Source organism: Parahaliea aestuarii (assembly GCF_008064635.1).
In the GTDB taxonomy this organism is placed as follows: Bacteria; Pseudomonadota; Gammaproteobacteria; order Pseudomonadales; family Halieaceae; genus Parahaliea; species Parahaliea aestuarii.
Map to the genome: position 1 here is coordinate 397,898 of NZ_VRYZ01000003.1, position 109,001 is coordinate 506,898.

Genomic DNA, 109,001 nt, shown 5'->3' on the forward strand with positions numbered 1-109,001 from the left:
TCGTGGTTCTTGCTGTTGTATTACACAGGCTTCTTCAGCCAACTTCATCGCTGGCAGTGTCAGTTGGAACAGCATTTGGTCTCATTTGGGCCGGCTTGGTAATCGCGAGCGGCATGGTGGCGAACGTTGGTCTAGCCTGGGTTTCGGAGGCTTATGCATCCGGGGCTGAGGCAGCGGCCCAGACTTGGACTGTGGTCGCTATCGTCCAGGATGGAATTGGTGGCGGGGTAGAAGTGGTCGGTGGAATCTGGGTTCTCTGCATCAGTGCCGCCGCTCTTAGGGTTCGTACGATCCTTCCCAAACCGATAAACCTACTGGGCCTTGTCGTTGGAGTCTGTGGTGTTGTTACGATCGTACCTGTGCTGAGTGACATGGGAGCGATGTTTGGTCTGTTGCAGATCGTCTGGTTCTTTGGCGTTGGTGTAGTGTTGCTACGTGCAAAAGACACCCAACAAGTCGTTGCCGCCAACGTTTGACCCGTCAAGCCTTTTGCTCCCGCAAAGGGAACGCCGCCTCAAACGCGGTTTTCCAGGCCATTGTTGATGCGTTCAGTACCAGGAACTGAGAGTGAGTCGAAGTAAGATGCAGCAACGAGTTCAAGAGCATGTAAGCTGCCCATACTGCGGAGAATCAATAGAGGTTCTCATAGATCCGGAGGAAGTGGGGCAGCAGTATATTGAAGACTGCCAGGTTTGTTGTAGGCCCATCACCTTCAGTATTTACGCGGACATGAGCGGCGTCTTTTCAATATCCGTCCACGCTGAAAATGAGTCCTTCTAGCAAGGTACAGCAAGAGAGCTGGCAGTTCGCTCACTTCCGCCGCTGGAACGTCTACGGGCGCCGGAAGTCACCGGCATTGCCTTACCATGATCAACCGCAGTGCCTTCATTCTTTGCCCAGGCAAGCAGGAGAGAACGTCATGAGTGTTGAGCAGGCATACAATTTTCGGCCCATCGACGAAGCAGTTGCTACCTCGGGTCTTCTGAGCGAGGAGCAACTCGCGGAGCTGGCCGCCAGTGGTTACGAAGCGGTGATAAATCTTCTGCCGAAAGAAAGCGAGTACGCGATCAAGAGCGAGGAAGAAATCGTTGTTGGGCAGGGTATCGACTATCGGTATATTCCGGTGGATTTTGCAAATCCGGCAGAGCAGGATTATTCGGCCTTTGTCCAGGCAATGAAGTCCTGCCAGGGCAGGAAGGTGTTGATCCATTGCGCCGCTAACTATCGGGTGTCGGCATTTTACGCGATGTACGCCTACGAACATCTCGGGTGGCCTGCTTCCAGGGCCAGAGAGCATATTGAGTCTATCTGGCGCCCGGATGAACACCCCCCGTGGGGCCGGTTTGTTGCCAGGGTGCTATCGGCCAGGGGAGCTGAATCATGAGAGGCGTCATTCTGTTATCTGTCCTCGCGAGCGTGACAGGTTGTAGCAACCAGCAGGTTTACAACGCTATCCAGGATAGCCAGAAGGTTGAGTGTCAGAAGTACCCGGATACACGCTATGAAGAGTGCATGCAGCAACTTGATACACCCTACGAAGAATACGAAGCCGAGCGCCAGTGAAAAAGGTATTGATTGTCACCGGAGGCAGCCGTGGCATCGGCGCTGCGACAGCGCGCCTGGCTGCCGAGTCTGGTTACGCGGTGTGCATCAGTTACCTGCGGGACAGCGCCGCCGCTTCCACCGTTGTCGACGGGATTCGCCGGGCCGGCGGCGAAGCGGTGGCCTTTGCGGCCGATGTAAGTGTCGAGGCCGAGGTGGTGGGGCTGTTTGAGCAGGTCGATGCAGCGCTGGGGCCGGTGACGGCGCTGGTCAACAATGCCGGCATCCTGGAGCGGCATATGCGGGTGGAGCAGATGGATGCGGGGCGTCTCACACGCGTGTTTGCTACCAATGTTATCGGCAGCTTTCTCTGTGCGCGCGAAGCGGTCCGCCGCATGTCTGCCAGCCACGGTGGCGCAGGCGGGGCCATTGTCAACCTCTCCTCGGTTGCCTCCCGGCTTGGTTCGCCCGACGAATATGTGGACTATGCCGCGTCAAAGGGCGCCATCGACTCCTTTACGCTGGGCCTGGCAAAAGAGGTCGCCACTGACGGCATTCGCGTCAACGCGGTGCGTCCGGGGGTTATCTACACGGATATTCATGCCAGCGGTGGTGAACCGGGGCGGGTGGATCGCGTGAAGGCGGCGGTACCCATGCAACGTGGCGGCACGGCCGAGGAAGTGGCGAGGGCCGTTCTCTGGTTGTTGTCCGACGATGCCGCCTACACGACCGGTGCCCTGCTGGATGTCGCAGGCGGACGATGACCGCCGCTATTCTGCCTCTGACTCCCTGAACTGCAGCGAAGCCAGGCGCGCGTACAGGGGGCTGTCCCGCAGCAAGCTTTCATGGGTGCCGAGGGCAAGCACCCGGCCGTTCTCCATCACGGCAATCCGGTCGGCATGCAATATGGTCGACAGGCGGTGGGCAATGATGATGGTAGTGCGGCCGCGCATGAGTTCCTGCAGGGCCTGCTGTACCTGGTATTCGCTCTCGGTGTCCAGGGCGCTGGTGGCCTCGTCCAGCAGCAGAATGTCCGGGTCGTTCAGAATGGCGCGGGCAATGGCAATGCGCTGGCGCTGGCCGCCGGACAGGCGCACGCCCTGTTCCCCCAGGTGGCTGGCGTAGCCCTCGGGCAGTTTCTCTATGAAGTCGTGGGCGTGGGCGGCGCGGGCGGCGGCGAAGATGTCGTCGTCGCTGGCGTCGGGGCGACCGTAGGCGATGTTGTAGCGCACATCGCCGGTGAACAGGGCGGGCTGCTGTGGTACCAGGGCGATGTGGGAGCGCAGGTCATGCAGGCTGAAGTCGCGGATGTCGCGCCCGTCCAGGGTGATGCGCCCGGCCTGGGGGTCGTAAAAGCGCTGCAGCAGTTCGAACACCGTGGACTTGCCCGCCCCCGAGGGGCCCACCAGCGCCAGGCTGTTGCCGGCCGGTATGTTCAGGCTGAAGTCCTCCAGCGCCGCCTGTTGCGGTCGCGCGGGATAGCAGAAACGCACGTTCTCCAGGGCCATGCGCGCCGCCCCCACCGAGGTGGCGGCATCGGCAACGGGTTGTTCGAGGATGTCGCTGCGCGTTCCCAGCAGTTCCAGCAGGCGTTCAGCGGCGCCGGCGGCGCGCTGCAGTTCTCCCCACACCTCCGAGATGGTGGCGAAGCCGGTGCCCACCATAATGGCGTAGAACACAAAGGCGCCCAGTTCGCCCGGGCTCATGCGGCCGCTGATCACGTCCTGCCCGCCGGTCCACAGCATGGCGGCGAGGCCGCCGAACATCATGGCGATGGCGGCGACGATGAGCAGGGCGCGCTGGCGGATGCGGCGGCGGGCGATGGCGAAGGCGCGCTCCACTTCGCCGGTAAAGGCGCGGGACTCAAAGGCCTCCTGGGTGTAGCTCTGCACCACCTTGATGTGCTGGATGATCTCGCCGGCGTAGCTGCCCACGCTGGCGATGGAGTCCTGGCTTTTGTTGGACAGGGTGCGCACCCGGCGGCCAAACAGCAGGATGGGCATGAGCACCGCCGGCACGCTCACGGCAATGATCAGGCTCAGTTTGAGGTTGGTGATAAACATCATCACCAGCGCCCCGGTGAGGGTCAGGCTGCTGCGCAGGGCCATGCTCAGGGAGGAGCCGATGATGGTCTGCAGCAGGCTGGTGTCGGTGGTCAGGCGCGACATGATCTCGCCGGAGCGGTTGGTTTCGAAGTAGCCGGGGTGCAGGCTGAGGAGGTTGTCGAACACGGCCTTGCGCAGGTCGGCGCTGACCCGCTCCCCCAGCCACGACACCAGGTAAAAACGTGCGAAGGTGCCCAGGGCCATGGCGGCGGCGATGGTCAGCAGCAGTGTGATGGCGTAGGACAGGTCGGCGCTGGTGCCGCCGCCGAAGCCGCGGTCGATTAGCACCTGGATGCCGCGGCCCAGGGCCAGGGTCGCGCCGGCGGTGAAGATCAGGGCGCAGGCCGCGGCGATGACGCGCCCGCGGTAGGGGCGCAGGAAGTGCCTCAGGGCCAGCAGGGGGGAGCCCTGGCTGCCGTCGGCCGCCGCCGGGTGTGTCACCTCAGTTGCCGCCCTGCTCGGCGGCCTCTTCCGCGTCTTTGCGGCGCTGGACAAAGCGGCCAAAGAAGACCCCGACTTCAAACAGGGCCCACATCGGAATGGCCAGCAGTGACTGGGAGATCACGTCGGGGGGCGTCAACAACATGCCGAAAATGAAACAGCCGACAATGATATAGGGGCGCTTTTTCACCAGTTGATCGGGGGTGGTGATGCCGGCCCAGATCATCAGCACAGCGGCAATGGGGATTTCGAAGGCCAGGCCGAAGGCGAAGAACAGCTTGAGCACAAAATTCAGGTAGCTGTTGATGTCGGTCATGATGGTGATGCCTTCCGGCGCCACACTGGCGAAGAAGCCGAACACCAGCGGGAACACCACGAAGTAGGCGAAGGCCGCCCCGGCATAGAACAGGAGGACGCTGGAGGCCAGCAGCGGGATGGCCAGGCGCTTTTCGTGGCGGTACATGCCCGGCGCGATAAAGCTCCAGATCTGGTAGAGCACGTAGGGAATGGCGACAAAGACGGCGGTGACCAGGGTCAATTTGAAAGGGGTAAGGAAGGGCGAGGCCACTTCGGTGGCGATCATGCCCGCGCCTTCCGGCAAAATCGCCCGCAACGGTTCCGATACGAAGGTGTAGATCTCGTTGGCAAAGGGAAAGAGGCCGATGAAGACCACCAGTACCGCCAGGATGGCCCGCAGCAGGCGGTCGCGCAATTCGGTGAGGTGGGCCACCAGCGGCAGAGGCTGGTCGTCGATGTCCTGGTCGCTCATTCCCGCGATGTCTCGGGTTTGTGGGGAGGTTGTTCAGGAGTGGGGGGGCTCAGTTCGCGCTCGGTGTCATCCACCGCCCGGTCCACCTGTTGTTTCAGCTTGCTGACTTCACCGCTGACCTGTTCGCGCGTCTGCTTCAGTTCCTGCATGACGGCGTCGTTGTGCAGTTCCTGCTCCACCTCCCGGCGGATGTCGTTGAAGCTGCGTTTTATGCGCCGCAAATAGACCGCGCCGGTGCGTACCGCCCCGGGCAGTTTTTCCGGTCCGATCACCACCAGTGCAACGATGGCGATCAGGATAAGCTCGAGAAAGCCGATATCGAACACAGACTACTTCTCTTTGCTCTCTTCCTGCTCGCTGGCAGCGTCGCCTTCGGGAGCGTCAGCCGGCTTTTTGTCGGCCTCGTCTTCATCCTTGATGCTGCTGCGGAAGCCTTTGACCGCGCTGCCCAGGTCGCTGCCCAGGTTGCGCAGGCGCTTGGTGCCAAACAGCATGATCACGATGGCCAGAATAATCAGCAGTTGCCAGATACTGATGCCGCCTATACCCATGCTCGTCTCCTTGAATCGTCGTTACTGATCGTTGTGTGGTCGGGCGGCTTTTTCCGCCAGCCCGGAAAGCCCGAAGCGCTGCTGCAGGCAGTCCAGCACGTCGGCGCTGGACAGGTCCAGGTGCGACAGCATCACCAGGCTGTGAAACCACAGGTCGGCGACTTCGCCCACCAGTGCATCCCGCCCCTTGCCGCCCTCGGCATCCTTGGCGGCCAGTATGACCTCGGTGGCCTCCTCGCCGACTTTTTCCAGAATCTTGTTCAGGCCCTTGTGGTGCAGGCTGGCCACGTAGGACTCCGCCGGGTCACCGCCTTTGCGCCCTGCCAGCGTCGCATCCAGTTGTTGCAGTACATCCAGCGCGGGGCCGCTATTGTCGGAAGCTTTGCTCATCAGGACTTTCCGTAGAGGGTCTGTGGGTCCTTCAGTACCGGGTCGGTGACCTGCCACTCGCCGTTTTCCAGGCGCTGGTAAAAGCAGCTGCGACGCCCGGTGTGGCAGGCGATATCGCCCACCTGTTCCACTTTCATCAGTACTGTGTCGGCGTCGCAGTCGATGCGCAGTTCTTTCAGGTGCTGCACATTGCCGGATTCCTCGCCCTTGCGCCACAGGGCGCCGCGGGAGCGCGACCAGTAGATGGCGCGCCCCTCGCGTACGGTGAGTTCCAGGGCCTCGCGGTTCATCCAGGCCAGCATCAGGACCTCGCCGGTTTGCCAGTCCTGGGCGATGGCGGGCACCAGACCCTGATCGTTCCATTGCAGCGTGGCGGCTTGTGCGGATATGTCATTCATTGGCTGTTTCCCGTGGCGGGGCATTATGGCACAGGGCGCCCTAGCTGTCCGTGTTCCGGGGCCAGGCAAGGGCGAGGGCGGCAAGGCCCAGCAGCCAGCTCAGTGGCGGTGCTGCGCCCAGCAGGGCGCGACCTTCCGGCCAGGCCAGCAGCGCGGCCGTTGCGCAGGCCAGTGCGGCCAGCAGGTGGCGCCGGCGGCGGCTTACGCGCCGCTGCTGCTCGGCCTGCAGGGCTTTCATCTGTTGCTGCTGGCGCGCCAGGTGACGCTCGGTGTCGCGGGATTGCTGCAGGTTGTCCAGCACCGCGTCCGGCAGCGCCGGCAACTGTTCCAGCCAGGAGGGGGCGTGACGCTGTAGGCGCTTGAGAATGGACTGGGGTGAATAGCGCTCGCTTACCCAGCGCTCCAGGTAGGGTTGGGCGGTGTCCCACAGATTGAGCTCCGGGTAGAGCACCCGGCCCAGCCCTTCGATGTTGAGCATGGTCTTTTGCAGCAGCACCAGGGAGGGCTGCACCTCCATGTCGAAGCGGCGCGCGGTGTGGAACAGGTAGATCAATAACTGGCCGAAGGAAATCTCGCTGATCGGGCGCTCGAACACCGGCTCGCACACGGCGCGCATGGCGGATTCGAAATCCTGTACCCGGGTGTGCGGCGGCACCCAGCCGCACTCCACGTGCAATTGCGCGCACTCGTGGTAGTCGCGGTGGAAGATGGCCAGCAGGTTGCGCGCCAGGTAGTACTGGTCGGAATCCGACAGGCTGCCGATGATGGCGCAATCCACGGCGATATAGGTGGGGTCGGCGGGGTCGCTGGCGTCGACGAAAATGTTGCCCGGATGCATGTCGGCGTGGAAGAAGCTGTCGCGGAACACCTGGGTGAAAAAGATTTCCACCCCGCGTTCGGCCAGCAGTTTGAGGTCCACGCCCCGCGCGCGCAGGGTGTCCATGTCGGTGACCGGGATGCCGCTGATGCGCTCCATGGTGCACACTTCGCGGCAGGTGTAATCCCAGTACACCTGGGGGATATACACCAGCGGGCTGTCTTCCCAGTTGCGCCGCAACTGCGAGGCGTTGGCGGCTTCGCGGCCGAGGTCCAGTTCGTCGAGGATGGTGATCTCGTAGTCGGAGATCACTTCCACCGGGCGCAGGCGGCGGCCATCCGGCAGGTAGCGGGCTACCAGGTGGGCCAGGGTGTAGAGCAGGGCCAGGTCCTGGCGGATTACCCGTTCGATATCTGGCCGCACTACTTTGACCACTACCTGCTCGCCACTTTTCAGGGTGGCGGCGTGCACCTGGGCCACTGAGGCCGAGGCCATCGGTGTGGCCTCGAAGCTGGCAAACAGCTCGCCGACCGGCTTGCCGAGCGCGCGCTCGATGATGGCGACCGACTGCGTCTCACTGAAGGGCGGCACATCGTCCTGCAGCTTGGCCAGTTCGTCGGCGATATCCGGCGGCATCAGGTCGCGGCGGGTGGAGAGCACCTGGCCAAACTTGATAAACACCGGCCCGAGTTCTTCCAGTGCCTGGCGCAGGCGCACGCCGCGGCTCTCGGTGGGCGCCGGACCCAGGCGCCAGGGCGACAGGCGGAAGGCCAGGCGCAGCCACGGCGGCAGGCTGTCGGCTTCGAAGAAGGTATCGAGGCGGTGGCGCCCGGCCACACGCAGGATTTTCGCCAGTCGACGGCCCCGGGAAAAGGTAAAGCTCATGACTTGAGGCGCTCGATGCGGCTGCGCAGGCGCGCCAGTTTGGCTTCCAGTCGCTCGCTGCGTTCGGCCAGTGCACCGACGTCGTGGTAGAAGTCTTCCAGTTCCAGCCGCGGCGGGCTCAGCCGGGCCTCCTCGTGGATGAACTCGTTCAGCTGCCGTTCCAGGCTTTTATGGGCCATGCGGCCAAAACTGAACAGGCCGCGAAAGGCCTCCGCCAGCTGGTGGCCGGCGACGTCGCCCAGGGTGTCGACCAGCGGCGCCTCCCAGTCGAGGTCGAGGCCGGCGAGGATTTTCTGCAGTTCAATCAGCGGCGCGCTGTCCCCCTCCAGGGTGAGGTTGCCGTTGATCAGGGTGGCGGTAGGGTCGCTCGCGGTGGCCAGCTCGGCAAAGTCAGAGGCCTCGCCGCGTACTGCGGTAGTGACTTTGCCGTCCCAGTGTCCGGCCAGTGCAACGCCGTCGACGCCGGGCAGCAGAAAGGCGCGAAAGGGGGGCGAAGTGCAGTCCAGGGAGAACACGCAGCCCTCCAGGCGCCCCAGTTGCTCACCGCTGCGCGAATCCAGCGCCAGGGCGCGATTGATCACGCCCTCCAGTGCCGCCAGCGCCGCGGTGTGCAGGGTGGGGTCGGGCATCAGGCTTTAACGCCCCGGTGCAGGGCGACGATGCCGCCGGTCATGTTGTGGTATTCGACACGGCTGAAGCCGGCGTCTTCCATCATCTGCTTGAGGGTGTCCTGGTCCGGGTGCACGCGGATGGACTCGGCCAGGTACTGGTAGCTCTCACTGTCGCCGGCCACCAGTTGGCCCATTTTCGGTAGCACGTTGAAAGAGTAGGCGTCGTAGGCCTTGCCCAGCAGCTCGCTGCGGGGCTTGGAAAATTCCAGCACCAGCAGGCGGCCGCCGGGCTTGAGTACCCGCAGCATGGCGCGCAGGGCGAGGTCCTTGTCGGTGACGTTGCGCAGGCCGAAGGCGATGGTCACGCAGTCGAAGCTGTCGTCGGGAAAGGGCAGGTACTGGGCGTCGGCCTGCACGTATTCGATATTGCCGAGGTTGCCGCCGTCGATCAGCTTGTCGCGGCCCACCTTGAGCATGGAATCGTTGATATCGGCCAGCACGACACGGCCGTCGGGGCCGACAATGCGGCTGAAGCGGGCGGCGAGGTCGCCGGTGCCGCCCGCGATGTCGAGCACGCTGTTGCCGCGGCGCACGCCGGACAACTCAATGGTAAAGCGCTTCCAGATGCGGTGGATGCCACCGGACATCAGGTCGTTCATCAGGTCGTAGCGGGCGGCCACCGAGTGGAACACACCGGCCACCAGCCCGGCCTTGGCGTCCTTTTCCACTTCCTTGTAGCCGAAGTGGGTGGTCTGCTTGTCGCTCATGGGCCCTCCGCCCGGGAATATTGCCGAGGCGGCATTGTAGCGTGTTCGCTGTGGCAGGTGTCAGTGCTTTGGGGGCGTTGTCCCTGCGCAGGCAGGGGCCCAGGCATCAGCCGGGATCGAAGGTCAGAACCTGTACATCCGGATCGCGGCTGCCGCCCTCCGCCTGCAGGCGATCGAGGTAGTCCTGCCAGCGCGCCTCCTGCTCGGTCGCCAGTTCAAAGAGGTAGTCCCAGCTGTACAGGCCGGTGTCGTGACCGTCGTCGAAAATCAGCTGTACGGCGTAGTGCCCCACCGGTTTGACGCCGGTGATGTTGACGTTCACCTTGCCGGTCTGCAGGGCCTCCTGGCCCTCGCCGTGGCCGCGCACCTCCGCCGACGGCGAGTAGACCCGCAGGTACTCACAGGGCAGGGCGTAGGACTGGCCGTCGGCGTAGACCAGCTCCAGGGTCCGCGAGCGGCGGTGCAGCTTGAGGTCGCTGGGACGGGGGGCGGAAGTACTCATTGCAGCATCACAGGATAAAGCGCGACAGGTCTTCGTCGGCCGACAGGGCCTGCAGCTGGCTGTCCACGTAGGCTGCGTCGATCACCAGTTCGTCGCTGCCAAGGCCGGTGTCGGCGGCGCCGTAGGAGGCATCTTCCAGCAGGCGCTCCATGATGGTGTGCAGGCGGCGGGCGCCGATGTTCTCGGTTTTCTCGTTGACCTGCCAGGCGATCTCGGCGATGCGGCGGATGCCGTCCTCGGTAAAGCGCAGCGTCAGGCCCTCGGTGGCCAGCAGCTCGGTGTACTGCTCGGTGAGGGAGGCCCGGGGTTCGGTGAGAATGCGCTCGAAGTCCTCCGGCCCCAGCGCCTCCAGCTCCACCCTGATCGGCAGGCGGCCCTGCAGCTCGGGGATGAGGTCCGAGGGCTTGGCCAGGTGGAAGGCGCCGCTGGCGATGAACAGAATGTGGTCGGTCTTGATCATGCCGTGCTTGGTGCTCACGGTGGAGCCCTCGATCAGCGGCAGCAGGTCGCGCTGCACCCCTTCGCGGGACACGTCGGCGCCAGCGCCCTCTGAGCGCTTGGCCACCTTGTCGATCTCGTCGATGAAGACAATGCCGTTCTGCTCGGCGGCCTCGATGGCCTTCTGCTTCAGGTCGTCCTCGTTGACCAGCTTGGCCGCCTCCTCGTCGGTCAGCGCCTCAAAGGCGGCTTTCACCGTCATGCGGCGGGTCTTGCTCTGCTGCTTCGACATGTTGGCAAACATGCTCTGCAGCTGGTTGGTCATTTCCTCCATGCCGGGTGGAGCCATGATTTCCACCCCGGCGCTGGCGCCGCTCAGCTGGACTTCCACTTCTTTCTCGTCCAGCTCACCCTCGCGCAGCTTCTTGCGCAGCAACTGGCGGGTGCTGTTGGCGTTGGTCTCGCCCTGGTCGGCGCCGCGCGCCGGCGGCAGCAGGATGTCCAGCACCCGGTCCTCGGCGGCCTCCTCGGCGCGAAAGCGCACGCGCTGCATCGCCTGCTCGCGGTACATCTTGATCGCCATATCCGCCAGGTCGCGGACGATGGACTCCACATCGCGACCGACATAGCCCACTTCGGTGAACTTGGTCGCTTCCACCTTGACGAAGGGGGCGTTGGCCAGCTTCGCCAGGCGGCGGGCGATCTCGGTCTTGCCCACGCCAGTGGGGCCGATCATCAGGATGTTCTTGGGGGTGATCTCGGCGCGCAGGTCGTCGTTCAGCTGCATGCGCCGCCAGCGATTGCGCAGGGCGATGGCCACGGCGCGCTTGGCGTCCTGCTGGCCAATGATGTGGCGGTCGAGCTCTGAGACGATCTCTCGGGGGGTCATATTGGACATAGTCAGAATTGCAGCTGTTCGATGGTCTGGTTGTGGTTGGTGTAGATGCAGATGTCGCCGGCGATGGACAGGCCTTTCTCCACGATCTCGCGAGCCGAAAGGTCGGTATTGTCGAGCAGGGCGCGGGCGGCGCTCTGGGCGAAGGGACCGCCGGAGCCGATGGCGATGAGGTTGTCTTCCGGCTCGATAACGTCGCCGTTGCCGGTGATGATCAGGGAGGTTTCCTTGTCGGCCACGGCCAGCAGGGCTTCAAGCTGGCGCAGGGCGCGCTCGGTGCGCCAGGCTTTGGCCAGCTCCACGGCGGCGCGCACCAGGTGGCCCTGGTGTTTGTCGAGCTGGGCTTCGAACAGTTCGAACAGGGTGAAGGCGTCGGCGGTGCCGCCGGCGAACCCGGCCAGCACTGCGCCTTTGTGCAGGCGGCGCACTTTGCGCGCGTTGCCTTTCATCACGGTGTTACCCATGGAGACCTGGCCGTCCCCGCCGATCACCACTGAATTGCCCCGGCGCACGGAAAGGATGGTTGTGCCTCTGTACTGTTCCACGTTGGTTCTCCTTGATGCGTTGGGGGGTTATGGGGGTGAACGCAGGCTTTTCAAGCGGTGATTTGACCTGCCTGCGGAGGCTGCTGATGGTGTGCTAAACCCTCGCGCACGGTACCCGGAGCCCTTCCGGGACACGCCGTGAATACGTCCGTGTAGGCTCTTCAGCGGCATCCATGCCGCTGCTGACGGTCCCGGAAGGGCTCCGGGTACCGCACGCGCTCCATCGATACTCCCGGTAGATTCTTTACTTCGAATCTGTAATTCCAGAATTTCGCTTGGAAACAGGGTGTGAGCTGGGGAGATGCCTCCCCGGACCGTTAGCGGCCGTGGATGGCCGCTAAAGAGCGCACATGGATGTGCTTGTAGCGTGTCCGGGGAGGCATCCCCCCAGGTCGCGCCCGGCCTACGAAGTCCCTATGGAAGTAACATCAAAGCCATTTAGTAACAAACACCAAGCAGTCTAAGGGTTGCAGATGGGGGAATTCACCCTTCCCGTTTAAGCAGCAAGGTATCGATATCCTGCCCCGCCGTCAGGCTTCGCGCCTTGGCCATCTTGCTGCGCGAATCGAAGGGCCCGACAAACACTCGGAACCAGCGGCCATTGTCGGCGCTGGATTCTTCTATTCTCGGCTCCAGGCCCAGCAGCAGCAGTTCCGCCCGGCGCCGGTCGGCGTCCTCCCGCTGGCGGAAAGAACCCGCTTGCAGCAAGTAGACCTCTTTGCTGTTCGCGGTGGTTGTCGCGCGGGGCTGGGCCACCTCGGCAGGTTCCACCTCCACATCGATCGTCTGCTCCGGCAGTACCGTATAGAAGTCGAAGCGCGGTTTCGGTGGGGTCTGGGCGGCCGGTTTGGCGCTGGGTCCAGGTGATGCATTGGCGCTTTCCTCGCCCGGTGCCGGGGGCAGGGTGACCAGGTAGAGGGCCAGGCAGCCCACCACGCCGCTGAGCACGCCGGCGCCGTACCAGCGCCATACCCGCGGCTGTTTATTGCTGGCGGTGCTGCGCCGGCTGGCGGCCGGTTTGCGGCTGGCGCTCTTGCGGGAGCCGCCCCTGGCATAGTCTCGCGCCACTTACATGGACTCCGGCGCCGATACCCCGAGCAGAGCCAGGCCGTTGGCAATGACCTGTTTCACCGCCACTGACAGGGCCAGGCGGGCGTCGCGCAGGGCGGTGTCGTCGTCCAGTACCTTGTGCGCGTTGTAGTAGGTGTGGAAATCGCCGGCCAGTTCCCGCAGGTAGGTGGCCACGGTGTGCGGCTCCGAGTTGCGGGCGGCGTTGGCGACCACTTCCGGGTATTTGTCGAGTTGCTTGAGCAGGGCGGCCTCGTGCTCTTCGCCCAGCCGCTCCAGCTGTGCCAGGCCATCTTCGGCCCGCCACTGGCCGCCGGCCTCTTCCAGTTTGCGCAGCACGCTGCACACCCGGGCGTGGGCGTACTGGATGTAGTAGACCGGGTTGTCGTTGCTCTGGGACAGGGCCAGGTCGATGTCGAAGGTGATCTGGGAGCCGGGGCCCCGGGCTACCAGGAAGTAGCGGGTGGCGTCGCGACCCACCTCGTCGATCAGGTCGCGCAGGGTCACGTAGCTGCCGGCGCGCTTGGAGAGTTTTACCTCCTGGCCGCCGCGCATCACCATCACCATCTGGTGCAGCACGTACTCGGGCCAGCCTTCCGGAATACCGGCGTCGAGGGCCTGCAGGCCGGCGCGCACCCGGGTCACGGTGCTGTGGTGGTCGGCGCCCTGCTCGTTGATCACCCGGCTGAAGCCGCGCTGCCACTTGTTCTGGTGGTAGGCCACGTCGGGCAGGAAGTAGGTGTAGCCGCCCTCGCGTTTGCGCATCACGCGGTCTTTGTCGTCGCCGAAGTCGGTGGTGCGCAGCCACAGCGCGCCGTCCTGCTCGTAGGTGTGGCCCTTTGCAATCAGGTTCTCAACGGTCTTTTCCACGGCCCCGGACTGGTACAGGGAGGACTCCAGGAAGTAGACGTCGAAGTGCACGCCGAAGGCCTTGAGGTCCAGGTCCTGCTCGCGGCGCAGGTAGGCCACGGCGAAATCGCGGATGGCGTCGAGGTCGTCGGCATCGGCGGCACCGGTGACGTGGCGGTCCTCGGCGTCGATCTTCTCGCCGGCCATGTAGGCGCTAGCCACATCCTTTATATAGTCGCCGCGGTAGCCGTCCTCGGGCCAGTTGGCGTCATCCGGGCCGAGGCCTTTGCAGCGCGCCTGCACCGACAGGGCGAGGTTGCTGATCTGGGCGCCGGCGTCGTTGTAGTAGAACTCGCTGGAGACGTCCCAGCCGGTGGCGGCCAGCAGGCGGCACAGGCTGTCGCCCACCGCGGCGCCGCGGCCGTGGCCCACGTGCAGGGGGCCGGTGGGATTGGCGGAGACAAATTCCACCTGCACCTTGCGGCCTTCGCCCTCGTTGCTGCAGCCAAAGCGCTCCCCCTGCTCAAGGATGCGCTGCACCACCGCCAGGCTGCTGGCCTCGGACAGGAAGAAGTTGATAAAGCCGGGGCCGGCGACCTCGGTGGCTTTGACAAAACCGGCCGCGGGCAGGGCGGCGCAGATCAGCCCCGCCAGTTCGCGCGGGTTCTTGCCGGCGGCCTTGGCCAGGGTCAGGGCGACGTTGGAGGCCAGGTCGCCGTGGGCCGGGTCGCGGGTGCGGTCGATCTGGATGTCGGGAGTCGTGTCGGCGGGCAGTACGCCCTGCGCCTGCAGCGCATCCAGGGCCTGTTGGATCAGCGCGGAGAGTTCTTGCTTCATTGCAGCGGGATGTGAGCCTGTTGTTCGGTGAATGGCGCGCTGGGCGCGGCCGGGGCCGGCTATTATCGCTGCAAGCGCCCGGCTTGGCCACCGCCGCTCGCGCTCAGGTTTCGCTGGGGTCGACGTCGATCGACCAGTTGAGCCCCCCGCTTCTGGGCAGGCCCTCCGCCAGGGCCACCAGTTGCGCGGCGGCAGCCCGGGCTGCGGGGCGGCTCCGGGCCAGTACCAGTAGCTGGCTGCGGTAGCGGCCCTGGCGCCGGGGCATTGGCGAGGGCAGGGGGCCGATCAACTGGCACTGCGCCTGCGGTGCCTGTTCAAAGGCCCGGCGCAGCGCGGCGAGGAAGTGCTCGCCGGCCTCGGCATCGGTGGCGTCGGTGCGCAGCATCAGCATCTGCCCACAGGGTGGCAGGCCCAGCTCGCGGCGTTGCTGTAAAAGCTGGCGGGCCTGTTCGGCATAGCTCAATTGCAAGAGGGACTGCAGAGCAGGGTGGTCGGGGTGGTGGGTTTGCAGGATGACAGTGCCGGGCTGGTCGGCCCTGCCGGCACGGCCCGCCACCTGGGTCAGCAACTGGGCCATGCGCTCCTCGCCGCGGAAGTCGGCGCTGAACAGCAGGCCGTCGGCGTCCAGCACTGCCACCAGGGTCACCCCGGGAAAGTGGTGGCCCTTGGTCAGCATCTGGGTGCCCAGCAGGATACAGGGCTGGCCGCGATTCACTTCATCGGACAGCGCCTGCATCGCGTCCCGGCCGCGCATCGAGTCGCTGTCGACCCGGTACACCGGCCAGTGGGCAAAGCGCTCGCGCAGGTAGGCTTCTGCCTGTTCGGTGCCGACGCCGCTGGTGAGCAGCTGCCGGCTGTGACATTCGGGGCAGGTCGGAGGCAGGGGGCGGCTGGCCTCGCAGTGGTGGCAGCGCAACCGGCGCTGGCGCAGGTGTACCGTGAGGCGGGCGTCGCAGGCGTTGCAGTCGGCCACCCAGCCACAGTCGTGGCACTGCAGGCTCGGGGCGAAGCCGCGGCGGTTGAGAAACAGCAGCGTCTGCTGCCCCTGCTTCAGTGTGGCCTCGATGCGCTGGGTCAGCGGTTCAGACAGGCTGGCCTGCAGCGGCAGGTGTCGCACATCGAGGGCCTGCAGCGTTGGCAGCTGCGCGCTGCCGGCGCGCCGGGGCAGGTGGTGGTGCTGATAGCGACCGTCGAGGGCGTTGTGCAGACTTTCCAGTGAGGGGGTCGCGCTGCCGAGCACGACGGGGCAGTCGGCCAGTTGGGCGCGTTTCACGGCGAGGTCGCGCGCCGAGTAGCGGAATCCGTCCTGCTGTTTATAGGAGGCGTCGTGTTCTTCGTCGACCACAATCAGGCCGGGATTGGCCAGTGGCGCGAAGATCGCCGAGCGGGTGCCGATGACAATATGGGCGCGGCCGGCGGCGGCCGCCTCCCAGTCGCGGTAGCGTGCGCCCTCTGCCAGCCCCGAGTGCAGCACCACGATGTCGGCATCGAAGCGCGCCTGGAAGCGGGCCAGGGTCTGGGGCCCGAGGCCTATCTCCGGCACCAGCACCAGGGCCTGCTGGCCGCGCTGCAGGCAGCCGGCGATTAATTGCAGGTAGACCTCGGTCTTGCCGCTGCCGGTTACGCCCTCCAGCAGGTGGCAGCCAAAGCGGCCGGCGCTGCTGGCTATGCTGTCCAGGGCGGCCTGTTGGTCGTCGTTGAGCGCCAGGCCGGGGTTAGTGCGGGCTTCACGCAGCGGGGGCGCAATGCGACAGCGCTCGGCCAGCCCTTTTTCCTCCAGTGCGCGCAGTACCGCGCTGCTGATGCCGGCCTGCTTGAACTCCTCCGCGCTGACGGCCGCTGTGGCCTGCAGTGCGGCCAGTGCCTGAGCCTGTTTTGGTGAGCGCGGCAGGGCGCCCTCTGGCAGGCCCATGCCACGGCGGCTGAGTCGCCAGGCTTTGGTGGAGCCCGTTTCGCGGGGTTTGCCCAGGCGCAACTGTCGCGGCAGTGCCGCGGTAAATACTTCCCCCGCGGGGTGCTGGTAGTAGTCCGCCGCCCAGTTGCACAGCTGCAGGATGTCGCCGGCCAGCACCGGGTTGTCGTCCAGCAGGGCGGTAGCGGGCTTGAGCTGGCTCTCCGGAAGTGCCGAGCCGTCCCTGACTGCAAGGAGTACCCCCACCAGTTCCCGCCGGCCAAAGGGTACCCGCAGGCGCTGGCCGGGTTGCAGTTGCTGCAGCTGTGCGCCGCTGATGTCCGCGGGAGGCAGGTAGTCGAAGAGGCGCCGCAGGGGGGTGGGCAGGGCCAGCTGGAGTACGGTCATTGCGCCCCTGGGGGTCTGTTTGGCGGTGTGGATCGGACTGTGGCGCGGGATTGTAACAAATCCCCGGGCGGGCTTGCTTCTGGGCAAAGCTCTGGTAAGATGCCCGCCTATTTTTTGACCGGTGCGCCTTGGCCACCGGAGCCCAGGTACGGTGCCCGGCGAGAGACCGGGTGGCGGTACCGATATCCAGGAGAGAACCATGCAAGCTGACATTCACCCCAAGTATGAAGCAGTGACGGCAACCTGCAGCTGCGGCAACCAGATCCAGACCCGCTCCACCCTGTGCGCGGATCTGCACATCGACGTATGCTCCCAGTGTCACCCCTTCTTCACCGGCAAGCAGAAGATTGTCGACAGCGGCGGCCGCGTCGATCGCTTCAAGAAGCGTTTCGGCAGCCGCGGCGCCAAGCGCTAACAGCTCCGAAAGCTTTCCAGAAACGCCGGCTAACCGCCGGCGTTTTTGTTTCTGGCGCAGGTGTAACGCAGCGCCGGGATGCGTCAAGGTGAAGTTTGTCCGCTTGTCGGCATATGTCCTTTTCTATATGCTCGATTGCCCCTGATCACCTGCCTCCAGAAGCGGAATACCGCCATGACACACGACTTCCGACAAGCGGCGTTGGACTATCACGCCGAACCTGTCCCCGGGAAAATCAGCATCGAGCTGACCAAGCCCGCCGAAACCCAGCTCGACCTTTCGCTGGCCTACAGCCCGGGTGTGGCGGAACCCTGCCGCGAAATTGCCGAGAACGCCGAAAATGCCTACCGCTACACCGGTAAGGGTAATCTGGTTGCCGTGATCAGTAACGGCACCGCAGTGCTGGGGCTCGGTAATCTGGGGGCGCTGGCCAGCAAGCCGGTGATGGAAGGCAAGGCCCTGCTGTTCAAGCGCTTTGCCGGCATCAACTCGGTCGATATCGAGGTGGACACCGAGGATGCGGACGAATTTATCGACACTGTGGCGCGCATCGCCGACACCTTCGGGGGGATCAACCTCGAGGACATCAAGGCCCCCGAGTGCTTTGAAATTGAAGCTGCGCTGATCGAGCGCTGCGACATCCCGGTGTTCCACGACGACCAGCACGGCACCGCCATCGTGACCGCCGCCGGCATGATCAATGCGCTTGAAATTCAGGGCAAGCGGCTCGAGGACGCGGTGATTACCTGCCTCGGTGCCGGCGCCGCGGCAATCGCCTGCATGCGCTTGCTGGTAAGCCTGGGTGCCCGCCAGGAAAATATCTACATGCTCGACCGCCGGGGTGTGATCTACGCCGGGCGCGAGGGCGTCAACGCCTACAAGCGCGAGTTCGCCAATCGCACTGACAAGCGCAGCCTGTCAGACGCCATGAAGGGCGCCGATGTCTTTGTCGGCCTGTCGGGTGCCAACCTGCTCAGCGCCGAGATGCTGAAGTCCATGGCCCCGCGGCCGGTGGTGTTTGCCTGCTCCAACCCCGATCCGGAGATCGACCCGGAACTGGCGCAGGCAACGCGCGACGATGTCATCATCGCCACCGGGCGTTCGGACTACCCGAACCAGGTCAACAACGTGCTGGGCTTTCCCTTCATCTTCCGCGGCGCCCTGGATGTGCGCGCCAGCGCTATCAACGAAGACATGAAGGCAGCCGCGGTGCGGGCACTGTGTGACCTGGCCAAGGAGCCGGTATCAGCCGAAGTCCTGAAGGCCTGCGGCCTGGAGTCGCTGTCCTTCGGCGCTGATTACATCATTCCCAAACCCATGGACTCGCGCCTGTTGACCCGCATTGCCCCGGCTGTTGCCCAGGCGGCGGTGGACAGCGGGGTGGCCCGGCGCCCACTGCCGGCGAACTACAGCCCCGGCCTGTAAGGCGTATTGGTCGGGCTCGATGCCCGGCGCCTCAGAAAATATCCCTGATCAGGTCCTCGGTACCGCGGGTACCGGGGGCGGCATCGCCGCCCTGGGCTGGATCGGTCGGCACCTTCTCTTCCCGGAAGTACTCGAATACCGCACCCTGTTGGCCGGGCGCTGCCAGCTGGCCTGAATCCGGGTCGATGCGCACCCGCACAATGCCGGGCGGCAGTGGGCGCGGCTGGTCCGGGCTGTCCCTGAGTGCCACCTTCATGTATTCGATCCAGATTGGCAGGGCCGCGGTGCCGCCAAACTCGCGCCGACCGAGCGGCGTGTATTGGTCGAAGCCCACCCAGGCGGTCGTGACCACATCGCGGTTGTAGCCGGAGAACCAGGCGTCCATGGGGCCGTTGGTGGTGCCGGTCTTGCCGGCGAGATCCTTGCGCTCCAGGGCCAGGGCGCGACGCCCTGTGCCCTGGGTGATCACGTCCTGCAGGATGCTGTTGATGATGTAATTGACGCGCTCGTCCATGACGCGCTCCGCCCGCGGCGGGGCCTGGTCCTGTTGGGCGAGGATTTCCTCCATGCTCAACTCTTCGCCACCACTGTCGGCCGCCGCTTCCTGGCGGCAGTCGCGACACACTGTGGGCGGCCTGGCTCTGTAGATGGTTTCGCCATTCAGGTCGTCGATGCGCTGAATCAGGTGGGGTGTAATGCCGTAGCCGCCATTGGCGAGTACGGCGTATGCTGCCGCAATCTGCAGCGGGCTGGCGGTCTGGGTGCCCAGGGCCAGGGACAGGTTGGGTGGATACTCACTGGCGTCGAAGCCAAAGCGTCCGATATAGGCCAGCAGATTGTCGACCCCCAGCTGCTGCAGCAGGCGAATGGAAACCAGGTTGCGCGATTTGGTCAGCGCCCAGCGCAGGCGGGTGGGACCGTAGAATTTGCCGCTGTCGTTTTCGGGGCGCCACATGCCCTCCAGTGAACTGTCGTCCACCACCACCGGGGCGTCGTTGACCAGGCTGGCGGCGGTGAAGCCATTGTCCAGGGCGGCGCTGTAGAGGAAGGGCTTGAAGTTGGAGCCCGGCTGGCGCTGTGCCTGCGTGGCCCGGTTGAACTTGCTGTCTTCAAAGCCCATACCGCCCACGACGCTGAGTATGGCGCCGTTGTCCGGGTCGAGTGACACCAGCGCCGCCTGCACGGCTGGCACCTGGGTCAGGTGCCAGGCACCTTCGTCATCTTCCGTTACCCGGATCAGGTCACCGACGGCTACTACGTCGCCGGGCTTTTGCGGTGCCCGTCCGCGGGCGTTCTCGCTCAGGTAGGGGCTTGCCTGTTTCAGGCCGTTCTCCCAGGGAATGTCGGCGCTGCGTTTGTCGGCCAGCAGGAAGGTAATACTGTCGTCACGCACTTCGATGACCACAGCGGCCCGCAGGCCGGCCACCGTGGGCGTGTCCCGCAGGGCGGCAACCCAGGTGGCCTGCATCTCGGCAATTTCTTCCGGGCTGTTGGTGGCCGGGGGCATCTGACGTTCGGGGCCGCGGTAACCGTGGCGCTTGTCGTAGGTAATCAGCCCGTTGATCACCGCCTGTTGCGCCACCTGCTGCAACTCGGAGCTGATGGTGGTGTAAACCTGGAAGCCGTCGTTGTAGGCGGCGATGCCGTAGCGGTCGAGCATTTCCTGACGGGCCATCTCGGCGGCGTAGTGGGCGGCAAAGCTGAGCTGGGCACCGTGATGGGCGGCGCTAATTGGCTCGCTCAGGGCGCTGCGGTAGGCGCTGTCATCGATATAGCCCAACTGCTGCATGCGACCGAGGATCCAGTTGCGGCGCTCCAGGCCGGCGTCGGGGCCGCTGATCGGGTTGTTGCGCGAGGGCGCTTTGGGGATGCCCGCCAGCATGGCGTGCTGGGCGAGACTGAGCTGGTCGATGGCCTTGCCGTAGTAGACATGGGAGGCCGCTTCAAAACCGTAGGCCCGGTGACCGAGAAACACCCGGTTGAAATAAAGCTCGAAAATTTCCTGCTTGTTAAGTCGGCGCTCGATTTCGATGGCAAGCAGGATTTCATTGAACTTGCGAAGAAAGGTACGCTCCAGGGTAAGGAAGTAATTGCGCGCTACCTGCATGGTGAGCGTGCTGCCGCCAGAGCCTTTCTCGCCGGTGAGCAGCAGCTCCGAGACGGCGCGCATCAGGCCCATCAGGTCGATGCCCTGGTGGTGGAAGAAGTTGTCGTCTTCCGCCGCCAGCAGGGCATTGATGAACTGCGGCGGGATGGCGTCGAAGGGCAGGGGGCTGCGCTTTTGCTCGCCGAACTGGCCAATCAGGTCGCCCTCCCGGGTGTACACCCGCATCGGCGTTTGCAGTTTGACGTCGCGCAGGGTTTCTACGTCCGGGAGGTTCGGGCTCAGATAGAGGTAGACCCCGGCCAGTACCCAAACGGCTCCGAGCGATGACAGCGTGAAAATACGCAATAAAAAGCGGAGGAACTTCATTTATCCCTTTACAAAACAGTGGCTTGTATTACTGTAATCGGAAACAGGGGCGGGCCGGTTGGTAATTATAAGCTTTTTTTCGCTTTCGATTACACAGAGGCCTATGTTATATCTATCAATTAATGTATCGGTGCAGAATAAAAAGCTAAGTTAATGATACTGATAGGAAAATAAATTGTTCGGTATTTTGGGGAAGAGAAAAACAGCGCCGGTGCTGGGGTTGGATATCAGTTCAACCACAGTGAAGCTGTTGGAGCTTAGCTACGCCGGTGGTCGCTACCGGGTTGAAAGCTATGCGGTCAGCTCGCTGGCACAGGATGCTGTGATCGAGAAGAACGTCAACGATATCGATGGCGTCTCCAATGCCATTCGTAATGTCGTTGCCCAGTCCCGCACCAAACTCAAGACCGTTGCCGCCGCAGTGGCGGGGTCCTCCGTCATCACCAAGGTTATTGACATGCCGGACGGTCTGTCAGACGACGAGATGGAAACCCAGCTGACCCTGGAGGCGGACCAGTACATCCCCTATCCCCTGGACGAAGTGGCCATCGACTTCGAAGTACAGGGACCCTCCCCGGATCGCACTAACCAGGTCGAGGTGCTGCTGGCAGCCTGCCGGCGCGAGACCATCGATTCCCGGGTAGAGGCTATCGAAGGCGCAGACTTGAGCGCGCGGATAATGGACGTCGAAGCCTATGCCATGGAGCGCGCCTATTCGCTGATCCGCGGCAACCTGGATATCGACGAAGACAGCACGGTCGCAGTGGTGGATATCGGCGCCACGATGACGACCCTGAGCGTGCTCAACCGCGGGCAGACCATTTATACCCGCGAGCAGCTGTTCGGCGGCAAGCAGCTCACTGACGAAATCATGCGCCGCTACGGCTTGCCGCTGGAAGAGGCCGGGCTGGCCAAGAAGCAGGGCGGCCTGCCGGACGACTACGAGTCGGAAGTGCTGGAACCCTTCAAGGATGCGGTTGTGCAGCAGGTTGCCCGCTCGCTGCAATTCTTCTTTTCCTCCAGCCAGTACAACGACGTCGACTACATCATCCTGGCTGGCGGTGTGGCCTCGATGGAGGGGCTGGCGGATGTGGTGCAGGACAAGCTCGGTACACCCGCGGCGGTGGCCAACCCCTTCGCGGACATGAGTATCTCCTCCCGCGTCAATGCGGTGGCACTGGGCAGCGACGCCCCGGCCATGATGATTGCCTGCGGGCTGGCGCTGCGGAGTTTTGACTGATGGCGCAGATTAACCTCCTGCCATGGCGCGACGAGCGGCGCCAGGAACTGAAGAAAGAGTTCCTGACCATTCTCGCCATTGTGCTCGCTGTTGCAGTCGGTCTGGTGATCCTGGCGGATCGGGTGGTCAACAGCCAGATAGACAACCAGCAGGCGCGCAACAACTACCTCAGCGAGAATATCCGCGATCTGGACAAGAAGGTCGCCGAGATCCAGGAACTCCAGCGCAAACGCAATCAGCTGCTGGAGCGGATGCGGGTCATCCAGGAACTGCAGGGCAACCGCCCCATTATCGTCCGCATTCTCGATCAACTGGTTCGCACCGTACCCGATGGCGTGTTCTACACCAGCCTCGATGCCAGGGAGAAGACCATTACCATCAGCGGTGTGGCGGAATCCAATAACCGGGTGTCCAGCCTGATGCGCCGTCTCGACGCCTCGGACTGGCTGGCCGAACCCAATCTGGACCAGGTAAAAGCCGCGCCGCAGTACGGTGACCAGGCCAATACCTTCAATCTGACGGTGAAAGTACAGCTTCCCCAGTCGGAACAGGATGCGGGGGGCTAGGCCATGGCATTTGAAGACAGCATGCGCTCCCTCCGGGAGTTCGACCTCGCCGACCTGGATGTCGACAACATCGGGTCCTGGCCCGGTGTTATCAAATTCATCCTCTGTACGCTGGTTCTGGTTCTGGTGCTGGTCGGTGGCTATTATTACCACATTCAGGACCTGCGCAATCAGCTGGCGAGCGAGCAGGGCAAGGAAGTTGAGCTCAAGCAGGAATACGAGAAAAAGGCCTTTCAGGCTGCCAATCTCGATGCCTATCGCAAGCAGATGGTGGAAATGGAGGAAACCTTTGGTGCGCTGGTAGCCCAGCTGCCCAGTGATACCGAAGTGCCCGGGCTGCTGGAGGACATCACCAACAAGGGGCTGCTGAACGGCCTGGAAATCGCCAGTATCGTGCTGCAGAACGAGCAGGCCCGCGAGTTCTATATTGAATTGCCCATCGCCATCCAGGCCACCGGTTCCTATCACGACCTCGGCGCCTTTATCAGCGGCATGGCGGGATTGCCGCGCATCGTGACGTTGCACGATTTCAGCATCAAGGCCCCCAACGCCAATACCAATCGTCTCAGCATGAGTATTGTCGCCAAGACCTATCGCTACAAGGATGGGGAGGGTGCGCAATGAACCGGCTTGTATCGCGCGCTGCGCTTTGCTTGCTGCCGGCTTTGCTGGCAGGGTGTGGCAACAGCAATTTCTCCGACCTCGAAGCGTTTATGGCGGAAAAACGCGCTCGCCCCGGTGGTGTGATTGCGCCGATTCCGACTTTCAAGGCCTACGAGGCTTTCGCCTATAGTGCCACCGCCATGCGCAGCCCCTTTGATCGCCCGATTGAAGTCCGGGATCTGGAGCAGTTGCAGGCTATTGCGGCAGTGAAACCGGACGATAACCGCCCCAAGGAGTTTCTGGAGCAGTTCACTTTCGACTCCCTGCAAATGGTGGGAACCCTGGAGCGCGGTGGCACCGAGTGGACCCTGGTGCGCGATCCGGAAGGCGGTATTCACCGGGTAACGCTGGGTGATTATCTGGGGCGCAACCACGGCAAGGTAGTGGAAATGACAGATACCTATGTTGCCGTAGTCGAGATCGTCAGCGATGGCACAGAAGACGGCTGGGTTGAAAGGCCGCGTACCATCGAGATGAGCGGCATCTAGGCCGGGGGCAATCAGCTGATGTATGCCATGTTGAGAATAACAGAGACGTTGGGGAAGAAAGCCGTGATGAAAGGAAGAGCGAGGACTGCAAACCGGTTGCGGGCATTGGTGGCCACCGTGTTCGTTGCCTGTTTCGCCCAGGTCGCGCAGGCGGGTCCAACGGTTACCGACATTGAATTCAGTTCGCGCCCGGGCAGCATGTTTGAGATTCGCCTGGGCTTCGATGGCACTCCTCCCGCAATGGAGGCCTACACCATCGAAAAGCCGGCGCGTATCGCGGTCGATTTCCCCGCCACCAAGAGTGCCCTGGAGCGCAAGCGCTATTCCCTGAACTACGGCAATGCCACCGGCGTGGTGGTTCTGGAATCCGGTGATCGCACCCGCATGGTGGTCAATCTGGTGACTCTGGTGCCTTATTCCACCCGGGTGGAAGGCAATGACCTTTACCTCGTGGTCGGTGAAAGCGGCGGGGATGAGTACGTCAAGCAGGCGACGGATCCCACGCGCCTGCCGACCAAGGTCGAGTCCGTAAACAAGGTGGAATCCGAGATTACCGATCTGCAATTCCGCCGTACCGCCGACGGCGAGGGCCGCCTGACTCTGCAGCTCAGCAATCCCAGCGTCGATGTCAATGTGTTCAGCGAGAGCGGGGACGTAAAGGTCCAGTTTCTTGATACCAACGTGCCCGAGCGGCTGGTGCGTCGCTACGATGTGACCGATTTTGCAACGCCGGTACAGCGTGTCGACGTAAATACCACTGCGCGCGGCGCCGAGCTGGTGTTGAAAACCGCGGCCGATTCCGACTATCTCGCCTATCAGACCGACAATCAGTACGTTATCAGCGTCAAGCAGCTGAGCAAGAAGGAGCTTGAAGATCGGCGCGACGAATTCAACTATGTTGGCGAACGCATCTCCCTGAATTTCCAGGATATCGAAGTGCGGGCTGTGCTGCAGTTGATCGCCGATTTTACCGAGCTGAACCTGGTGGCCAGCGACACGGTCAGTGGTCGCATCACCCTGCGCCTGCAGAATGTGCCATGGGACCAGGCACTGGAGCTGGTGTTGAAGACCAAGGGTCTGGACAAGCGGCAGGTGGGCAATGTCCTGATGGTGGCGCCGGCGGCGGAAATTGCCGAGCGCGAGCGCCAGGAGATTGAAGCCAACAAGCAGATTGCCGAGCTGGCGCCGCTGCAGAGCGAGTTTATCCGCATTCGCTACGCCAGCGCTGCCGAGGTGGTGAAGCTGTTCCAGGCGGGAGCCGAGGAGGGCGGGCAGCTGATTTCCGACCGCGGTTCCGTGGTGGTGGATCCGCGTACCAATTCGCTGATCATTACCGAGACTGCTGCCAAGCTGGCAGATATGCGCAGCCTTATAGAGCTGGTGGATATCCCGATCCGCCAGGTGATGATTGAGTCGCGCATCGTGATCGCCCAGTCCGACCTCGAAGAAGAGCTGGGTATCGAGTGGGGCGGCGCCTACCTGGATCCGGATCACAATGGTAATATCATCTCGATCTCCGGTGATGCCCAGAACACCTTTGACCTGAACAACTCGGTGATCAACGGCACCCAGCCGGCGCCGACCTTCCCGGGTGCCCTGGCGGTGGACCTGGGGGTGGCCAGTCCGACCGGCAGTTTTGCGGTGGGCTTTACCAGCAACGACCTGTTCCTGACCGCCGAGCTGAGCGCGCTGGAATCGGCCGGCAAGGGTGAGGTGGTGTCCCAGCCGAAAGTGATCACCGGCGACAAGCAGCAGGCCACCATCAAATCCGGTTCGGAAATTCCCTATCAGGAATCCGCCGGCCAGTCCGGTGCGACCACAGTGTCATTCAAGGAGGCGGTGCTGAAGCTGGATGTAACGCCGAATATCACGCCGGATGACCGCATACTGCTCGACCTTGTGATCAACCAGGACTCTGTTGGCGACCTGGTGCCGAGCGGCCAGAATGGCGGCTTCATCCCCTCAATCGACACGACGGAGTTGACTACCCAGGTACTGGTGGGCAATGGTGAAACGGTGGTGCTGGGTGGCGTGTTCCGGACCGAGGATCTCGAGTCGGTGACCAAGGTGCCCTTCTTTGGCGATCTGCCCTATGTTGGCGCCCTGTTCCGCAATACATCGACCTCCAAAACCAAGACAGAAACGCTCATTTTCATCACCCCGCGGATTCTGGCAGATACCCTGCTCGACTGATGCGGAGCGCGACCCGGTTGTAATGTCAGTTCTACAGCGCGTATTCCTGGTCGGCCCCATGGGGGCCGGCAAATCCACCATCGGCAAGTATCTGGCCCAGCACCTCAAGCTGGGCTTTGCCGATACCGATACGGAGATCGAGGCCCGAACCGGCGCCGACATCCCGTGGATTTTTGACGTGGAGGGCGAGGAGGGCTTTCGCGACCGCGAGCAGCAAGTGGTCGAGGAAATGACCCTGTGGGACAACATGGTCCTCGCCACGGGCGGCGGCGTGGTACAGCGGGCGGAAAATCGCCGCGCGCTGGGTTCCCGCGGCTTTGTCATCTACCTGCACGCCACCATCGAAGAGCAGGTGCGCCGCACCCGCAAGGATCGCCGCCGCCCGCTGCTGCAGAAAGGCAACCCGGAGGAGGTGCTGCGCCAGCTGATGGCGGTGCGCGACCCGCTGTACCGGGAGATCGCGGATCACGTGATCGATACGGACGGCTGCAGCCCGCGCACGGTAGCCCAGCGCCTGGTGCAGGAGCTGCAATAGGCCCGCGGGGCCACTGCAGACAATCCACACCCCCGGCGCTATGATGTGCGCCCACTGAACACCGCTGGAGTCCGTCGTGATTGCCCACACCCTGCATGTCGACCTGGGAGAGCGCAGCTACCCGATCTATATCGGCCGGGACCTGTTTTCCAGCCCGGAGCTGCTGGCGCGGCATATCGCGGGCAGGCAGGTGGTGCTGGTCAGCAATGACACTGTGGCACCGCTGTATTCATCGCGCCTGCTGGCGGCGCTGGGCGGCTTCTCCCGCGTCACCGAGGTGATACTGCCCGACGGTGAGCAGCACAAGACCCTGGCGACGCTGAACCATATTTTCGACCGACTGCTGCAAGAGGGCCACAACCGCAGCACCACCCTGATTGCCCTCGGCGGCGGCGTGGTGGGCGACATGACCGGGTTTGCCGCGGCCTGTTACCAGCGCGGTGTGGATTTCATCCAGGTGCCGACGACCCTGCTGTCCCAGGTGGACTCCTCCGTGGGCGGTAAAACCGGCGTTAACCACCCCCTCGGCAAGAACATGATCGGCGCCTTCTACCAGCCACAGGCAGTTTTGATCGATACCGATACCCTGCATACCCTGCCGCCGCGGGAACTGGCCGCCGGGCTGGCGGAGGTGTTGAAGTACGGTTTGATTTGCGAGAGCAACTTCTATGCCTGGCTGAAGGACAATATGGCCCGCTTGCTGGCGCGGGAAGAGGCCGCCCTGGCCGAGGCCATCGAGCGCAGCTGCGCGGCCAAGGCCGCGGTGGTGGCGGCGGATGAGCGCGAAGGCGGATTGCGGGCCATTCTCAATCTCGGCCATACCTTCGGCCATGCTATCGAGACCCACCAGGGTTACGGCCGGTGGTTGCACGGCGAAGCCGTTGCCGCTGGCATGGTGCTTGCTGCGCGTCTTTCGGCGGCGCGCGGCTGGATCAGCGCCGGGGAGGTGGAAGAGCTGGTGGCCTTGCTGGGCAGCATGAAATTGCCGGTGGAGCCGCCTGCAGACATGTCGCTGGAGGACTTTCGCAGCCTGATGGCGCGGGACAAGAAAGTACTGGATGGTCGCCTGAGACTCGTACTATTGCGGGAAATCGGTGCCGCCGCAGTGGTGGATGATGTCACCGATAGTGAGCTGGAAAGCCTGCTGATGACCGCCAGATAGTTACCTGAGCAACGTTTGTTCGCCTATGGGCATCTGTGTAAAATAGCTCCCCCTTTTCGCCCCAGCACTGCGAAAGCCTGGGGCACTGCCGTATAACTGTCTGTTTTTACTAATTATTTTGGACTGACTATGAGCGCAGGCCTGTATAGACCTGAGGAATTCCGCGACAACTGCGGATTCGGATTGATCGCCCATACCTCTGGCGATGCGAGTCATCGCCTGTTGCAGACGGCGATTGAGTCCCTGACCTGCATGACTCACCGCGGCGGGATCGCCGCCGATGGCAAGACCGGGGACGGCTGCGGCCTGCTGATGCAGATGCCGGCGCAGTTCATGCGAATCCTGTCACAGGAGTCCTTTGGCGTGGAGCCGGGCGACAACTTCGCCGTGGGCCAGATTTTCCTCAGCACCAATGAGGAGCGCGCCGCCGCCGCTCGCGCCGCCATGGAGCAGGCCGTCACTGACCAGGGGCTCGCCGTGCTGGGCTGGCGGGTAGTACCCACCGACAGCAGTGTCTGTGGCGAGATTGCGCTGTCCACCCTGCCGGTGATCGAACAAATCTTCATCGATGCGCCGGGCCTGAGTGACGACGAGTTGTCCACCCGTCTGTTTGTCGCCCGTCGCAAGGCGGAAATCGCCACGGTTGACGACCCGGAGTTCTATATTTGCAGCCTGTCCGGCCGGGTCATTGCCTACAAAGGCCTGGTGATGCCGGTGGATCTGCCGCGCTTCTATCACGATCTGGACGATGCGCGCCTGGAAACCGCCATTTGCGTTTTCCACCAGCGTTTTTCCACCAATACCAGCCCCAAGTGGCCGCTGGCCCAGCCCTTCCGCCTGCTGGCGCACAATGGCGAGATCAACACCATCGAGGGCAACCGCAACTGGGCAGATGCCCGCGCCGCCCTGTTCGAAACCGAGAAGCTGCCCAACATCGGCGAGATTGCACCGCTGGTGAATCGCACGGGCTCCGACTCATCCAGCCTCGACAACATGCTGGACGCGCTGCTGACCGGCGGCGTGGATATGCCCCGCGCCCTGCGCATGCTGATTCCGCCGGCCTGGCAGAACATCGAATCGATGGACCCGGACCTCAAGGCCTTCTACGAATACCACTCCATGCACATGGAGCCCTGGGATGGCCCCGCCGGTATCGTACTGACGGACGGTCGCTACGCGGTGTGCCTGCTGGACCGCAACGGCCTGCGCCCGGCGCGCTGGGTAAAAACCACCGACGGCTTCATCACGCTCGCCTCCGAAGTTGGCACCCATGACTACAAGGCTGAGGACGTGATGGCCAAGGGGCGCGTGGGCCCCGGCCAGATCCTGATGGTGGACACCCACACCGGCGAGCTGCTGCAGTCTGAGGAAATCGACAACCGCCTGAAGAATCGCTTCCCCTACAAAAAGTGGCTGAAAGAGCATTCCTACCGCATCGAGGGCACCTTCGGCGGCGAGCTGACTCCCGGCATCGAGCCGGAAAAGCTCGACAGCTATATGAAAATGTTCCAGGTGACCTTTGAGGAGCGCGACCAGGTGCTGCGCCCGCTGGCGGAGTCCGGCAATGAGGCGGTGGGCTCCATGGGCGACGATACGCCGATGGCGGTACTGTCCCTGCAGCAGCGTTCCCTCTACGACTACTTCCGGCAGAAGTTCGCCCAGGTGACCAACCCGCCGATCGATCCGCTGCGGGAAACCATTGTGATGTCGCTGGAGACCGATCTCGGCTCCGAGAAAAACGTTTTCCACGAGGGTCCGGAGCACGCCGACCGCATCATCCTCTCCTCGCCGGTGTTGTCCCAGGGCAAATTCAACACGCTGCTGCAGCTGGACCGCCCGGGCTTTGCCGTGGCGGATATCGACGCCACCTACAATCCGGCGGAGACCTCACTGCAACAGGCGGTAGCGGACCTCAACGCCGCCGCCGAGCAGGCCGTACTCGACGGCAAGACGGTGCTGATCCTGTCGGATCGCAATATCGCGCCGGAGCGTCTGCCCATCCACAGCCTGATGGCAACTGGTGCGGTGCATCACTACCTGATCGAGAAGGGCCTGCGCTGCGACGCCAACCTCGTCATCGAGACGGCCAGCGCCCGCGATTCCCACCAGATTGCCTGTCTGCTCGGTTTCGGCGCCACCGCGGTGTATCCCTACATGGCCTACACCGTGCTGGAAGACCTGATCCGCGACGGCGAACTGCTGGGCGAGCCGAGCGCCTGCTTCAAGAACTACCGCAAAGGCGTCAATAAGGGTTTGCTGAAGATCATGTCCAAGATGGGCATTTCCGCGGTGGCCTCCTATCGTGGCGCCCAGCTGTTTGAGGCGGTCGGCCTCGCCAGCGAGGTGGTCGATGTCGCCTTCCGTGGTGTCGCATCGCGCATTCAGGGCGCCGGTTTCGCGGAACTGGAAGATGACCAGAAGTGGCTGGCGAAACTGGCCTGGAACAAGCGCAAGCCGATCCAGCAGGGTGGCCTGCTCAAGTATGTGCACGGCCAGGAGTACCACGCCTTCAACCCGGATGTGGTTACCACCCTGCAGCAGGCGGTGGCCAGCGGTGACTATGTCACCTACCAGCGCTACGCGAAACTGGTCAACGAGCGCCCGGTGGCGACTATTCGGGATCTGCTGAAGCCGGTGGAAGCCGCTGAAGCACTGGCGCTGGATGCCGTCGAGTCGGTGGAGAGCATCCTGCCCCGCTTTGACTCCGCGGGGATGTCCCTCGGCGCCCTGAGTCCGGAGGCCCACGAAGCCCTGGCGGCTGCCATGAACCGCATCGGCGCGCGCTCCAACTCCGGTGAGGGCGGTGAAGACCCGGCGCGTTACGGCACCGAACGGGTGTCGAAAATCAAGCAGATCGCTTCCGGCCGCTTCGGTGTCACCCCGCACTACCTGGTCAATGCGGAAGTGCTGCAGATCAAGGTGGCCCAGGGCGCCAAGCCCGGCGAGGGCGGCCAGCTGCCGGGTGGCAAGGTCAACGGACTGATCGCCCGCCTGCGCTACTCGGTACCGGGCGTCACCCTGATTTCGCCACCGCCCCATCACGATATCTATTCCATCGAGGATCTGGCCCAGCTGATTTTCGACCTCAAGCAGGTCAACCCCGACGCCCTGGTGTCGGTGAAGCTGGTGTCCGAGCCCGGCGTTGGCACGATTGCCGCGGGCGTGGCCAAGGCCTACGCGGATCTGATTACCATTTCCGGCTATGACGGCGGCACCGCGGCCAGCCCGCTCACCTCCATCCGCTATGCCGGCTCCCCCTGGGAACTGGGGCTGGCCGAAGTGCAGCAGACCCTGCGCGGCAACCGGTTGCGCGGCAACATCCGCCTGCAGACCGACGGCGGGCTCAAGACCGGCCTGGACGTGATCAAGGCGGCCATTCTCGGCGCCGAGAGTTTCGGCTTCGGTACCACGCCGATGGTGGCGCTGGGCTGCAAGTACCTGCGCATCTGCCACCTGAACAACTGCGCCACCGGCGTTGCCACCCAGAATGAAAAACTGCGCGACGAACACTTCCAGGGCACGGTGGAGATGGTGGTGAACTTCTTCACCTTCATCGCCATGGAAACCCGCGAGTGGTTGGCGAAACTGGGTGTCGCCTCCCTGGAACAGCTGATCGGCCGTACCGACCTGCTGGAGCGCCTGCCGGGCACCACGGCAAAACACAATCGCCTGGATCTCAGTCCCATCCTGCACAAGGATCCGGCTTCGGCCGACCAGCCGGAATTCTGCCAGGTGGAATCAAACGATCCCTTCGATCGCGGCGAGAAGGCCGAGCAGATGGTGGCGGCGGCCCTGCCCGCCATCGAGGCCTGCAGTGGCGGAGAGTTCACCTTCAAGGTGACCAACTGCGATCGCTCCATCGGCGCCCGCCTGTCCGGCGAGATCGCCCGGCGCTACGGCAACACCGATATGGAAGCGAATCCGCTCGTGTTGCGGCTCACTGGTACTGCCGGCCAGAGTTTTGGCGTGTGGAACGCCGGCGGCCTGCATATGTACCTGGAAGGCGACTCCAATGACTACGTGGGCAAGGGCATGGCCGGCGGCAAGCTGGTTGTCTACCCGCCCAAAGGTGTCCAGTTCAAATCCCGCGAATCGGTGATTATCGGCAACACCTGCCTCTATGGCGCCACCGGCGGCAAGCTGTTCGCGGCAGGCATTGCCGGCGAGCGTTTCGCCGTGCGCAACTCCGGTGCCCATGCCGTGGTAGAAGGCGCCGGCGATCACTGCTGTGAGTACATGACCGGCGGCAACATCACCGTGCTCGGCTCTACCGGGGTCAACTTCGGTGCCGGCATGACCGGTGGATTCGCCTACGTGCTGGACCTGGATCGCAGTTTCATTGACAAATACAACAGCGAACTGGTGGAAATCCACCGCGTCAACGCGGAGCACATGGAAGCCTATCGCTACCACCTGCGCAACAACATCCAGGAGTTCACCGAGGAAACCGGTTCCGAATGGGGCGCCGAGTTGCTGGAGAACTTCGAGGACTATGTCGGAAAATTCTGGCTGGTGAAACCCAAGGCCGCCGACCTCGACCGCCTGCTGTCGCGCCTGCGCAATACGGATTAAGGTTATGACTGAGCGTTTGTCCAACCACTTCCAGTTCATCGATGTCGGCCGTAACGACCCCGACAAAAAGCCGCTGGAAGCACGCAAGACGGAATACGTCGAAATCTACGAGTCCTACTCCAGCGAGCAGGTGGCGGAGCAGTCCCACCGCTGCCTGGAGTGCGGCAACCCCTACTGTGAATGGAAGTGCCCGGTGCACAACTTCATTCCCAACTGGCTCAAGCTGGTGGCGGAGGGCAACCTGTTCGAGGCGGCGGAACTCAGCCACCAGACCAATACCCTGCCGGAAGTCTGCGGCCGGGTGTGCCCCCAGGACCGCCTGTGCGAGGGCGCCTGCACCCTGAATGACGGCTTCGGCGCGGTCACCATCGGCTCCTCCGAAAAGTACATCACCGACACCGCCCTCGCCATGGGCTGGCGTCCGGACCTGTCCCACGTCGTCGCCACCGGCAAGAAGGTCGCCATCATCGGGGCCGGCCCCGCGGGCCTCGGCTGTGCCGATGTGCTGACCCGCGCCGGCGTGAAGGCAGTCGTCTATGATCGCTACCCCGAAATCGGTGGCCTGCTGACCTTCGGTATCCCCGAGTTCAAGCTGGAAAAGAGCGTGATGGTGCGCCGCCGCGAGGTATTCGAAGGCATGGGCATCGAGTTCCGCCTCAATACCGACGTGGGCACCGATGTCACCATGGATGAGCTGATGGCCGAGTACGACGCGGTCTTCCTCGGCATGGGCACCTACACCTACATGCGCGGCGGCTTCCCCGGTGAAAACCTGCCCGGCGTCTACGAGGCCCTGCCCTACCTGGTTGGCAACGTGAACAACAATCTCGGCTTCGAGCAGGATGCGGACGCCTTCGTCAACCTGAAAGGCAAGCGCGTTGTGGTCCTCGGCGGCGGCGACACTGCGATGGACTGTGTGCGCACCGCTGTGCGTCAGCAGGCCGAGCACGTTATCTGCGCCTATCGCCGCGACGAGGAAAACATGCCCGGCTCCCGCCGCGAGGTGAAAAACGCCCGCGAGGAAGGCGTCGAGTTCCTGTTCAACCGCCAGCCCATCGAGGTCGTCGAGTACTTCGGCCAGGCCTGTGGCGTGAAGATGGTGGAGACGCAACTGGGCGAACCGGACGAGGGCGGCCGCCGCCGGCCAGAACCGATTCCCGGGTCCGAGCAGGTGCTGGAGGCGGACGCGGTGATCATCGCTTTCGGTTTCCAGCCGAGCCCGCCGGAGTGGCTGGCCGACATCGGCGTCGAACTGAACGACTGGCGCGGCATCGTGGCCCCGGAAGAGCAGGAGTTCGCCTTCCAGACGACCAACCCGAAGGTGTTTGCCGGCGGCGATATGGTGCGTGGCTCCGACCTGGTGGTGACGGCGATCTGGGAAGGGCGGCAGGCGGCCGAGGGGATTCTGGACTACCTCGAAGTTTGATTGCTGCAATACAATTCCGAGTACTTGGCACTGAGTAGTACGGTGCCGGTGCATGGAGGGGCTTCGACGCCCGGTACCAGCACGAGCAGGGGCCTGCCGCGACACGCCGCGAGTACGTCCATGTAGGCTCGTATTCGGCATCCATGCCTCATACGGTCGCTTCAGGCCCCTCCTCGCACTGATACCTCCGGTTTCGCGTACAATCTGGTCCGGGCTTCGATCTACTTGTGCCAGCACTGACCGGGTACCTGGAATTACGCTCATGAAGAGGTGTCAGTGGGCGGAGAAGGCTGAAGCGACTGTGTGAGACATGGATGTCGAGCACAAGCCCCCATGGATGGGTTCACGGCGTGTCGCGGCAGCCTTCTGCGCCTGCTGGCACCGAGCGACGAAGTCCCCCAACTGGCCCACAAGGAAGTAATAACAAGGCCAATAACGAAACTAGCGATCTGGATACCCCGTGACCGAACTTAAAAACGACCGTTTTCTCCGCGCCCTGATGCGCCAGCCCGTAGACAGGACGCCCATCTGGATGATGCGCCAGGCCGGTCGCTACCTGCCCGAATACCGCGCCACCCGCGCCCAGGCCGGCTCCTTCCTGGATCTCTGCAAGAACGCCGAGCTCGCCTGCGAAGTGACTATGCAGCCCCTGCGCCGCTACCCCATGGACGCCGCCATCCTGTTCTCCGACATCCTCACCGTGCCCGATGCGCTGGGGCTAGGTCTGTACTTCGAGGAAGGTGAAGGCCCGCGTTTTTGCAAGACCGTGCGCAGTGAGGAAGACCTTGCCGCACTGAACGACATCAAGGCCGCGGACGACCTCTCCTATGTGATGAATGCCGTGAGCACCATTCGCCGGGAGCTCAACGGCGCTGTGCCGCTGATCGGTTTTTCCGGCAGCCCCTGGACACTGGCCACCTACATGGTGGAGGGCGGTTCCTCGAAGGACTTCCGTCGCATCAAGGCGATGGCCTACGACCAGCCGCAGTTGATGCACGCCCTGTTGGCGCTGCTGGCCGACGCCGTCGCCGACTACCTCACCGAGCAGGTAAAGGCCGGTGCCCAGGCCCTGCAGATTTTTGATACCTGGGGCGGCAGCCTGAGCGCGGCGGGGTACAAGGAGTTTTCCCTCAAATACATGCAGCGCATCATTGCGCGCCTGCCCAATGAGCACGAGGGCCGGCCGGTGCCGGTGATTGTGTTCACCAAGGGTGGCGGGCAGTGGTTGCCGGCGATCGCCGGCTGCGGCGCCCAGGCGGTGGGCATCGACTGGACCACGGACATTGCCCTCGCGCGCGAGCAGGTGGGTGACCGGGTGGCCCTGCAGGGCAACATGGATCCGGCCATGCTGTACGCCTCACCGGCACGGATTCGCGAGGAAGTGGCGGGGATTCTGGCCGGCTTCGGCCACGGTACGGGCCACGTGTTCAATCTCGGCCACGGAATCACGCCGGAGGTGAATCCGGATCACGTCACCGCCTTTGTGGATGCGGTACAGGAATTGTCACCCCAGTATCACCAGGGCTGAGCGCGGCCCCTTTCTTTTATTCCGCCCTCAGGGTTTCCACGCCAGCGCTCGTTCCCAGCAGCAGCACATCGGCCGGGCGCAGGGCGAACAGGCCGTTGGTGACGACGCCGGTAATGCCGTTGATTTTCTGTTCGGTAGCCAGAGGCTGGGTGATGGGGAAGTTGTGCACGTCGAGGATGATGTTGCCGTTGTCGGTGACAAATCCCTCGCGGTAGACCGGGTCGCCCCCCAGCTTGACCAGCTCCCGCGCCACGTGACCGCGGGCCATGGGGATCACCTCCACCGGCAGGGGAAAGTCGCCGAGGGTGTGCACCAGTTTGCTCTCATCGGCGATGCAGATGAACTCCCGGGCTACAGCCGCCACGATTTTTTCCCGTGTCAGCGCGCCGCCGCCGCCCTTGATCAGCTGCAGGGCGCGATTGCTCTCATCGGCCCCGTCGATATAGAAATCGACCTGGTCGACGGCGTTCAGGTCATACACCGGGATGCCGTGCCTGCGCAGGCGTTCGGCTGAGGCTTCGGAGCTGGAGACGGTGGCGCCGATACGCCCCTTGATGGCCGCCAGGGCGTCGATGAACAGGTTGGCGGTGGAGCCGGTGCCGATGCCCAGAATCGTATCGTCTTCCAGTCGGGGCTCGATATAGGCGAGGGCGGCGTCAGCCACGGCCTGCTTCAGTTCGTCCTGGGTCATTGCGACTCTCCTGCGGGGTGGGGGGCCTGCAACTGTCAGCGAGGGGCCCGGTAAGCGAGGCACCCATTATAGGAAAGGCGCCGCGGTGAAGCACCAAAATTACCGAAAGCAAGCGGGCCGGGGCTGAAAAAGGCGGCGGCCTCCATTACCATGCCCTGTTCCGTTTCACACAGTGCCTGAATCGCCATGCCCCAAAGCTATATAAAACGCATACTCGACGCCCGTGTTTACGATGTGGCGCGGGAGACGCCGGTACATGAAGCGAGCCTGATGTCGGCGCGGCTGGACAATCGCGTGTGGCTTAAGCGCGAGGATTTGCAGCCGGTATTTTCCTTCAAGCTGCGCGGCGCCTACAACAAGATGCACCAGCTCAGCGCGGAGGAGCGCCAGCGCGGTGTGGTGGCGGCTTCCGCCGGCAATCACGCCCAGGGCCTGGCCATGGCCGCCCAGAGGATGGCGGTAAAGGCGACGATTGTGATGCCGCGCACTACCCCGCAGATCAAGGTGGACGCGGTGCGTAACTGGGGTGCCAAGGTAGTGCTGCACGGCGACTCCTTCGAGGAGGCCGCCACCAGGGCCCAGGAGCTGGTGGAGAGCAAGGGGCTTGTCTATGTGCATCCCTTCGACGATCCCGATGTTATCGCCGGTCAGGGTACAGTTGGCATGGAAATCGTGCGTCAGCGGCAGGAGCCCCTGCACGCGATTTTCGTGCCGGTGGGCGGCGGCGGCCTGCTGGCGGGCGTCGCCGCCTACATCCGCTACGTCTGGCCCAATACCCGCATCATCGGTGTGGAACCGGAAGATGCGGCCTGCCTCAAACTTGCGCTGGAGCGCGGCCGGCGCGATCGCCTGGCAGAGGTGGGTCTGTTTGCCGAGGGTTGCGCGGTGGCCCAGATCGGCAAGGAACCCTTCCGAGTCATCCGCGACACCGTTGACGAAGTCATCACCGCCACCACCGACGAAATGTGCGCAGCGATCAAGGACATCTTCGAAGATACCCGCAGCATCGCCGAACCGGCCGGCGCCCTGGCCCTGGCCGGGTTAAAGAAGTATGTCGAGCGCAGCGGTGTGCAGGGCCAGGACCTGCTGGCCATTGTCAGTGGCGCCAACACCAACTTCGACCGCCTGCGCTATATCTCCGAGCGCACCGAAATCGGCGAGCAGCGGGAGGCGGTGATCAGCGTCACCATTCCCGAGCGCAAGGGCAGCTTCCGGGCTTTCTGCAGCGCGCTTGGACGACGCAACATCACCGAGTTCAATTATCGCTATGCCGGACCTGAGCGCGCGCTGGTGTTTGTCGGACTCAGCATCACCCCGGGCCCGGACTTCCAGGAACTGCTGACGGAGCTGCGTGACGACGGTTATGAGTGCGAGGATCTCACCAGCAACGAGATGGCCAAGCTGCACATCCGTCACATGGTGGGGGGGCGGGCGCCGGCGGAGGTCGACAATGAAGTGGTCTACCGGGTGGAGTTTCCCGAGCGTCCGGGGGCGCTGTTGAAGTTCCTTTCCGGGCTCGGGCAGAACTGGAACATCTCCATGTTCCACTACCGCAATCACGGCGCCGCTTACGGGCGCATTCTCGTTGGCATACAGGTACCGCGTAATGAGCGCGGCCAGTTTCGCCAGGTGCTCGATGAGGTCGGTTTCCGCTACTGGGAGGAAAGTGACAATGTCGCCTATCGCCTGTACCTGGGTCGCACTCCGGGCTGATTGCCCGAAAATCTTCAAAAAGTCGAATAAAGCCAGTGTTTATGCGGTTCTCTGGCTTTCAATCCCGCAGGGGCTGGGCTAGACTCGCCACAGTTTGTGAAAAATTGCCAACAAAACTGTGCCGGCCAGTGATCGGGTTCACACAGTGAAATAAGAAGGCGTTCACAGGCGGCGGGGATAAGCGCCCAGGGCGACGGAGAGCGTCTGGGTGAATGTTTGAAGCGCGATGTGAAAGCGCAATTTTTTGAAGCGAGAGTACCTGAAAGTGAAACGTAGACCGGATTTTCTGCTGATCCTGATGGCGGCATTTGGCGTTGGTGTGTTGGTCACGCTGATGATGCCTATGGCGGCCAACGATACTGTGGCGGCCCCGGCTTCTGAGTTACAGGCCGGCGTCATCGTCGAGGACTGAGGTGCCACCCTCCCCGGTCGGGGAGGCCTGGCAGCTGTCGCTGGTGCGCTTACAGCGGACCAGCGCCTGTTCCGTTACCACCAGATCCAGCTTGATATCCCAGGGCTCGGCGGGTAGCCGGGCCACTTCCTGTGCACTGTGGGCCAGCCCGGCGATCCAGCGTGGCCGCCCCGCAGCCAGAGCGCGGTCATAGTAGCCGCCACCCATTCCCAGCCGGTTGCCGTCGCGATCCCAGCCCACCAGCGGCAGCAGTACCAGATCCAGTTCGACTGCCGCGCGGATTTCCGACCCTTCGTCGGGCTCGGGAATACGGTAACGATTGTTCACCAGTGCGCTGCCCGCGTCCCAGCGGGCAAATTGCAGACTTTTGTGGTCCGCGAGGCGCGGCAGGTAGAGCTGTTTGCCGCTGTTTCTGCAGAGGCGGGCGATGGCGCTGGGGTCGAGTTCGCCGTCAGCGGCCAGGTACAGGGCAATGTGTTGCAGCCCGGCCCAGTCCGGCAGCTGCTGGATATGCAGCGCGGCGGCCTCGCTGGCGGCGCGCTGTTGCGCGGCGCCAAGGCTGCGGCGGCGGGCGCGTAGCTCGCTGCGAAGACGGGCCTTGGTGCTGGTGGAAAGTGTCATGGAGGGGATGGATTCCCGGCATACCGCTGGCAGTGCTGCCCTTGAACCCGATGGTTCAAGGTGGTGGCTACCGAACCGCTTCAGGCTTTCCGGTTTGTACCGGACCTGCACAACAGCAGTCGCTGGCAGCCCCCGGTTGTACAAATATCGGCTCGAGGACTGTCTGCCTGGCGAATACACCAGGGATCCGTGCGGGAGTATAACGCAGTGCGCCGCAGGTTTCGCCCCGCAGCGTCGAACTCAGCCGATTTCCAGCTGGCGCAGATGGTAAAGCGCGTCGTCTATCTTGCGGTTGAGCTGGTTGACGTCATCCGGGTCGGCATCGGCAAGACTGGCGCCGGGGTCGCTTTGCTCCGAGGCCTTGAGCAGTTCATAGCTGATATTGAGGGCCGCCATCACGGCGATGCGCTCCACGCCGATCACCTTGCCGGTGTCGCGGATGGCGCGCATCTGCTTGTCCAGGTACTTGGCGGACACGATCAGTTCCGCCTGTTGCTCTTCCGGGCAGGCGACCTGGTATTCCTTGTCGAGGATGCGGACGGTGACGGTGTTGGGATGGCTCACGGCGTTACTCCATGGCCCGCAGGCGATCGATCATGGCTTCGACCTTGCCGCGTGCCAGTTCGTTCTTGTCGATCAGGTCGCGGCGCTCGGATTCCCAGTGCGCGGCCTGGGCCTTGAGGGCCTGGTTTTCCTGGTTCAGATCCTGGCACAGGCTGATCAACTGGTCGATCTTACTCTCCAGTGCCTTGAGCGGGTTGTCGGCCATGGCGTTATACTAGCGTGCGTTACGGTGCCCTCACTATAGGCGGGCGCCGGAATGAGGTCAACGCTCGCAACTCTTGGGGCGTTAAATAAAACACTGATTTTTCAAAGGCCTGCCGGCGTTTTCCAGTTTTAGCTATAACTGGGTGGCGCCGCGGCCAACAGGCGGAAAACCCCTATGTTTGACGACTTGCCCGGAGCGGGCCGGGTATTCGATTTTGACGAGATCGCCGACCACCTGGTAGAGCAGGGCGAGCAGTGCTCGCCCTCAGAGCTGCACGGGTGCCTGACCGGGCTGATGTCTGCCGGTGCGGTGGCCGAGCCGGCCGCCGGCCTGGCCGGCCTGAACCAGGCCCTGAACCTGGATCTGCACGGCGAACTGGCCGAGTGCATGCTGGAGCTGTACAGCGTGACGTTGGCGGCGCTGCTGGACGAGGAATTCGATTTCCATCCCCTGCTGCCGGACGACGATACCGACCTCGATCTGCGTGTGCTGGCCCTGGGCGCCTGGTGTCGCGGCTTCATGGCCGGCTACGCCCGGGCTACCGTCAGCGCCGGCAGCGGCGATGCCAGCCTGCCGGGTGACAGCGCCGAGATTCTCCGGGATATCGCCAACATCGCCCAGGCCGGGGTCGATGAAGAGCTGTCGGAAGACGAATCAGAGGGCAATTATGTGGAGATCGTCGAGTACCTCCGCTTTGCCACCCTCAATATCTTCATGGACTCCCAGGGACGTGCCGGCGCCAGCGATGCCGGCACGCCGTCGTTGCACTGATGGGCAGGCAGACAGAGAGGCCGGTACAGAAGCCGGCTGCCACGGCTATCCCTCGCGCCGAGTACCTGCGCCGGCGCCGGCACTTCATGGCCATGATGGAGCCGGGCAGTATCGCCATCATTCCCTCGGCCCGGGAACTGACCCGCAGCCGCGACACCGAGTTCCCGTTCCGCCAGGACAGCGACTTCTTTTACCTCAGCGGCTTTAACGAGCCGGATGCGGTGATGGTGCTGGTGCCCGGTCGCGAGCATGGTGAATTCGTCATGTTCTGCCGCGAGCGCGATCCGGAGAAGGAGCTGTGGCACGGCTATCGCCAGGGGCCAGAGGGCGTGTGCGCCCACTACGGCGCCGACGACGCCTTTCCGGTCGGGGATATCGACGACATCCTGCCGGGCCTGATCGAGGGCCGCCAGCGCGTCTACTACTCCATGGGGCGCAGCGCCGACTTCGATCGTCAGGTGATGGTCTGGGTCAACCAGATCCGCGCCCGGGAGGCCAGCGGTGCGGTGCCGCCGGGGGAGCTGACGGACCTCGACCACATGCTGCACGAACTGCGCCTGATCAAGAGCGCCGCCGAATTGCGGGTGATGCGCCGGGCCGGCGAAATCACCGCCCGCGCCCACAGCCGGGCCATGCGCTTCTGCCAGCCCGGGCACTACGAGTACCAGCTGGAAGCGGAGATACTGCACGAATTCGCCATGGCCGGCGCCCGTCACCCGGCCTACCCGAGTATTGTCGGCAGCGGCGCCAACGGCTGCATCCTGCATTACGTGGACAACAGCGCGAAGATGAAGCGGGGTGACCTGGTACTGATCGATGCCGGCTGCGAACTGGAAGGCTACGCCGCCGACGTCACCCGCACGTTCCCGGTAGGCGGGCGTTTCAGCCGGCAACAGAAAGCTCTGTACGAGGTGGTGCTGGCAGCCCAGCAGGCGGCGTTTGAAGCCATTCGCCCCGGCAATCACTGGAACCAGCCCCACGACGAAACCGTGCGGGTCATTACCGAGGGGCTGGTTCGACTGGGGCTGTTGAAAGGCCGGGTATCAACTCTGATCGAGCGCGGCGCCTACCGCGATTTCTACATGCACCGGGCCGGGCACTGGCTGGGCCTGGATGTACACGACGTCGGCGACTACCGGGTCGGTGGCGCCTGGCGCCTGCTGGAGCCGGGCATGGTGATGACCGTGGAACCGGGCATCTACGTGGCGCCGGACAATCACAAAGTGGAACCGCGCTGGCGCGGCATCGGCATTCGCATCGAGGACAATGTCGCGGTTACGGCAGATGGCTACGAGGTGCTGACGGAGGGCGTGCCGCGCAGTGTGGCGGAGGTAGAAGCCCTGATGGCGGCCGGGTGAGCGACGTGAAATGCAGGCGATGACCGAATCACCGTCGGCGGGGGCGGAGCCGCGCGATATTGTCATCGCCGGCGGCGGCATGGTGGGGATCAGCCTCGCCCTGTTGCTGGCCGAGGCACTGCCGCCGGCGGTGCGAATTACCCTGGTGGAGAGCTATCCCTTTCCCGCACCCGGCGCCAGCGCCACTCACCCCTCTTTCGACGCCCGCTCCACAGCTCTCAGCTACAGCTCGCGGTTGCTGTTCGAGCGCAGCGGCCTGTGGCCGGAGCTGGCGGAGCGAGGCTGCGCCATCGATACCATTCACGTTTCGCGCCGCGGTCGTTTTGGCAGCGCGGTACTGGCGGCGGCCGAGCAGGGCTGGCCGGCCCTGGGTTACGTGGTGGAAAACAGCTGGCTCGGCCACGGCCTGGCCCAGGCGCTGCACCGGCAGGGCCGGGTCGAGGTGCTCAGCCCGGCCCGGGTCAGCCGGGTGGAGGCGAGTGGCGCGGGCAGCACTGTGCACGTGCAGCAGGGAGAGCAGGGCCGAACCCTGCGGGCGGGCCTGGTGGTGGTCGCCGATGGTGCTGACTCCAGCCTGTGTGAATCCCTGGGCATGGTGTCGCTGGACAAGCCTTACGACCAGCACGCCCTGATCGCCAATGTCGCCTTCGCCGAACCCCATCGGGGCTGTGCCTATGAGCGCTTTACCGATAGCGGCCCGCTGGCCCTGTTGCCGCTGGTGGCGGCGGCCGGTGGTGCCCACCGCAGCGCCCTGGTCTGGGCCCTGCCGCCGGAGCGGGCGGAGGCCTTGCAGGTTGCGGAAGAGGCGGATTTCATCACTGCCCTGCAGGAGGCCTTTGGCTATCGACTGGGGCGTTTTCTGCGCGCGGGCGAGCGGCACAGCTACCCCCTGGCGCTGCGCCGGAGCAATGAGCAGGTGCGGCAGGGCATTGTGGTGATGGGCAACGCCGCCCACACCCTGCACCCGGTGGCGGGGCAGGGCTTCAACCTGGCGCTGCGCGATGTGGCGCGCCTGGTGCAGACCCTGGCGTCCGCGCCGGAGCAACGCTTCGGCGACCTGGATCTGCTGCAGCTTTATCAGCGCGCCCAGCGGGCGGATCAGTGGCGCACCATTGGCGCCAGCGACCTGCTGCCGGCACTGTTCATGCACCCCGACCCGTTGCTGGGGCTGGGCCGCGACCTGGCCCTGGCCGGGCTGGATGTGGCGCCGCGGCTGAAACGTGAATTTGTACGCTACGCCGCCGGTATCGCGGCCCTGAATGAACGGGAGGACGTCTTGCGATGAGTCGCATGCGTGATGTCGATGTCGCCATTGTCGGCGCCGGCATGGCCGGCGGGGCGCTGGCTTTGGCGCTCGCCGGACAGGGCCTGCGCCTGGCACTGGTGGAATCGCGTCCGTTGACGCCGCCACCGCTGCCCGCGGAACGGGATGTCACCAGCTTCGACACCCGGGTCAGCGCCCTCAATCCGGAGTCGGTGGCATTGCTGGAGCGCCTGGGCGCCTGGCCGGACATCGCCGCCTACCGCCACTGTCCCTACCATCACATGACCGTATGGGATGCCGAGGGCACCGGCCATATCGAGTTCGATGCCGCCGATGTGGACAGTGCGGTACTCGGGCACATTGTCGAGAACCGTGCCGTGGTCAGTGCCCTGCTGTCCCGGCTGCAGGCCGCCGCCGACTTGCAGGTGCTGGCGCCGGCCAGGCTCGCCGCCCTGTCGCAGGACGAGGATATGATCACCCTGGATCTGGAGGGAGGCGATTCCCTGAGGGCGGGCCTGCTGGTGGCGGCCGACGGCGCCCTGTCCAGTGTGCGCTCGCTGCTGGATTTTCGCACCCGTGAGTGGGACTACGGCCACCGCGCCCTGGTGACCACGGTGGTGACCGAGCATCCCCACCAGAACACTGCCCGGCAGCGCTTCCTGCCTTCCGGGCCGCTGGCGTTTCTGCCCCTGCCCGGCGGGGAGGGGCGTCATGTTTGCTCCATCGTCTGGTCCCTGCGCGAGGAGCTGGCCGATGAGGTGCTGGCACTGGATGACGCGGCCTTTTGCCAGCGCCTGGGAGAGGCCTTCGAGCACCACCTCGGCCGCGTGCTGGCGGCGTCGCCACGGACCGCCTTCCCCCTGCGCCAACGCCACGCGGTGGACTACGTGCAGTCCCGTGTTGCGCTGGTGGGAGATGCCGCCCACACCATTCACCCACTGGCGGGGCAGGGTATCAATCTCGGCTTCAAGGATGTGGCGGTGCTGGCGGAGGAAGTGGTTTCGGCGCATCGCCGCGGGCGTGACATCGGCCGGTTGGAGGTGCTGCGTCGCTACCAGCGCCGGCGCAAGGGCGAAAACCTGTTGATGATGGGCGCCATGGACGTGTTCAAGACCCTGTTCGAGCAGGAGGCCCTGCCGCTGCGCTGGCTGCGCAGTGCCGGCATGGGCGCCGTGCACCGCGCCGGGCCGTTGAAGCAGGAAATCATGCGCCGCGCCATGGGCCTCGGCAGCTGAGCAGGCCGGCGCCGGATTTTGCCGCCGCAGGGTTGGGGATTCCGTATGCCGCGGTTAGAATGGCGGCCTGATTGCAGCGGCCTGCCGGCCACTTTCCCACCTGCCTCCGATGAGGGATCACCATGAGCCATACCCCCAGTGAATTGAAGTACGCCAGCAGCCACGAATGGGCGCGCCTCGAAGAGGATGGCAGCGTCACTGTCGGTATTACCGACCACGCCCAGGAGGCCCTGGGAGACGTGGTTTTTGTAGAACTGCCCGGTGTGGGCGATACCCTGGCGGCGGGTGACGAAGCCGGCGTCGTGGAGTCGGTGAAGGCCGCCTCCGATATCTATGCGCCCATCGGCGGTGAAGTGATCGAGGTCAACAGCGCCCTCGAGGACGAACCCGAGACGGTCAACGCCGACCCCTACAACGACGGCTGGTTCTACAAGCTCAAGCCCGCCGATGCCGGGGAGCTGGACAAACTGCTCTCCGCCGAAGACTACCAACAGCACTGCGAAGACGAAGACTGACGGTCACCGGCGCCCCGGCGCCGGAATTTCCATGACCGGACAACCTGAACTTTTCCTGCGCAAGGGCGCCGAACGCCGCCTGCGCAGTGGCCACCTGTGGGTCTACTCCAATGAAGTGGATAGCGCCCGCTCGCCGCTGGCGTCTTTCAGTGCAGGCGACTGCGCCAGTGTGCGCGCCAGCAACGGCGCCCTGCTCGGCAGCGCCTACCTCGAGCCGAACAACCTGATCTGTGCCCGCCTCTATGCACCGGGGCGCGAGACCGACCTGCCCGACACCTTGCATGAATCGCTGTCCACGGCCCTGGCTGGACGCGAACTGGCCTTTGAGCGCCCGTTTTACCGTCTGGTGTACGGCGACAGCGACCTTTTGCCGGGCCTGGTCGTCGACCGCTTCGACCGCTACCTGGTCGTACAACTCAACAACGCCGGTATCGAGCGCTACGAAAATGCCGTTGTCGCCGCGCTGGTTGACCTGCTGGCGCCCGACGGCATCCTGCTGCGGGCGGACAGTCGCAACCGTCGTGAACAGGGGCTGGAAGACCGCATCGCTGTGGTACACGGTGAGGTGCCGGAGCAACTGGCGCTGGAAGAAAACGGCGTGCGCTTCCAGGCGCCGGTACACGCCGGCCAGAAAACCGGCTGGTTTTACGACCACCGCCTGGCCCGGGCGCGCCTGGCACCCTATGTGGCTGGCCGCGACGTGCTGGATGTATACAGCTACATCGGCGGCTGGGGCATCCAGGCCGCCGCTTTCGGTGCCACTGCGGTGTGCTGCCTGGACAGTTCCGCCGCGGCTCTTGACGGGGTGGAGGCGAATGCCCGCCTGAATGGTCTGCAAGACCGCGTTTCCACTCTGCAGGGCAATGCCGCTGAGGCGATGGAGGTGTTGCTGGAGGAGGGCAGGCGTTTCGATGTTGTGATCCTCGATCCGCCGGCTTTTATCCAGCGCAAGCGGGATATCAAGAAGGGCATCAAGGCCTATCAGCGTATCAACGGGCTGGGTCTGAAGTTGCTGGCGCCGGGCGGGGTGCTGGTGTCGGGGTCGTGCTCGATGCATTTGACCCGCGCGGATCTGCTGGCGGCGGTTCAGGCGGCGGCGGTGCGCGCTGGGCGGCAGGTGCGGCTGATCGAGCAGGGGGCGCAGGGTGCGGATCATCCGATTCATCCTGCGATTCCCGAGACGGAGTATTTGAAGGCCCTGTTTTTTCGGGTTGTTTAGGGCGCTTCCGGGCGGCCCTGTGGGCCGCTGCGTCGCCGGCGATCAGGGGAGCTTCTTTTACTCCATTCCGGGACGATCGGCTGTGCTTTCCTTGGGCGATTTTTTGCTCGGTAGTTGCTGCCGGCTTCGTTGTGACCGCTGTGTGCACAGGATTTTGGGCACGCTGATCGTTCTGAAGTTCGGTAGTGCCCTTCGCGGGGGCTGGTGACGTTGTAAGGGCAGACCGCGCTCACAGCCGCCGCCCTCCAAGTCCGTAAAAGAACTCCCCTGCTCACCGTCAACGCGGGTGGGAAACCGCTCCATGGGCACTTTGCTACGATTGAATGCTGAAACCGCTGAAACCGCTGAAACCGCTGAAACCGCTGAAACCGCTGAAACTGCCGAAACTGCTGAAACCGCTGAACCCGCTAATTCAGCCAGTTTCGCCAAGCCCTGCCATCTCTCCATCCAAAGCCCCCAGCCTCCCGCTGGCACCCGCATTGACGTCGGTGGGGGAAAGCCTTTTGCGGACTTGGAGGGCGGCGGCTGTGGGCTCGGGCCTCGCTTACAGCGTCACCCGGCATCGCGAAGGGCACTGCCGAACTTCAGAACGATCAACGTGCCCAAAATCCTGTGCACTCGATGGTCATTCTAAAGCCGGCAGCAACTAACGAGGTAAAGAGAGCAGAAGGAAAACACAGCCGATCGTCCCGGAATGGAGCAAAAGACTTTCCCCCGCCGGCGGCGATGCAGCGGCCCAAAGGGCCGCCAGGAACAGAGCGAAAAATTCCCCTCAGGTAGCAGCGATGCAGCGGCCGCAAGGCCGCCAACAACAGGGCCAATAGAGTTGGCCAGACCGCAGCGCCGAAAAGTCGACCAGAAGTCTAGCGCAGCGAAATAACCTCCCACCCCTGGGCTACCGCATAAGCCCGCAACGTCTCGTCCGGATCCACCGCCACCGGATTGTCCACCTGCTTCAACAGCGGCAGATCATTGTGCGAATCCGAATAAAACCAGGCGCCCTCCAGCGACTCCCCGTGCGCTTTACGCCAGGCCTCCAGCCGCACCACCTTGCCCTCGCCGAACGAAGGAATCCCCGTCGGCTCCCCCGTATACAGCCCGTCTACCCGCTCCGCCTCACAGGCCAGCAACTCATCGATGCCCATCGCACTCGCGATAGGGCGGGTGATGAACTCATTGGTGGCCGTCACCACCAGCAGGCGGTGGCCGCGCTGGCGGTGATCCTCTACCAGGGCGCGGGCGGCGGGGAGCATGATGGGTTCTATCACGCTGCGCATAAAGTCCGCGTGCCAGGCAGCCAGCTCCGCCGGATCGCGGCCGGCGAGGGGGGCCAGGGCGAAGCGCAGGTAGGCCTGGATATCCAGCTGTCCGGACTGGTAGTCGCGATAGAACTGCTCGTTGCGTTCGGCGAATTCAGCGCTGTCCACCAGGCCGCGGTCACAGACGAAGCAGCCCCACAGGTGGTCGCTGTCGCCGCCGATCAGCGTGTTGTCGAGGTCGAAAATGGCTAGTGTCACTGGGCTCTCCTGCTCTGCGGCGCAGGATAGCGGGGGCTGGCGGCGCTGTAAAACACGGCGTGCGGGCCGTTTCTCAGGCGCCGGAAAGTGTGGAACAATAGCCGGCCCAATATAAAAGGCCGGTAACCAGGGTGATCGATTCAGAAGGCTTCCGCCCCAACGTGGGGATCATGCTCGCCAACCGCGAAGGCCGCCTGCTGTGGGCGCGTCGTATCGGCGGTAAGGATGCCTGGCAGTTCCCCCAGGGGGGCATCAATAGGGGCGAGTCGGCCGAGGATGCTCTGTTCCGCGAATTGTGGGAGGAAGTCGGCTTGAAACCGGAGGCGGTGGAAATCCTCGGCGCCACCCGGGGCTGGCTGCGCTACCGTCTGCCCAAGCGCTTCATTCGCCGCGGTCAGCAGCCCCTGTGCATCGGGCAGAAGCAGAAGTGGTTCCTGTTGAGAATGCTGGCCGATGACACCGCCGTGCAGCTGGACTGCAACGAGAAACCGGAGTTCGATCACTGGGAGTGGGTCAGCTACTGGTACCCGCTGGATCAGGTGGTGCCCTTCAAGCGCGAGGTCTACCGGCGGGCACTGAAAGAAATGGCCCAGGTGGTGGGGCGCCGAATACAGCAGCCGGCGGGACTCTAAATGCTCGAAACCCTGCGCCAGATTGTCCAGGAAGTAAACGCTGCCGAGGGTCTGAACGAAGCTCTGGACATTATTGTGCGCCGGGTGCGCGACGCCATGGGTACCGAGGTCTGCAGCGTGTATATGCGCGACCCGGTGAGCAATCGCTATGTCTTCCGCGCCACGGAGGGCCTGAACAAGAGCCTGGTGGGCCAGGCCAGCCTCGCCTCCGGCGAAGGCCTGGTGGGGCTGGTGGCGGAGCGCGAGGAGCCGGTCAACCTCGAAGACGCAGAGACACACCCGGCCTTCCAGTTCCTGCAGGACATCGGCGAAGAGGCCTTCCACGCCTTTCTCGGTGTGCCCATTATCCACCAGCGCGACGTGTTGGGGGTGTTGGTGGTGCAGCAGGCCCAGCGCCGCCGTTTCGACGAGGACGACGAAGCCTTCCTGGTGACCATGTCAGCCCAGCTGGCGGGGGTGATCGCCCACGCCCAGGTGACCGGGGCCTTGCAGGAGGAATTGCTGGACGGCGCCGGGCCTGCGCGGATCAACGGTATCCCCGGGGCGCCCGGCATCGCCATCGGCACCGTGGTGGTGGTGTCCCCGGGGGCGGATCTCTACGCCGTGCCCAGGCGTATGGTCAACAATCGCCGCGCCGAGCTGCGCGCCTTCCGCCAGGCCCTGGCTGCGGTGCAGGGCGATATCCGCGCGGTGTCAGACAATTTGCGCGGCGAAATGAGCGCGGAAGATCACGCCCTGTTTGATGTCTATCTCGGCATCCTGGACGACTCCGCCATCGGCGGTGAGGTGGCGGCCCTGATCAAGGCGGGTCACTGGGCCCAGGGGGCGCTGAGTCAGGTGATGATCCGGCATATTCGCCACTTCGAGCGCATGGAGCACAGTTACCTGCGTGAGCGGGCGGTGGATGTGAAGGACCTCGGCACCCGGGTGCTGTCCTACCTGCAGGCCAACGACCCGGATCGCGAGCAGGACTATCCCGAGCAGTGCATCCTGGTGGGAGAAGAGCTCACTGCCTCGGTGCTGGGCGAGGTGCCGCGGGAACAGCTCGCCGGCCTGATTTCGGTGCGCGGCTCGGGTAACTCCCACGTCGCCATCCTGGCCCGGGCCATGGGCATTCCCACGGTGATGGGGGCGGTGGATCTGCCCTATACCCGCCTGCAGGACCGGGAAGTGATCGTCGACGGCTACCAGGGCGCCGTGCATCTCAACCCGGCACCGGAAGTGCGCCAGCGCTTCCTGGACCTGCTGGATGAGGACCGGGCGATCAACAAGGATCTGGAAGCCCTGCGCGACCTGCCCTGCGAAACGCTCGATGGCCACCGTTTGCCGCTGTGGGTAAACACCGGGCTGATGGTGGATGTGGGGCGCTCTCTGGAGCAGGGCGCGGAAGGGGTGGGACTGTATCGCACCGAGGTGCCCTTCCTGCTGCGCGACCGTTTCCCCTCGGAGGAGGAGCAGCGCCAGATATACCGCGAGCAGCTGCAGGCCTTCGCCCCCCGTCCGGTGACTATGCGCACCCTGGATATCGGCGGCGACAAGGCGCTGCCCTATTTCCCCATTGATGAGGACAACCCCTTCCTCGGCTGGCGCGGCATCCGGGTGACTCTCGACCACCCCGAGATTTTCCTGGCCCAGGTGCGGGCCATGCTGAAGGCCAACGAGGGGCTGGGCAATCTGCGCATCATGCTGCCCATGGTCAGCAATATCGCCGAACTGGAAGAGGCCCTGACGCTGATTCGACGCAGTCACCGCGAGCTGCAGCAGGAGGGCTTTTTTGGCGACCTGCCGCCCATCGGGGTGATGGTGGAAGTCCCCTCCGCGGTGTACCAGGCCCGGGCGCTGGCGCGGCGGGTGGATTTTCTGTCGGTCGGCAGCAACGATCTGACCCAGTATCTGCTGGCGGTGGATCGCAATAACTCGCGGGTGGCGGATCTCTACCACTCCTTCCATCCGGCGGTGCTGCACGCCCTGAACCTGGTGGCCGAGGCGGGGCGCTGCGAAGGCAAGCCGGTCGGGATCTGCGGCGAACTGGCTGGCGACCCGATCGGGGCCGTGTTGATGCTCGCCATGGGTTACAACGTGCTGTCGATGAATGCCACCAGCCTGCCGCGGGTCAAGCAGACGCTGCGCAAGCTGACCTACACCAGGGCCTGCGAGGTGCTGGCGGAAGTGATGGAGATGGAGGACGCGGCGGCCATTACCCGGCGTCTGGACGCCCTGATGGTCGAGAGCGGCCTGGAAAAATTCAGCCGCGCGCGCTGAGCGCGCGGCGGCTTTCAACCCAGTGGAAAGTGCTCCCGGCGCACGCCGCTTTGGCGGCCGCCGGCATCGTAGCTCGTTTCGCGCCAGTCCACCGCGCCGTCGCCGCTGACGGTCAGGGTGGTGCTGGAGCGGGTGCCATAGGCGCCGGCGCAGATAAACTGGGCGGACAGCTGGCGATCCATGGCCTCGCCCAGTCCCAGCGGTGCCAGGGCGGCCGTATCGGCCAGGCGACGATCCTGAACGACCTCCAGCAGCGCGCCGTGATCAATGTCGCCGCTTTTTTCCAGCAGGGCGCGCAGGCGCGCCTTGCCCAGTTCGACCTTGGGCCAGGGGGTGTCGAGGCTGGCATTGCTGAGTCCGTAGATGCCCGCTTCGAGCTCGCGCTGGCCGCCGCCGTTGGCGTTGCTCCAGTACCACAGTGTTGTACGGTCACCGAACAAAAGGTTGAAGCCGGCGTACTGCGCCGCCTGCCCGCTCTGCCGGGCGAGCCATGCCGGCGCTGGCTCGGCGCTATCCAGCCAGTCCAGTGGCAGCTCGCCGCGGGAGCGCGGCGCCGGGGTGCTGCGGGCCGGGTCGCGGAAATTGGTGATGGCGGCAAAGCGCCCGCCGCGCGTAATGCCCATCCAGGTACCGCCGGCCTGGAGGTCGCGCCCCGCCAGCAGGTCGGGCCGCTCGCGCCAGAACCCGGCGGCGGCCGTAGGGCGGGCGTGGAATTCGTCCCGGTTGGCCGCCATCAGCAGTGGGTAGCGGGGGTGGGTGCGGTAGGCGAAGATAATCAGGCACATGGGGCCATGCTATTGAGCGGGCGATCAAATAGCCATCCCCGCCGCTTTGGTCGCCCGCCCCGCTTGGCGATTGAGTATCCACTCCCGCTGGCCGATAATGGCCGCCGAGTTTGCGGCGGCCCGCCCGCCCTTTCATCCACCTGCCCCTGCGAGCCCCATGCTGCCCTATCCCGAGATCGATCCCGTCGCCTTTTCCATCGGTCCCGCAAAAGTGCACTGGTATGGCCTCGCCTACCTGACCGGCCTGGCATTCGCCTGGTGGCTTGCGGTGCGGCGCAGCGCCCGCCCCGACAGTCCGGTGAGTCGCGAGCAGGTCGATGACCTGATTTTCTACGGTGCCCTTGGCGTGGTGCTCGGGGGGCGCTTCGGCTATGCCCTGTTCTACGGCACCGAGCAGTGGATGGCGGACCCCACCTGGCTGCTGCGGGTGTGGCAGGGCGGCATGTCTTTCCACGGTGGATTCCTCGGTGTGCTGCTGGCCATGTTCCTCTACGCTCGCCGCCACCGTATCGTGTTCGGCTCGCTGATGGACTTTGTGGCGCCGCTGGTGCCGGTGGGGCTGGGGCTCGGTCGTCTTGGCAACTTTATCGGCCAGGAACTGTGGGGGCGGGCTGCCGACGTGCCCTGGGCCATGGTGTTTCCGAAGGATCCACTGCAGTTGGCCCGCCATCCTTCCCAGCTCTACCAGTTCGCCCTGGAGGGGGTGGTGTTGTTCATCATTCTTATCCTTTACTCTGCCAGACCGCGGCCGGCCTGGGCGGTATCGGGTGTGTTCTCCCTCTCCTACGGCTGCCTGCGCTTTTTCTCGGAATTCTTTCGCGAGCCGGACGCCCACCTGGGCTTCCAGGCCTTTGGCTGGGTGACCCGGGGGCAGATCCTCTGCCTGCCGATGATCGGTCTCGGCCTGTTTCTGTTGTGGTATGCCCATCGCCAGGGCGCCGCCTCGCCAGCCAAGGACGCCCGCCCATGAAGCAGTATCTGGACCTGTTGCAGGACATTCTCGACCACGGCCATCGCAAGGACGATCGCACCGGCACCGGCACCCTGTCCGTCTTTGCCCGCCAGTTCCGCCACGACCTGGCGGACGGCTTTCCCCTGCTGACCACCAAGAAGCTGCATTTCAAAAGTATTGCCAATGAACTGATCTGGTTTCTCAGGGGCGACACCAACACCCGCTGGCTGAAGGAGAACGGGGTCAGCATCTGGGACGAGTGGGCCACCGAGAGCGGTGACCTGGGGCCGCTTTATGGCGCCCAGTGGACGGCCTGGCCGACCCGCGACGGCGGCCACATCAACCAGATTGACTATGTGGTGGACTGCCTGCGCAACAAACCCGACAGCCGCCGTATTCTGTTTCACGGCTGGAATGTAGAGTACCTGCCCGACGAGTCCATGAGCCCGCAGGACAATGTGCGCGCCGGGCGCATGGCCCTGCCGCCCTGCCACCTGCTGTACCAGTTTTACGTGGCCGGCGGGCGCCTGTCGGCCCAGCTCTATATACGCTCCTCCGACTCCTTCCTCGGGCTGCCCTACAACACCGCCAGCCTGGCGCTGCTGGTGCACATGCTGGCCCAGCAGTGCGAGCTGGTGCCCGGGGGGATCGTGATCACAACGGGTGACTCCCACATCTACAGCAACCATATGGAGCAGGTGCACGAGCAGCTGTCGCGCGCTCCCCGCGCACTGCCGCGGCTGGAAATCCTGCGCCGGCCGAACAGCATCTACGACTACCGTTTCGAGGATTTCGCCGTCCATGGCTACGACGCCCACGCCAGCATCCCGGCGCCGGTGGCGGTGTGAGCGCAGTGGGGCTCGGGGTTATCGTGGCGGTGGCCGACAACGGCGTGGTGGGGCGGGATAACGCCCTGCCGTGGCACCTGCCGGGGGATCTGGCCTGGTTCAAGCGCAACACCCTGGGCAAGCCGGTGATCATGGGGCGGCGCACCTGGGAGTCTATCGGGCGCCCCCTGCCGGGACGCCTCAATATCGTGGTCAGTCGCAACCCGGACTACTGCGCCGACGGTGCGACAGTGACCGGTTCGCTGCAGTCCGCGCTGGCGCTGGGGCGGGCACGAGCCGCCTCAGACGGGGCTGAGGAGGTGATGGTGATCGGCGGTCCGGGGCTTTACGCCGAGGCGCTGCCTCTGGCCGACCGCTTCTATGTTACCGAAGTGCACGCCGAGGTGGCGGGGGATGCCGTGCTGCCACCGGTAGACTGGAGCGCCTGGCGGGAGATATCCCGGGAGCGGCAGAAGGCGGCCAACTCCGCCAGCTACGACTACAGTTTCGTGGTGTTTGAGCGTACACAGGCTAATAGTCGTTAGCCGGAGGGGGGTGTTTCCCCTCAATTGTGTTACTTTGGCTGCAGAAACAATTTATTTGTGTAACGTAACTACACAAAGGGGGGTGGCGCTTCAAGCGGATTTTTACTTTCGTTGAAAAAGGGTGGGCGTTGGGTTTAAATTCTGCCCCTCGGTTTACCGACTCTCACTTTTCCACTATATAGAAGTACCGAGTCACATTTCACTCAGCTCTGATTCACTCAGTTGGAAGGAAGCACAATTCCCATGACTATGCATCGATTCAAGAATGTATTGATCGCTGCAGTGGTCTCTACAGGCGCCGTTCTCGGCTCTGTAGCGGCCGTGCAAGCCAATACTCTGGACTCCATTCTTCAGGTGGGCGAAGCCAAGAACGATGCTGCGCGCAAATCGCAGCAGAAGATCGACCGCCTCGCCGACGAAACCCGCGACCTGCTCAATGACTACAAGACAGTCAACAAGCAGATCGACGGCCTGAAGGTCTACAACGAGCGTCTGCAGAAGCAGATCGACAACCAGATCGCTCGCATCGCCGATATCGATGACTCCATCGCCCAGGTGACCGTAATTCAGCGCCAGATGACCCCCCTGGTCATCCGCATGATTGACGGCCTGGAAAAGTTCGTTGCCCTGGATGTGCCCTTCCACATGGAAGAGCGCCAGCAGCGCATCGATTTCCTGCGTGCCAACCTGGACCGCTCCGACGTCAGCGTGGCGGAAAAATTCCGCCAGGTGCTTGAAGCCTACAAAATCGAAGCCGAGTACGGCCGCAAACTCGACGCCTACAAAGGCAGCGTTGAAATTGACGGCGTAGAGCGCGACGTGAACTTCTTCCGTGTGGGCCGCGTGGCCCTTCTGTACCAAACCACAGACACCGAAATCTCCGGTGCCTGGGACCAATCTACTCGCAGCTGGGTTCCTCTGGACCGCGGCGAATACCGCAACGCCATCATGAAAGGCCTGCGTATCGCCCGTAAGGAAGCGTCAATCGACCTTATGAACCTGCCCATCGAAGCGCCGGAGGCCCAGTAATGAAATTCAAGTTTGTAACCGCCGCCGCTGTCGCACTGAGCGGTGCCCTGACCCTGTCTGCGGGCTTTGCCCAGGCGCAGGAGCCGAAGTCCCTGGAGGAGCTGCTGCAGTTCGTCAAGCAGGGCCAGGTGACCGAGGCCAAGGAAAACGCTGCCCGTGAGCAACGCTTCGCCCAAGCCAAGGCCGAGCAAGCCAACATGCTCAAGCAGGCCGAAAACGAGCGCGCTCGCCAGGAACAGCTTTCCACCGAACTGGAAGCGACCTTTGAAGAGAACGAACTGGCTGTCGCCGACAAGCAAAAAGTCCTGAAGGAGCGTCTGGGTACCCTGGCCGAGCTGTTCGGTCACCTGACCTCTACCGCCGGCGACCTCTCCAGCAACCTGGAGAACTCCCTGACCAGTGCCCAGTACCCCAACCGCCAGGAGTTCCTGGACAGCCTGATCAAGAAGATGTCCGACAGCGACAAGCTGCCGAGCATCGAGGAGATCGAGCGCGTTTGGTACGAGCTGCAGCGCGAAATGGTTGAATCCGGCAAGGTTGTGACCTTCAACGCTGAAATCGCCAAGCCCAACGGCGACAAGGTTGAGCAGCAGGCGACCCGTATCGGCCTGTTCAACGTGGTCTCCGAAGAAGGCAAGTACCTGCAGTTTGTTCCCGCCAAGGGCACCCTGGAAGAACTGGCTCGCCAGCCCTCCGGTCCCTATCAGGGCTGGGCTAAGGACCTGGTTGCCGCCACTGGTGGCGAAGGCTTCCAGAAGTTCGGTGTTGACCCGACCGGCCCCACCGGTGGCTCCTACCTGGCGGCGCTGATCAACAGCCCCAACCTGGAAGAGCGCTGGCACCAGGGTGGCTACGTGGGCTACGCGATCACCGCGGTGGGTGTGTTCGGCTTCCTGCTGGCCATCTGGCGCCTGATTGTCCTCACTGGTGTGAGTGCCAAGGTCAGCAGCCAGCTCAAGTCTGACAAGGCGAATACCAACAACCCGCTGGGCCGCGTACTGAAAGTGCACGAAGACAACCCCAGCATGGACACCGAGACCCTGGAGCTGAAGCTCGACGAGCAGATCCTCAAGGAAACTCCCAAGCTGGAAAGCGGTCTGACACTGTTGAAGATCATTTCCGCAGTAGCCCCGCTGATGGGTCTGCTGGGTACGGTGACCGGTATGATCATTACCTTCCAGGCCATCACCATCTTCGGTGCAGGCGATCCCAAGGCGATGGCCGGCGGTATCTCCGGCGCTCTGGTGACCACTGTACTGGGTCTGCTGGTTGCGATCCCCACCGTGCTGCTGCACACCATCGTGAATGGCCGCGCCCAGCGCATCATCCACGTGTTGAACGAGCAGAGCACCGGTATTATCGCGGAGCACACCGAGGGTAACCGGGGTAAATAATATGTACTGGTTCGATAGTGCTTACGAGGCCGTCTCCCGTTTCATGGATATGGGCGGGAACGTACTCTGGCTGATCGCCATCCTGCTGTTCGTGATGTGGGCGCTGATTTTCGAACGAGTCTGGTATTTCAAGGCTGGCTGGAAGAAAGACGTTTCCAATGCCATTGCAGCCTGGGAGGCGCGCCCGGAACGTAAGTCCTGGGCCGCCCACCGGATTCGCGAAAAGCTCATTTCCGAAGCGCGGATGCAAATCAACCAGTATCTGCCCGTTATCAAAACCATGGTGGCCCTGTGCCCCCTGCTCGGGTTGTTGGGAACGGTGACCGGGATGATCGAGGTGTTCAATATTATGGCGGTTACCGGTGGTGGTGACGCCAAATCCATGGCCGGCGGTGTATCGCGGGCCACTATCCCCACCATGGCCGGCATGGTTGCCGCCCTGTCGGGGGTATTTGCCAACACCTATGTCACCCGAGTTGCCCAGCGCGAAAGCGAGTTCCTGGAAGACAACCTGACCACCGATCACTAAGAGAGCAAAGCCAATGCGCAGGAACAACAAAGCAGCTGCGGAAGATGAAGCTCAGATCGACCTGACGCCCATGCTGGACGTCGTGTTCATCATGCTGATCTTCTTCATCGTTACCGCTTCCTTCATCAAGGAAGCCGGTGTGGAAGTGAACCGCCCGGAAGCCTCCACGGCTCAGCCCAAGGAAAACGTGAACATCCTGGTGGCGATTACCGCGACCAATGAAATCTGGATGGATCAGCGTCGCATCGATGTCCGCGCCGTGCGCGCCAACATCGAGCGTCTGCACGCGGAAAACCCCAAGGGTGCCGTAGTTATTCAGGCGGACAACGAATCCAACACCAAGACAGTGACCGAAGTTCTGGATGCCGCGCGTGAAGCCGGTGTTTACGACGTGTCTCTGGCAACCGAAGATAAGTAGTCGTTATGAGTCGCAATTTAGTCAGACTGGTCTTTGGAGCGCTACTCGCGATCCCCGTGGCTGGCGGTCTGTTCTTCATCATGCAGTATCTTATCGCCAGTGCGGATCCGGAAATCGACGATACCAAGCAGCGCAAGCTGGCCGATATCCACATGCCTGAGCGTGAGATCGAGACCAACCGTACGGAGCAGAAGCCGGACAAGGTTGACGATCCCGAGGAACCGCCGCCGGATCTCGATACCCCCGATATGGATATGGACATGGATACCGATGTGGTTAATACCGCCCCGGCCCAGGAAGTCTCCATCGAAATCAGCTCCAGCGGTATGGCCGCCACCGACGGCGAATACCTGCCCATCGTGAAGGTTGCGCCCATCTATCCGCGCCGTGCCCAGACTCGCGGTATCACCGGTTACTGCATCGTGGAATACACGGTTACCAAGTCCGGTTCCATCCGCGATCCGCGTCCGGTCGATTGCCAGCCCTCTGGTGTGTTCGAAAGCGCTTCCGTGAAGGCCGCCGAGAAGTTCAAGTACAAGCCCCGTGTGGTCGATGGCGAAGCGATCGAAGTGGCGGGCGTACAGAACAAGTTCACCTACGAGCTGGAACAGTAGAACGGTTGATGCGTTATGAAAATCACTAAACCTTACACCTGGCTTCGTCCCGCGCTGCTGGCGGTGCCAGTGGTCGCTGTCCAGGTCGCTGTATCCCAGATACAGGCCGACCTCGGCTACGCACCCCTGTCCTCGGCCCAGGCCCAGGAGCAACAGGCCGACCAGCGCGAGACGCGCAAGACGCCGGCCCTGCGCAACAAGGTCTACGAGCGACTCGCTGAAGCCCAGGCCGCCGCCGAAGCCCAGGATCTCAATACCGCCGCCAAAATTCTCGACGAGATGCTGGCGGGCCGGCGCGACAACGAGCTGAACTCCTACGAGCTGGCCAACGTGTACAACCTGTATGCGTTCATCCACTACTCGCGGGAAGACTACCCCAAGGCCCTGCAGGCCTATGAGAATGTCATCAAGCAGCCCGACATCCCGCTGGCGATGGAGATCAATACCCGCTATACCGTTGCCCAGCTGTACTTCGTACAGGAGCAGTGGCAAAAGGGTATCGACGCCCTGAACAAGTGGTTCGCCATGACGGAAACGCCCAATGCCAACGCCTATGTGCTGCTGGCCCAGGGCTATTACCAGATGAAGGACTACGACAAGTCGCTGCTCAATGTGAACAAAGCCATCAGCATGTACCGCGAAGATGGCAAAATTCCCAAGGAGCAATGGCTCAACCTGGCCCGCTTCCTCTACTTCGACAAAGGCGACGTGAATAACGCCGTGGCCGTACTCGAGGAGCTGCTCACCCACTATCCGAAGAAGGATTACTGGGTACAGCTGTCGCACATGTACGGCGAGCAGAAGAAAGAGACCGACCAGCTGTCCGCGATGGAAACCGCCTACGTGCAGGGCATGCTCGACAAGGGCACTGAACTGGTCACCATGGCCTATCTCTACCTGAATGGTGAGGTGCCCTGGAAGGCTGCCCAGGTGCTGGACAAGGGGCTCAAGGCTGACCGGGTTGAGGACAACTCGAAGAACAACGAGATCCTCGGTAACGCCCTGCGCCAGGCACAGGAAGTAGAGAAAGCCATCCCGGCGATGGAAAAGGCCGCTGCCAAGTCCGACGATGGCGAGCTGTACGCCCGGCTGGGTAACATCTACCTCGACGGCGAGCAGTACGACGAAGCCATCGATGCCATCAACAAGGGCCTGCAGCGCGGTGGCGTCAAGCGCCCCGACACGGCGCGCCTGGTACTGGGCATGGCCTACTTCGAGAAGAAACAGTACGCCAAGGCGCGCGATGCCTTCCAGGCTGCTGGCAAGGACAAGCGCTCCGCCCAGTTTGCCGAGCAGTGGATCCAGTACATGGACTCCGAGCTGGACCGCCAGAAGAAACTGGCCGAAGGCTGACCTTTCCGGCGGGAGCCTCGCGCTCCCGATACCGCACTCACAAAAAAGGAGCCGAATGGCTCCTTTTTTGTGGCTCCGCCCACGAAGGGCGGTTTAATCAGATAGCGACAACATTCTCGGCCTGGGGGCCTTTCTGTCCGTCGGTCACATTGAACTGGACTTTCTGTCCGTCCGCCAGGGTTTTGAATCCATCACCCTGGATGGCACTGAAGTGAACGAAAACGTCTGGGCCGTTCTCGCGCTCGATAAAGCCGAAGCCCTTGGTTTCGTTAAACCACTTAACGGTGCCGGTTTCTGTAGACATATGTATTACCTGTATAACATTGGCATTCCTGTGGATGCCGGGATTAATCATTATTTATGATCAACGAACCGAGGAACTTTGGGAACTTCGACCGCGCGCATAAATACCGCTGATTACTCAGCGTCTTTGAGTGTATCACTGCTGGCGGAGCCGTATAGTCGGGTGGCCAGAACTTATTTTGGGAATTTTGCGCCTTTCTGAGGCCTTCAGGCAGGGTTCATCCTGTCGCGGCAGGCTGGCAAGCGGAATTTGAGGGAACGAGAACCCCGTGCGTGTACTGTTAGCGGAAGATGACCAGCAGCTGGGTGAGTCACTGGAAGCGGCCCTGCGGCTGGAGGGCTATGCGGTGGACTGGTTGCAATCCGGGGAGCCGGTGCGCGCCGCTCTCAGGGCCACCCCCTACGACGTGCTGGTACTGGACCTGGGGCTGCCCGGGGTGCCCGGCATGCAGGTACTGCGACAGCTGCGCGCCGACAAGCACCACCTTCCGGTGTTGCTGCTGACCGCCCGCAATACCCTGGCCGACAAGGTGGACGGCCTGGACAGCGGCGCCGATGACTACCTGGGCAAGCCTTTCGATATGGACGAGTTGTTCGCCCGCCTGCGTTCCCTGCTGCGCCGCGAGTCCGGCTATCGCAGCCAGTTGCTGGAGGCGGCGGGTATCGCCCTTGACCCGGTGAATCGCACTGTCGAGGCGGGCGGCGAGCCGGCAACCCTGACGGCGCGCGAGTTTGCCATCCTGGAAATCCTGATTCGCAATGCCGGGCGCTTTGTCTCCCGGGCCCGGCTGGAGGAGGGGATCTACAGCTGGGGGGAAGAAGTCGGCTCCAATACCGTGGAGGTGTATGTTTCGCGCCTGCGTAAACGCTTCGGGAGCGAGGTCATCGAAACCATGCGGGGTGTGGGCTACAGGATGCACCGCTGATGCGCTCGCTCAAGCGCCGCCTCACCTGGATTCTGCTGGGCCTGATCCTGTTTTCCTGGGTGGGTTCGGCGCTGGTCACAGTGTTTTACGCCGGCCGGGTACTGGTGGCCCAGGTGGATCGGCAGCTGGAGCAGTACGCGGCCCTGGTGGGCTATGTCTCCGATGTGTTCGAGCGCCAGCTGGATGCCGGTCAACCACTGCCGGAGCCCTGGCGGGATGAGCACCTGCGTGCGACTGCCGCCGAACCGCTGGTGGTGGATGCCGCCGGTGCATCAGGCGCCGTTGCACCGGCCCTGAACGTCTGGCTCGACGGTCGCCTGCTGGCGGTGTTCGAGGATTCCCCGCGCTTCGGCCTGCCGGAAAAGCCGGGCTTTTCCCTGCGCCAATTGCCCGGTGAGCGCAGCCACTGGCGTTTGTTCAGCCGCTACGATGAAGATGTAGGCCTGTGGATTGTGGTGGGAATCGATCTGGATCAGGCGCGCTGGGCCCTGCTCGGCAGTCTCGCCCGGGTCCTGTTTCCCCTCCTGCTGATCCTGCCGCTGACCCTGCTGGTGCTGTATTTCGGTGTGCAGCGCGGACTCAAGCCCCTGCGCACCCTGGCTGAACAGATTGGCCGGCGCAGTCGACGCGCCCTGGAACCGGTGCAGGTGGAATCGGTTCCAGGCGAGGTGAAGCCGGTAGTATCGGCCCTCAATGCATTGCTGGAGCGCCTGGCCTACGCCCTGGAATCTGAACAGCGATTTACTGCCAATGCCGCCCACGAACTGACCACGCCGCTGGCCGCAATCAAGGCGGAGGTGCAGTTGTGCCAGCGTCAACTGGCGGACAGCGAAGCGCGGCATATGCTGGATCGCATTGCGTTGCGGGTGGATCGTGCCCACCACACCGTGGCGCAGTTGCTGACGCTGGCGCGGCTGGACCCGGATATGCCCGTGGTCACCGCTCAGGTCGATCTGGAGCGCCTATTGCGCGAGGTATTGGCAGAGACGGCGCACCTGGCGAGCGAGCGCCGCCTGCAGGTGGACGTCGAGGCAATCGGCGCTGCCTGTGTGGCTGGCAACGGCGAGGCCCTGGCGATCCTGCTGCGCAATTTGCTTGGCAATGCCTTCCGCTACGCCAGCACTGGCAGCGATGTTGTACTGCAGCTGGGGCAGACGGCTGACTGCGTTGTAACACTGAGTGTGGAGAACGACTGCGAGCCCTTGTCCGGCGATGAGTTCCTCAACCTGACGCAGCGCTTCTACCGCGTGCCGGGCAGCCCCGGGGCCGGTGCCGGTCTCGGCTTGTCGATTGTCGAGAGGGTGGTGAACCTGCACGGCGCCCGCCTGCAGACTTCTGCCCGCGCCGGAGGCCAGGGCTTCCGGGTGCAGGTGGATTTCCCGGATCCGGCTTCAGTCCAGGGGAGCGTGGGCGGCGCCAATCAGTCCCGGCTGGGGGGTGGTGATCAGTAAAACCGGCACCGTGCCAAGGTGATTGTCCATCGCGCCTTTCTGCTGGAAGCGAACCATGAAGCGGCTTTGCATGAGGAAATCCGCAATACGTGGCGCGATGCCGCCGGCCAGATAGAGCCCGCCATAACTGCCTGTAGCCAGTACGAAATCGCCGCAGGCCGAGCCTAGCAGGGCGCAGAAATGGCCCAGTGCGTCGCTGCAGAGTGCTTCTTCGCCAGCCAGCGCCCGTCGGGTTACTTCCGCCGGACTGCTGGCGCTGGCCTGCTCGCCGCGCAGTTCTGCCAGGGTCTGGTAGAGGCGCTGCAGGCCGGGGCCGGAAATCAGTAGTTCCGCGAAGATATCGCGGTGCCGGGTCAGCAGCAGGCGGAACAGAGCCAGCTCTTCTTCGCTCTGGGGTGACAGGCCCATATGACCGGGTTCGCAGGGCGTGGCGTGATAGGCGCCGCGCACCGGCTCCACGGTTGCTCCGCCGAGGCCGGTGCCCGGTCCGACCACCGCCAGGCGCTGGCAGGCCCCCGGCCGGCCGGGGTAAATCACTTTCCGGTCCTGCTCGCCGAGGAAGGGCAGGGAGTAGGCATTGCTCTCGAAATCGTTGATCCAGCCGGAGGCCTGCAACTGGAAGCGCTCGGCCAGTCCGCTGCGGGAGAACGACCAGTCCATGTTCACCATGGTAATGTGATCGCCTTCCAGCGGTGCGGCAACGGCAATGCAGGCTTGCGCCGGCGGTGCTTCGTCGAGCCGCTGCATCCAGTCGGCGACCACGTCCTCGAACTCGGCGTAGTCGCGGTTGATATAGGTGCGCAGGGCGCGAAACTCATCGCGCGCGGAATCGTACAGCGCCAACCTGGAGTTGGTGCCGCCGATGTCTGCCACCAGGCGGGTGGCCAGTGTCATGGCGCTGTTCATCCTACCGGCAGGATTTTCATGATGTTGGTGGCGCCGGGGTGACCCATCACCATACCGAAGGTCAGCAGGATGGAGTCGCCGCTCTGCAGGTAACCTTCGCTGCGCAGGAATTCGATGGTGCGCGCCTCGATCTCGCTCTGGCCATAGACCTCGGCGTCGAAATAGAGGGGAACAACACCGCGGCACAGACAGAGTTTCTGCAGGGTTTCGCTGCGGCTGCTGAGGGCGAAGATCGGCAGGCCCGAGCTCAGCCGCGACATCAATCGCGGTGTGGTACCCGACTCTGTCAGGCAGGCTATGCCGCGCACATTGGGGTAGTGGTTGGCGGCGTAAATCGCCGACATGGCGATGGTTTCCTGGGCGCTTGAGAACTGGCGGTCGAGCCGGTAGCGGGAGGTGCGGGCCACCGGGTGGCGCTCTGCTCCGAGGGCGGCATCAGCCATCGCGTGCACGACTTCCGCGGGGTAGTTGCCGACCGCGGTCTCCGCCGACAGCATCACCGCATCGGTGCCGTCGAGCACGGCGTTGGCCACGTCGAACACTTCGGCGCGGGTGGGTAGGGGGTTGCTGATCATCGACTCCATCATCTGGGTGGCGGTGATCACTACCCGGTCGGCCTTGCGCGCGCGCGAGATCAGGTCTTTCTGGATGCCGATCAACTGCGCGTCGCCGACCTCTACGCCGAGGTCACCGCGGGCGACCATGATGCCGAAACCGGCCTCGAGGATCTGGTTGAGTGTCTCTTCGTCGGCCACCACTTCGGCCCGTTCGATTTTGGCGATGATGGCGGGGCTGAGATTGTGCTGGGCCAGCAGGTCGCGGGTCTGGTAGATATCCGCGGCGCTGGATACGAAAGACACCGCCACGAAGTCCGGCTGCACCAGGGCCAGGCTGTCGATATCGGCGATGTCCTTGCTGGTCAGCGCGGGCGCTGCCAGGCCGCCGCCGAGACGGTTGATGCCCTTGCGCGAGCCGAGTTTGCCGCCCTGGGTGACGGTGCAGGTGACGCTGCGACTTTCCACAGAGTCTACCTGCATGCGCAGTCGGCCGTCGTCCAGCAGCAGCGTATCGCCGGGCGTCACGCTGTCGCAGAGTTCGCGGTAGTCTAGGCCGACCCCGCGGGCGTCGCCCTCACCTTCGGCGATGTCCAGATCGAGGCGGAAGGTGTCGCCGCTGGCGAGTTCCACCGCGCCGTCGCGGAAGGTGCTGATACGAATCTTCGGCCCCTGCAGGTCGGCCAGGATGCCGACATAGCGCCCCGCGGAGGCGGCCTGTTTGCGGATGCGGCGGGCCACCTCGGTGTGGTGGGCGGCGGAGCCGTGACTGAAGTTCAGCCGGAACACGTTGACGCCGGCGCTGATCAGCTTTGCCAGCATGGCCTCCGACTCGCTGCCGGGGCCGATGGTCGCCACGATTTTGGTGCGGCGATTAACCTTGGGTATCACACTCCAATCCTATTGTCGGGGGGCGGCAGTTCCGGGGGAATCCCTTCGCTTGTGGTGTCGTAAGTGTCGCAGGGATACGCTTTTGTGCATGGGGAGAATAATGCCCTGTTCGGCGGTCAACTGCCAGCGCTGGCGACCTCAGGGCGAAGGCTTTGCGTCGATGTAGTCGCGGGCGATATCGGGGAAGTCGGTAAACAGGCCGTCCACACCCACCTGGCCGATAAACAGGTCCAGTAGTTCGTGAAAGCTCGCGATACCCGGTGGTAACTGGTCGCGCCGGAAAGTGTAGGGGTGCACCGCCAGGCCGGCGGCGTGGGCTCGCTGCACCAGGTCGCTCAGTTGAATGTTGCCCTGTTCATCCCTGCCCCGGTAGATCTGCATCAGCCACGGGCCGATGCCGTCGGCATAGCGGGCAATATCGGCCAGTCCGGCGTCACTTTGCAGGTAGTCGTAGTCCACCTTGCTGTCCTCGCCCCAGCTGTTGTCGGCGATCAGCTGGATCAGGGGCAGGGTTGTTTTCAGGTCCTCGCGCAGATAGCGCAGGGTGGCATCGTCGAAGCACTGCAGAAACACGGCGTCTCGGCGTTCGGCGTAGCCGCTTGCCTGCAGCACATCGAGCACGCGCCGGGCGATGTCCTGCCCCTCACGGCGATGAAAGCGCGGCGCCTTGAGCTCAATGTACAGCCCGCTGTGTCGGCCGCGACTGCGATTGAGGCCGCTGATGAAGGTGATTTCCTCGGCGAGGGTGGGTACCCCGAGGCCGCTGGGGCCGGCCGGAAAACGTCCGGGATAGACGGCGCTGCCATCGGGCTGGCGGCGCTCCCCGGCCTCCAGCCGGCGGATTTCAGCGAGGTCGAAGTCGATGGCGTAATAGCGCCCGTCCTCCCGCGCGCGGCCGGGGAAGCGCACGGCCACGTCGGTGGTGGCGTCCAGGTAGATGTCGTGCAGGACAATGGGCACCCCGTCCCGGGTCAGCACCACATCCTGCTCGAGGTAGTCGGCCCCCATGCCGTGGGCCAGGGCCTTGGCCGCCAGCGTGTGCTCCGGCAGGTAGCCGCTGGCGCCGCGGTGGGCGATGACCAGGGGGGCGCTGTCAGCGGCCACGATGGGTGCCGCCGCCAGGCAGAGCATCAGTGCCAGTGCGCGCATCGCGGATCAGGGCAGGGCCGCCAGCCATTCCTTGTCTTCCAGCCATTGTTTGCGCAACTGTGCCACCAGGCCGATACGGGTATAGGCCTCCAGGTAGTTGTCGACCAGGTTGAAGAACTCGCGGTCGTCCTTGTCCAGGGCGATACCGATGGGTTCCACGGTGAGAGGCTTGTCGAGGGTGACCAGCCCGAGGTCCGGGAAGCGCAGCACCGTCAGCCGGCACACCGGCATATCGGCGACCATCCCGTCGGCCTTGCCATCGAGGATCATTTTCACGGCCTGGTCGTAGTGATCCACCTCGATCAGTGTGGCCTCCGGCGCACCCTCGCGTACAAAGCTGGCGCTGGTGGAATTCTTCAGGGCAGTCAGGGTGAGGTCGCCGCGGTTGAATTCATCCGAGCCGGAAACCTTGGCCAGCACCGAGTCCCGGGTCAGCAGTGACTTGCCCGACATCATGTAGGGACCGACAAAGGCCGCCTGTTCACTGCGCTCGGGGGTGATGGCCATGCCGGAAATCACCAGGTCGATGCTGCCGTCCTCCAGGGAGGACATCAATTCGCCAAAGGGCATGACCTTGATTTCCAGTTTTACCCGCATGGCGTTGGCCAGAGCCTTCGCCAGGTCGACATCGAAACCCATCAGGGTTTTGTCGCGGCTCAGCATATTGAGCGGCGGCTGATCGGCGGTCATGCCGACCTTCAGGGATTTGAAATCGATCACCCGCTGCAGCGTCTCACCGGCCATTGCCAGGCCGGGCAGGCTCAGGCAGGCGAGCGTGAGGCAGGTGAGGGTAAGGCGGTGAAAAAGTCCGGACATGGTGGCTCCCTGTGGTTTGCGGGCGCCAGCGGGCACCATTGCAATCAGTTTCCAGTGTAGGCCAGCTGGCCTTTGAAACCCAGCGCGGGCCGGGCGGCTTAAAACACGCAGTGCTTGGCGTAGTCGGTCGCCTCGTTACTGCTCCAGTCGCCCTTGGGCTTCTCCGCCAGGGATTCGCACCAGGCCTCGGAGCCGACCGTGGTGGCCTCGAACACGCAGTGGCTGGCAAAGGTCACCGCATCGTCAGCCGTCCACCCGGATTTGGGCTGCTCCTTTTTGCTTTCACACCAGCCCTTGCTGCCCGGCTCGTCGCTGCAGGCACCGAGTGCCAGTGCGCAGGCCAGCAGGAGGGAAGTCCGGAGTTTGTTCACCATAGTGTCCTCGCGTTGACGGTGGTTGCCCAGCAGTATGGCACCAATCGGCAGCGAGGCGAGAATGCACTATCCTGAGGGCACAGGCTGCCGTGCAGGCGCCTGCGCCGGGCCGTGAACAGCGTGAACAGGAAGGGGCGATAGGCATGATGACATTGACGGGTCTTTACCGGCTGGTAGCCGCGGGGCTGGCTGGTGCAGCGCTGCTGGCGGGCTGCACCGCAACGGGATTCAGTTTGCCGGGCGTGTCGAGTGACTACAGCGGCGGCCGCCTGGCGGGCAAGGTGGTCTGGCACGACCTGCTCAGCGATACCCCGGCCCGCACCGAGGCCTTCTACAGCGGGCTGTTCGGCTGGGAATTCGAGGCCCTGCCACTGGAGAGCGCCAACTACACCCTGATCCGCCACCAGGGGCGCCTGATCGGCGGCATGGTCGACCAGAACGAGTTGCCCATCCGGGAAGACGTTTCCCAGTGGGTGGTGGTGATTTCCGTCGCCGACCTGGAGGCCGCGGTCAATGCGCTGGACAGCGCCGGCGGCAAGGTGCTGACCCCGCCGACCTCCCTCGGCGAACGCGGTGATCTCGCCGTAGTCACCGACCCTGAAGGGGCCGCATTCGCCCTGCTGGAAACCCGTCACGGCGACCCCGCCGACGGCGGTGACCGCCCCGCCAGCGGCGACTTTCTCTGGGATGAACTCTGGGCCGGGGAGCCTGAGGCTGCAGGCAACTTCTACCGCAAAGCCCTGGGCTACGGGCTGGAGCAGCGCGAGCTCGGCAGCGATCAACAGCCCCTCTCCTACACTGTTTTCAACAGCGCTGGCCAGCCCCGCGCCGGGCTGCGGGGGCTGCCTGTCGAGGGCCTCAAGCCAACCTGGGTCAGCTATGTGCGAGTGGCCGATGCCGCCGAGCTCGAAAGCATCCTGTCCCGGGTTGAAGGCCTCGGTGGCCGCATCCTTGTGCCCGCCACAGACCGTCCGGCCGGTGGCCGGGTCGCGCTGATTGCGGGGCCCTCTGGCGCGGGGATAGCGCTGCAGACCTGGGATAATTCAGCGGTGTTGGGCATGCAGGGGGACGAGGAATGAAGGTGTTGTTGAAGGTATGCCGCCTGGCGGCGCTGTCGGTGCTGGTGCTGGGGCTGTCCGCTTGCTCGGATCCGCATGTGTACGGGAGTATCGGGATTTCCACGGGGTATTCGTCGTGGGGGCACGGTGGCTGGGGCGGGGGTATTGGCACCAGTATTTCGGTTGGTGGGCGGATTCGGTAGACACTCTTTATGCTTGGTGATTTATGCAGGGCTCTGGTGAATCGGGTAGTTTCGTTGGGTGCGCCGCCGCCGCGGGGTAAGCCCCTCAGAGACACGCCGTGAATACATCCATGTAGTCTCTTCAACGGCATCCATGCCGTTGACGGTCTCTTCGGGGCTTACCCCACAGCGGCGGCTCAGTGCCAGATTCAAGTTATCCGAATCCTGTGGATGTCGTGGTAGAGGCTTGAAACCGTTTGAAAACACTAGCGCTGCCACCAAATTGACAAATTCAACTGCAGGTCAGATTGAAGCAGCGGACGCTGGAGGGGCCTCGCCAGACTCTATGAGGCATGGATGCCGAATAGAAGCGTACAGGGACGTATTTACAGCGTGTCTGGCGAGGCCCCTCCGGTGGCCGTGGCGCCACCTGATCTCATAGAATCGTTATAGGTCAAAGAAAAACGGGGTTCGCCACCACAGCGAACCCCGCTCTCCGAACGACAGTGCCAAAGCGCCGCTACTTCTTCACCTGCATCTTGATCGTCTTCTCCGTCGCCTTGTTATAGGGGGGCAGCATCCCGCCCAGCTTGGCGACATTGGCATTGGCCTGCCGGTAGATCGACTTGGCGTGGCTGAAGGTCTTGAAGCCTTCGTGGCCGTGATAGGCACCCATGCCGCTGGGGCCAACGCCGCCGAAGGGCAGTTCCTCCTGCATGATGTGCATGATCACGTCGTTGACACAGGCGCCGCCGGAGGTGGTGCGGGTGAGGACGGCCTCTTCCTCCGCCGCGTCCTGGCCGAAGTAGTAGGCCGCCAACGGGCGCGGGTTGGCGTTGACGAAGGCGATGGTCTCCTCAAAGTCGCGGTAGGTGCGAATGGGCAGGAGCGGGCCGAAAATTTCCTCCTGCATGACCTTCAGGTCGTCCGCCGGCTCCGGCACCAGGGTCGGCGGGATTTTGCGCGTGCCCTGCTGCTGGCTGAAATCCTCGTTGCCCGGGTTCAGGGGCATGACCTTGACGCCGCGTTCTTCGGCTTCCTTCAGGTAGCCCTGCAGGCGCTCGAAGTGGCGCTCGTTGACCACTGAGGTGTACTGGGGGTTGTCCAGCAGTTTGGGGTACATGGTGGCCACCGCCTTCTGGGCCGCTTCGATCACCTCGTGCAGCTTCTCCTCCGGCACCATCAGGTAGTCCGGCGCCAGGCAGATCTGGCCCGCGTTGAGTGTTTTGCCGAGCATGATACGGGTCAGGGCCTGTTCCAGGTCTGCGCTGCGGGAGATGAAAACCGGGGACTTGCCGCCCAGTTCCAGGGTCACCGGCACCAGGTTGCGGGACGCGGCCGCCATGATGTGACGGGCGACGGAGGTGGCACCGGTGAACAGCAGGTGGTCGAAGGCGAGGCCGGAAAAGGCCGCGCCCACTTCGGGGCCACCGGTGAAGATGGCGACTTCGGTCTCATCCCAGGCTTCGGCCACCATTTCGGCCATGATTTCCGAGGTGGCCGGGGTGAACTCGGATGGCTTGATCATGGCGCGGTTACCGGCGGCGAGAATCCCTGCCAGCGGGCTGAACGTCAGGTTGACCGGGAAGTTCCAGGGCGAAATGACGCCGACGACACCCAGCGGCTGGTATTCGATGCGCGAGCGCCCGCCCAGCAGATTGAGGGGAAACATGGTGGGGCGCCGTTCGCCCTTCATCCACTTGCGCAGGTGCTTCCTGGCATGCTTCATCGGGGTGATGGAAGGAGCCACGTCAGTGAGCAGGGTGACTTCCCGGGCGCGGCAGCTGAAGTCGCTGTTGAGAGCGTCGACGACTTTGTCCTGGTACTTGAGCAGCACGTCAATGCCGCGGTCAAGGCGGTCGATACGGGTCTCTGCGCTGACTTTACCCTCGGCGAGATAGCTGGCGCGCTGGGTGTCCAGCACGGCCTGCATGGCTGCCTCGATATCACTGTGTTCCTGAACGGTTTGCGGTGCATTCATGGAAATTCTCCTGCCCTTTGCCCGGTGAGCTTTTATTTCAGCATTCCAGTATAGTCCCCGCCTGCTGCCGACATAACTGTCAGAGCTGGTTATATCCGGCCAAATTCCTGATCATCGGAGCCAGAATGTACCGCTTTTTCCTCCTGTTTCTCGCCCTGCTAGCGGCCCCGTCCCTGGGGGCGACGACGCAGGAACGCCCCAATTTTGTAGTGATCCTGGCCGACGACCTGGGAGTGGAAACGGTCGGCGCCTACGGCGGTGAGTCCTATCGCACCCCCCATATTGACCGCCTCGCAGCCGAAGGGGTGCGCTTTGACAATGCCCACGCCACCCCCCTGTGCACCCCCACGCGGGTGATGTTGCTGACTGGCAAGGAGAGCTGGCGCAATTACAGCGACTTCGGCTATCTCGATCCTGCGGAGCCGACTTTTGCCCAGCGCCTGGCAGAGGCGGGTTATGCGACATTTGCGGCGGGCAAGTGGCAACTGGTCAGCAACAAGTACCAGGACCTGGACGGGGCAACGCCGAGTGCTGCCGGATTCGCCGATTACGCCCTGTGGCAGGTGCGCGCCAGCGAAGACGAGACGGATCGCTATGACCGCCCAACCATCCAGACGCCCGCCGGGCCTGAACCGGGGCGCGAAGGCGACTACGGTCCGGCCCGTTTCGCGGCGTCGATCCAGCGCTTTATTCGCAACAGCGCGGGTAGCGGCCGCCCCTTCCTGGCCTACTACCCGATGGTGCTGCCGCATCGTCCTTTCTCCGCGCCGCCGGGCACCCATGGGGCCGATCGCCAGCAGCGCTTCGCCGATATGATGGTTTATATGGATACGGTCGTCGGGGATATCCGGGCGACCCTGGAAGAGGCGGGCGTTGCCGACAACACTCTTCTGCTTTTCATCGGCGACAATGGCACCGATCACAAGATCACCTCGCGCTGGCGCGGGCAAGAGGTGCCCGGCGGCAAGGCGACCTCCCTGGATTCGGGTACCCATGTGCCCTTCATCGCCTGGTGGCCCGGCCGTCTGCCGCCGAACCACCGCGCGGAACTGGTGTCGCTGGTGGATGTACTGCCCACTCTGCTGGAACTGGGAGCGCCGCAGCAGGCCCTGCCAGCGGAAGTGGACGGGCGCAGCCTGTGGCCGCTGCTGGCGGGAGAAACGGTGAGTGACTGGCGCGACAGTCTGTTCATGCACTACGACCCGCGCTGGAGCGACAATGTGCCCGCACGCTACGCCTTCGATACCCGCTGGAAGCTCTACGAGGACGGCCGCTTCTACAACATTGCCGACGATCCCCTTGAGGAGCAGGCGCTGGATGCCCCGCTGTCGGACGCGGCGGAGGCCGCCCGCTTGCGCCTGCAGCAGCGTCTCGATGCGGCGGGTGGCGAGTTGAGCGGAGTGCTCTCACCCCAGTCGCAGTATCGCCGCGAGCGGGACCGGCGCCGCGCGCTGATCGCCATCGGCGTGCTGGCTCTGTGGGGCCTGTGGTATGGCCGGCGCCGCTACCTGCGCGCCACGCTGAGCTAAAGCATTACGGCCTACATGAAATCGTCACTTGGCAGATGCGCTGTAGGCTGCTAAAAACCGCAGCATGAACAATGCTCATGACCCCAAGGATTCGCGCACGCCATCGCCACCCTTTGGCTACTCGCGCGAGTGTCACTACGACCGCGACAAGCAGGTGCACATCGTGGCGGAGTTTCACGCCAATAAAATCCGCCCCAGCCGCATCGCCTACCGGGTGGGCATCGACATTGCCTTCATCGAGGCCCTGATTGCCGGGGAGGAGGAGCCCCAGCGCTTTCCCGCCCTGGTGGCCCGCTATCGCCGCCAGCGCTACCAGAAACGGCTGGGGGATGCGCAGCGCAAGAACACCGGTAGCGCCCGCTACGAGCTGCAACAGCAGGTGGAACGGGAGTTCCGCAATGAGGTGGATATTTAGCGGTCGGCTGGATAGCAGCCCCCGCCAGGGTGGACAGCTAGTCGCCCCGGCTTTGCTCCAGCAGTTGCGCCAGGTGCGCTTCTTCGGCTTCCAGGCGTTCTATACGGCGCTGCAACAGCTCCCGTTCGCTGTCTGTCGCTGTTTTCAGCTGTGACTTTTCATGTTTGACGGCCTGCTGCGCCAGTTCCTGGCGCTGGCGCAACTCTTCCACACTGGCAGCGGCCTCGGCCTGATCGAATATTTTGTCTTCCGGGGCCGGCTCGCTGTTGTTGGCGCTGTGCAGGTTGTGCATCACCGGTTGCGGGGGGATTACCTTGGCGGAGGGGTCCAGCGGGCGCTGATTCATAAAGCTGGGTGAGACGATTTCCACACCGTTGCCGTGCAGTTGTTCGAGAATCTTCTTGCGCAGGTTGGAGCGCGCGCTCAGCAGGTTTTTCATCTCCGGCAGAAAGCCGCAGGCGCGGTATACCACCGCGTGGTCGAGCAATTCCTGCACCAGGACAAAGGGCTCGCTGAGGCCGGCATCCTCGCCGGCCTTGTACAGCAGGTCCTGCACCTGGGTGTAGGGCACATCGTAGCCGATGGACACCTCGGCGGTGATGATGGTGCCGTCCCGATGCAGCACCGTGACCGGGTTGTTGACCAGGTAGAGATTGGGCAGGGTAGTGAGGTCGCGCCACTCGGTCTGGATCTGGGTGTTGATCAGGGAGTGGCGCGCCACCCGGCCGAACTCCCCGTCCACCCGCACATAGTCGCCCGGCCGGAAGGGCCGCGTGATGTGTAACATGACTCCGGCCATGGCGTTGGACACAAAGGTGGTGGAGGACAGCGCAATGACGGCGGTCAGGACCACGCCGAGCAGGCTGAGTATCTGACCCTGGGTCTGGTCGGAAATCGGCAGCACGATGACCAGCACCACCACTGCCAGCGATACGATGGCCCATATCATCAACTGGCGCAGGACTTCGGTACTGCTGCCGCCGCGGCTGATGATGCGGCTGCCAGTGATAATGACCAGGCCGGTAAAGCCCAGCACCAGCAAGGCCGGCCAGAAATCGGCGAACAGGTCCGTCAGCTCGCTCATGGGGGGACGCTCCGGGGCCGTTTATGCTTAAATGCGGCCAGCTTATCGACTCTCACCTGCGAAATAAACCGGAAGACCCATGCCCCGATTGCACTCCCTTTTTCTCCTTCCCCTGCTCACCCTCAGCCTTGTCAGTCCGCTTGTCGGCGCCGATGAAGCAGCGGCAACCAGCGCGGTAAAGACTGCCGTTGCGGAAATTCCCGAGGCCCTGCACGCCGAATCCCGGCAGCGCGTGAAGATCGACGGCAAGACCATTGACCTCAAGGCCACGGCCGGCCAGCTGCTGATGAAGAACGACCAGGGCGAGCCCATTGCCCTGTTTGGCTACACCGCCTATGAAAAAGAGGGCGCCGACCGCCGCACGCGGCCGGTGCTGTTCGCCTACAACGGCGGTCCGGGCTCCGCCTCCATGTGGCTGCACATGGGCATACTCGGTCCCCAGCGCACTGTCGTGAAAGATGGCGACTTCGCCACCAAAGGCCCCTTTCGCCGGGTAAACAATGAATACAGCATTCTCGACCGCGCCGATGTGGTGATGATCGACCCGGTGGGTACCGGCTTTTCCGTTGCGGTGGGCGAGGCGAAAGGCGAGGACTTCTGGGGCGTGGATCAGGACATCGAGTCAGTCTCCGACTTTATCGCCCGCTGGACCACCGACAACGGTCGCTGGCAGTCGCCGAAGTACCTGCTGGGAGAGAGCTACGGCGGTATTCGCAGCGGCGGCGTGGCCTACCAGCTGTTGCAGGCGCACTCCATCGCCCTCAACGGTGTGATCCTGGTGTCGCCCTACATGGATTTCGCCGCCGGCAATGCGGGCCTGGCAATGGACCTTCCCTACGTCAATTACTTCAGCACCTACGCCGCGACTGCCTGGTATCACGAGGCGGTCGACGATCGCCCCGACGACCTGCAAACCTTCCTGCGCCAGGCCGAGGACTTTGCCGCGAATGTCTACGCCCCGGTGTTGTTCAAGGGCGCCAGTGCCAGTGCCCAGGAGCGCCAGCAGGTACTGCAGGGCATGGAGCGCTTTACCGGCATCAGCGCCGAGTACTGGGATCGCGCCAACCTGCGGGTGGACGAGGGGCGCTTCGCCAAGGAGCTGTTGCGCGACCGCCGGCAAACCACCGGGCGTATCGATTCCCGCTTCGTCAACGATGGCCTCAACCACATCGGCGAGCAGTTCACCTACGACCCCTTCTTCCCCGCGGTGGGGCCGGCTTTCGTCGCCACCTTCAACGACTACTACCGCGAAGTGCTGGGTGTGAAAAGCGATCGCAAATACATCACCTCCGGCGGCCTGTTCATGCGCTGGGACAATACCCACGCCCAGCCCGGCCAGACCCAGTACGACAAGGTGCCTTTCGCCAACACCGCGGTAGACCTGGCCTATACCATGGTGCAAAACCCGAATATGCGCCTGCTGGTGCAGCAGGGCTACTACGACCTGGCCACGCCCTACGGCGCCACCGATCACTTCCTTAATCACCTGCCGATTCCGGCGCGGCTGCGCGATCACATCACGGTGGAGCACTACGAGGCCGGGCACATGATGTATATCCACCCGCCGTCGATGGAGAAATTCCGCGGGGATCTGGCGGCCTTTATCGACGCCGGGCAGGAGTAGGTGTTTCCGGGAGGGTGCTAGCGCGCGGCCTTCTTGCAGACCTTGCGAAAGCCTGCGGCGACAAAGGGAATCATGTGGTCGTAGGCCGCCTCGAAATCGTCCGAGGTGCAGCGTCCACCTGAGAGTTTGTCGATGCGGCCAGTCTGGGCCAGGGTCAGAGTCAGTGCGCCGGAGAGGTTGTTGTAACACCAGTAGAGGTCTTCGTCCTCTGCGCCGGGCAGGGCCGTGCGCAGGGCCTCGATAAACTCCTGGACCAGCCCGTCAAACAGCTTGCTCATCATCCGCGGCCCCCAGTAGGGGGAGTTGTTGATGTAGGCAATCAGGGCCAGATAGTTGCGCCAGCCGGGGTCGCCGGTCTCCTGGGCCAGTTCCAGCGGACGCAGGAAGGCTTCGATAATTTGCTCTACCGATGGGCCGCGCTTGCCGGCTTTGGCCTGGCACTGGTGCAACGCTTCCCTGCGCGCGTTGTTGAGCGGCGCCGCGCGGCGGTCAAACACTGCCTGGAACAAATCCAGCTTCTTGCCAAAGTGGTAGCTGGCCAGGGCCACGTCGACCTTGGCGCCGCTGGCGATCTGGCGCAGCGTGACACCGTCGAAGCCGTGCAGGGCAAACAGCTCCTCGGCAACATCGAGGATTTTCTCGCGCTTGCTCGGGTTGCCGGTCCTGCTCATCTGTTCAGCGCTCTCCCTGTGCGTTCGGTATCTGTGGCGGTCGTCGAGGGGAAAGGACAATAGCATAAAAACAATTTCAACGGTTGTTGAAATTGTTCTGCCCCTGAGTCAGAATCCCGCTTCCGCTGACAACAATAATCCTGCGGCAGAGGTAAGGCATGACTCCCGAACTCTTCAAGTACCTGGTCACCACAGCCTATGTTGCGCTGGTGTTCTACCTGTCGTGGATCGGCATGCGCCGCACCCGGGATGTGCGTGGCTTTTCCATCGGCAACAAGGACATGAGCCCCTATGTGATCGGCATCACGCTGGCCGCGTCGATCGCCTCCACCGCCACTTTCGTGATCAATCCCGGCTTCGTTTACGTGCACGGGCTGTCCGCCTACCTGCATTACGGGGTGGCGGGTTCGCTGGGAATTCTCACGGCTTTCCTGGTACTGACACGCGGATTCTTGCGGCTGGGGGAGAGTCACAATGCCCTGACCATTCCCCAGTGGATTTACTGCCGCTACCGGCACCGGGGCCTGAGCCTGTTCTTTGCCGTCATCAACCTGCTGTCGATCACCTTTGTGGTGCTGATTCTGGTGGGCTGCAGCCTGCTGGTGACTGGCCTGTTTCCGGTTGAACAGAAAACCGCACTGGTACTGGTGCTGCTGTTCGTTTTTTCCTACGTGCTGATGGGGGGCACCTACGCCCACGCCTATACCAACACCCTGCAGGGGGTGATGATGATGGCCATCACCGCGCTGTTGTTTGTGCAGGGCTTCAAGTACCTCGGCGACGATCCGCTGGCGGCCCTGCGCGCCATAGGCGCGGACTACGCGGCGCCTTTTAACCCGTCCAGCGACTTGTACTTCAGCTTTTTCTCGGTGTTTCTGTCGGGCTTTGTGGTGACTTTCGCACTGATGTTGCAGCCCCACATTCTCACCAAGGTGCTGTACCTGCGCAGTGAGCGGGATATCGGCCGGTTCATCGGCACTACCGTGGTGGTGGGTACGCTGTTCACCCTGATGCTGATGCTCGGCTTCTATGCGCGCCTTGCCGGGCTCGATATCGGGACGCAGGATACGGTGGTGCGGGAGTACCTGATCCACGAATTTGCCGGCGATGCGCTCGGCCAGTACCTGCTGGTGCTCATTTTTCTCACCCTGCTGGCGGCCGGTATGAGCACCCTGGACGGCATCCTGGTGTCGCTGTCCGCCATGGTGGTCAACGACATTGTGGAACCACTGTTTGGCAATCGCATCAACGGCCTTGCCCTGTCGCGCTGGGTGCTGGTGGGTGTGGGCATTATCGGCGTGCTGCTGGCCTGGAACCCGCCGCCGTTGATCGGCCTGTTTGCGCAAAAAGGCGTGTACGGCCTGGCAGCCGCCTCCACCGTACCCATTCTGTTCGGTGTGTTGCTGCGGCGTGCGCTGCCATTGTGGGTAGTGGGCGGCGCCGCGGGAGTGGCGCTGGTGACGCACCTGGGCCTGAATCTCGGAGGCCTGGTGGCCAACCCGGCGGTATCGGCTACCTGGGCGATAGCGGCTTCGCTGCTGGTCGCGCTGGCGGGCCTGGGCTGGAGCCGCTGGTTTTCCGCCGGGCATGATGTGCCGGATGCGGCGACGTCCCCGAGCGCCTGAGCGGCGGCTTCGATTCCCATTCTGACGGCTTGACAGTTCAACACCTGTTGAATATCTTGCCAGACACAAATTCAACAAACGTTGAAGCCGCTCGCAAGGCGGACAACACTTGATACGATAACGCTAACGACAGGTGTCACTATGAATAGCATGCTCAAGCGGGCGCCCCTCGCCCTCGCTGTATCCCTTGCCTCCCTGCTGCCAGCCAGCCCGGTTCTCGCCCAGGAGGCGGGTGTAACGGCACTGGAAGAAGTGGTCGTCACCGCGCGCAAGCGCAGCGAAAATCTCCAGGATGTACCGATCGCGGTGAGCGCCTTCTCGGCGGCGGACCTCGCCATCCAGGGAGTGGATGACATCACTGACCTGCAGTACAGCCTGCCCAATACCACCCTGCAGGTCAGCCGTGGCACCAACACCACGCTCACTGCCTACATCCGTGGCATCGGCCAGCAGGACCCGCTGTGGGGCTTTGAGCCCGGCGTCGGCATTTACGTAGACGAGGTCTACATCGCCCGGCCCCAGGGAGCAGTACTGGACGTACTGGATGTCGAGTCGATCGAGGTGTTACGCGGCCCGCAGGGCACGCTGTATGGCAAGAACACCATCGGCGGGGCGTTGAAGTACACCACCCGGCGGGTGAGCAACGAACCGACCTTCGAAGTGGAGGGTACCCTGGGTGATTACCGGCGCCGCGACCTGAAGGTAATGGGCTCGGTACCGATTATCGAGGACACCCTGTTTATCAGCGGTGGCGCCGCTGTCCTCAAGCGCGATGGTTACGGCGAGTTTCGCAATACCGGTGCAGACAACTACAACAAGGACATCGCTACCGGTCACCTGAAAATGGAGTGGCGGGCGAGCGACTCGCTGCGCTTTATCCTCGCCGGCGACAAGACGCGCGACGAGTCCAATCCCCGCGGCGGATACCGCCTCACCCCCAGCCTGGTCACCGGCCAGCAGCCCTATGACGATGTCTACGACAGCGATACCAGCTTGCCCAACAAGAACCTGGTTGAAACCGACGGCGCGTCGTTGACGGCAGTCTGGGATATCAACGATCAATACCAGTTCAAGTCCATCAGTGCCTACCGCGAGGGCTACACCTATACCTCTATCGACTTTGACGCCACTGCGGTCAACAGCTTCGATGTGCCGGCTGATTACGAGGACAACCAGACCACACAGGAATTCCAGCTTAACTACACCGGCGACCGACTGAGCGCAGTGGGTGGACTCTACTACTACTCGGGCGATGCCTGCGGCGCCTTTGACGTGATCCTCGGGCTTTCCGGCATTACGCTGGAGAACGGCGGCTGCGTGGACACCGTGAGTTATTCGGCCTATTTCCAGGGCGCCTATGACATCAGCGAAAAACTTAGCGTGAGCCTGGGTGGGCGCTATACGCGGGACGAAAAGGACGCCAGTGTCTACCGCTATGTCTATCCCGGCGCCAAATTCCCGGAGGACGACGGCACCATTATCGCAGTGCAGTCTGACTTTGAAGACAGTGACAGCTGGGGCGAGTTCACCCCCCACGTTGGCGTGAACTACCAGTTCAGCGACGACGTGATGGCCTACGCCTCCTACACCTCAGGCTTCAAGTCCGGCGGTTACGACATGCGGGCCAACATCGCCGCCAACCCGGATGGTGACGAGCCCTTTGATCCGGAAACCGTCAACGCCTACGAGATCGGCTTCAAATCGACCCTGTGGGATCAGCGCTTGCGCCTCAATGTGGCAGCCTTCTTCAACGACTACGAAGACATGCAGGTCACCGTGCAGCGCGCGGTGGGGCAGAACGACTTCGCCTCCCAGGTATTGAATGCCGGCGCATCGGAAATGAAGGGCCTGGAGCTGGAAGCGGTTGCCGCCATTACCGACCGCCTGACCCTGAATGCCACCTTTGGCTACATCGATGCCGAGTTTACGGAGCTGGTGTGGTACGACCCCAACGCGCAGATGGAAGTGGATGTGGCGGATGAGTGGGTGATCTCCAATACACCGGAGTACGTCTATAACCTGGGCATGGAATACAGCATCGAAATCGGTAACTGGAATACCTCGTTCCTGGCCAATCTGGCCTACCGGGACGACGTGCACATCTTCGAAGTGCCCTCAGCGCTGGATGAGGACGGCTACACCCTCTACAACGCGAGCATCGTGGTGCGCTCGCCGAACGAGCGCTGGACTATCGGCCTGCACGGCAAGAACCTCACTGACGAGGAGTACCGTATCGCCGGCTACAACTTCGCGGCGACCTTTGACGATCAGGGCAATGTGATCGCGCCGGGGCTGGGTGGCGACGATACGGTAACCGGCTTCTATGGCGATCCGCGCACCGTTGCCTTTACGGTCAACTACGCCTTCTAGTACCTGCCTTCGGGGCGCCCCGGCGCCCCGTATTATTGAAGACAATCGGAAAAATATAGTGCCAGCGGCAGTGCGTCGCCGGCGACGTCAGAGAGTGAACTATGTTCAGTGGTTTTGAGTCACGCGCCCCCCTCCTGCCGGAAATTCTCGCCCTGCACGGCCGCTGGCGTGGCGCGCGGGAAGCCCTGGTCTGCGAGGGGCAGCGCCTCAACTGGCGTGAATTCAGCGCCGCCAATCACCGCTTTGCCCATGCCCTGCATGGGGCGGGTATTGCCAGGGGCGACCGGGTAGCGGTGGTGATGTCAAACGGTGTGGAAATGGCAATCACCCTGTTTGGCTGCATGGCGGCTGGTGCGGTGTCTGTGCCAATCAACCTGTCGGTGACGGACGATGCCATCGTGGCGATGCTGACGGACGCCGCCGTCAGGGCAGTGGTGGTCACCGCCGATCAACAGCAGCGCCTGCAGGCACTGCGCAGCAGGCTGCCCGCCTCGCTGTCGCTGTTTGTCAGCAGCGGGCCCGAGGGTGACGGCTGGGTAAATTTCGCCCGTTTCAGCGCCGACCAGCCAGACGCGCTGCCGGCGGTTGAGCTGGCGGGTACTGACTTTCTCAACGTGATCTACAGTTCCGGTACAACCGGTATGCCAAAAGGCATTGTGCACACCCATGCCGGGCGCCGGGACTGGGCCTACGACCTGGCCATTGCGCTGCGCTATCACAGCGCTGCCCGTACGCTGCTCACCATCGGTCTGTACTCCAATATTTCCTGGGTGGCGATGCTGTGTACAGTGCTCGGTGGCGGCACCCTGTTTATCCACCGGCGTTTTGATACCGACGCCTTTCTCGATACGGTGGCGGCGGAGCGCATTACGCATACCGCGATGGTGCCGATCCAGTTCCAGCGCGTGGTGGAGGCCATGGCGCAACGCGACTGCGATGTGCGCTCGATGCAGGCCATGATGAGCTGCGGTTCCCCGCTGCACGAAAGCCTGAAGCGACGCATCTTTGAAGCCTTTCCCTGCGGCATCATCGAGCTCTACGGCTTGACTGAGGGCATTATCACCACCCTCGACCCGGAGGATGCCGAGGGGCGCTGGTCGTCGGTGGGCAAGCCGCTGCTGGGCACCGACATCTGCATTGTCGATGACGACGGCCGCAAGCTGGGGCCTGGGGAGTCCGGCGAGGTGGTGTCCCGCGGCCGCATCACCATGCCCGGCTATCTGGGCAGGGAGCAGGCCAGCAGCGATGCTGAGTATATCGACGAAGACGGTGTGCAGTGGTTGCGCTCCGGCGACATCGGCACCCTGGACGAGGAGGGCTTCCTCTACATCGTCGATCGCAAGAAGGACATGATTCTGAGCGGCGGCCAGAATGTCTATCCGCAGGACATCGAGGCGGTGCTGGTTGAGCATCCCGATATCGACGATGTCGCGGTAATTGGCGTGGCCAGTGAGCGCTGGGGTGAAACACCGGTGGCGCTGGTAGTGGCTGTTGCCGGGGCCAGCGTAGACGTGGCCGGGGTGCGTGAATGGGCCAATCACCGTCTGGGCAGGCAGCAGCGACTGAGCGATGTCATACTGGTGGGCGAATTGCCGCGCAATCCCAATGGCAAGATCCTGAAGCGGGAACTGCGGCGCACCTTTGCTGAGTTAAGCTATGCTTGACCCTGTGGATAACTGAGTTATGCCTGAAGCCGTTGATGTGTACTACCGCAGTGACGATGGCCTGAAACTCTACGCCTATGACTATAACACTGCTGGCCCCGATGCCCCGGTACTCCTTTGCCTGCACGGACTGACCCGCAACAGTTCTGATTTCACCCGCCTGGCATCCGACCTGTCGCCGCGTTATCGCATAATCTGCGCCGATCAGCGCGGTCGTGGTCGCTCTGACTACGACAGCAACCCGGCCAACTACCAGCCCGTTACCTATGTGCGCGATATGTTCGCCCTGCTGGATCACCTGCAACTGCCGCGCGTGATCGTTATCGGCACCTCCATGGGTGGACTGATGGGCATGATGATGGGGGCCATGCAGCCGCAACGCATCGCCGGGCTGCTACTCAACGACATCGGCCCGGAGGTGGACCCCGCCGGTCTGGCGCGTATCCAGTCCTATGTCGGCAAGAGCCGCCCAGTGCGCAACTGGGAAGAGGCCCTGGCCCAGAGCCAGGCGATCAACGGCGCAGCCTTTCCCGATTTCAGCCCGGGGCAATGGCGGGATTTCACTCGCGGCCTGTACCGTAACGTCGACGGCGTGCCGGTGCTGGCTTACGATCCGGCGATTGCCCAGCCCATCGACGCTGCGCAGGAGAATGCGGTACCCCCGGACCTGTGGCCGCTGTTCGATAGTTTGAACCTGCCGGTACTGGTAGTGCGTGGCGCCGAATCCGATATTCTCGCGCCGACCACCGCGGCCGCCATGTGCGAGCGCGGTCACGACTGCCAGCTGCAGGAAATTCCCCGACGCGGTCACGCGCCAACCCTCGACGAGCCGGCAGCGCGGCAGGCGATCGGGCGTTGGTTGCAGTCCCTGGGTGCGGCCTGAGGCTCACTCAGGACCGCAGTCGCAGCGCCAGATCGTAGACCTCGAACACCGCTCTCAGTTTGTCATCGTTGCCTTGCCGCTGGCGCCAGTTTTCGCGCTTCAGTGACGTTTGCTGACTGCCCGGAATCGTCAGGAAGCGCTCCTTCCAGTGTCTGCCGCCCGGTACCACTGCACAGCGGGTACCCTGCAGCAGGCTCATCGCCTTCAGCCAGACATCGTCGGCCCGCGGGCACAGACGCAAAAACTGTTCGCTGTCAGTGACCTCCGGGTGCAGCGCGCCGGGGAAATAGAGTACGCCGCCCACCCCGGTCGGGAAAACGTTCAGCGAAGGTTCGACTTCTCCCTGGCCCAGCCGCCAGCGGGTGTAATCCAGCGGCATTCCCGTCGCGTCGACAAGCATGTCGTGCCCGCGATGACAGTGGATAACGTCCGGTTGCGCCTGCCAGGCGCGATACAGGGGCGCCACAAGATCCGCTGGATAGAGGATGTCGTCATCGACGGTAATGACCAGCGAAGACGGGTAGTCCTGCAGGGCGTAGATGATTTTCTTGTAGGGGCCGATATCGCCGTCGCGAAACTGGATATCCAGTCCCCAGCGGCAAAGGGCACGCAGCGTTTGCGGCAGCTCTTGCTGTTGCCGGGGGAAGTTCTGTCGCGACAGCCACAGCACCACCCGGTCCGGCGGCAGGCTCTGGCTGAGCAGGCTCTCGATACACAGATGTAGCTGGTCAATGCGCCGGGGGAAGGAGGTCAGCGACACGATCAGCTGGTCGGGCTCGCAGTTCCCGGTGCCGCTGTGGCGGCGCGCTATCGCCTGCTGAGCCAGTTGCCGGTAGCGGGTGGCGGCCATTGCCTGCTGTTGCAGGCGCCGGTCCCGACGCGCCCTTGCCCGGCGGAGTACATCCATCATGCCGCTGCCCGTTCGCCGCGGCACAATGCCAGGCAGCCGCCGGCGACCAGTGCAAAGAGGTAGGCGCCGGACTGGTAGAACACGAATGATTCGAAACCGTTGGCCACCAGCCAGTACGGCAGGAAGGCGCACCAGAACGTGAAGACCGGTTCCGGCAGGATTCCGCCGCGCCAGCTGCGCCAGAAGTGCAGACTCAACCAGCCCAGCAGGGTGGCGTACAGCAGCAAGCCAGCCCCACCCCAGTTCACCAGGATGTCCAGGTAGCTGCTGTGCAAATGGCGAAATCTATTGCGCTCGTCGTCGCTGAGTCCGGCGCTGGCCCGCACCACGGCGGCGCGTCCCTGGCCTCCCCAGCCGAGGGCCGGGCGCTGCGCGATCCAGTGCATCGACTCGTCCCAGGTGGCCAGCCGCACCCGGACATTTTCCTGCAGGTTGCCGGGGCTCTCGCTCTGCAGGCGTTCATACACAGCGTCGCCCAGCGGGCTGGCCATCACCAGTACCAGGGGCAGCAGCAAGGCTGACGCTCGCAGGCGCCGGCCACGCCAGCTGCGAAACACCACGGCCGCAGCGATGCCACACAGCAGCGCCAACCATACGCCGCGGGTCTGGCTGAGCAGTACGCCGTAGAGGCAGCTGGCGATCAGCAGGGGGCGGGCCAGGTGCCCGGCGGGGGAGTCGCGCAGTGATGGCGCAAGTACATTCGCTGGTACCAGCCACACCCCGAGCAGGGCGGCGCCGAACAGCAGCGCAGTGTGCTGTGCATTGAGCAGGCCGAAGCTGACGCGCTCGCCGCCAATGCCCCGGCCCAGTTCCTCCCAGCCATTGCCCGTTGTCCAGGGCAATAGCAGCAGGGCAAGCAGGGCGCTCAGCCAGCACAGGGCGACACCCTGCCTGGCTCCGCCTGCAAACAGCGCCACGGGGATCAGGAAAAACCAGGCTGCCAGGCGGTGCAGGCGGGGCGAGCGCTCCGCCAGTTGCGGATGCAGCCAGTGACTCAGCCCCCAGCTGGTAAGCTGCAGCGCGAGTGCGGCGAGTAGCAGCCAGCACAGGGGATGGCGAAGGCAGTCCCGCCACTGGCGCAGCGACAGCACCAGTGCAGCAAGCACCAGCAATTGCGCCGCCAGCCGGGCCATGTCTGTCAGGGTGAAGGGTACGCTGGCCCATACCAGCAACAGCAGCAGGCACGGGCCTGCCATCCAACCTGCCGGCACGGTCGGGCAGGGGCGGAGGGTCGTGGGCGATGGCATCAGCACCGGCGCCGCGATTCGTCCAGCCAGCCGTGAATACCGAAGTCGCCGTTGGCTTCCCGCCGCGCCAGCAGGGTGATGATCGCCTGCTGCAGGTGCATGACGCGGCTGCGGGCCTTGCGTCGCGCGAGTGCGGGAATGTGGTTGGCCAGCGGTAGAAAGTCGGGCCAGCCAAGGCCGTCGATCACCTTCAGGGCGCGGGGCCCGTCGGCGTCGCATTGCACCACGATGTTGTGCAGCAGGAGGCGCCGGGAGGGCATGCCGAGGCCGGTCCACTGCCCGGCGAAATCGGCGAGAATGCCCTGCAGGCTGGCCGTATCTCCCCGCGCCCACAGATAGTGTTTCAGGGTGCGGGAAATACGCCCGTCGCCGTCGCGTATCAGCTCGCTGCACAGACCGGGGCCAAGGCTGGTGGGCACGAAACCGTGCAGTCGCGGCACCAGGGCGAAGGCGGCTTCGCCGCAGTGTGCCTGGATCAGGCGGTAGATCATCGCCTCCTGCTGGTTGTCGTCGAAACTGCGAGTACTGCGCAGGCGTTTCCACGGGGGCGCACTGCGCCGTTTGTCCTGCGGCGATCGATCCGGTCTTTGCACCTTGATGCAGCGCTGGCTGTCGCGGGGGTCGACAAAACAGAGGCGGTTGCCGCCACGGGCAAAGGCTCGTGCAGCGTCGAGTTGCAGGGCTTCAGGCCTCTTCACCGGTGCTTGTCCCCGACACCGGGGGTGGCGGCAATGTCAAACAGCAGCTCCCGATATTGCCCGGACACCGTGGCGCGGCTGAAATACTGCCGATAGTGATCGCTGCCCGCATCGGCCAGCCGCCGTGCCGCGGCGGGAGCGGCCAGCAGTTCGCGGATGCGCGCGGCCAGCGGCGCGACCTGGTCAACCGGGCACAGCAGGCCGTTGGTCCCGTCCTCGATCAACTCCCGGGGGCCCTGTGAGCGGGTGGCGACAATGGGGCAGCGGTGATACCAGGCTTCCAGCACGATGCTGCCGAGACCCTCGTGGCGAGAGGGGCAGACAAAGGCGTCGGCACTGCGCATCAGCGCGTCCACATCCTGGCGCCAGCCGAGGAAACGAACGCGGTCGGCGATGCCGAGCTCCCGGCTCAGGTTTTCCAGCGCTGCCCGCTCGGGGCCATCCCCGGCCAGCCACAGCCACACCCCGGGCAGTTTAACGAGGGCCCTGAGGAGAATGTCGAAGCCCTTGTTGCGATGGGTCCTCCCGGCGCTCAGCAGCAGGGGTACGCCCGGCGGTGTGTTCAGGTGCTCCCGCGCAACCGGCTCCGGTGTCGTTTCCGCGGCGAAATTGGGCAGCCGGTGGACCCGGGCCGCCGGCATGCCGCCGCGCACCAGATGATCGCAGATGCCGCGTGTGATCCCGACCCAGTGATCGGCGTGGCGGTAGTACTTGAGGTCGTAGTAGTGGCCCAGCCGGCACACCAGCCGGTAGTCGCCGGCGGGCGTACAGCGGCTGGCCCGGTTCATGTAGGTGACCACGACATCGGGGGCCAGCTTGCGCAGGGCGAGGTGATAACGCCAGTGTCCGGGCAGGCTCAGGGGGCCGCCGAAGCGGAAGGTCTGCACCGGGACGCCAGCGGCCCCCAGCCGGGTTTCGCGCTCGGCATTGCCGCGGGTGAAGGCAAACTGCCGCAGGCCCGGTTGTTCCGCAAGGGCGCAGACCAGGCGGGTGTAGAAGTTCTCTGCGCCGCCGTAGGGTGCCCCGGCCAGGGCCTGCACCACCGTGAGGGAGCCGCTCACGGACACCGCTCCCACACGTATTCGTGGCTGAAGGGCAGGCCGAGGCTGGCCTCGACGATGTAGCGGGCGTACAGGGTGCAGTTCATTTCGCGGTGGAAGAAGGCGCGGGTGTTGGCAGCCCAGTGCCTGCGCCGGGCATCGTCGTGAAAGAAGCCCTCGATCTGCGCCAGCAGTGAGCTCTCGTCGTCGAAATAGGCCAGGCTTTGGGCGGGAAAAAGTTCCGCGAAACCAGCCGCCGCATGGGTGAAGACCAGCAGCCCGTTGCCGGCCATCTGCGCCATGCGCGCCGACGAATACCAGTGCCCGCCCTCCTGGCGATTGAGGTTGAGCCCCATGCGACTCGCCGCCAGGGTTTCGTCGTAGGCGCGTCCCCACACGCCCGGTGTTCCGCAACTGCCCGGGGTGTGAAAGCGCAGGTCGGGGGGCAGCTTGTCCCGCAGGGCGGCCACCAGTTTGCCGCGCTCGGTGTGGGCCCGGGACTTGCTGCAGAACAGGAGGTCGTGATCAAAGTCGGTCCGGTTGCTGTTGTCGGCGCTCTCGATGGCCGGATCTACGGGGTTCGGCATGTGGCGCAGCCGGGCGCGCCGCCCCCGGAAGGGCGCCAGCTCCCTGGTCCCGGTGGAGACGAACATCACATCCACAGCCTCGCAGCGGTGGTGAATTTTGGCGGCGTTTTCGGGCGCGAACAGGGGGTCGTTGTTGAGGCCGGCGATCACCGTGCCCGGGCAGAGCCGGCGCAATTCATTCAGGGTGTCGTTGCTGATGAGGTCGCAGTGGCCGATCAGTACCAGCTCCGGTGCAAAGGCCTCTGCCGTTTGCAGCAGTCGCTGGTTGCAGCGCCGGGCGCCGAGGTCGCGTATGCCCAGCGGCGCTTCAAAGGCTGCCACATCGCGGTCGGAGAAGGTCTGTACCAGGTAGTGCTCATTGCGCACCAGGCCATGAAACAGCTTGCGCGCCCAGCTCACCCGGGTGTGGCCGTACTTGCGCAGTTGCTGGTGGGCGACGTGGAGGATACGCATCAGGCCTGCTGCCTGCGCTGTGCCAGTCCCTCGGCATAGACATCCAGGGTCGCAGCTGCCTGGGCGGCGAGGGTAAATTGCGGCGGCAGTGTCAGCGGCAGAGGCGGCGCGGCGAGGATGCCGCGCACACAGGCCGCCAGTTGCAGTCGGTTGTCCGCTTCCACCAGGCCCCGCGGGAAGGCCAGGCGCAGCGATTCTGCAGGGCCGCCGCGGTTCCAGGCCACTGCCGGGACACCCACCGCCAGCGCCTCGATAACGGTGCGGCCAAAAGGCTCCGCCTTGCGCGACAGGCTCAGCACCGCGGCGGCGTGGGCGTAGAGAGCACGCATGTCATTGCGGTGGCCGAGGAAGGTGACCTGGTGTTCCAGGCCCTGGGCCCGCACCTGCTGCTGCAGGGCCTTCAGGTAGTGTTCCTTACCCGGTGTTGGCTCCCCGGCGATCACACCGTGGCAGTTTTCGCCCTCGCGCTTGAGGTCGGCGATCAGGTCGATAAATTCGTGCTGCCCCTTCCAGGGACTGAGACGCCCGGGCATCAACAGCAGCTTTTTGCCCCGGGTTTGGGGGTGTTCGGTTTCGAAATCGCGCTGCCACTGATCCCGGATACCGCCGGTGGTGCAGGCGCAAGGTGCAGTGCTCCGGAATTCACTGGTGTCCACGCCCCGTGGAATGACCCGGATGCGCTGTGGCTCGATCCGCGGGTAGTGGCGCAGTATGTAGTCGCGAACGCAGTCAGAAATGGCGATCACGCGGTCTCCGCAGCCCATGATGGCGCTGTAGCGGCTGACCGAATACAGGCCGTGGAAGGTCGATACCAGCAGCGGGCGCTGGTCGGGTGGCAGTGGGCGCAGCGCCAGCCACACCATCCAGGCCGGCACTCGCGAGCGCAGGTGAATGACGTCCGGCGACAGCGACAGCAGCAGGCGGCGCAGGGCGCCGATGTGCAGTAGCGACGTTGGGGATTTGGCGTGTACCGGGAACTTGAGATGTACGCTGCCCTGCTCCTGCAGTCGCTCCTGTAGTCGCCCCCCGGCCGACATCACCAGTGATTCGTGGCCCGCAGTTGTCAGGGCCCGGGCGAAATCCAGCGTGCCGCGTTCGACGCCCCCGCTATCGAGGCGGGGCAAAACCTGGAGCACTTTCACGGCCAGGCATGCTCCACTCGTAGCTGAACCGTTCCAGCAGGTGCTTTGCCACACGCTCGGTTTCGCGCAGTGGCGGCGGGGACGGTGGCAGGGCGGCGCGGGTCTGCAGGGCGGTTGCCAGCGTGCAGACATGATTGGCCGACACCAGCTGGTCGAGACCGCGGCTGACTCGCCCGGAGCGCCGGCGCGGCACTGCCAGGATGCCGACCCGCGCACCGCTGGCAAGCCCTTCGTAGACCATCGAGGCGCTGTCTTCGCTGACCCATATCTGTTCGGCTGTTGCGAATTGCTGGCGCAGCCACTCGCGGTTGGTTTGCTCCACACTCAACACGTCGCAGTGCTGGCTGGATAGAGCCTGAAGCGCGGTAGTGAAGCTGGCGGGGGTGCGACGGGAGGTGGTGATGGTCCAGTGGCGATCCGGGTCGGAGGCCTGAAGGGCTTCCAGTTGGGACAGCATCTGCAGGTCGCTCCAGCCGTGGTTGCGGGACGGGCCGCCGATCAGTATCAGGCCGCGTCCACCGGAGCGCACCGGCGTGTAGCGTATGTCGGTGAGTGAGCCTTCGGTCAGCAGCACATGCCGCCCGGGGGCGAGCCCGTCGTGGCGCGGCACGATGCACAGGTCGAACAGCCAGCGCGGCAGGCTGGGCTTCATCAGTACGACCAGTTTGCCCCCGTAGCGCCACTTCAGGTGTAAGCTGTGTTGATGTGTACGGTGGCCGGCGCACAGGATGAGGTCCGGCGACTGGCCCGCGCCAGCGGCCTGGCGCAGCGGCTGGTGGGCTGTTTCAAACCAGCGCACCCGGCAGTACTGGCGCTCCACCAGCGCACTCGCCAGCCCTGACAGCTGGCTGTGGTGGCCCGGTTTACCATCGCTGACGCACCAGAGGGTGAGCATGTCCTGCACGGTTGTGCTCCCAGTGGGTGAGGGTGGAGTGAACGGGTGATCATGGCAGCGAGGATGCTGTGGCAATGTGACGTCAGAGTGATGATTTGCTGAAGCTTTTGTGACGCCCTGTGGTGGCGCCTTGCCAGCAGCGGCAACTTTCCGGCTTTGCAGGGGTCTATGCTGCACCGGCAGGACTGTCGGTGATGTCGAAATAAAGGGGAACGGAGCATGAGAATGGTCGTCGGGACGTTGCGCAGGGCCTCGCTGGCTGTGGCGACGCTGTCGGTAATGTTGGTAGCGGGCTTGCTGCAGGCCTGTGGCGGGGACAGCGCGGGAAACAACGCGGGAAACAACGCGGGAGGGGATGAGGTGACCTGGATTGAAGGAACCGTGATTTACCGCGAGCGCATGCGCCTGCCGCCCAATGCCTCGGTGGAGGTGGAACTGCAGGATATTTCCCGCGCCGATGCGCCGGCCGAGACCCTGGCTACCGTGGCGCTGCCCGGGGATGCGGGGCCGCCCTACGCCTTCCGTATCGAATACGACAACAAGCGGATCGATGCCCGCCACCGCTATGCCCTGCGCGCCGAGATCCACGCCGGCGGCAAGCTGCTGTTCACCAGCACCGAGCATATCGACCCCTTTGGCGATGCGCCGATTGAAATCCTGGTGTCGCGCGTGCCGGAGCCGGTGGCAGTATTGAGCCCCGATCCCGCGGCGTCGCCTGGCGCTGTCCTGGAGGGCACGCACTGGTTGCTGCAGAGTCTCGACGGAGAGGCGGTTGATGCCGGCGCCGGCGGCAAGCCGCTGGATTTGCTGCTGGACGCTCAGGAACAGCGGGCCAGCGGTTTTTCCGGCTGTAATCGCTTCAACGGAGGCTATTCGCGGGAAGGCAGTTCCGGGCACGGCGCCGCGCTGCGCTTTGGTCCGTTGGCCGGCACCCTGATGGCCTGCGCCGAAGGGACCGGCCTGGAGCGCCGCTACCTGGATGCCCTCGGCGTGGTGGACAACTTCCGTATTTCCGCCAAGGGTCAGCTTGAACTGGCCGCTGGGACCAATGTGGTGGCGGTATTCAGCACAGCGCAATAGGGCTTGAGCGCCGGGCCGGGCTGGAGTCGGCGGCGATGCTTGCGTATACTGCCGCCGGTTTTAGAGCAACTCCCCAGATGATCCGATGAGGCAGGCCCTCCACAGACAGCGCGACACTTTCAGCTTCGCCCGCATTCTTGTGCTGGCGGCATTGCTGTGTGCGGTCGCTGTACCGGTAGTGGAAGCCTCCCACATGCACGGCTTTGGCGACGGCAATGCCGAATGTCTGTTGTGCAAGTCCCAGTCACTGGCGCCACTGGCGGCGGTAACACCAGATTTTGCGCTGGAGGACTGCCGCGCCATTGTCGCGCCTCACCTCGACAGCGCCTGCCTCGCCGCGCGCTATCGGCCGCAACTCAGCCGGGGCCCCCCTCACTACGCCTGAAACAACGCCGGAACTTTCCCGTTTTCCAGGAGTAGAAACAATGAATCGCATTTTGCCTCTCGCACTGGCTGTGGCCGGCGCGAATGCGGCTGTTGCCGAGCAACTGCCGCTTGAACACGTACTGGTCTCCGTGCCCCTGCACAAACAGACCGCCGAAACCGCCCTGCCTGTCACTGTCCTCAGTGGTGATGACCTGAGCCGGGCTGCCGCCGCCACTATTGGCGACACCCTAAACAACACGCCGGGGCTGGCCAACGCCTCCTTCGGTCCCGGTGTCGGCCAGCCGGTGATCCGCGGCCAGCAGGGACCCCGGGTCACGGTGCTGCAGAATGGCACTTCGAGTGCCGACGCCTCCAATATTTCTGCCGACCACGCCGTGTCGGTGGAGGCCATGCTCGCCGACAGCATCGAGATTCTGCGCGGACCCTCTACTCTGCTCTATGGTGGCGGCGCCATCGGTGGTGTGGTCAATGTGATCGACAACCGTATTCCCACCCGGCGTATCGATGGTGTTGAGGGCGGTGCAGAGTACCGCCACGATGCAGCCAGCGACATGGACACCCTGGTCGGCCGGCTTGAAGGTGGCAGTGGCAATTTCGCGTTCCACATCGACGGACTTTACCGCGACTGGAACAACCTCGAGATTCCCGGCAAGGCAGCCCGGGAGCACGGCGATGAGCACCACGACGAAGACCACGATCATGAGGAGGAGCACGGGGAAGGCCACCACGAGGAGCATGAAGGTGAGGAGACTACCGACGGCTACATAGCCAATACTGACGGTCGCACCCGCAGCGCCACGGTCGGTGCCAGCTACCACTTCGACAAGGGCTTTGTCGGCTTTGCCGTCAACCGTCTCGAGAACGAGTACGGCATTCCCGCCGGCGGCCACGTGCACCACGACGAGGACGGCCACGAGGGTCACGAAGAGGGAGATCATCACGAAGAAGATCATGATCACGAGGGCGAGGACCACGATCATGAGGAGCACGGCCACGAGGACGGTGGCGTGCGCATCGACCTGGAGCAGACCCGTTACGACCTGGCGATGCATCTGCACGAACCGATACCCGGCTTCGAAGTGGCGCGTGCTTTTGTGACCTACACCGATTACCAGCACAAGGAAATCGAACCCGGTGGCGAGGTTGGCACCCGCTACGCGAGCGATACCTGGGAGGGTCGCCTGGAACTGGTCCACGAGCCCTTCGCCGGCATGCACGGCGTTGTCGGCCTGCAGGCACGGGACAAGGAATTCAGCGCTGTGGGCGAAGAGGCCTTCATCCCGCTGACCGACAGCCGCGATTTCGGCCTGTTCCTGCTGGAGGACTACCATATCAACGCCTGGACCTTTGAAGGGGGGCTGCGCTACGACCGGGATGAACGCGACCCGGACACCACCTTCGCTGACAGCCAGGACTTCAATGCCTTCAGCGCCTCGGCCTCCGCCCTGTGGGACATCACCGATGCCTGGCAGCTGAGCCTGGCCCTGTCGCGCGCCGAGCGGGCGCCGTCCATCGAGGAGCTGTACTCCAATGTGGAGAACAGTGATCCGGAGTCCTGGATCGTTCACGCTGCCACCAGCGCCATCGAACTGGGCAACCCGGACCTGGACACGGAAACTTCCAACAACGCGGACCTGTCCCTGCGCTGGGACAGCGGTAGCCACTATGTGGAAGTTACCGCCTACTACAACGACTTCCATGACTACATCGATCTTGAGAACACCGGAATCGAAGTGGATGAGACGCCGGTGCACGCCTATATCCAGGGCGATGCCACTTTCCGCGGTGTGGAGGTCGACAGCCAGTTTACCCTCGCCAGTTTCGGCGGCGGCGCGGTCATGTTGCGACTGTTCGGTGATATCACCGAGGGCGAGCTCGACAACGGCGATGACGTGCCGCGCCTGCCGCCAGTGCGGGTGGGAAGCCACCTGAGTTGGGGCAACGATAACCTGAACGTCTGGGGGCGTGTGATCGATGCCGCGGAGCAGGACAAGCCGGGCGCCAACGAGGAATCTACCGAAGGCTACACACGCTGGGACGCCGGAGTTGAGTACCGGCTGGGCGTGGCGGACAGCCAGCTCACACTGTTCGCCACACTCAACAACATCACCGACGAGGAGATTCGCCTCAGCACCTCCTTCCTGCGCGATGTGTCACCGGAGGCGGGGCGCAGCCTGGAAGCGGGTTTGCGCTACAACTTCTAGGTGTTCGCGGCCCGCTTTGGCGGGCCCTTTTTCTGGCTATTCCAGCCGTACTGGCGGATGGGCGCCTCGTCCTCCGCCATTTTTACATCTGTTTCGTAGGTCAATCCGAGCTTTTCCAGCAGCCGGATGGACGGGGCGTTGTCCGGGTTGACGATGGCTATCAGCCGTGTGAAACCCAGCTCCTGAACTGCGTAGTCCCATACTGCGCGGGCTGCCTCCACTGCGTAACCCCGGCCGCGGGCGGCGGGCAGAAAGCCGTAGCCGATGTCCACGTCGGCCAGTTGCGGTCGCTTGACCAGCCCGCAAAGGCCGATGAATTCGCCGGTATCGCGCAAACGCACCGCGTACATGCCAAAGCCGTGCTCGCGGTAACTCGCTACTGGCCCCTCTTCTATATAGCTGCGTGCCTGTTCCTCCGTGCGCACACCGCGGTCGGCCACGTTGGCGATAAAGTCGGGATCGTTCAGCACCGCCAGCACATGGGGGGCATCGGATGGGGTCAGGGAGGCGATGGTGAGTCGCTCGGTGGTCAATGTCAGCATGGGAGCTCCGCTTTTGCCATAGCTTAACCCGCCGCGCCGCGGCGGTGAATTCACCGCGGTGGCCTGTTACAGTGCGCACATTCAAACAGGGCAGGGCAGCAACATGACGCAGCGCTTGATCGTCGGCATCAGTGGCGCCTCGGGCATCCTCTACGGGGTGCGCGCACTGGAGCTGCTGCGCACCGCCGGGGTCGAAACCCACCTGGTGATGTCTGCCTCGGCCCAGCTCACCGCCCACCACGAACTGGATATCAGCCTCGACACAGTGAAAGCCCTGGCCAGCGAAGTCCACGCGGTAAAGAACGTGGGCGCCTCCATCGCCAGCGGCTCCTTTCCCACCGGCGGCATGCTGATCGCTCCCTGTTCGGTGCGCACCATGTCCGAGATTGCCACCGGCGTAACCTCCAGTCTGCTGACCCGCGCCGCCGACGTGGTGCTGAAGGAGCGGCGCCGGCTGGTGCTGATGCTGCGGGAGACCCCCTTGCACACCGGTCATCTGCGTACCATGACCCAGTTGTCGGAGATGGGGGCGGTGATTGCGCCACCGGTTCCCGCCTTCTACACCCGCCCCGCTTCCATTGACGAGATGGTCACCCAGAGCGTGGGCCGGGCCCTGGATCTGTTCGGTCTGGAGCTGCCCGAGGTGGAGCGTTGGCGCGGTGACTGACACCGCAACCGCGGGCGGATAGACCATGCCCATCCTGTTCGGCGTGGTGCTGCTGGATCTGATCGGTTTCGGCATCGTCATCCCCATCCTGCCCTTCCTTTCGCCCCAGCTCGGGGCCAGCAAAATGGACATCGCCCTCATTATCGTCGCCTATGCCGCGGGGGCAGGCCTGTGCGGCGGTTTCTGGGGGCGGCTGTCGGATCGCATCGGTCGCAAGAAAGTAATCATGATCTGCCTCGCCGGGGCGGCGCTGGGCTACGTCATGCTCGGCCTCGCCAGCGAGCTGTGGATGGTCTACGCCGCGCGCGCGTTCGCCGGGTTGATGGCGGGCAATTTCGGGGTGGCCTCGGCCATGGTGGCGGACCTCACCCGTCCCGACCAGCGCGCCAGGGGCATGGGCATGATCGGTGCCGCCTGGGGGCTGGGGATTATGCTCGGCCCTTTCCTCGGTGGCCTGCTGGCCGGTAACAGCGGCGACTTTACCCTGCCCTGTATCGCCGCGGGTGTGATGTCGACCCTGGCGATTGTGGCGGCGGCGGTGTTCCTGCCGGAATCGGTCAGCGCCGCGAATCGCGCTGCCAACCGGGAAAAGCAGCGCACCGGGGGCAGTGGCGGCAGCCTGGCCATGCTGAAGGCGACCGGCAACCGCCTGCTCGCATTGCAGTATGCCCTGCACAACAGTGTGGCCAGCGGTTTTACCTACCTGGTGCCCCTGTGGACCGGCGACCTGCTGGGCTGGGGCGCGCGGGAAGTGGGCATGCTGTTCGGCGCCCAGGGCGCGATTATGGTGGTGCTGCAGGCGGGACTGCTCGGCCCGCTGGTGCGCCTGCTGGGGGAGTGGCGTTTGCTGCGCCTGATGATTGGCCTGTTCCTGACCGGCGTGCTGGTGGCCCTGTTCGCCCGCGGCCCGGTAGCAATGTCTGCGGCGGTGTTTATCGCCATGTCCGGCGGCACCCTGTGTATGCCGCTGCTCAATACCATTGCCAGCCAGCGCACGCCGCTGGAGCTGCGCGGGGAGATGCTCGGCACCACCAGCGCCGCCGCTTCCTGGGGCCGGGTCTGCGGCCCCCTGATGGGCGGTGTCGGTTTGGCCCTGTTCGGCTATACCGGCGGCTGGATCGCCTGCGCGCTGGTGCTGTGTGCCTACTTCAGCTGGGCCTGGTGTGCCGGGCCGCGGAAAAAGATCTGAAGCGGGCCAGGCGTATCAGATATTCGCACCATTGATGCTGGCTGAAACCAGCACATTGCTGGCAGTCCCCTCAGTGGACTTCAGGAACATGCCGCTGTCCACCGCAAACCACTCGTTGATGGTGCTGACAACACTGTCAGCGGTACTGTCTGTGCGGAAGCGGCAGGCCTGGTAAGTGCCTGCGGGAACGGTCACTGACTCAATGCCGAGAAAGGTGGTTTGCAGTGTCACGGAGGTCGAGGTCTTGTTGTCGAACCCCATGATTTTGGTGGAGACGTTGACCGTGTAGTTCTGCTGGTAGGACTGCCCGGCCGTCAGGTCGTATCGTTGCAGCCGGTGGGGTGCCAGTTCGATTTCAGACAGCGAGGAGCGCGGTGTAAAACTCTCAACATGGGTGCCATAGACAAGGCTCCGATGGCTCTCAGGCTTGACCTCGAAATACTGCTCGGAGCGCGAGGTAGACGGGGCCGCGCCGGTAGCGGTGGTGTTCGACACGGCCTTGAGCACGGAACGGCCTTTGTAGCTGCCGGTGGAGATCACCTGGTCGTAGGATTCGTTGACGACTTCACCCCCGCTGCTGGTGCTGCGGTAGCTTGCCACGATGGTGGTGTCCAGTGCGCCGAGGTCAGGATTGAAGCAGCGGCGGGCATCACCCGTGCCTGAGCCGGTATCTCCGTCCACCTCGCGGAACACCGCCTCCATGAAAAACACTTCATTCGGTTTGTCGAGGAAGCTCATCAGCACATTGTTGCCCGCAAATCCGGCGGTGCTAATGGCGCAGGCTGACTTGCTGCCACCGCAGAGTCCGCGCTGCCTCTTGCGCCAACCGGCGAATTCGTAGCCCTCGTCAGCCCGGGCAATAAAGGTTTCATCGAAGGTCAGATCGCTGACATCCACGGGTGAGCAGGACTGTCCGGCGCTGCAGTTGAAGCGCTTGGACTGGGTCGTGATGGATCCGCCTTCAGTCGAAGAAAGCTGGATCTTGCAGCCACTCAGGATCAGGGCGGGGGCGAGAAGCACCCATGGCGCGATGCGGGGACGGATTTTCATGATGGCGGTTTCTATTTATTCGGGACAGTTGGCAGATTATCGGTGGCTTGCAATATGGCCGCCAGAGCCCAACTGAGAACTGGCTCGCAATACCGGACTGTGCCACTGGCATCGCCTGATCCCGTGCCGGGTGACTTTCCCCCCCGGGGACGGGTATCATGCAGTTTCCAGCATACTCTAAGTTCAATAAAAAGCCCTGATAGTCAAAGTTCGGGCTGAGGGAGAAAGACGATGCCGACGACGCTTTTCGATTTAACTGGCAAGATTGCCCTGGTGAGCGGCGCCAGCCGCGGTATTGGCGAGGCCATTGCAAAATTGCTGGCGGAGCAGGGCGCCCACGTGATTGTATCCAGCCGCAAGCTGGATGATTGTCAGCGGGTGGCCGACGATATCGCCGCCGCCGGCGGCAGCGCGGAGGCCTTCCCCTGCCATGTGGGCAGCATGGAGGACATCGCCGCCATCTTCGCCCATATCCGCAATACCCATGGCCGGCTGGATATCTCGGTGAATAACGCGGCCACCAATCCGTATTTCGGTCACGTTCTAGACACCGACCTCGCCGCGTTCAGCAAAACAGTGGATGTGAATATCCGCGGCTACTTTTTCATGTCCGTCGAGGCGGGCAAGATCATGCGCGAGCAGGGTGGCGGTGCGATTGTGAATACCGCCTCCATCAATGCGCTGCAGCCGGGTGCCATGCAGGCCATCTATTCCATCACCAAGGCCGCCGTGGTCAACATGACCAAGGCCTTCGCCAAGGAATGCGGCGGGCTGGGGATTCGCTGCAATGCGCTGCTGCCGGGGCTGACCAAAACCAAGTTTGCCGGCGCCCTGTTCGATAACGAGGACATTTACAACCAGGTCAAGCAGCAGATACCAATGGGCCGCCACGCCGAGCCGGAAGAAATGGCCGGCACCGTCCTGTACCTGGTGTCCGATGCCAGCAGCTATACCAACGGCGAGTGCATCGTGGTGGACGGCGGTGTCACGCTCTAGCTGATTTTTCGGGAAGGGGCTGCCGGGTCGCTACTGTCCCGGCCAGCTCTCCCCGCCGGGGCCCGGCTTACTCCCCGATCGCCTGCGGCGTATCCCGGATTTCCGGGGCCTCCCTGAGGTAGGTGAAACCCCCTTCCTTGATATACAGCTCACAGTAGTCATCGCTGTTGGGGGTCAGCGCACCACCGGCCGGTATGCGCAGCCAGGTGTGGGTGCCGTACTCGCCGTGTGCATCGGCAAAACGGCCTTTCAGCACAAACAGCTCTGCCCCGCGGGGGAAATTGATCTGCCCCAGTTCGGCCGGGCTGTCCCAGGCCTCCAGCCGCATAAAATCCGTATAGGGTTCCTGGGCATAGAGCTTCTTCCACTGCACACTGCGGCGCACCGAACTCTGCCAGGGTTGATCCTGTGTCTGCATTGCAACTTTCTGTCGGTCCGCGCCGGGGAACTGGCGCAGCTTCACAAACAGGGTACAGCCCTGCTCTGACCAGGGCGCGTGGCGAAAGCCCTCCGGGTTCAGCAGGTAGCTGCCCGCTGGCCAGTCTCCCTGCTCGTCGGAGAACACGCCTTCCAGTACCAGAATCTCCTCACCCTGGGGGTGGTCGTGGCCGGGAAAGCGCGCGCCGGGCTCATAGCGGACCACTGAGGTGACCTGCCCTGACTCCGCCGCACCCACGCGATGGACACGCTTGCGCCACACATCGGCACCGGGGCTGGCGCTCCAGGGCATGGCCTGTGTAGCAACGACCACGCGCTGGCTGAGGTCGCCATTGATGGCCTGGTTTTCATTTGTCATCTTGCGGTAAACCTGTTGGATGCCGGGTCTGTTGCCCGGTAATGATATTTGGACTGCGGGGCCGCTGCGCGGTTCCCCCGGCAAGGAATAGGATCTACTTTTCAGCAGCATAGACCGGTGGAGGAGTTCTGCATAGGGGGCTTTGCCTGGCGCATGGCGAGTCGTCACCGCTGGCAAATGGATGAATTTCCAGCCAGCGCTATTGCCGTTAAATCACTTTGCGGTATTCTCAAAGCATGAGCAGAAAAATTTTTGTGACACACCAGCTCCCCGGTGAACGCATCCACCAGCTCGCGGAATTGTGCGACCTCAACCTGTGGATGGGCCCCGGCCTGCTGCCCCCCGATGCCCTGCGTGAAGAACTCCAGGACTGCCAGGGCCTGCTGTGCCTCCTCACCGACCGTATCAACTCCGACGTGCTGGCGCAGGCGCCGCACCTGGAATTCATCTCCAGCATGTCTGTGGGTGTGGATCATATCGACCTCGCCGCTGCCAGCGAACGCGGCATTGCCGTGGGCAATACCCCCGGCGTGCTGGTGGATACCACCGCCGACACCGCCTTTGCCCTGTTGCTGGCCGCGGCGCGCCGGGTCAGCGAGGCCGATCGCTTCGTGCGCCAGGGCAACTGGCGGCAGGAAAACGCCTGGGCGCCCGACTTCTTCACCGGCAAAGACGTGAGCGGAGCCACCCTGGGTATCGTTGGTCTCGGCGCCATCGGCTGCGCCGTGGCGAGGCGGGCCCGGGGTTTCGGCATGGAAGTACTGGGTTGGTCGCGCAGCAGTCGCGAAGTCGAAGGTGTGAAAGGGGTTTCCCTCGATGAACTGCTACTGCGCAGCGATTTTGTCAGCGTACATACCGCGCTGACGCCCGAGACCCACCACATGATAGATGCCGCCCGGATTGCCACCATGAAACCCGGCGCGGTGCTGGTGAATGCCGCTCGCGGCGGTATTGTCGATGAGGTCGCCCTGGCCGCGGCACTGGTGCGCGGAGACCTTTACGCAGCGGGGATCGATGTGTTCGAACGCGAGCCGATCGCCGACGACAACCCTCTTTTGCACCTGCCCAATGTGGTGCTCACGCCGCACATCGGCAGCGCCACTTCCCACACCCGGGCGCGCATGGCCGATCTGGCCGTAGACAACATTATTGCCGCCCTGCAGGGTGAGGCCATGCCCAACTGCGTTAACCCGGGCGTTTACTGAGCGGCGTTTTCAGTCGGCGTTCGGCAGCGGGCGCAGGCCGTGCCTGATGGCGGTGTTCACCGTCTTTTTCATCGCCTCGATGTCTGTCTGGTTGACCCGGTCGATGATCTTGGTAATCACTACGCGCCAGACCTCTTCCTTGCGCCCCACGTCATTGAATTGCAGGCCGATATTGCTGGTCTCCTTGACGCCGCCGAGTGCGATGGCATTGTCAATGGAGGCCTGGTCCATATTGCGATTGGGGATCTGGCCGGGGTAGGTGGAGATATTGCTGGCTGAGTCAGAGGTCTCGCCCATGCGCAGGCCCTCCGCGTAGACGTAGTCCACGCTGAACTGGGCGCGTGCCGGGTCGAGTACATACCCCTTGGCCTTCAACTCGCTGTCCACTGCTTTGCGCAATACCGGGTCGACCTGGTAGATCGGATCGGTGGAGCCACGGCGATTATCCAGCGGTTCGCTGCGCCATTTGTAGTAGAGGTAGTTGGCGGCCTCGAAGTTTGCCGTATCGTCAGGGCGGGTCTCCACACCGCTGCAGGCGGTGATGGACAGTGCCAGCAATGTGGCGAAAACAATACGGTTGAGCAGCATGGTGGGCCTCGTGTGTGCGCGTCAATCGGGCGGCTAAATGGTAGCAGTCGCACACCGGGCCGGCCACCGGATAGTTCGTAAAGTCGTGAAAAGCGGTGCAGGGCCGGGGGGGCTTTGATAGCATCGGCCCAAATAACTGATCACGGGCCCCGGATGATCTCCAGAAAGCTGATTCGCACCGATCTCAATCTGTTGGTGGCCCTGCAGATATTACTGGAAGAGCGCAATGTCACTCGCGCCGCCGAGCGCCTGTCGGTGTCCCAGCCCGCGCTGTCCAAAACCCTGCAGAAACTGCGTGAATCCTTCGACGACGAATTGTTCACTCGCACCGCCCACGGCCTGGTGCCGACGCCGCGGGCCGAGGCCCTGGCACAGCAGTTGCCGAATCTGCTGGAGAATGTGGAGCAGGTTCTGGGCAGTGACAGATTCAGCCCGGACACCTTTGTCGGTACTTTCAAACTGCTGTTGCCGCCGATTATCAGCGAAGGCCTTCTGCCCGGCCTGATGGCCGAATTACAGCAGGTGGCACCACAGGTTCAGGTTATCGCCGGCGAGGTGACGCCGGATTACCAGGAGCGCCTGAAAAAAGGGGAGGCGGACTTTGCCACCTTTGTGGCGAGCGAGACCGAACGCGATATTCTCGCCGAGCCGATCGAAGCTTTGCCGCCGCGCTGCTACATGGGGGTGGGGCACGCGCTGGCGGGGCGGGACTTCAACCTCAAGGAGTTCCTCAGTTACCCGCACCTGCGCCTCTATCTGCCCGGGCTGGCGCGCGAGAACACGTCCCTGGTCGACGATGTGTTGGGCCAGTACGGCGTCCATCGCACCATCGCCCTGGAGACCACCCAGTTCTCTGCGGCGGTTGGCGTACTGACGCACACCAACTCACTGCTGGTGGCCAATGCCGGCTTCGAGAACAGCGGCCTCTACCGGGACCTGATCGTCGGCTGCGAGTTGCCCCAGGAACTACAGCGCATGATTCGCAACACCTACAGCGACCACCGCGGCAAGATGTCCCTCATGCGTCACACCCGAACCTCTCGCAGTGCTGCCCACCAGTGGATGCGCGCCCTGCTGATGAAGCATCTGGCAAGCCGCACCCTGGAAGAGGGCGGCAGCGACGCCGCCTGATTACCCTATTTGCGCACAGAGCTGCGATAATCCCGCGGCGACAGCCCCATGGTCTTGCGAAACAGCCGGGAGAAGTACAGCGCATCGGCGTAGCCGACTTCCGCGGCGATCGCCTTTACGCTGAGATCGGAACTGTCCAGCAACTGGCAGGCGTACTCGATTTTCATGTGCAGGAAATGCTTGATCGGTGAGTAGCCGGTCAGGGCCTTGTAGCGCCCCGAGAAGTGAAACTTCGACAGGTGGGCAACGGCGGCGAGGTCATCCAGTTCCAGGCTCTGGTGGATGTTGTCCTGCATATAGGTCTGGATGGCCTCCAGGTTCAGCCCGGTGGGGTGGCTGGCCCGCTCGCGGTTGGCTTCCAGAGCAAACTGGGTGAAGAGGTGGCGCAACTGGTTGGCGGCGTTGATGAAGGCGCGGCTGCTGTAGCCGGTTTTGCCCACCGCCAGCAGGCTGTGGAAGCCCGCGGCCAGTGCCGGCGCCAGCCCCACTCGTACAACCGGCCGGCCATCGCGATAGCCCATGTATTCCGCAAACAGGCGCGAACTGACGCCCTGGAAATGCACCCAGTACAGGGTCCAGGGCTGGCTGCGCCCGGCGGTATAGCTGTGCGCCAGCCCCTGGGGCAAGACCATCAGGTCACCTGCGCCGATGGGGTAACGGGTGTCTCCCACTCGCAGTCGGCCCTCGCCTTCCACGCAGTACAGCAACAAATTGTCGTCGTGCCGCGGCCGGCGCATGCGATGGCCCCTCGCCTGCGGGTAGTAGCCCATGGCGGTGGGGTAACAGTCCCGGGTCAGGGGGTGGCGGTGCAGCTGCTCCAGCAGGAAGGCCGGGGTCAGCAGGCGCACGCCCTGAGGGGGAAGGGGCCATTGGGAGGGGGTGCTCATGGTTTGCGGGGGCCTCAATTTCTTGTTCTTGAAGTGTTTAGTCCTCAATCAGGCCTTATAGTGACCAGGTTTCAGCAATAAAGTCCATATGCTTCGCAATTTCGTCAATATCCCCTTTTCCGGCGACCTGCTACCTTTAAAACCTGACGATTCTGATAAACCCGCAGGTACGCAAACATGACACGCCAGGTCCCCCTGTTCATCAACGGTGAATTTGTCACCAGCGGCAGCAGCAACAAGCTGCCGGTTACCAACCCGGCCAACCAGCAGCTGCTGGCCGAGGTCCCCATGGCCACCGAGGCCGAAGTGGAAGCCGCCATCGCCAGCGCCAGTGAAGCCTTCAAGACCTGGCGCAATGTGCCGGTGGCCGAGCGCGGGCGCCTGATGATGCGCTACGTGGCGCTGCTGAAAGAGCACCACGATGAGTTGGGCGAGCTGCTGTCCCAGGACACTGGCAAGACCTTCGAAGATGCCAAGGGCGACGTGTGGCGTGGTATCGAGGTGGTCGAGCAGGCCGCCAACATCGGTGCCAACATGATGGGCGAGACGGTCGAAAATGTGGCCAACGGCATCGACACCTACAGCTACATCCAGCCCATCGGTGTCTGTGCCGGCATCACGCCGTTCAACTTCCCGGCCATGATTCCCCTGTGGATGTACCCGCTGGCCATCGCCGCCGGCAATACCTTCGTGCTCAAGCCCTCCGAACAGGACCCGCTGACCCCGGTGCGCCTGGTGGAGCTGTTCATCGAGGCCGGTGCCCCCAAAGGCGTGCTGAACATGGTGCACGGCGGCGCCGATGTGGTGAACCAGATTCTCACCCACAAGGACATTCAGGCCATCTCCTTCGTCGGCTCCTCCCGGGTGGGTGACCACATCTACCGCACCGGTACCGACGCCGGCAAGCGCGTGCAGTGCATGATGGGCGCCAAGAACCACATGGTGGTGATGCCCGATGCCGACAGGAATGCCACGCTCAATGCCCTGGTGGGCGCTTCCGTGGGCGCCGCCGGCCAGCGCTGCATGGCGATTTCCGTGGCGGTGTTCGTGGGCGAATCCAAAGAGTGGATCGGCGATCTCAGCGAGCGCATGGCCACTGCCCGCCCCGGCGCCTGGAACGACGCCGGCGCCAGTTACGGCCCGATCATTTCCCGCCCGGCCTATGAAAAAGTGCTGGGCCTGATCCAGAAAGGCAAAGATGAAGGCGCCACCTGTCTGCTGGACGGCAGCAACTGCGTGGTGGACGGCCTGCCCGACGGCAACTGGGTCGGCCCCACCCTGTTCACTGACGTCACCACCGAGATGGCCATCTACAACGAAGAGATTTTCGGCCCGGTGCTGTGCTGCATCACCGTCGATACCCTGGAAGAGGCCATTGAGCTGATCAACAACTGCCCCTACGGTAACGGCACCTCCATCTTCACCAATTCCGGCGGTGCGGCGCGCAAGTACCAGCACGAGATCCTGGTGGGCCAGGTGGGCATCAACATCCCGATTCCGGTGCCGCTGCCCTTCTTCTCTTTCACCGGCTGGCGCGGTTCCTTCCGCGGTGACCTGCACGCCTACGGCAAGCAGGCGGTGCGTTTCTACACCGAGACCAAGACCATCACCGCGCGCTGGACGCATTCGGAGGCGACCACCTCGAAGCAGCCGAATATGAGTATCAACCTGCGCTAGGGCATCGGCCATGCGGTTGGTCACCGCGTTGGTCGAATAAATTCAACCCTACAGCGTGGCAAATCGGCCCCCTGAAGGGCCGGATTCATCCGGCCCATGCCGCTGCCATCCTGCAGGGTGCCCGTCAACAATAAATGGAGGTCCCCGACCTTGGACTTTTCCCTGAGCGACGACCAGAAGGCCTTTGTAGAGAGCGCCCGCGCCTTCAGCGAGGGCGCTCTGGCGCCGATGGCGGCGGAGTGGGATGCAACATCGCACTTCCCCAAGGATATCCTTGCCCAGGCCGGTGAACTCGGCTTTATGGGCATGTACACGCCCGAGGATGCCGGCGGCCTCGGCATGGGGCGGCTCGACGCCAGCCTGATCGTGGAGGAGCTGGCGAAGGGCTGCACCACCACCGCCGCCTTCCTCACCATCCACAACATGGCCACCAGCATGATCGGCAAGTACGGTAGCCCGGCCCTGATCGATGCCTGGTGCCCGGACCTGGTAACGGGCGCGAAGCTGGCGTCTTACTGCCTGACCGAGCCGGGCGCCGGCTCCGATGCCGCGTCACTGCGCACCACCGCGACCCGCGACGGCGATGATTACGTGGTCAACGGCAGCAAGGTGTTCATTTCCGGCGCCGGCGAGACCGACGCCCTGGTGGTGATGCTGCGCACCGGCGACGCCGGGCCGAAGGGCATCAGCACCCTGCTGATTCCGGCGGATGCCGAGGGCGTGAGCTACGGCAAGAAGGAAGAAAAGATGGGCTGGAACGCCCAGCCCACCCGCATGATCAGTTTCGACAACGTGCGGGTGCCGGTGGGCAACCGCCTCGGCGCCGAAGGCCAGGGCTTTGCCATCGCGATGGAAGGGCTGGACGGCGGTCGCATCAATATCGCCACCTGCAGCGTGGGCACTGCCCAGCAGGCGCTGGAAGAGGCCGCCGCCTATGTGCAGGAGCGCAAGCAGTTCGGCAGTGAAATCGCCGCCTTCCAGAACACCCAGTTCAAGCTGGCCGACATGCTCACCGAGCTGGTGGCGGCGCGGCAGATGGTGCGACTGGCGGCCTTCAAACTCGACAGCGGCGACAGCCAGGCCTCCACCTACTGCGCCATGGCCAAACGCTTCGCCACCGATGCCGGCTTCGCTATCTGCAACGATGCCCTGCAACTGCTGGGAGGCTATGGTTATATCCGCGAGTACCCGATGGAGCGGCACGTCCGCGACACCCGGGTGCACCAGATACTGGAAGGCACCAACGAAATCATGCGCGTGATCATCTCGCGCAAACTGTTAATGGAAGGCGCACTGGAGGTTATTAAATGAGCTTGAGCACTTCGGACAAAATCAAGGTGGAACTTCGCGGTCACACGGCATTGGTGACGGTCGATAACCCCGCCGCCAACACCTGGGACACCGAGAGCCTACCGGCCCTCAAGGCGCTGGTGGAAAAGCTCAACGGCGAGGCTGATATCTACGCCCTGGTGCTGACCGGTGCCGGTGAAAAGTTCTTCTCCGCCGGCGCCGACCTGAAAATTTTCGCCGATGGCGACCCGGCGAAAGCCGATGAAATGGCGCGCTACTTTGGCGAGGCCTTCGAAACCCTGGCGGACTTCCGCGGTGTCTCCATAGCCGCGATCAATGGTTTCGCCATGGGCGGCGGCCTGGAAGTTGCCCTGGCCTGCGACATTCGTATTGCCGAAGAGCAGGCGCAGATGGCGCTGCCGGAAGCGAAGGTCGGCCTGCTGCCCTGTGCCGGTGGCACCCAGCGCCTGTCCTGGCTGGTGGGCGAAGGTTGGGCCAAGCGCATGATTCTCTGCGGCGAACGCATCAATGCCGCCACTGCCGAAAAGATCGGCCTGGTGGAAGAAGTGGTCGGCAAGGGCGAGGCGCTGGAAAAAGCCCTGGCGCTGGCGGAGCAGGTGGGCGAGCAGAGCCCGTCCTCCATCGGCCGCTGCAAGACCCTGATCCACAGCGCCCGCGACAAGGCCATCGGCGATGGTCTGGCCGGGGAACGCGAACTGTTCGTGGAGCTGTTCTCCACCGAGGACCAGCGCGAGGGCGTCAACGCCTTCCTGGAAAAACGCAAAGCCGAGTGGAAAAACCGCTAAGGACAGCTTATGAGTGACGCAGCCGTACTGTTTGATGAAGTGCCCGCAAAGGCGGGCCGTATCGGCCGGGTGACACTGAATGTGCCCGGCACCCTGAATTCCCTCACCCTGGACATGGTCGACCTGCTACAGGCGCAACTGGATGCCTGGGCGACGGATGACGACATCGCCGCGGTGTTTATCGAGGGCAGCGGCGAGAAGGCCTTTTGTGCCGGCGGCGACGTGCAGGCCCTGCATCGCTCGGCGGTAGAGCAGCCCGGTGGCCCCTGCGACTACGCGGAGAATTTTTTCGCCCGCGAGTACCGTATGAACTACACCCTGCACACCTATGCCAAGCCGATTGTGTGCTGGGGGCACGGTATTGTGATGGGCGGCGGCCTCGGCGTGATGGCTGGCTGCAATCACCGGATTGTGACGGAAGCCACCCGTATCGCCATGCCCGAGGTGACCATCGCCCTGTTCCCCGATGTCGGCGGCAGCTGGTTCCTCAACCACATGCCGGGCCAGGCGGGTCGCTTCCTGGCCCTGACGGGTGCGTCCATCAACGCCGCCGATGCCATCTACACCGGGCTGGCGGATCGCTTTATCGCCAGTGAGCACAAGGGCGCGGTGCTGGAGTCCCTACTGCAACAGGGCTGGACCCTCGACCCCGCGGAAAACCATGCCCTGGTGCGGCACTGCCTCCGTCCCTTTGCCGAGCGCAGCCTGGGCAGCGTGCCCGCGGCCCAGGTGGAGCCGCACATGGCTACCATCAACCGCCTCTGTGACGGCGACAGCGTGCACGAAGTGATCGATAACATCATCGGCCAGCAGACCGACGACCCCTGGCTGGCCCGCGCCCGCGACAGCCTGGCTCACGGTTCCAAGCTGGCGGCGCTGTGGATTGACCGGCAGTTGTGGGAGACCCGTCACGCCTCGCTGAAAGAGGTGTTCCAGGCCGAGATCCAGCTCGCCACCAACGTGGTGCGCTATCCCGAGTTTGCCGAAGGCGTGCGCGCCCTGCTGATCGACAAGGATCGCAATCCCGCCTGGCAGTTCGAACATTCGCGCGCTGTGCCGGATGAAGTGCTGGACGGATTTTTTCGTGCCCCCTGGGATGCCAATCCCCTGGCCAACCTGTAATTCGCTGAAGGAAACAAGTCATGGCAAATGTCGCATTCATTGGCCTCGGTAATATGGGCGGGCCGATGGCCGCCAACCTGCTGAAGGCGGGCCACCGCGTTACCGTGTTCGACCTGTCGGCCGACGCCTGCAAGGTACTGGCCGATGCCGGTGCCAGCGTGGCGGGCAGCGCCCGCGAGGCGGCGCAGGGCGTGGACTATGTCATCAGCATGCTGCCGGCCGGCAAGCACGTGGCCGGTCTCTATCTCGGCGCCGAGGGTCTGTTGGCGCAGCTCAACGCCAGTACCACCGTACTGGACTGCTCCACCATTGATGCCGCCACCGCCCGCGAAGTCGGCGAGGCGGCGCAGGCTGCCGGCATCGGTTTCATGGACTCACCGGTATCCGGTGGGGTGGCTGCGGCCGCGGCGGGCACACTGGCCTTTATGTGCGGCGGGCCGGAAGCGGTATTCCCGAAAGCGCAGGCCATCCTCGCCGACATGGGCAGGAACATCTTCCACGCCGGCCCCGCCGGCGCCGGCCAGGTGGCCAAGGGCTGCAACAACATGCTGCTGGCCATCCACATGATCGGCACCTGCGAGGCGCTGGAGATGGGGGCGCGCAACGGCCTCGACCCGAAAGTGCTGTCGGAAATCATGCTCGCCAGCTCCGGTCGCAACTGGTCCCTGGAGGTCTACAACCCCTACCCGGGAGTGATGGAAAGCGCCCCGGCCAGCAAGGACTACAAGCCGGGTTTCATGGTTGACCTGATGGTGAAGGACCTCGGCCTGGCCCTGGACATTGCCGAACAGTGCGAGTTCGAGAATCCCATGGGGCAACTGGCGCGTACCCTGTACAGCGAGCACCAGCAGGCCGGCAATGGCAGCCTCGATTTTTCCAGTATCCTGCAAAAACTGAAGGGCTAGCAGGCCTGTCGCCGCGTCGAAGTCGATGATGCTTTAGGGCTATCGGAACAGACCGAAGTTCAGGCACGCACTCCTTCCAACGACCGAATATGTCGGTAATATGGCCGAAAATATCGGTCATTAAGTGGCGTCGTGATAGAGGCCATAGTCGGAAGTGAAGGAGCTGAGCGGGTACTCCTGTTCCTGACCGCACGAGGGAGCGGTCACCCGCGGGAAATTGCCACATGCTGGTCGCTGGATGTCAGTACCGTCCAGAACCATCTGTTGCGCATGGAGCGCGACGGCCTGCTGGTCAGTCGCAAAGTAGGGCGCACCCGGGTGTTTGAGTTTATTCCACGTTACTTATTCGTTGATGAAATAAAGGTACTGCTGACCAAAGCTCTGACACAGCTACCAACCGATGTACTGGATCGGCTAACGCTCCAGCGCGCCCGCCCACGACGCGCCAGAAAACCATTGTGAGTATGCGGTTGGAGGCCTGAGCTCAAGAGTTGGTATGTAGGCGAGGAGTACTAAATCGGATCAATAAACCAGAGGTTTATTCCAGCAGCTTGGTCCTCAATGCGGGCCTCTTGTACTGCTCAGCGGCCAACTAAATTTAGGTGTCCTGCTTCCACAGAACCAATCGCCCCATAGACAAATCGTAAAGTTGACCGTTCACCTGAACGGGTGTCATTATGATTAAGATATCAGCACTGGATGTTCCCTAAAAAACAGGGATTGCCCGAGTAAGCGAGGATCCCAGCATTTCTCCTCCGACACATTTGGCCTGCCGGCGATTCATACCGGGATTCGAGCGTTGTCGTAGGCCCATGCCTCAAGTAGGAAAATTGAAAATACTAGAGTCGTAACTATCAACGAAAAGCAATGTGAACTCATCTGCTCGCGAGCACTCTTCGCAGAAAAATCCCTCAATATTGATTTCCATTTCCCACTAAATAAGAAGTAGGAGAAGTTCAGAGCAGCAATCAAAAATGCAGGCCAAGTTATCTTTATCACCCCTGGAACCCAATCGAGACCCTGTAGTGCCGAAATTATAGAATAACCATGCCTTTGCATCTCTAGCTCTAATGACATGAATAGGAATGTCGAAACAAAACATATGTACGAGATTGCCCATATGTGAGGACTCGTCCTCCTACCACCCCACTTGCCAGACGCAAACTCGTGGTAGCTGAAAAAAAGCATTTTGTAGGGTGACATCAACATTCTGGACTCTTTCATTGATACATGTAGTCAATCGCCTCTCGGAGATTATCGTACCGTTGTGCAGGAGATATCGTCGGTTGAGGTCCGATCTTAATTGCAGCATCCAACATTCTCGGACCGATATAGGGAGTTATTGCCTGTGTTGCCCCTACAAGGGGAAATCGTACGCCAACACCAACCGCTCCGACATCAAAGAGCATTCTGTTAAACGTGCCCCCGGATAAGTAGTTATCAAGAATAATTAGAGCATCAACAGAAAGCGCGGCAGGAGTCAGGCCAAAGAGTTTTGCGGCATTTGCTCCCTTGGCCATATCACGCATTACTACATGCTGATTCCCTTTGAATGTCCCCATTGGGGAGTATGAAACACGCATTTTGGAAGTTATGCCAACTCTGCCAGGTTTAGCGTCGATGATTCCGTCAGCAATTACTCCGGCCGTAGCGAATCCAGCCGATGCCGCTTCAACTTGACTACGTCCCTCACCCTCCAAAAGGGAGTTAGAAGAAGGGCTAACGTTAGTTTTGTCCACGTTATAAGAAGGACTGGGTGATGCATCAGAAGTCATATTTTCTCTAGACCTCTGTCCACCAACCGCACCTCCAGGTATGTCTGTGCCGGCCACTTCATTGAACCCAGCTGACTGGGCTGCTCCAGTGATGCCATTGCTTACGGCCTGTTGTTCGCTAGCCAAGCCACCATCAAGGTGAATAGTAGTTGAAGTGCCATTATCAGTTTGGGTGGTCGACGTTGTGACAGTGACTTCCCGCTGTATACGCGAGCCGGTTTTTTCTACACGAACTACCTTTTTCTCAATGTCTTCCTTCACATAGCCTGTAGGGTCCACGCCACTTAAGGGATTGTTCAAGACATAGCTGTAAGGGTTAATCGCCTGGCTGCGTATACCGCTGAAGTCTGCCACCCATTCCATTTGAAGGCTGCCACCCGGACCGGAGCAAAGCTGCCACCCATCGGAGCGTAGCGACGCGGGGTTTGCATTGTTACTCGGAAGCCGTGGTGTCCG

General features: G+C 63.4%; 103 protein-coding genes and 1 other RNA gene (1 of these 104 cut by a window edge). 59 read left to right on the forward strand and 45 right to left on the reverse strand.

The genetic code is table 11. The annotated features are described in order from the left end of the window. From FVW59_RS09070 to FVW59_RS09090, 5 genes are all read left to right on the forward strand, one after another. On the forward strand, positions 1 to 476 hold the 3' portion of the coding sequence (locus FVW59_RS09070; protein WP_148063925.1) for a DUF4386 family protein. The gene continues 205 nt to the left of window position 1, outside the view; only the last 476 of its 681 coding nucleotides appear in the window; its start codon lies off the left edge, out of view; its stop codon occupies positions 474 to 476. A gap of 106 nt (positions 477 to 582) precedes the next feature. Then, positions 583 to 780, forward strand: coding sequence for a CPXCG motif-containing cysteine-rich protein (locus FVW59_RS09075; RefSeq protein ID WP_148064050.1), 198 nt, complete (start codon positions 583 to 585; stop codon positions 778 to 780). Between the two features lie 139 nt (positions 781 to 919). Then, entirely contained in the window at positions 920 to 1,384 is a 465-nt protein-coding gene (locus tag FVW59_RS09080; protein WP_187275831.1) for a protein tyrosine phosphatase family protein, read from the forward strand. Beyond that, the gene (locus tag FVW59_RS09085; RefSeq protein ID WP_148063927.1) at positions 1,381 to 1,563 is read left to right on the forward strand and encodes a hypothetical protein; all 183 of its coding nucleotides are present in this window, start codon (positions 1,381 to 1,383) and stop codon (positions 1,561 to 1,563) included. Before FVW59_RS09080 ends, FVW59_RS09085 begins: the two co-directional genes overlap by 4 nt. Further along, positions 1,560 to 2,306 carry an SDR family oxidoreductase gene (locus tag FVW59_RS09090; RefSeq protein ID WP_148063928.1) on the forward strand — a complete coding sequence of 249 codons (747 nt, stop codon included), beginning with the start codon at positions 1,560 to 1,562 and terminating at the stop codon, positions 2,304 to 2,306. Before FVW59_RS09085 ends, FVW59_RS09090 begins: the two co-directional genes overlap by 4 nt. Before the next feature lie 6 nt (positions 2,307 to 2,312). On the opposite strand, the gene FVW59_RS09095 is transcribed toward FVW59_RS09090, so the two are convergent. The 15 genes from FVW59_RS09095 to FVW59_RS09165 form a co-directional block, all read right to left on the reverse strand. Then, entirely contained in the window at positions 2,313 to 4,088 is a 1,776-nt protein-coding gene (locus FVW59_RS09095; RefSeq protein WP_148063929.1) for an ABC transporter transmembrane domain-containing protein, read from the reverse strand. A 1-nt stretch (position 4,089) separates the two neighbouring features. Beyond that, positions 4,090 to 4,857, reverse strand: a complete 768-nt coding sequence (gene tatC / locus FVW59_RS09100) for a twin-arginine translocase subunit TatC (protein ID WP_148063930.1) — start codon at positions 4,855 to 4,857, stop codon at positions 4,090 to 4,092. After that, entirely contained in the window at positions 4,854 to 5,183 is a 330-nt protein-coding gene (gene tatB, locus FVW59_RS09105; RefSeq protein ID WP_148063931.1) for a Sec-independent protein translocase protein TatB, read from the reverse strand. The genes tatC and tatB overlap by 4 nt, the downstream gene beginning before the upstream one ends. Positions 5,184 to 5,186: 3 nt before the next feature. Then, positions 5,187 to 5,408: a Sec-independent protein translocase subunit TatA gene (gene tatA / locus FVW59_RS09110; protein WP_148063932.1), complete on the reverse strand. Its 222-nt coding sequence runs from the start codon at positions 5,406 to 5,408 to the stop codon at positions 5,187 to 5,189. Positions 5,409 to 5,429: 21 nt separating this feature from the next. Continuing rightward, entirely contained in the window at positions 5,430 to 5,798 is a 369-nt protein-coding gene (locus tag FVW59_RS09115) for a phosphoribosyl-ATP diphosphatase (RefSeq protein ID WP_148063933.1), read from the reverse strand. After that, positions 5,798 to 6,196, reverse strand: a complete 399-nt coding sequence (hisI, locus tag FVW59_RS09120) for a phosphoribosyl-AMP cyclohydrolase (protein WP_148063934.1) — start codon at positions 6,194 to 6,196, stop codon at positions 5,798 to 5,800. The genes FVW59_RS09115 and hisI overlap by 1 nt, the downstream gene beginning before the upstream one ends. Positions 6,197 to 6,236: 40 nt before the next feature. Next, positions 6,237 to 7,898 carry a ubiquinone biosynthesis regulatory protein kinase UbiB gene (gene ubiB / locus FVW59_RS09125; RefSeq protein WP_148063935.1) on the reverse strand — a complete coding sequence of 554 codons (1,662 nt, stop codon included), beginning with the start codon at positions 7,896 to 7,898 and terminating at the stop codon, positions 6,237 to 6,239. Further along, positions 7,895 to 8,527 (reverse strand): ubiquinone biosynthesis accessory factor UbiJ, encoded by a 633-nt coding sequence (locus FVW59_RS09130; protein WP_148063936.1) that lies wholly within the window; start codon positions 8,525 to 8,527, stop codon positions 7,895 to 7,897. Before FVW59_RS09130 ends, ubiB begins: the two co-directional genes overlap by 4 nt. After that, on the reverse strand, positions 8,527 to 9,276 hold the full coding sequence (gene ubiE, locus FVW59_RS09135) for a bifunctional demethylmenaquinone methyltransferase/2-methoxy-6-polyprenyl-1,4-benzoquinol methylase UbiE (protein ID WP_148063937.1): 750 nt from the start codon (positions 9,274 to 9,276) through the stop codon (positions 8,527 to 8,529). The genes FVW59_RS09130 and ubiE overlap by 1 nt, the downstream gene beginning before the upstream one ends. A gap of 106 nt (positions 9,277 to 9,382) precedes the next feature. Next, complete coding sequence (locus tag FVW59_RS09140) at positions 9,383 to 9,778, reverse strand: gamma-butyrobetaine hydroxylase family protein (protein ID WP_148063938.1); 396 nt, start codon at positions 9,776 to 9,778, stop codon at positions 9,383 to 9,385. Positions 9,779 to 9,785: 7 nt separating this feature from the next. After that, positions 9,786 to 11,114: an ATP-dependent protease ATPase subunit HslU gene (gene hslU, locus FVW59_RS09145; RefSeq protein ID WP_148063939.1), complete on the reverse strand. Its 1,329-nt coding sequence runs from the start codon at positions 11,112 to 11,114 to the stop codon at positions 9,786 to 9,788. A gap of 2 nt (positions 11,115 to 11,116) precedes the next feature. Beyond that, entirely contained in the window at positions 11,117 to 11,656 is a 540-nt protein-coding gene (gene hslV, locus FVW59_RS09150) for an ATP-dependent protease subunit HslV (protein WP_148063940.1), read from the reverse strand. A 483-nt stretch (positions 11,657 to 12,139) separates the two neighbouring features. Then, complete coding sequence (locus FVW59_RS09155; RefSeq protein ID WP_246139686.1) at positions 12,140 to 12,724, reverse strand: SPOR domain-containing protein; 585 nt, start codon at positions 12,722 to 12,724, stop codon at positions 12,140 to 12,142. Then, positions 12,725 to 14,410 (reverse strand): arginine--tRNA ligase, encoded by a 1,686-nt coding sequence (argS, locus tag FVW59_RS09160; RefSeq protein WP_148063941.1) that lies wholly within the window; start codon positions 14,408 to 14,410, stop codon positions 12,725 to 12,727. A gap of 103 nt (positions 14,411 to 14,513) precedes the next feature. Next, the gene (locus FVW59_RS09165) at positions 14,514 to 16,709 is read right to left on the reverse strand and encodes a primosomal protein N' (RefSeq protein WP_148063942.1); all 2,196 of its coding nucleotides are present in this window, start codon (positions 16,707 to 16,709) and stop codon (positions 14,514 to 14,516) included. A gap of 199 nt (positions 16,710 to 16,908) precedes the next feature. On the opposite strand from FVW59_RS09165, the gene rpmE reads away from it, so the two are divergent. Next, the gene (gene rpmE, locus FVW59_RS09170) at positions 16,909 to 17,124 is read left to right on the forward strand and encodes a 50S ribosomal protein L31 (protein WP_148063943.1); all 216 of its coding nucleotides are present in this window, start codon (positions 16,909 to 16,911) and stop codon (positions 17,122 to 17,124) included. 174 nt (positions 17,125 to 17,298) lie between these two features. Beyond that, positions 17,299 to 18,549 carry a malic enzyme-like NAD(P)-binding protein gene (locus FVW59_RS09175; RefSeq protein ID WP_148063944.1) on the forward strand — a complete coding sequence of 417 codons (1,251 nt, stop codon included), beginning with the start codon at positions 17,299 to 17,301 and terminating at the stop codon, positions 18,547 to 18,549. Positions 18,550 to 18,580: 31 nt separating this feature from the next. On the opposite strand, the gene FVW59_RS09180 is transcribed toward FVW59_RS09175, so the two are convergent. Beyond that, complete coding sequence (locus FVW59_RS09180; RefSeq protein WP_148063945.1) at positions 18,581 to 21,022, reverse strand: penicillin-binding protein 1A; 2,442 nt, start codon at positions 21,020 to 21,022, stop codon at positions 18,581 to 18,583. A 175-nt stretch (positions 21,023 to 21,197) separates the two neighbouring features. Here FVW59_RS09180 and FVW59_RS09185 point away from each other — a divergent pair, with 175 nt between their 5' ends. The 10 genes from FVW59_RS09185 (at position 21,198) to hemE (ending at position 35,395) form a co-directional block, all read left to right on the forward strand. Further along, positions 21,198 to 22,262: a pilus assembly protein PilM gene (locus FVW59_RS09185; RefSeq protein WP_148063946.1), complete on the forward strand. Its 1,065-nt coding sequence runs from the start codon at positions 21,198 to 21,200 to the stop codon at positions 22,260 to 22,262. After that, positions 22,262 to 22,828: a PilN domain-containing protein gene (locus FVW59_RS09190; protein WP_148063947.1), complete on the forward strand. Its 567-nt coding sequence runs from the start codon at positions 22,262 to 22,264 to the stop codon at positions 22,826 to 22,828. Before FVW59_RS09185 ends, FVW59_RS09190 begins: the two co-directional genes overlap by 1 nt. A 3-nt stretch (positions 22,829 to 22,831) precedes the next feature. Then, positions 22,832 to 23,452 (forward strand): type IV pilus inner membrane component PilO, encoded by a 621-nt coding sequence (locus tag FVW59_RS09195; protein WP_148063948.1) that lies wholly within the window; start codon positions 22,832 to 22,834, stop codon positions 23,450 to 23,452. Continuing rightward, entirely contained in the window at positions 23,449 to 23,979 is a 531-nt protein-coding gene (locus FVW59_RS09200) for a pilus assembly protein PilP (protein ID WP_148063949.1), read from the forward strand. The genes FVW59_RS09195 and FVW59_RS09200 overlap by 4 nt, the downstream gene beginning before the upstream one ends. A 66-nt stretch (positions 23,980 to 24,045) precedes the next feature. Next, a complete protein-coding gene (locus FVW59_RS09205; protein ID WP_148063950.1) occupies positions 24,046 to 26,172 on the forward strand; it encodes a type IV pilus secretin PilQ in 2,127 nt (708 codons plus the stop codon). A 22-nt stretch (positions 26,173 to 26,194) separates the two neighbouring features. Beyond that, complete coding sequence (aroK, locus tag FVW59_RS09210; protein ID WP_148063951.1) at positions 26,195 to 26,707, forward strand: shikimate kinase AroK; 513 nt, start codon at positions 26,195 to 26,197, stop codon at positions 26,705 to 26,707. A 76-nt stretch (positions 26,708 to 26,783) separates the two neighbouring features. Continuing rightward, the gene (gene aroB, locus FVW59_RS09215; protein ID WP_222711456.1) at positions 26,784 to 27,869 is read left to right on the forward strand and encodes a 3-dehydroquinate synthase; all 1,086 of its coding nucleotides are present in this window, start codon (positions 26,784 to 26,786) and stop codon (positions 27,867 to 27,869) included. 129 nt (positions 27,870 to 27,998) lie between these two features. Continuing rightward, complete coding sequence (gltB, locus tag FVW59_RS09220; protein ID WP_148063952.1) at positions 27,999 to 32,441, forward strand: glutamate synthase large subunit; 4,443 nt, start codon at positions 27,999 to 28,001, stop codon at positions 32,439 to 32,441. Positions 32,442 to 32,445: 4 nt separating this feature from the next. Beyond that, positions 32,446 to 33,867 (forward strand): FAD-dependent oxidoreductase, encoded by a 1,422-nt coding sequence (locus FVW59_RS09225; RefSeq protein ID WP_148063953.1) that lies wholly within the window; start codon positions 32,446 to 32,448, stop codon positions 33,865 to 33,867. A gap of 460 nt (positions 33,868 to 34,327) precedes the next feature. Next, on the forward strand, positions 34,328 to 35,395 hold the full coding sequence (gene hemE, locus FVW59_RS09230) for a uroporphyrinogen decarboxylase (RefSeq protein WP_148063954.1): 1,068 nt from the start codon (positions 34,328 to 34,330) through the stop codon (positions 35,393 to 35,395). A 16-nt stretch (positions 35,396 to 35,411) separates the two neighbouring features. On the opposite strand, the gene rpiA is transcribed toward hemE, so the two are convergent. Then, positions 35,412 to 36,086, reverse strand: a complete 675-nt coding sequence (gene rpiA / locus FVW59_RS09235; protein WP_148063955.1) for a ribose-5-phosphate isomerase RpiA — start codon at positions 36,084 to 36,086, stop codon at positions 35,412 to 35,414. 186 nt (positions 36,087 to 36,272) lie between these two features. Here rpiA and ilvA point away from each other — a divergent pair, with 186 nt between their 5' ends. Both ilvA and FVW59_RS19610 read left to right on the forward strand, forming a co-directional pair. Continuing rightward, complete coding sequence (gene ilvA / locus FVW59_RS09240) at positions 36,273 to 37,799, forward strand: threonine ammonia-lyase, biosynthetic (protein ID WP_148063956.1); 1,527 nt, start codon at positions 36,273 to 36,275, stop codon at positions 37,797 to 37,799. A gap of 265 nt (positions 37,800 to 38,064) precedes the next feature. Further along, positions 38,065 to 38,211, forward strand: a complete 147-nt coding sequence (locus tag FVW59_RS19610; RefSeq protein ID WP_157976687.1) for a hypothetical protein — start codon at positions 38,065 to 38,067, stop codon at positions 38,209 to 38,211. Here FVW59_RS19610 and FVW59_RS09245 read toward each other — a convergent pair. The 4 genes from FVW59_RS09245 to FVW59_RS09260 form a co-directional block, all read right to left on the reverse strand. Beyond that, a complete protein-coding gene (locus FVW59_RS09245; RefSeq protein WP_148063957.1) occupies positions 38,182 to 38,832 on the reverse strand; it encodes a 5-formyltetrahydrofolate cyclo-ligase in 651 nt (216 codons plus the stop codon). The two genes, FVW59_RS19610 and FVW59_RS09245, sit on opposite strands and share 30 nt — an antisense overlap. An 8-nt stretch (positions 38,833 to 38,840) precedes the next feature. Next, positions 38,841 to 39,021, reverse strand: a non-coding RNA gene (gene ssrS, locus FVW59_RS09250) — 6S RNA. Positions 39,022 to 39,072: 51 nt separating this feature from the next. Continuing rightward, positions 39,073 to 39,396, reverse strand: a complete 324-nt coding sequence (locus FVW59_RS09255; RefSeq protein ID WP_148063958.1) for a cell division protein ZapA — start codon at positions 39,394 to 39,396, stop codon at positions 39,073 to 39,075. A 4-nt stretch (positions 39,397 to 39,400) separates the two neighbouring features. After that, positions 39,401 to 39,601 (reverse strand): TIGR02449 family protein, encoded by a 201-nt coding sequence (locus FVW59_RS09260; RefSeq protein WP_148063959.1) that lies wholly within the window; start codon positions 39,599 to 39,601, stop codon positions 39,401 to 39,403. A gap of 174 nt (positions 39,602 to 39,775) precedes the next feature. Between FVW59_RS09260 and FVW59_RS09265 the strand changes: the two genes are divergently transcribed. The 6 genes from FVW59_RS09265 to FVW59_RS09290 all read left to right on the forward strand — a co-directional run bounded on the left by FVW59_RS09265 (position 39,776) and on the right by FVW59_RS09290 (position 45,963). Then, complete coding sequence (locus FVW59_RS09265; protein WP_148063960.1) at positions 39,776 to 40,372, forward strand: UPF0149 family protein; 597 nt, start codon at positions 39,776 to 39,778, stop codon at positions 40,370 to 40,372. Continuing rightward, complete coding sequence (gene pepP / locus FVW59_RS09270) at positions 40,372 to 41,730, forward strand: Xaa-Pro aminopeptidase (protein ID WP_148063961.1); 1,359 nt, start codon at positions 40,372 to 40,374, stop codon at positions 41,728 to 41,730. Before FVW59_RS09265 ends, pepP begins: the two co-directional genes overlap by 1 nt. A 19-nt stretch (positions 41,731 to 41,749) precedes the next feature. Then, complete coding sequence (gene ubiH, locus FVW59_RS09275) at positions 41,750 to 43,015, forward strand: 2-octaprenyl-6-methoxyphenyl hydroxylase (protein WP_148063962.1); 1,266 nt, start codon at positions 41,750 to 41,752, stop codon at positions 43,013 to 43,015. Then, positions 43,012 to 44,229 (forward strand): UbiH/UbiF/VisC/COQ6 family ubiquinone biosynthesis hydroxylase, encoded by a 1,218-nt coding sequence (locus FVW59_RS09280; protein ID WP_148063963.1) that lies wholly within the window; start codon positions 43,012 to 43,014, stop codon positions 44,227 to 44,229. Before ubiH ends, FVW59_RS09280 begins: the two co-directional genes overlap by 4 nt. Positions 44,230 to 44,351: 122 nt before the next feature. Further along, entirely contained in the window at positions 44,352 to 44,744 is a 393-nt protein-coding gene (gene gcvH / locus FVW59_RS09285) for a glycine cleavage system protein GcvH (RefSeq protein ID WP_148063964.1), read from the forward strand. Positions 44,745 to 44,775: 31 nt separating this feature from the next. Continuing rightward, positions 44,776 to 45,963: a class I SAM-dependent rRNA methyltransferase gene (locus FVW59_RS09290; RefSeq protein WP_148063965.1), complete on the forward strand. Its 1,188-nt coding sequence runs from the start codon at positions 44,776 to 44,778 to the stop codon at positions 45,961 to 45,963. An 863-nt stretch (positions 45,964 to 46,826) separates the two neighbouring features. Here the strand turns inward: FVW59_RS09290 and FVW59_RS09300 are convergent. Beyond that, complete coding sequence (locus tag FVW59_RS09300) at positions 46,827 to 47,480, reverse strand: histidinol-phosphatase (protein WP_148063966.1); 654 nt, start codon at positions 47,478 to 47,480, stop codon at positions 46,827 to 46,829. A 131-nt stretch (positions 47,481 to 47,611) separates the two neighbouring features. Here FVW59_RS09300 and FVW59_RS09305 point away from each other — a divergent pair, with 131 nt between their 5' ends. Both FVW59_RS09305 and ptsP read left to right on the forward strand, forming a co-directional pair. Beyond that, complete coding sequence (locus FVW59_RS09305; protein ID WP_148063967.1) at positions 47,612 to 48,112, forward strand: RNA pyrophosphohydrolase; 501 nt, start codon at positions 47,612 to 47,614, stop codon at positions 48,110 to 48,112. Beyond that, positions 48,113 to 50,374, forward strand: coding sequence for a phosphoenolpyruvate--protein phosphotransferase (gene ptsP, locus FVW59_RS09310; RefSeq protein ID WP_148063968.1), 2,262 nt, complete (start codon positions 48,113 to 48,115; stop codon positions 50,372 to 50,374). A gap of 14 nt (positions 50,375 to 50,388) precedes the next feature. Here ptsP and FVW59_RS09315 read toward each other — a convergent pair whose 3' ends face one another. Next, positions 50,389 to 51,159 (reverse strand): NRDE family protein, encoded by a 771-nt coding sequence (locus FVW59_RS09315; RefSeq protein WP_148063969.1) that lies wholly within the window; start codon positions 51,157 to 51,159, stop codon positions 50,389 to 50,391. 157 nt (positions 51,160 to 51,316) lie between these two features. On the opposite strand from FVW59_RS09315, the gene lgt reads away from it, so the two are divergent. From lgt to FVW59_RS09360, 9 genes are all read left to right on the forward strand, one after another. After that, positions 51,317 to 52,129 carry a prolipoprotein diacylglyceryl transferase gene (gene lgt / locus FVW59_RS09320; protein WP_148063970.1) on the forward strand — a complete coding sequence of 271 codons (813 nt, stop codon included), beginning with the start codon at positions 51,317 to 51,319 and terminating at the stop codon, positions 52,127 to 52,129. Continuing rightward, positions 52,126 to 52,959 carry a thymidylate synthase gene (locus FVW59_RS09325; protein WP_148063971.1) on the forward strand — a complete coding sequence of 278 codons (834 nt, stop codon included), beginning with the start codon at positions 52,126 to 52,128 and terminating at the stop codon, positions 52,957 to 52,959. Before lgt ends, FVW59_RS09325 begins: the two co-directional genes overlap by 4 nt. Then, on the forward strand, positions 52,956 to 53,483 hold the full coding sequence (locus FVW59_RS09330; RefSeq protein ID WP_222711457.1) for a dihydrofolate reductase: 528 nt from the start codon (positions 52,956 to 52,958) through the stop codon (positions 53,481 to 53,483). The genes FVW59_RS09325 and FVW59_RS09330 overlap by 4 nt, the downstream gene beginning before the upstream one ends. A gap of 243 nt (positions 53,484 to 53,726) precedes the next feature. After that, positions 53,727 to 54,512: a DUF3450 domain-containing protein gene (locus FVW59_RS09335; RefSeq protein WP_148063972.1), complete on the forward strand. Its 786-nt coding sequence runs from the start codon at positions 53,727 to 53,729 to the stop codon at positions 54,510 to 54,512. Then, positions 54,512 to 55,906 (forward strand): MotA/TolQ/ExbB proton channel family protein, encoded by a 1,395-nt coding sequence (locus tag FVW59_RS09340; protein WP_148063973.1) that lies wholly within the window; start codon positions 54,512 to 54,514, stop codon positions 55,904 to 55,906. The genes FVW59_RS09335 and FVW59_RS09340 overlap by 1 nt, the downstream gene beginning before the upstream one ends. Position 55,907: 1 nt before the next feature. Next, positions 55,908 to 56,435: a MotA/TolQ/ExbB proton channel family protein gene (locus FVW59_RS09345; protein ID WP_148063974.1), complete on the forward strand. Its 528-nt coding sequence runs from the start codon at positions 55,908 to 55,910 to the stop codon at positions 56,433 to 56,435. 13 nt (positions 56,436 to 56,448) lie between these two features. Further along, positions 56,449 to 56,853 (forward strand): ExbD/TolR family protein, encoded by a 405-nt coding sequence (locus tag FVW59_RS09350; RefSeq protein WP_148063975.1) that lies wholly within the window; start codon positions 56,449 to 56,451, stop codon positions 56,851 to 56,853. Positions 56,854 to 56,858: 5 nt separating this feature from the next. Continuing rightward, on the forward strand, positions 56,859 to 57,467 hold the full coding sequence (locus FVW59_RS09355) for an energy transducer TonB (protein WP_148063976.1): 609 nt from the start codon (positions 56,859 to 56,861) through the stop codon (positions 57,465 to 57,467). Positions 57,468 to 57,482: 15 nt separating this feature from the next. Then, positions 57,483 to 58,820 carry a tetratricopeptide repeat protein gene (locus tag FVW59_RS09360; protein ID WP_148063977.1) on the forward strand — a complete coding sequence of 446 codons (1,338 nt, stop codon included), beginning with the start codon at positions 57,483 to 57,485 and terminating at the stop codon, positions 58,818 to 58,820. 97 nt (positions 58,821 to 58,917) lie between these two features. Here FVW59_RS09360 and cspE read toward each other — a convergent pair whose 3' ends face one another. After that, positions 58,918 to 59,124: a transcription antiterminator/RNA stability regulator CspE gene (gene cspE / locus FVW59_RS09365; RefSeq protein ID WP_116368042.1), complete on the reverse strand. Its 207-nt coding sequence runs from the start codon at positions 59,122 to 59,124 to the stop codon at positions 58,918 to 58,920. A 268-nt stretch (positions 59,125 to 59,392) separates the two neighbouring features. Here cspE and FVW59_RS09370 point away from each other — a divergent pair, with 268 nt between their 5' ends. Both FVW59_RS09370 and FVW59_RS09375 read left to right on the forward strand, forming a co-directional pair. After that, positions 59,393 to 60,049 (forward strand): response regulator transcription factor, encoded by a 657-nt coding sequence (locus FVW59_RS09370; protein ID WP_148063978.1) that lies wholly within the window; start codon positions 59,393 to 59,395, stop codon positions 60,047 to 60,049. Beyond that, positions 60,049 to 61,500 carry an ATP-binding protein gene (locus FVW59_RS09375; RefSeq protein WP_148063979.1) on the forward strand — a complete coding sequence of 484 codons (1,452 nt, stop codon included), beginning with the start codon at positions 60,049 to 60,051 and terminating at the stop codon, positions 61,498 to 61,500. The genes FVW59_RS09370 and FVW59_RS09375 overlap by 1 nt, the downstream gene beginning before the upstream one ends. Here FVW59_RS09375 and glk read toward each other — a convergent pair. From glk to FVW59_RS19750, 5 genes are all read right to left on the reverse strand, one after another. Continuing rightward, entirely contained in the window at positions 61,441 to 62,394 is a 954-nt protein-coding gene (glk, locus tag FVW59_RS09380; protein ID WP_187275833.1) for a glucokinase, read from the reverse strand. The two genes, FVW59_RS09375 and glk, sit on opposite strands and share 60 nt — an antisense overlap. An 8-nt stretch (positions 62,395 to 62,402) precedes the next feature. Continuing rightward, a complete protein-coding gene (gene pyk, locus FVW59_RS09385; protein WP_148063981.1) occupies positions 62,403 to 63,851 on the reverse strand; it encodes a pyruvate kinase in 1,449 nt (482 codons plus the stop codon). Positions 63,852 to 63,989: 138 nt separating this feature from the next. Then, positions 63,990 to 65,000, reverse strand: a complete 1,011-nt coding sequence (glpQ, locus tag FVW59_RS09390) for a glycerophosphodiester phosphodiesterase (RefSeq protein ID WP_148063982.1) — start codon at positions 64,998 to 65,000, stop codon at positions 63,990 to 63,992. 6 nt (positions 65,001 to 65,006) lie between these two features. Next, a complete protein-coding gene (locus FVW59_RS09395) occupies positions 65,007 to 65,816 on the reverse strand; it encodes a transporter substrate-binding domain-containing protein (protein ID WP_148063983.1) in 810 nt (269 codons plus the stop codon). Positions 65,817 to 65,914: 98 nt separating this feature from the next. After that, positions 65,915 to 66,190, reverse strand: a complete 276-nt coding sequence (locus FVW59_RS19750; RefSeq protein ID WP_148063984.1) for a DUF3012 domain-containing protein — start codon at positions 66,188 to 66,190, stop codon at positions 65,915 to 65,917. 143 nt (positions 66,191 to 66,333) lie between these two features. Here FVW59_RS19750 and FVW59_RS09405 point away from each other — a divergent pair, with 143 nt between their 5' ends. After that, positions 66,334 to 67,269: a VOC family protein gene (locus FVW59_RS09405; RefSeq protein ID WP_148063985.1), complete on the forward strand. Its 936-nt coding sequence runs from the start codon at positions 66,334 to 66,336 to the stop codon at positions 67,267 to 67,269. A 681-nt stretch (positions 67,270 to 67,950) separates the two neighbouring features. On the opposite strand, the gene FVW59_RS09410 is transcribed toward FVW59_RS09405, so the two are convergent. Continuing rightward, entirely contained in the window at positions 67,951 to 69,411 is a 1,461-nt protein-coding gene (locus FVW59_RS09410; protein ID WP_148063986.1) for a coniferyl aldehyde dehydrogenase, read from the reverse strand. A 125-nt stretch (positions 69,412 to 69,536) separates the two neighbouring features. Between FVW59_RS09410 and FVW59_RS09415 the strand changes: the two genes are divergently transcribed. Next, positions 69,537 to 70,940 (forward strand): sulfatase family protein, encoded by a 1,404-nt coding sequence (locus FVW59_RS09415; protein ID WP_148063987.1) that lies wholly within the window; start codon positions 69,537 to 69,539, stop codon positions 70,938 to 70,940. Between the two features lie 64 nt (positions 70,941 to 71,004). Next, positions 71,005 to 71,355 carry a hypothetical protein gene (locus tag FVW59_RS09420; RefSeq protein ID WP_148063988.1) on the forward strand — a complete coding sequence of 117 codons (351 nt, stop codon included), beginning with the start codon at positions 71,005 to 71,007 and terminating at the stop codon, positions 71,353 to 71,355. 37 nt (positions 71,356 to 71,392) lie between these two features. Here the strand turns inward: FVW59_RS09420 and FVW59_RS09425 are convergent, their stop codons facing one another. Further along, positions 71,393 to 72,439, reverse strand: a complete 1,047-nt coding sequence (locus tag FVW59_RS09425) for a mechanosensitive ion channel family protein (RefSeq protein ID WP_148063989.1) — start codon at positions 72,437 to 72,439, stop codon at positions 71,393 to 71,395. 79 nt (positions 72,440 to 72,518) lie between these two features. On the opposite strand from FVW59_RS09425, the gene FVW59_RS09430 reads away from it, so the two are divergent. After that, a complete protein-coding gene (locus FVW59_RS09430; RefSeq protein WP_148063990.1) occupies positions 72,519 to 74,063 on the forward strand; it encodes a S10 family peptidase in 1,545 nt (514 codons plus the stop codon). A gap of 17 nt (positions 74,064 to 74,080) precedes the next feature. Here FVW59_RS09430 and FVW59_RS09435 read toward each other — a convergent pair whose 3' ends face one another. Beyond that, positions 74,081 to 74,734, reverse strand: a complete 654-nt coding sequence (locus tag FVW59_RS09435) for a TetR/AcrR family transcriptional regulator (RefSeq protein WP_148063991.1) — start codon at positions 74,732 to 74,734, stop codon at positions 74,081 to 74,083. A gap of 158 nt (positions 74,735 to 74,892) precedes the next feature. Between FVW59_RS09435 and FVW59_RS09440 the strand changes: the two genes are divergently transcribed. The 4 genes from FVW59_RS09440 to FVW59_RS09455 all read left to right on the forward strand — a co-directional run bounded on the left by FVW59_RS09440 (position 74,893) and on the right by FVW59_RS09455 (position 81,276). Further along, positions 74,893 to 76,359, forward strand: coding sequence for a sodium:solute symporter family protein (locus FVW59_RS09440; RefSeq protein ID WP_148063992.1), 1,467 nt, complete (start codon positions 74,893 to 74,895; stop codon positions 76,357 to 76,359). A 141-nt stretch (positions 76,360 to 76,500) separates the two neighbouring features. Next, the gene (locus FVW59_RS09445; RefSeq protein WP_148063993.1) at positions 76,501 to 78,729 is read left to right on the forward strand and encodes a TonB-dependent receptor; all 2,229 of its coding nucleotides are present in this window, start codon (positions 76,501 to 76,503) and stop codon (positions 78,727 to 78,729) included. 101 nt (positions 78,730 to 78,830) lie between these two features. Further along, positions 78,831 to 80,393, forward strand: coding sequence for a class I adenylate-forming enzyme family protein (locus FVW59_RS09450; RefSeq protein WP_148063994.1), 1,563 nt, complete (start codon positions 78,831 to 78,833; stop codon positions 80,391 to 80,393). A gap of 19 nt (positions 80,394 to 80,412) precedes the next feature. Continuing rightward, positions 80,413 to 81,276: an alpha/beta fold hydrolase gene (locus FVW59_RS09455; RefSeq protein ID WP_148063995.1), complete on the forward strand. Its 864-nt coding sequence runs from the start codon at positions 80,413 to 80,415 to the stop codon at positions 81,274 to 81,276. Between the two features lie 7 nt (positions 81,277 to 81,283). On the opposite strand, the gene FVW59_RS09460 is transcribed toward FVW59_RS09455, so the two are convergent. From FVW59_RS09460 to FVW59_RS09490, 7 genes are read right to left on the reverse strand one after another with little or no spacing between them, the layout of a single operon-like run. Next, positions 81,284 to 82,186 (reverse strand): hypothetical protein, encoded by a 903-nt coding sequence (locus FVW59_RS09460; RefSeq protein WP_148063996.1) that lies wholly within the window; start codon positions 82,184 to 82,186, stop codon positions 81,284 to 81,286. Next, a complete protein-coding gene (locus FVW59_RS09465; protein ID WP_187275834.1) occupies positions 82,183 to 83,382 on the reverse strand; it encodes an O-antigen ligase family protein in 1,200 nt (399 codons plus the stop codon). The genes FVW59_RS09460 and FVW59_RS09465 overlap by 4 nt, the downstream gene beginning before the upstream one ends. Before the next feature lie 50 nt (positions 83,383 to 83,432). After that, complete coding sequence (locus FVW59_RS09470; RefSeq protein WP_148063998.1) at positions 83,433 to 84,131, reverse strand: YrbL family protein; 699 nt, start codon at positions 84,129 to 84,131, stop codon at positions 83,433 to 83,435. Next, entirely contained in the window at positions 84,128 to 85,192 is a 1,065-nt protein-coding gene (locus FVW59_RS09475) for a glycosyltransferase (RefSeq protein ID WP_148063999.1), read from the reverse strand. The genes FVW59_RS09470 and FVW59_RS09475 overlap by 4 nt, the downstream gene beginning before the upstream one ends. Beyond that, entirely contained in the window at positions 85,189 to 86,211 is a 1,023-nt protein-coding gene (locus tag FVW59_RS09480; protein ID WP_148064000.1) for a glycosyltransferase family protein, read from the reverse strand. The genes FVW59_RS09475 and FVW59_RS09480 overlap by 4 nt, the downstream gene beginning before the upstream one ends. Beyond that, complete coding sequence (locus FVW59_RS09485) at positions 86,211 to 87,353, reverse strand: glycosyltransferase family 4 protein (RefSeq protein WP_148064001.1); 1,143 nt, start codon at positions 87,351 to 87,353, stop codon at positions 86,211 to 86,213. Before FVW59_RS09485 ends, FVW59_RS09480 begins: the two co-directional genes overlap by 1 nt. Next, positions 87,319 to 88,248: an ELM1/GtrOC1 family putative glycosyltransferase gene (locus FVW59_RS09490; protein WP_246139692.1), complete on the reverse strand. Its 930-nt coding sequence runs from the start codon at positions 88,246 to 88,248 to the stop codon at positions 87,319 to 87,321. Before FVW59_RS09490 ends, FVW59_RS09485 begins: the two co-directional genes overlap by 35 nt. 219 nt (positions 88,249 to 88,467) lie before the next feature. On the opposite strand from FVW59_RS09490, the gene FVW59_RS09495 reads away from it, so the two are divergent. The 3 genes from FVW59_RS09495 to FVW59_RS09505 all read left to right on the forward strand — a co-directional run bounded on the left by FVW59_RS09495 (position 88,468) and on the right by FVW59_RS09505 (position 91,919). After that, on the forward strand, positions 88,468 to 89,328 hold the full coding sequence (locus FVW59_RS09495) for a YbaY family lipoprotein (RefSeq protein WP_148064003.1): 861 nt from the start codon (positions 88,468 to 88,470) through the stop codon (positions 89,326 to 89,328). A gap of 85 nt (positions 89,329 to 89,413) precedes the next feature. Next, positions 89,414 to 89,713, forward strand: coding sequence for a hypothetical protein (locus FVW59_RS09500; RefSeq protein ID WP_148064004.1), 300 nt, complete (start codon positions 89,414 to 89,416; stop codon positions 89,711 to 89,713). 40 nt (positions 89,714 to 89,753) lie between these two features. Further along, positions 89,754 to 91,919 (forward strand): TonB-dependent receptor, encoded by a 2,166-nt coding sequence (locus FVW59_RS09505; RefSeq protein ID WP_148064005.1) that lies wholly within the window; start codon positions 89,754 to 89,756, stop codon positions 91,917 to 91,919. Here the strand turns inward: FVW59_RS09505 and FVW59_RS09510 are convergent. Then, on the reverse strand, positions 91,916 to 92,461 hold the full coding sequence (locus tag FVW59_RS09510; protein ID WP_148064006.1) for a GNAT family N-acetyltransferase: 546 nt from the start codon (positions 92,459 to 92,461) through the stop codon (positions 91,916 to 91,918). The genes FVW59_RS09505 and FVW59_RS09510 overlap by 4 nt on opposite strands. 103 nt (positions 92,462 to 92,564) lie before the next feature. Here FVW59_RS09510 and FVW59_RS09515 point away from each other — a divergent pair, with 103 nt between their 5' ends. Then, the gene (locus FVW59_RS09515; RefSeq protein WP_148064007.1) at positions 92,565 to 93,128 is read left to right on the forward strand and encodes a UbiX family flavin prenyltransferase; all 564 of its coding nucleotides are present in this window, start codon (positions 92,565 to 92,567) and stop codon (positions 93,126 to 93,128) included. Positions 93,129 to 93,153: 25 nt separating this feature from the next. After that, positions 93,154 to 94,317 carry an MFS transporter gene (locus FVW59_RS09520; protein WP_148064008.1) on the forward strand — a complete coding sequence of 388 codons (1,164 nt, stop codon included), beginning with the start codon at positions 93,154 to 93,156 and terminating at the stop codon, positions 94,315 to 94,317. 15 nt (positions 94,318 to 94,332) lie between these two features. Here FVW59_RS09520 and FVW59_RS09525 read toward each other — a convergent pair whose 3' ends face one another. Further along, positions 94,333 to 95,367, reverse strand: a complete 1,035-nt coding sequence (locus FVW59_RS09525) for a TapB family protein (RefSeq protein ID WP_148064009.1) — start codon at positions 95,365 to 95,367, stop codon at positions 94,333 to 94,335. Positions 95,368 to 95,598: 231 nt separating this feature from the next. Between FVW59_RS09525 and FVW59_RS09530 the strand changes: the two genes are divergently transcribed. Further along, the gene (locus FVW59_RS09530; protein WP_148064010.1) at positions 95,599 to 96,363 is read left to right on the forward strand and encodes an SDR family oxidoreductase; all 765 of its coding nucleotides are present in this window, start codon (positions 95,599 to 95,601) and stop codon (positions 96,361 to 96,363) included. A 67-nt stretch (positions 96,364 to 96,430) separates the two neighbouring features. On the opposite strand, the gene FVW59_RS09535 is transcribed toward FVW59_RS09530, so the two are convergent. After that, positions 96,431 to 97,159 (reverse strand): cupin domain-containing protein, encoded by a 729-nt coding sequence (locus FVW59_RS09535; protein WP_148064011.1) that lies wholly within the window; start codon positions 97,157 to 97,159, stop codon positions 96,431 to 96,433. A gap of 254 nt (positions 97,160 to 97,413) precedes the next feature. Between FVW59_RS09535 and FVW59_RS09540 the strand changes: the two genes are divergently transcribed. Continuing rightward, positions 97,414 to 98,364: a 2-hydroxyacid dehydrogenase gene (locus FVW59_RS09540; protein ID WP_246139687.1), complete on the forward strand. Its 951-nt coding sequence runs from the start codon at positions 97,414 to 97,416 to the stop codon at positions 98,362 to 98,364. Between the two features lie 9 nt (positions 98,365 to 98,373). Here the strand turns inward: FVW59_RS09540 and FVW59_RS09545 are convergent, their stop codons facing one another. Then, on the reverse strand, positions 98,374 to 98,952 hold the full coding sequence (locus FVW59_RS09545; protein WP_148064013.1) for a DUF4136 domain-containing protein: 579 nt from the start codon (positions 98,950 to 98,952) through the stop codon (positions 98,374 to 98,376). Between the two features lie 153 nt (positions 98,953 to 99,105). Here FVW59_RS09545 and FVW59_RS09550 point away from each other — a divergent pair, with 153 nt between their 5' ends. Continuing rightward, positions 99,106 to 100,083 carry a LysR family transcriptional regulator gene (locus tag FVW59_RS09550; protein ID WP_148064014.1) on the forward strand — a complete coding sequence of 326 codons (978 nt, stop codon included), beginning with the start codon at positions 99,106 to 99,108 and terminating at the stop codon, positions 100,081 to 100,083. A 5-nt stretch (positions 100,084 to 100,088) separates the two neighbouring features. Here the strand turns inward: FVW59_RS09550 and FVW59_RS09555 are convergent, their stop codons facing one another. Next, complete coding sequence (locus tag FVW59_RS09555; RefSeq protein WP_148064015.1) at positions 100,089 to 100,970, reverse strand: AraC family transcriptional regulator; 882 nt, start codon at positions 100,968 to 100,970, stop codon at positions 100,089 to 100,091. A gap of 177 nt (positions 100,971 to 101,147) precedes the next feature. Between FVW59_RS09555 and FVW59_RS09560 the strand changes: the two genes are divergently transcribed. The 5 genes from FVW59_RS09560 to mmsB all read left to right on the forward strand — a co-directional run bounded on the left by FVW59_RS09560 (position 101,148) and on the right by mmsB (position 106,770). Beyond that, the gene (locus tag FVW59_RS09560) at positions 101,148 to 102,647 is read left to right on the forward strand and encodes a CoA-acylating methylmalonate-semialdehyde dehydrogenase (protein ID WP_148064016.1); all 1,500 of its coding nucleotides are present in this window, start codon (positions 101,148 to 101,150) and stop codon (positions 102,645 to 102,647) included. A 150-nt stretch (positions 102,648 to 102,797) separates the two neighbouring features. Further along, positions 102,798 to 103,958 carry an acyl-CoA dehydrogenase family protein gene (locus FVW59_RS09565; RefSeq protein ID WP_148064017.1) on the forward strand — a complete coding sequence of 387 codons (1,161 nt, stop codon included), beginning with the start codon at positions 102,798 to 102,800 and terminating at the stop codon, positions 103,956 to 103,958. Continuing rightward, positions 103,955 to 104,743 carry an enoyl-CoA hydratase gene (locus FVW59_RS09570; RefSeq protein ID WP_148064018.1) on the forward strand — a complete coding sequence of 263 codons (789 nt, stop codon included), beginning with the start codon at positions 103,955 to 103,957 and terminating at the stop codon, positions 104,741 to 104,743. Before FVW59_RS09565 ends, FVW59_RS09570 begins: the two co-directional genes overlap by 4 nt. Positions 104,744 to 104,752: 9 nt before the next feature. Then, on the forward strand, positions 104,753 to 105,865 hold the full coding sequence (locus FVW59_RS09575; RefSeq protein WP_148064019.1) for an enoyl-CoA hydratase/isomerase family protein: 1,113 nt from the start codon (positions 104,753 to 104,755) through the stop codon (positions 105,863 to 105,865). Between the two features lie 20 nt (positions 105,866 to 105,885). Beyond that, on the forward strand, positions 105,886 to 106,770 hold the full coding sequence (gene mmsB, locus FVW59_RS09580; protein ID WP_148064020.1) for a 3-hydroxyisobutyrate dehydrogenase: 885 nt from the start codon (positions 105,886 to 105,888) through the stop codon (positions 106,768 to 106,770). Positions 106,771 to 107,990: 1,220 nt separating this feature from the next. On the opposite strand, the gene FVW59_RS09590 is transcribed toward mmsB, so the two are convergent. Beyond that, positions 107,991 to 109,001: RHS repeat-associated core domain-containing protein (locus FVW59_RS09590; RefSeq protein ID WP_222711458.1), on the reverse strand; the 1,011-nt coding region annotated here is incomplete at its 5' end.

What these genes read in the sequence shown, in the direction of transcription:
- FVW59_RS09075 (WP_148064050.1), top strand. Translation starts at nt 583, where the DNA reads ATGCAGCAACGAGTTCAAGAGCATGTAAGCTGCCCATACTGCGGAGAA.
- FVW59_RS09080 (WP_187275831.1), top strand. Translation starts at nt 920, where the DNA reads ATGAGTGTTGAGCAGGCATACAATTTTCGGCCCATCGACGAAGCAGTT.
- FVW59_RS09085 (WP_148063927.1), top strand. Translation starts at nt 1,381, where the DNA reads ATGAGAGGCGTCATTCTGTTATCTGTCCTCGCGAGCGTGACAGGTTGT.
- tatC (WP_148063930.1), bottom strand. Translation starts at nt 4,857, where the DNA reads ATGAGCGACCAGGACATCGACGACCAGCCTCTGCCGCTGGTGGCCCAC.
- tatA (WP_148063932.1), bottom strand. Translation starts at nt 5,408, where the DNA reads ATGGGTATAGGCGGCATCAGTATCTGGCAACTGCTGATTATTCTGGCC.
- FVW59_RS09115 (WP_148063933.1), bottom strand. Translation starts at nt 5,798, where the DNA reads ATGAGCAAAGCTTCCGACAATAGCGGCCCCGCGCTGGATGTACTGCAA.
- hisI (WP_148063934.1), bottom strand. Translation starts at nt 6,196, where the DNA reads ATGAATGACATATCCGCACAAGCCGCCACGCTGCAATGGAACGATCAG.
- ubiB (WP_148063935.1), bottom strand. Translation starts at nt 7,898, where the DNA reads ATGAGCTTTACCTTTTCCCGGGGCCGTCGACTGGCGAAAATCCTGCGT.
- FVW59_RS09130 (WP_148063936.1), bottom strand. Translation starts at nt 8,527, where the DNA reads ATGCCCGACCCCACCCTGCACACCGCGGCGCTGGCGGCACTGGAGGGC.
- ubiE (WP_148063937.1), bottom strand. Translation starts at nt 9,276, where the DNA reads ATGAGCGACAAGCAGACCACCCACTTCGGCTACAAGGAAGTGGAAAAG.
- FVW59_RS09140 (WP_148063938.1), bottom strand. Translation starts at nt 9,778, where the DNA reads ATGAGTACTTCCGCCCCCCGTCCCAGCGACCTCAAGCTGCACCGCCGC.
- hslU (WP_148063939.1), bottom strand. Translation starts at nt 11,114, where the DNA reads ATGTCCAATATGACCCCCCGAGAGATCGTCTCAGAGCTCGACCGCCAC.
- argS (WP_148063941.1), bottom strand. Translation starts at nt 14,410, where the DNA reads ATGAAGCAAGAACTCTCCGCGCTGATCCAACAGGCCCTGGATGCGCTG.
- FVW59_RS09165 (WP_148063942.1), bottom strand. Translation starts at nt 16,709, where the DNA reads ATGACCGTACTCCAGCTGGCCCTGCCCACCCCCCTGCGGCGCCTCTTC.
- rpmE (WP_148063943.1), top strand. Translation starts at nt 16,909, where the DNA reads ATGCAAGCTGACATTCACCCCAAGTATGAAGCAGTGACGGCAACCTGC.
- FVW59_RS09175 (WP_148063944.1), top strand. Translation starts at nt 17,299, where the DNA reads ATGACACACGACTTCCGACAAGCGGCGTTGGACTATCACGCCGAACCT.
- FVW59_RS09180 (WP_148063945.1), bottom strand. Translation starts at nt 21,022, where the DNA reads ATGAAGTTCCTCCGCTTTTTATTGCGTATTTTCACGCTGTCATCGCTC.
- FVW59_RS09190 (WP_148063947.1), top strand. Translation starts at nt 22,262, where the DNA reads ATGGCGCAGATTAACCTCCTGCCATGGCGCGACGAGCGGCGCCAGGAA.
- FVW59_RS09195 (WP_148063948.1), top strand. Translation starts at nt 22,832, where the DNA reads ATGGCATTTGAAGACAGCATGCGCTCCCTCCGGGAGTTCGACCTCGCC.
- FVW59_RS09200 (WP_148063949.1), top strand. Translation starts at nt 23,449, where the DNA reads ATGAACCGGCTTGTATCGCGCGCTGCGCTTTGCTTGCTGCCGGCTTTG.
- FVW59_RS09205 (WP_148063950.1), top strand. Translation starts at nt 24,046, where the DNA reads ATGAAAGGAAGAGCGAGGACTGCAAACCGGTTGCGGGCATTGGTGGCC.
- aroK (WP_148063951.1), top strand. Translation starts at nt 26,195, where the DNA reads ATGTCAGTTCTACAGCGCGTATTCCTGGTCGGCCCCATGGGGGCCGGC.
- gltB (WP_148063952.1), top strand. Translation starts at nt 27,999, where the DNA reads ATGAGCGCAGGCCTGTATAGACCTGAGGAATTCCGCGACAACTGCGGA.
- FVW59_RS09225 (WP_148063953.1), top strand. Translation starts at nt 32,446, where the DNA reads ATGACTGAGCGTTTGTCCAACCACTTCCAGTTCATCGATGTCGGCCGT.
- rpiA (WP_148063955.1), bottom strand. Translation starts at nt 36,086, where the DNA reads ATGACCCAGGACGAACTGAAGCAGGCCGTGGCTGACGCCGCCCTCGCC.
- ilvA (WP_148063956.1), top strand. Translation starts at nt 36,273, where the DNA reads ATGCCCCAAAGCTATATAAAACGCATACTCGACGCCCGTGTTTACGAT.
- FVW59_RS09245 (WP_148063957.1), bottom strand. Translation starts at nt 38,832, where the DNA reads ATGACACTTTCCACCAGCACCAAGGCCCGTCTTCGCAGCGAGCTACGC.
- FVW59_RS09260 (WP_148063959.1), bottom strand. Translation starts at nt 39,601, where the DNA reads ATGGCCGACAACCCGCTCAAGGCACTGGAGAGTAAGATCGACCAGTTG.
- FVW59_RS09265 (WP_148063960.1), top strand. Translation starts at nt 39,776, where the DNA reads ATGTTTGACGACTTGCCCGGAGCGGGCCGGGTATTCGATTTTGACGAG.
- pepP (WP_148063961.1), top strand. Translation starts at nt 40,372, where the DNA reads ATGGGCAGGCAGACAGAGAGGCCGGTACAGAAGCCGGCTGCCACGGCT.
- ubiH (WP_148063962.1), top strand. Translation starts at nt 41,750, where the DNA reads ATGACCGAATCACCGTCGGCGGGGGCGGAGCCGCGCGATATTGTCATC.
- FVW59_RS09280 (WP_148063963.1), top strand. Translation starts at nt 43,012, where the DNA reads ATGAGTCGCATGCGTGATGTCGATGTCGCCATTGTCGGCGCCGGCATG.
- gcvH (WP_148063964.1), top strand. Translation starts at nt 44,352, where the DNA reads ATGAGCCATACCCCCAGTGAATTGAAGTACGCCAGCAGCCACGAATGG.
- FVW59_RS09290 (WP_148063965.1), top strand. Translation starts at nt 44,776, where the DNA reads ATGACCGGACAACCTGAACTTTTCCTGCGCAAGGGCGCCGAACGCCGC.
- ptsP (WP_148063968.1), top strand. Translation starts at nt 48,113, where the DNA reads ATGCTCGAAACCCTGCGCCAGATTGTCCAGGAAGTAAACGCTGCCGAG.
- FVW59_RS09315 (WP_148063969.1), bottom strand. Translation starts at nt 51,159, where the DNA reads ATGTGCCTGATTATCTTCGCCTACCGCACCCACCCCCGCTACCCACTG.
- lgt (WP_148063970.1), top strand. Translation starts at nt 51,317, where the DNA reads ATGCTGCCCTATCCCGAGATCGATCCCGTCGCCTTTTCCATCGGTCCC.
- FVW59_RS09325 (WP_148063971.1), top strand. Translation starts at nt 52,126, where the DNA reads ATGAAGCAGTATCTGGACCTGTTGCAGGACATTCTCGACCACGGCCAT.
- FVW59_RS09335 (WP_148063972.1), top strand. Translation starts at nt 53,727, where the DNA reads ATGACTATGCATCGATTCAAGAATGTATTGATCGCTGCAGTGGTCTCT.
- FVW59_RS09340 (WP_148063973.1), top strand. Translation starts at nt 54,512, where the DNA reads ATGAAATTCAAGTTTGTAACCGCCGCCGCTGTCGCACTGAGCGGTGCC.
- FVW59_RS09345 (WP_148063974.1), top strand. Translation starts at nt 55,908, where the DNA reads ATGTACTGGTTCGATAGTGCTTACGAGGCCGTCTCCCGTTTCATGGAT.
- FVW59_RS09350 (WP_148063975.1), top strand. Translation starts at nt 56,449, where the DNA reads ATGCGCAGGAACAACAAAGCAGCTGCGGAAGATGAAGCTCAGATCGAC.
- FVW59_RS09355 (WP_148063976.1), top strand. Translation starts at nt 56,859, where the DNA reads ATGAGTCGCAATTTAGTCAGACTGGTCTTTGGAGCGCTACTCGCGATC.
- FVW59_RS09360 (WP_148063977.1), top strand. Translation starts at nt 57,483, where the DNA reads ATGAAAATCACTAAACCTTACACCTGGCTTCGTCCCGCGCTGCTGGCG.
- cspE (WP_116368042.1), bottom strand. Translation starts at nt 59,124, where the DNA reads ATGTCTACAGAAACCGGCACCGTTAAGTGGTTTAACGAAACCAAGGGC.
- FVW59_RS09375 (WP_148063979.1), top strand. Translation starts at nt 60,049, where the DNA reads ATGCGCTCGCTCAAGCGCCGCCTCACCTGGATTCTGCTGGGCCTGATC.
- glk (WP_187275833.1), bottom strand. Translation starts at nt 62,394, where the DNA reads ATGACACTGGCCACCCGCCTGGTGGCAGACATCGGCGGCACCAACTCC.
- glpQ (WP_148063982.1), bottom strand. Translation starts at nt 65,000, where the DNA reads ATGCGCGCACTGGCACTGATGCTCTGCCTGGCGGCGGCACCCATCGTG.
- FVW59_RS09395 (WP_148063983.1), bottom strand. Translation starts at nt 65,816, where the DNA reads ATGTCCGGACTTTTTCACCGCCTTACCCTCACCTGCCTCACGCTCGCC.
- FVW59_RS19750 (WP_148063984.1), bottom strand. Translation starts at nt 66,190, where the DNA reads ATGGTGAACAAACTCCGGACTTCCCTCCTGCTGGCCTGCGCACTGGCA.
- FVW59_RS09405 (WP_148063985.1), top strand. Translation starts at nt 66,334, where the DNA reads ATGATGACATTGACGGGTCTTTACCGGCTGGTAGCCGCGGGGCTGGCT.
- FVW59_RS09410 (WP_148063986.1), bottom strand. Translation starts at nt 69,411, where the DNA reads ATGAATGCACCGCAAACCGTTCAGGAACACAGTGATATCGAGGCAGCC.
- FVW59_RS09415 (WP_148063987.1), top strand. Translation starts at nt 69,537, where the DNA reads ATGTACCGCTTTTTCCTCCTGTTTCTCGCCCTGCTAGCGGCCCCGTCC.
- FVW59_RS09420 (WP_148063988.1), top strand. Translation starts at nt 71,005, where the DNA reads ATGAACAATGCTCATGACCCCAAGGATTCGCGCACGCCATCGCCACCC.
- FVW59_RS09425 (WP_148063989.1), bottom strand. Translation starts at nt 72,439, where the DNA reads ATGAGCGAGCTGACGGACCTGTTCGCCGATTTCTGGCCGGCCTTGCTG.
- FVW59_RS09430 (WP_148063990.1), top strand. Translation starts at nt 72,519, where the DNA reads ATGCCCCGATTGCACTCCCTTTTTCTCCTTCCCCTGCTCACCCTCAGC.
- FVW59_RS09435 (WP_148063991.1), bottom strand. Translation starts at nt 74,734, where the DNA reads ATGAGCAGGACCGGCAACCCGAGCAAGCGCGAGAAAATCCTCGATGTT.
- FVW59_RS09440 (WP_148063992.1), top strand. Translation starts at nt 74,893, where the DNA reads ATGACTCCCGAACTCTTCAAGTACCTGGTCACCACAGCCTATGTTGCG.
- FVW59_RS09445 (WP_148063993.1), top strand. Translation starts at nt 76,501, where the DNA reads ATGAATAGCATGCTCAAGCGGGCGCCCCTCGCCCTCGCTGTATCCCTT.
- FVW59_RS09450 (WP_148063994.1), top strand. Translation starts at nt 78,831, where the DNA reads ATGTTCAGTGGTTTTGAGTCACGCGCCCCCCTCCTGCCGGAAATTCTC.
- FVW59_RS09455 (WP_148063995.1), top strand. Translation starts at nt 80,413, where the DNA reads ATGCCTGAAGCCGTTGATGTGTACTACCGCAGTGACGATGGCCTGAAA.
- FVW59_RS09460 (WP_148063996.1), bottom strand. Translation starts at nt 82,186, where the DNA reads ATGATGGATGTACTCCGCCGGGCAAGGGCGCGTCGGGACCGGCGCCTG.
- FVW59_RS09465 (WP_187275834.1), bottom strand. Translation starts at nt 83,382, where the DNA reads ATGGCAGGCCCGTGCCTGCTGCTGTTGCTGGTATGGGCCAGCGTACCC.
- FVW59_RS09480 (WP_148064000.1), bottom strand. Translation starts at nt 86,211, where the DNA reads ATGCGTATCCTCCACGTCGCCCACCAGCAACTGCGCAAGTACGGCCAC.
- FVW59_RS09490 (WP_246139692.1), bottom strand. Translation starts at nt 88,248, where the DNA reads ATGCTCACCCTCTGGTGCGTCAGCGATGGTAAACCGGGCCACCACAGC.
- FVW59_RS09495 (WP_148064003.1), top strand. Translation starts at nt 88,468, where the DNA reads ATGAGAATGGTCGTCGGGACGTTGCGCAGGGCCTCGCTGGCTGTGGCG.
- FVW59_RS09500 (WP_148064004.1), top strand. Translation starts at nt 89,414, where the DNA reads ATGAGGCAGGCCCTCCACAGACAGCGCGACACTTTCAGCTTCGCCCGC.
- FVW59_RS09505 (WP_148064005.1), top strand. Translation starts at nt 89,754, where the DNA reads ATGAATCGCATTTTGCCTCTCGCACTGGCTGTGGCCGGCGCGAATGCG.
- FVW59_RS09510 (WP_148064006.1), bottom strand. Translation starts at nt 92,461, where the DNA reads ATGCTGACATTGACCACCGAGCGACTCACCATCGCCTCCCTGACCCCA.
- FVW59_RS09515 (WP_148064007.1), top strand. Translation starts at nt 92,565, where the DNA reads ATGACGCAGCGCTTGATCGTCGGCATCAGTGGCGCCTCGGGCATCCTC.
- FVW59_RS09520 (WP_148064008.1), top strand. Translation starts at nt 93,154, where the DNA reads ATGCCCATCCTGTTCGGCGTGGTGCTGCTGGATCTGATCGGTTTCGGC.
- FVW59_RS09525 (WP_148064009.1), bottom strand. Translation starts at nt 95,367, where the DNA reads ATGAAAATCCGTCCCCGCATCGCGCCATGGGTGCTTCTCGCCCCCGCC.
- FVW59_RS09530 (WP_148064010.1), top strand. Translation starts at nt 95,599, where the DNA reads ATGCCGACGACGCTTTTCGATTTAACTGGCAAGATTGCCCTGGTGAGC.
- FVW59_RS09535 (WP_148064011.1), bottom strand. Translation starts at nt 97,159, where the DNA reads ATGACAAATGAAAACCAGGCCATCAATGGCGACCTCAGCCAGCGCGTG.
- FVW59_RS09545 (WP_148064013.1), bottom strand. Translation starts at nt 98,952, where the DNA reads ATGCTGCTCAACCGTATTGTTTTCGCCACATTGCTGGCACTGTCCATC.
- FVW59_RS09550 (WP_148064014.1), top strand. Translation starts at nt 99,106, where the DNA reads ATGATCTCCAGAAAGCTGATTCGCACCGATCTCAATCTGTTGGTGGCC.
- FVW59_RS09555 (WP_148064015.1), bottom strand. Translation starts at nt 100,970, where the DNA reads ATGAGCACCCCCTCCCAATGGCCCCTTCCCCCTCAGGGCGTGCGCCTG.
- FVW59_RS09560 (WP_148064016.1), top strand. Translation starts at nt 101,148, where the DNA reads ATGACACGCCAGGTCCCCCTGTTCATCAACGGTGAATTTGTCACCAGC.
- FVW59_RS09570 (WP_148064018.1), top strand. Translation starts at nt 103,955, where the DNA reads ATGAGCTTGAGCACTTCGGACAAAATCAAGGTGGAACTTCGCGGTCAC.
- FVW59_RS09575 (WP_148064019.1), top strand. Translation starts at nt 104,753, where the DNA reads ATGAGTGACGCAGCCGTACTGTTTGATGAAGTGCCCGCAAAGGCGGGC.
- mmsB (WP_148064020.1), top strand. Translation starts at nt 105,886, where the DNA reads ATGGCAAATGTCGCATTCATTGGCCTCGGTAATATGGGCGGGCCGATG.